Origin of the sequence: Rheinheimera tilapiae, assembly GCF_042432165.1 — a bacterium.
GTDB classification, from domain to species: domain Bacteria; phylum Pseudomonadota; class Gammaproteobacteria; order Enterobacterales; family Alteromonadaceae; genus Pararheinheimera; species Pararheinheimera tilapiae.
On the sequence record NZ_JBHLXP010000001.1, the window covers coordinates 2,252,103 to 2,367,445 of the forward strand.

99 protein-coding genes, 1 tRNA gene and 1 pseudogene are annotated in these 115,343 nt (G+C 50.4%); 35 read left to right on the forward strand and 66 right to left on the reverse strand.

What is annotated here, in order from left to right:
- From ACFFJP_RS09740 to ACFFJP_RS09760, 5 genes are all read right to left on the reverse strand, one after another.
- Positions 1 to 600 (reverse strand): hypothetical protein (locus ACFFJP_RS09740; RefSeq protein ID WP_377242874.1); only part of this gene is annotated, 600 nt, incomplete at its 3' end.
- Positions 601 to 1,013: 413 nt separating this feature from the next.
- On the reverse strand, positions 1,014 to 6,203 hold the full coding sequence (locus tag ACFFJP_RS09745; protein ID WP_377242876.1) for a site-specific integrase: 5,190 nt from the start codon (positions 6,201 to 6,203) through the stop codon (positions 1,014 to 1,016).
- 383 nt (positions 6,204 to 6,586) lie between these two features.
- Positions 6,587 to 8,695 (reverse strand): hypothetical protein, encoded by a 2,109-nt coding sequence (locus ACFFJP_RS09750; protein WP_377242878.1) that lies wholly within the window; start codon positions 8,693 to 8,695, stop codon positions 6,587 to 6,589.
- A 278-nt stretch (positions 8,696 to 8,973) separates the two neighbouring features.
- On the reverse strand, positions 8,974 to 9,549 hold the full coding sequence (locus ACFFJP_RS09755; protein ID WP_377242880.1) for a hypothetical protein: 576 nt from the start codon (positions 9,547 to 9,549) through the stop codon (positions 8,974 to 8,976).
- Positions 9,550 to 9,551: 2 nt separating this feature from the next.
- Positions 9,552 to 11,351, reverse strand: a complete 1,800-nt coding sequence (locus ACFFJP_RS09760; protein ID WP_377242882.1) for a hypothetical protein — start codon at positions 11,349 to 11,351, stop codon at positions 9,552 to 9,554.
- 1,016 nt (positions 11,352 to 12,367) lie between these two features.
- On the opposite strand from ACFFJP_RS09760, the pseudogene ACFFJP_RS09765 reads away from it, so the two are divergent.
- From ACFFJP_RS09765 to ACFFJP_RS09775, 3 genes and pseudogenes are all read left to right on the forward strand, one after another.
- A pseudogene (locus ACFFJP_RS09765) lies at positions 12,368 to 12,589 on the forward strand (hypothetical protein); the annotation flags it as partial.
- Between the two features lie 327 nt (positions 12,590 to 12,916).
- Positions 12,917 to 14,464, forward strand: a complete 1,548-nt coding sequence (locus tag ACFFJP_RS09770) for a hypothetical protein (protein ID WP_377242884.1) — start codon at positions 12,917 to 12,919, stop codon at positions 14,462 to 14,464.
- Positions 14,465 to 14,499: 35 nt separating this feature from the next.
- Positions 14,500 to 15,075, forward strand: coding sequence for a hypothetical protein (locus tag ACFFJP_RS09775; RefSeq protein ID WP_377242886.1), 576 nt, complete (start codon positions 14,500 to 14,502; stop codon positions 15,073 to 15,075).
- A gap of 938 nt (positions 15,076 to 16,013) precedes the next feature.
- Here ACFFJP_RS09775 and ACFFJP_RS09780 read toward each other — a convergent pair.
- The 3 genes from ACFFJP_RS09780 to ACFFJP_RS09790 all read right to left on the reverse strand — a co-directional run bounded on the left by ACFFJP_RS09780 (position 16,014) and on the right by ACFFJP_RS09790 (position 19,323).
- Positions 16,014 to 16,448, reverse strand: coding sequence for a hypothetical protein (locus ACFFJP_RS09780; protein WP_377242888.1), 435 nt, complete (start codon positions 16,446 to 16,448; stop codon positions 16,014 to 16,016).
- A gap of 510 nt (positions 16,449 to 16,958) precedes the next feature.
- A complete protein-coding gene (locus ACFFJP_RS09785) occupies positions 16,959 to 18,062 on the reverse strand; it encodes a hypothetical protein (protein WP_377242890.1) in 1,104 nt (367 codons plus the stop codon).
- Positions 18,063 to 18,216: 154 nt separating this feature from the next.
- Complete coding sequence (locus ACFFJP_RS09790; protein WP_377242892.1) at positions 18,217 to 19,323, reverse strand: helix-turn-helix transcriptional regulator; 1,107 nt, start codon at positions 19,321 to 19,323, stop codon at positions 18,217 to 18,219.
- Between the two features lie 548 nt (positions 19,324 to 19,871).
- On the opposite strand from ACFFJP_RS09790, the gene ACFFJP_RS09795 reads away from it, so the two are divergent.
- Entirely contained in the window at positions 19,872 to 20,774 is a 903-nt protein-coding gene (locus tag ACFFJP_RS09795; RefSeq protein WP_377242894.1) for an arginase family protein, read from the forward strand.
- Positions 20,767 to 21,030: a hypothetical protein gene (locus ACFFJP_RS09800; RefSeq protein ID WP_377242896.1), complete on the forward strand. Its 264-nt coding sequence runs from the start codon at positions 20,767 to 20,769 to the stop codon at positions 21,028 to 21,030. The genes ACFFJP_RS09795 and ACFFJP_RS09800 overlap by 8 nt, the downstream gene beginning before the upstream one ends.
- Positions 21,031 to 21,047: 17 nt before the next feature.
- Here the strand turns inward: ACFFJP_RS09800 and ACFFJP_RS09805 are convergent, their stop codons facing one another.
- The 11 genes from ACFFJP_RS09805 to ACFFJP_RS09865 all read right to left on the reverse strand — a co-directional run bounded on the left by ACFFJP_RS09805 (position 21,048) and on the right by ACFFJP_RS09865 (position 30,503).
- The gene (locus tag ACFFJP_RS09805) at positions 21,048 to 21,329 is read right to left on the reverse strand and encodes a hypothetical protein (protein WP_377242898.1); all 282 of its coding nucleotides are present in this window, start codon (positions 21,327 to 21,329) and stop codon (positions 21,048 to 21,050) included.
- A 13-nt stretch (positions 21,330 to 21,342) separates the two neighbouring features.
- Positions 21,343 to 22,530 carry an Arm DNA-binding domain-containing protein gene (locus ACFFJP_RS21345; protein WP_446686823.1) on the reverse strand — a complete coding sequence of 396 codons (1,188 nt, stop codon included), beginning with the start codon at positions 22,528 to 22,530 and terminating at the stop codon, positions 21,343 to 21,345.
- The gene (locus ACFFJP_RS09825) at positions 22,523 to 22,756 is read right to left on the reverse strand and encodes a hypothetical protein (protein WP_377242900.1); all 234 of its coding nucleotides are present in this window, start codon (positions 22,754 to 22,756) and stop codon (positions 22,523 to 22,525) included. Before ACFFJP_RS09825 ends, ACFFJP_RS21345 begins: the two co-directional genes overlap by 8 nt.
- A gap of 1,168 nt (positions 22,757 to 23,924) precedes the next feature.
- A complete protein-coding gene (locus ACFFJP_RS09830; protein ID WP_377242902.1) occupies positions 23,925 to 24,416 on the reverse strand; it encodes a hypothetical protein in 492 nt (163 codons plus the stop codon).
- A gap of 635 nt (positions 24,417 to 25,051) precedes the next feature.
- The gene (gene dkgB / locus ACFFJP_RS09835) at positions 25,052 to 25,852 is read right to left on the reverse strand and encodes a 2,5-didehydrogluconate reductase DkgB (protein WP_377242904.1); all 801 of its coding nucleotides are present in this window, start codon (positions 25,850 to 25,852) and stop codon (positions 25,052 to 25,054) included.
- Positions 25,853 to 25,854: 2 nt separating this feature from the next.
- The gene (locus ACFFJP_RS09840) at positions 25,855 to 26,157 is read right to left on the reverse strand and encodes a putative quinol monooxygenase (RefSeq protein ID WP_377242906.1); all 303 of its coding nucleotides are present in this window, start codon (positions 26,155 to 26,157) and stop codon (positions 25,855 to 25,857) included.
- Positions 26,154 to 27,137 carry a zinc-binding dehydrogenase gene (locus ACFFJP_RS09845; protein ID WP_377242908.1) on the reverse strand — a complete coding sequence of 328 codons (984 nt, stop codon included), beginning with the start codon at positions 27,135 to 27,137 and terminating at the stop codon, positions 26,154 to 26,156. The genes ACFFJP_RS09840 and ACFFJP_RS09845 overlap by 4 nt, the downstream gene beginning before the upstream one ends.
- Positions 27,138 to 27,154: 17 nt before the next feature.
- The gene (locus ACFFJP_RS09850; RefSeq protein WP_377242910.1) at positions 27,155 to 28,309 is read right to left on the reverse strand and encodes an iron-containing alcohol dehydrogenase; all 1,155 of its coding nucleotides are present in this window, start codon (positions 28,307 to 28,309) and stop codon (positions 27,155 to 27,157) included.
- The gene (locus ACFFJP_RS09855) at positions 28,302 to 29,414 is read right to left on the reverse strand and encodes an alkene reductase (protein ID WP_377242912.1); all 1,113 of its coding nucleotides are present in this window, start codon (positions 29,412 to 29,414) and stop codon (positions 28,302 to 28,304) included. The genes ACFFJP_RS09850 and ACFFJP_RS09855 overlap by 8 nt, the downstream gene beginning before the upstream one ends.
- Before the next feature lie 10 nt (positions 29,415 to 29,424).
- Complete coding sequence (locus ACFFJP_RS09860) at positions 29,425 to 29,649, reverse strand: putative antibiotic biosynthesis monooxygenase (protein ID WP_377242914.1); 225 nt, start codon at positions 29,647 to 29,649, stop codon at positions 29,425 to 29,427.
- 11 nt (positions 29,650 to 29,660) lie between these two features.
- Complete coding sequence (locus ACFFJP_RS09865; RefSeq protein ID WP_377242916.1) at positions 29,661 to 30,503, reverse strand: type 1 glutamine amidotransferase domain-containing protein; 843 nt, start codon at positions 30,501 to 30,503, stop codon at positions 29,661 to 29,663.
- 120 nt (positions 30,504 to 30,623) lie between these two features.
- Here ACFFJP_RS09865 and ACFFJP_RS09870 point away from each other — a divergent pair, with 120 nt between their 5' ends.
- Positions 30,624 to 31,562, forward strand: a complete 939-nt coding sequence (locus ACFFJP_RS09870) for a LysR family transcriptional regulator (protein ID WP_377242918.1) — start codon at positions 30,624 to 30,626, stop codon at positions 31,560 to 31,562.
- Here ACFFJP_RS09870 and ACFFJP_RS09875 read toward each other — a convergent pair.
- Positions 31,503 to 32,480, reverse strand: a complete 978-nt coding sequence (locus tag ACFFJP_RS09875) for a helix-turn-helix domain-containing protein (protein WP_377242920.1) — start codon at positions 32,478 to 32,480, stop codon at positions 31,503 to 31,505. The two genes, ACFFJP_RS09870 and ACFFJP_RS09875, sit on opposite strands and share 60 nt — an antisense overlap.
- A gap of 104 nt (positions 32,481 to 32,584) precedes the next feature.
- Here ACFFJP_RS09875 and ACFFJP_RS09880 point away from each other — a divergent pair, with 104 nt between their 5' ends.
- Positions 32,585 to 33,106 carry a cysteine hydrolase family protein gene (locus ACFFJP_RS09880; RefSeq protein WP_377242922.1) on the forward strand — a complete coding sequence of 174 codons (522 nt, stop codon included), beginning with the start codon at positions 32,585 to 32,587 and terminating at the stop codon, positions 33,104 to 33,106.
- An 89-nt stretch (positions 33,107 to 33,195) separates the two neighbouring features.
- Here ACFFJP_RS09880 and ACFFJP_RS09885 read toward each other — a convergent pair whose 3' ends face one another.
- Both ACFFJP_RS09885 and ACFFJP_RS09890 read right to left on the reverse strand, forming a co-directional pair.
- Positions 33,196 to 33,831: an outer membrane protein gene (locus ACFFJP_RS09885; RefSeq protein ID WP_377242924.1), complete on the reverse strand. Its 636-nt coding sequence runs from the start codon at positions 33,829 to 33,831 to the stop codon at positions 33,196 to 33,198.
- Positions 33,832 to 33,863: 32 nt separating this feature from the next.
- Positions 33,864 to 36,299 carry a TonB-dependent receptor gene (locus tag ACFFJP_RS09890; protein ID WP_377242926.1) on the reverse strand — a complete coding sequence of 812 codons (2,436 nt, stop codon included), beginning with the start codon at positions 36,297 to 36,299 and terminating at the stop codon, positions 33,864 to 33,866.
- 198 nt (positions 36,300 to 36,497) lie between these two features.
- Here ACFFJP_RS09890 and ACFFJP_RS09895 point away from each other — a divergent pair, with 198 nt between their 5' ends.
- Positions 36,498 to 37,241: an SDR family NAD(P)-dependent oxidoreductase gene (locus ACFFJP_RS09895; protein ID WP_377242928.1), complete on the forward strand. Its 744-nt coding sequence runs from the start codon at positions 36,498 to 36,500 to the stop codon at positions 37,239 to 37,241.
- Positions 37,242 to 37,251: 10 nt separating this feature from the next.
- Positions 37,252 to 37,773 carry a DUF2878 domain-containing protein gene (locus ACFFJP_RS09900; protein ID WP_377242930.1) on the forward strand — a complete coding sequence of 174 codons (522 nt, stop codon included), beginning with the start codon at positions 37,252 to 37,254 and terminating at the stop codon, positions 37,771 to 37,773.
- 72 nt (positions 37,774 to 37,845) lie between these two features.
- Here ACFFJP_RS09900 and ACFFJP_RS09905 read toward each other — a convergent pair whose 3' ends face one another.
- The 5 genes from ACFFJP_RS09905 to ACFFJP_RS09925 form a co-directional block, all read right to left on the reverse strand.
- A complete protein-coding gene (locus ACFFJP_RS09905) occupies positions 37,846 to 39,240 on the reverse strand; it encodes a sensor histidine kinase (protein WP_377242932.1) in 1,395 nt (464 codons plus the stop codon).
- Positions 39,240 to 39,917, reverse strand: coding sequence for a response regulator transcription factor (locus ACFFJP_RS09910; RefSeq protein ID WP_377242934.1), 678 nt, complete (start codon positions 39,915 to 39,917; stop codon positions 39,240 to 39,242). Before ACFFJP_RS09910 ends, ACFFJP_RS09905 begins: the two co-directional genes overlap by 1 nt.
- Positions 39,918 to 39,979: 62 nt before the next feature.
- Positions 39,980 to 40,555 (reverse strand): DUF3833 domain-containing protein, encoded by a 576-nt coding sequence (locus ACFFJP_RS09915; protein ID WP_377242936.1) that lies wholly within the window; start codon positions 40,553 to 40,555, stop codon positions 39,980 to 39,982.
- A complete protein-coding gene (locus ACFFJP_RS09920; RefSeq protein WP_377242938.1) occupies positions 40,552 to 41,097 on the reverse strand; it encodes a chalcone isomerase family protein in 546 nt (181 codons plus the stop codon). Before ACFFJP_RS09920 ends, ACFFJP_RS09915 begins: the two co-directional genes overlap by 4 nt.
- 318 nt (positions 41,098 to 41,415) lie before the next feature.
- A complete protein-coding gene (locus ACFFJP_RS09925; protein WP_377242940.1) occupies positions 41,416 to 42,258 on the reverse strand; it encodes an AraC family transcriptional regulator in 843 nt (280 codons plus the stop codon).
- Positions 42,259 to 42,365: 107 nt separating this feature from the next.
- On the opposite strand from ACFFJP_RS09925, the gene ACFFJP_RS09930 reads away from it, so the two are divergent.
- From ACFFJP_RS09930 to ACFFJP_RS09940, 3 genes are all read left to right on the forward strand, one after another.
- Entirely contained in the window at positions 42,366 to 42,929 is a 564-nt protein-coding gene (locus ACFFJP_RS09930) for an acyloxyacyl hydrolase (protein WP_377242942.1), read from the forward strand.
- A 10-nt stretch (positions 42,930 to 42,939) separates the two neighbouring features.
- Positions 42,940 to 43,347 (forward strand): hypothetical protein, encoded by a 408-nt coding sequence (locus tag ACFFJP_RS09935; protein ID WP_377242944.1) that lies wholly within the window; start codon positions 42,940 to 42,942, stop codon positions 43,345 to 43,347.
- A 154-nt stretch (positions 43,348 to 43,501) separates the two neighbouring features.
- Positions 43,502 to 44,065, forward strand: a complete 564-nt coding sequence (locus ACFFJP_RS09940) for a hypothetical protein (protein ID WP_377242946.1) — start codon at positions 43,502 to 43,504, stop codon at positions 44,063 to 44,065.
- A 35-nt stretch (positions 44,066 to 44,100) separates the two neighbouring features.
- On the opposite strand, the gene ACFFJP_RS09945 is transcribed toward ACFFJP_RS09940, so the two are convergent.
- Together ACFFJP_RS09945 and ACFFJP_RS09950 are read right to left on the reverse strand one after the other, a co-directional pair.
- Entirely contained in the window at positions 44,101 to 45,375 is a 1,275-nt protein-coding gene (locus ACFFJP_RS09945) for an RsmB/NOP family class I SAM-dependent RNA methyltransferase (RefSeq protein WP_377242948.1), read from the reverse strand.
- A complete protein-coding gene (locus tag ACFFJP_RS09950) occupies positions 45,353 to 46,339 on the reverse strand; it encodes a helix-turn-helix domain-containing protein (RefSeq protein ID WP_377242950.1) in 987 nt (328 codons plus the stop codon). The genes ACFFJP_RS09945 and ACFFJP_RS09950 overlap by 23 nt, the downstream gene beginning before the upstream one ends.
- Before the next feature lie 167 nt (positions 46,340 to 46,506).
- On the opposite strand from ACFFJP_RS09950, the gene ACFFJP_RS09955 reads away from it, so the two are divergent.
- From ACFFJP_RS09955 to ACFFJP_RS09965, 3 genes are all read left to right on the forward strand, one after another.
- Positions 46,507 to 46,986 carry a rhodanese-like domain-containing protein gene (locus tag ACFFJP_RS09955; RefSeq protein ID WP_377242952.1) on the forward strand — a complete coding sequence of 160 codons (480 nt, stop codon included), beginning with the start codon at positions 46,507 to 46,509 and terminating at the stop codon, positions 46,984 to 46,986.
- 67 nt (positions 46,987 to 47,053) lie between these two features.
- Complete coding sequence (chrA, locus tag ACFFJP_RS09960; RefSeq protein WP_377242954.1) at positions 47,054 to 48,208, forward strand: chromate efflux transporter; 1,155 nt, start codon at positions 47,054 to 47,056, stop codon at positions 48,206 to 48,208.
- Positions 48,209 to 48,350: 142 nt separating this feature from the next.
- A complete protein-coding gene (locus ACFFJP_RS09965; RefSeq protein WP_377242956.1) occupies positions 48,351 to 49,631 on the forward strand; it encodes a serine hydrolase in 1,281 nt (426 codons plus the stop codon).
- Between the two features lie 16 nt (positions 49,632 to 49,647).
- On the opposite strand, the gene ACFFJP_RS09970 is transcribed toward ACFFJP_RS09965, so the two are convergent.
- A complete protein-coding gene (locus ACFFJP_RS09970; protein ID WP_377242958.1) occupies positions 49,648 to 50,766 on the reverse strand; it encodes a dipeptide epimerase in 1,119 nt (372 codons plus the stop codon).
- Positions 50,753 to 52,183 (reverse strand): C40 family peptidase, encoded by a 1,431-nt coding sequence (locus tag ACFFJP_RS09975; RefSeq protein ID WP_377242960.1) that lies wholly within the window; start codon positions 52,181 to 52,183, stop codon positions 50,753 to 50,755. Before ACFFJP_RS09975 ends, ACFFJP_RS09970 begins: the two co-directional genes overlap by 14 nt.
- A gap of 75 nt (positions 52,184 to 52,258) precedes the next feature.
- On the opposite strand from ACFFJP_RS09975, the gene ACFFJP_RS09980 reads away from it, so the two are divergent.
- Together ACFFJP_RS09980 and dacB are read left to right on the forward strand one after the other, a co-directional pair.
- On the forward strand, positions 52,259 to 53,173 hold the full coding sequence (locus ACFFJP_RS09980) for a L,D-transpeptidase family protein (protein ID WP_377242962.1): 915 nt from the start codon (positions 52,259 to 52,261) through the stop codon (positions 53,171 to 53,173).
- 21 nt (positions 53,174 to 53,194) lie between these two features.
- Positions 53,195 to 54,685, forward strand: coding sequence for a D-alanyl-D-alanine carboxypeptidase/D-alanyl-D-alanine endopeptidase (dacB, locus tag ACFFJP_RS09985; protein ID WP_377242964.1), 1,491 nt, complete (start codon positions 53,195 to 53,197; stop codon positions 54,683 to 54,685).
- Between the two features lie 112 nt (positions 54,686 to 54,797).
- Here the strand turns inward: dacB and ACFFJP_RS09990 are convergent, their stop codons facing one another.
- The 7 genes from ACFFJP_RS09990 to ACFFJP_RS10020 all read right to left on the reverse strand — a co-directional run bounded on the left by ACFFJP_RS09990 (position 54,798) and on the right by ACFFJP_RS10020 (position 64,407).
- Complete coding sequence (locus ACFFJP_RS09990; RefSeq protein WP_377242966.1) at positions 54,798 to 57,806, reverse strand: carboxypeptidase regulatory-like domain-containing protein; 3,009 nt, start codon at positions 57,804 to 57,806, stop codon at positions 54,798 to 54,800.
- Between the two features lie 350 nt (positions 57,807 to 58,156).
- Positions 58,157 to 59,023, reverse strand: a complete 867-nt coding sequence (locus tag ACFFJP_RS09995) for a D-amino acid aminotransferase (RefSeq protein WP_377243430.1) — start codon at positions 59,021 to 59,023, stop codon at positions 58,157 to 58,159.
- A gap of 18 nt (positions 59,024 to 59,041) precedes the next feature.
- The gene (locus tag ACFFJP_RS10000) at positions 59,042 to 59,959 is read right to left on the reverse strand and encodes a glutamate cyclase domain-containing protein (protein WP_377242971.1); all 918 of its coding nucleotides are present in this window, start codon (positions 59,957 to 59,959) and stop codon (positions 59,042 to 59,044) included.
- A gap of 16 nt (positions 59,960 to 59,975) precedes the next feature.
- On the reverse strand, positions 59,976 to 60,980 hold the full coding sequence (locus tag ACFFJP_RS10005; protein WP_377242973.1) for a 5-oxoprolinase subunit C family protein: 1,005 nt from the start codon (positions 60,978 to 60,980) through the stop codon (positions 59,976 to 59,978).
- On the reverse strand, positions 60,977 to 61,705 hold the full coding sequence (gene pxpB, locus ACFFJP_RS10010; RefSeq protein ID WP_377242975.1) for a 5-oxoprolinase subunit PxpB: 729 nt from the start codon (positions 61,703 to 61,705) through the stop codon (positions 60,977 to 60,979). Before pxpB ends, ACFFJP_RS10005 begins: the two co-directional genes overlap by 4 nt.
- Complete coding sequence (locus ACFFJP_RS10015; protein ID WP_377242977.1) at positions 61,706 to 62,500, reverse strand: putative hydro-lyase; 795 nt, start codon at positions 62,498 to 62,500, stop codon at positions 61,706 to 61,708.
- 74 nt (positions 62,501 to 62,574) lie between these two features.
- Positions 62,575 to 64,407, reverse strand: a complete 1,833-nt coding sequence (locus ACFFJP_RS10020) for a glycoside hydrolase family 3 N-terminal domain-containing protein (protein ID WP_377242979.1) — start codon at positions 64,405 to 64,407, stop codon at positions 62,575 to 62,577.
- 163 nt (positions 64,408 to 64,570) lie between these two features.
- On the opposite strand from ACFFJP_RS10020, the gene ACFFJP_RS10025 reads away from it, so the two are divergent.
- From ACFFJP_RS10025 to ACFFJP_RS10035, 3 genes are read left to right on the forward strand one after another with little or no spacing between them, the layout of a single operon-like run.
- The gene (locus ACFFJP_RS10025; protein WP_377242981.1) at positions 64,571 to 66,199 is read left to right on the forward strand and encodes a sodium:solute symporter; all 1,629 of its coding nucleotides are present in this window, start codon (positions 64,571 to 64,573) and stop codon (positions 66,197 to 66,199) included.
- Entirely contained in the window at positions 66,174 to 68,054 is a 1,881-nt protein-coding gene (gene murQ / locus ACFFJP_RS10030) for an N-acetylmuramic acid 6-phosphate etherase (protein ID WP_377242983.1), read from the forward strand. The genes ACFFJP_RS10025 and murQ overlap by 26 nt, the downstream gene beginning before the upstream one ends.
- Positions 68,042 to 69,277 carry an exo-beta-N-acetylmuramidase NamZ family protein gene (locus tag ACFFJP_RS10035; protein ID WP_377242985.1) on the forward strand — a complete coding sequence of 412 codons (1,236 nt, stop codon included), beginning with the start codon at positions 68,042 to 68,044 and terminating at the stop codon, positions 69,275 to 69,277. The genes murQ and ACFFJP_RS10035 overlap by 13 nt, the downstream gene beginning before the upstream one ends.
- A gap of 23 nt (positions 69,278 to 69,300) precedes the next feature.
- On the opposite strand, the gene ACFFJP_RS10040 is transcribed toward ACFFJP_RS10035, so the two are convergent.
- Complete coding sequence (locus ACFFJP_RS10040) at positions 69,301 to 70,149, reverse strand: MurR/RpiR family transcriptional regulator (RefSeq protein WP_377242987.1); 849 nt, start codon at positions 70,147 to 70,149, stop codon at positions 69,301 to 69,303.
- Positions 70,150 to 70,452: 303 nt separating this feature from the next.
- Between ACFFJP_RS10040 and ACFFJP_RS10045 the strand changes: the two genes are divergently transcribed.
- Together ACFFJP_RS10045 and ACFFJP_RS10050 are read left to right on the forward strand one after the other, a co-directional pair.
- The gene (locus ACFFJP_RS10045) at positions 70,453 to 71,397 is read left to right on the forward strand and encodes an N-acetylmuramoyl-L-alanine amidase (protein WP_377242989.1); all 945 of its coding nucleotides are present in this window, start codon (positions 70,453 to 70,455) and stop codon (positions 71,395 to 71,397) included.
- A 46-nt stretch (positions 71,398 to 71,443) separates the two neighbouring features.
- Positions 71,444 to 72,835: a Na+/H+ antiporter NhaC family protein gene (locus ACFFJP_RS10050; RefSeq protein ID WP_377242991.1), complete on the forward strand. Its 1,392-nt coding sequence runs from the start codon at positions 71,444 to 71,446 to the stop codon at positions 72,833 to 72,835.
- Positions 72,836 to 72,924: 89 nt separating this feature from the next.
- On the opposite strand, the gene ACFFJP_RS10055 is transcribed toward ACFFJP_RS10050, so the two are convergent.
- From ACFFJP_RS10055 to ppsA, 3 genes are all read right to left on the reverse strand, one after another.
- Positions 72,925 to 75,822, reverse strand: a complete 2,898-nt coding sequence (locus ACFFJP_RS10055) for an FAD-binding and (Fe-S)-binding domain-containing protein (protein ID WP_377242993.1) — start codon at positions 75,820 to 75,822, stop codon at positions 72,925 to 72,927.
- A 93-nt stretch (positions 75,823 to 75,915) separates the two neighbouring features.
- On the reverse strand, positions 75,916 to 76,884 hold the full coding sequence (locus ACFFJP_RS10060) for an ADP-ribosylglycohydrolase family protein (RefSeq protein ID WP_377242995.1): 969 nt from the start codon (positions 76,882 to 76,884) through the stop codon (positions 75,916 to 75,918).
- A 172-nt stretch (positions 76,885 to 77,056) separates the two neighbouring features.
- The gene (gene ppsA, locus ACFFJP_RS10065) at positions 77,057 to 79,432 is read right to left on the reverse strand and encodes a phosphoenolpyruvate synthase (protein WP_377242997.1); all 2,376 of its coding nucleotides are present in this window, start codon (positions 79,430 to 79,432) and stop codon (positions 77,057 to 77,059) included.
- Positions 79,433 to 79,570: 138 nt separating this feature from the next.
- Here ppsA and ppsR point away from each other — a divergent pair, with 138 nt between their 5' ends.
- Complete coding sequence (ppsR, locus tag ACFFJP_RS10070; protein WP_377242999.1) at positions 79,571 to 80,380, forward strand: posphoenolpyruvate synthetase regulatory kinase/phosphorylase PpsR; 810 nt, start codon at positions 79,571 to 79,573, stop codon at positions 80,378 to 80,380.
- Here the strand turns inward: ppsR and ACFFJP_RS10075 are convergent.
- Entirely contained in the window at positions 80,377 to 80,970 is a 594-nt protein-coding gene (locus tag ACFFJP_RS10075; protein WP_377243001.1) for a TetR/AcrR family transcriptional regulator, read from the reverse strand. The two genes, ppsR and ACFFJP_RS10075, sit on opposite strands and share 4 nt — an antisense overlap.
- Positions 80,971 to 81,080: 110 nt before the next feature.
- Here ACFFJP_RS10075 and ACFFJP_RS10080 point away from each other — a divergent pair, with 110 nt between their 5' ends.
- On the forward strand, positions 81,081 to 81,533 hold the full coding sequence (locus tag ACFFJP_RS10080; RefSeq protein WP_377243003.1) for an HPP family protein: 453 nt from the start codon (positions 81,081 to 81,083) through the stop codon (positions 81,531 to 81,533).
- A 4-nt stretch (positions 81,534 to 81,537) separates the two neighbouring features.
- Here ACFFJP_RS10080 and ACFFJP_RS10085 read toward each other — a convergent pair whose 3' ends face one another.
- The 3 genes from ACFFJP_RS10085 to ACFFJP_RS10095 all read right to left on the reverse strand — a co-directional run bounded on the left by ACFFJP_RS10085 (position 81,538) and on the right by ACFFJP_RS10095 (position 84,573).
- Positions 81,538 to 82,593: a 2-dehydropantoate 2-reductase gene (locus tag ACFFJP_RS10085; RefSeq protein ID WP_377243005.1), complete on the reverse strand. Its 1,056-nt coding sequence runs from the start codon at positions 82,591 to 82,593 to the stop codon at positions 81,538 to 81,540.
- 30 nt (positions 82,594 to 82,623) lie between these two features.
- On the reverse strand, positions 82,624 to 83,973 hold the full coding sequence (locus tag ACFFJP_RS10090; RefSeq protein ID WP_377243007.1) for a class II 3-deoxy-7-phosphoheptulonate synthase: 1,350 nt from the start codon (positions 83,971 to 83,973) through the stop codon (positions 82,624 to 82,626).
- Between the two features lie 144 nt (positions 83,974 to 84,117).
- Positions 84,118 to 84,573: a low molecular weight protein-tyrosine-phosphatase gene (locus ACFFJP_RS10095; RefSeq protein ID WP_377243009.1), complete on the reverse strand. Its 456-nt coding sequence runs from the start codon at positions 84,571 to 84,573 to the stop codon at positions 84,118 to 84,120.
- An 82-nt stretch (positions 84,574 to 84,655) separates the two neighbouring features.
- Here ACFFJP_RS10095 and ACFFJP_RS10100 point away from each other — a divergent pair, with 82 nt between their 5' ends.
- The 3 genes from ACFFJP_RS10100 to ACFFJP_RS10110 are packed head-to-tail and all read left to right on the forward strand — an operon-like array spanning position 84,656 to position 88,423.
- The gene (locus ACFFJP_RS10100; protein WP_446686827.1) at positions 84,656 to 85,564 is read left to right on the forward strand and encodes an AAA family ATPase; all 909 of its coding nucleotides are present in this window, start codon (positions 84,656 to 84,658) and stop codon (positions 85,562 to 85,564) included.
- Positions 85,557 to 86,498, forward strand: a complete 942-nt coding sequence (locus tag ACFFJP_RS10105; protein WP_377243013.1) for a DUF58 domain-containing protein — start codon at positions 85,557 to 85,559, stop codon at positions 86,496 to 86,498. Before ACFFJP_RS10100 ends, ACFFJP_RS10105 begins: the two co-directional genes overlap by 8 nt.
- Positions 86,492 to 88,423, forward strand: a complete 1,932-nt coding sequence (locus tag ACFFJP_RS10110) for a transglutaminase TgpA family protein (RefSeq protein WP_377243015.1) — start codon at positions 86,492 to 86,494, stop codon at positions 88,421 to 88,423. The genes ACFFJP_RS10105 and ACFFJP_RS10110 overlap by 7 nt, the downstream gene beginning before the upstream one ends.
- Here ACFFJP_RS10110 and ACFFJP_RS10115 read toward each other — a convergent pair.
- The 7 genes from ACFFJP_RS10115 to bioB form a co-directional block, all read right to left on the reverse strand.
- Positions 88,404 to 88,637 (reverse strand): TIGR02647 family protein, encoded by a 234-nt coding sequence (locus ACFFJP_RS10115; protein ID WP_377243017.1) that lies wholly within the window; start codon positions 88,635 to 88,637, stop codon positions 88,404 to 88,406. The two genes, ACFFJP_RS10110 and ACFFJP_RS10115, sit on opposite strands and share 20 nt — an antisense overlap.
- Positions 88,638 to 88,703: 66 nt before the next feature.
- On the reverse strand, positions 88,704 to 89,264 hold the full coding sequence (locus ACFFJP_RS10120) for a lipid-binding SYLF domain-containing protein (RefSeq protein ID WP_377243019.1): 561 nt from the start codon (positions 89,262 to 89,264) through the stop codon (positions 88,704 to 88,706).
- 217 nt (positions 89,265 to 89,481) lie between these two features.
- Positions 89,482 to 90,357 (reverse strand): protease HtpX, encoded by an 876-nt coding sequence (gene htpX, locus ACFFJP_RS10125; protein WP_377243433.1) that lies wholly within the window; start codon positions 90,355 to 90,357, stop codon positions 89,482 to 89,484.
- Between the two features lie 88 nt (positions 90,358 to 90,445).
- Positions 90,446 to 91,132: a dethiobiotin synthase gene (gene bioD / locus ACFFJP_RS10130; RefSeq protein ID WP_377243021.1), complete on the reverse strand. Its 687-nt coding sequence runs from the start codon at positions 91,130 to 91,132 to the stop codon at positions 90,446 to 90,448.
- Positions 91,132 to 91,920: a malonyl-ACP O-methyltransferase BioC gene (bioC, locus tag ACFFJP_RS10135; protein WP_377243023.1), complete on the reverse strand. Its 789-nt coding sequence runs from the start codon at positions 91,918 to 91,920 to the stop codon at positions 91,132 to 91,134. Before bioC ends, bioD begins: the two co-directional genes overlap by 1 nt.
- Position 91,921: 1 nt before the next feature.
- Positions 91,922 to 93,115, reverse strand: a complete 1,194-nt coding sequence (locus ACFFJP_RS10140; protein WP_377243025.1) for an aminotransferase class I/II-fold pyridoxal phosphate-dependent enzyme — start codon at positions 93,113 to 93,115, stop codon at positions 91,922 to 91,924.
- Between the two features lie 5 nt (positions 93,116 to 93,120).
- On the reverse strand, positions 93,121 to 94,158 hold the full coding sequence (gene bioB / locus ACFFJP_RS10145) for a biotin synthase BioB (RefSeq protein ID WP_377243436.1): 1,038 nt from the start codon (positions 94,156 to 94,158) through the stop codon (positions 93,121 to 93,123).
- Between the two features lie 135 nt (positions 94,159 to 94,293).
- Here bioB and bioA point away from each other — a divergent pair, with 135 nt between their 5' ends.
- Positions 94,294 to 95,598, forward strand: coding sequence for an adenosylmethionine--8-amino-7-oxononanoate transaminase (gene bioA / locus ACFFJP_RS10150; RefSeq protein WP_377243027.1), 1,305 nt, complete (start codon positions 94,294 to 94,296; stop codon positions 95,596 to 95,598).
- Positions 95,599 to 95,683: 85 nt separating this feature from the next.
- Here bioA and ACFFJP_RS10155 read toward each other — a convergent pair whose 3' ends face one another.
- A complete protein-coding gene (locus tag ACFFJP_RS10155; protein ID WP_377243029.1) occupies positions 95,684 to 96,055 on the reverse strand; it encodes a hypothetical protein in 372 nt (123 codons plus the stop codon).
- Between the two features lie 116 nt (positions 96,056 to 96,171).
- Between ACFFJP_RS10155 and asnS the strand changes: the two genes are divergently transcribed.
- The gene (gene asnS, locus ACFFJP_RS10160; protein ID WP_377243031.1) at positions 96,172 to 97,572 is read left to right on the forward strand and encodes an asparagine--tRNA ligase; all 1,401 of its coding nucleotides are present in this window, start codon (positions 96,172 to 96,174) and stop codon (positions 97,570 to 97,572) included.
- A gap of 63 nt (positions 97,573 to 97,635) precedes the next feature.
- On the opposite strand, the gene ACFFJP_RS10165 is transcribed toward asnS, so the two are convergent.
- The 4 genes from ACFFJP_RS10165 to ACFFJP_RS10180 form a co-directional block, all read right to left on the reverse strand.
- Positions 97,636 to 98,196, reverse strand: a complete 561-nt coding sequence (locus ACFFJP_RS10165) for an NAD(P)H nitroreductase (RefSeq protein ID WP_377243033.1) — start codon at positions 98,194 to 98,196, stop codon at positions 97,636 to 97,638.
- 133 nt (positions 98,197 to 98,329) lie between these two features.
- Entirely contained in the window at positions 98,330 to 99,748 is a 1,419-nt protein-coding gene (locus ACFFJP_RS10170; protein WP_377243035.1) for a glycogen synthase, read from the reverse strand.
- 65 nt (positions 99,749 to 99,813) lie between these two features.
- Entirely contained in the window at positions 99,814 to 101,046 is a 1,233-nt protein-coding gene (gene glgC, locus ACFFJP_RS10175; protein WP_377243037.1) for a glucose-1-phosphate adenylyltransferase, read from the reverse strand.
- Positions 101,047 to 101,432: 386 nt separating this feature from the next.
- Entirely contained in the window at positions 101,433 to 103,451 is a 2,019-nt protein-coding gene (locus tag ACFFJP_RS10180; RefSeq protein ID WP_377243039.1) for an oxidoreductase, read from the reverse strand.
- Between the two features lie 181 nt (positions 103,452 to 103,632).
- Between ACFFJP_RS10180 and sppA the strand changes: the two genes are divergently transcribed.
- Complete coding sequence (gene sppA / locus ACFFJP_RS10185; RefSeq protein ID WP_377243041.1) at positions 103,633 to 105,510, forward strand: signal peptide peptidase SppA; 1,878 nt, start codon at positions 103,633 to 103,635, stop codon at positions 105,508 to 105,510.
- An 87-nt stretch (positions 105,511 to 105,597) separates the two neighbouring features.
- Here sppA and ACFFJP_RS10190 read toward each other — a convergent pair.
- Positions 105,598 to 105,688: transfer RNA gene (locus tag ACFFJP_RS10190), tRNA-Ser, on the reverse strand.
- 213 nt (positions 105,689 to 105,901) lie between these two features.
- Between ACFFJP_RS10190 and ACFFJP_RS10195 the strand changes: the two genes are divergently transcribed.
- From ACFFJP_RS10195 to ACFFJP_RS10215, 5 genes are all read left to right on the forward strand, one after another.
- Positions 105,902 to 106,567 (forward strand): Bax inhibitor-1/YccA family protein, encoded by a 666-nt coding sequence (locus tag ACFFJP_RS10195; protein WP_377243043.1) that lies wholly within the window; start codon positions 105,902 to 105,904, stop codon positions 106,565 to 106,567.
- 63 nt (positions 106,568 to 106,630) lie between these two features.
- Complete coding sequence (locus ACFFJP_RS10200) at positions 106,631 to 106,981, forward strand: DsrE/DsrF/TusD sulfur relay family protein (protein ID WP_377243045.1); 351 nt, start codon at positions 106,631 to 106,633, stop codon at positions 106,979 to 106,981.
- On the forward strand, positions 106,981 to 107,331 hold the full coding sequence (locus ACFFJP_RS10205; RefSeq protein ID WP_377243047.1) for a DsrE family protein: 351 nt from the start codon (positions 106,981 to 106,983) through the stop codon (positions 107,329 to 107,331). Before ACFFJP_RS10200 ends, ACFFJP_RS10205 begins: the two co-directional genes overlap by 1 nt.
- Positions 107,331 to 107,588, forward strand: a complete 258-nt coding sequence (locus ACFFJP_RS10210) for a DsrH/TusB family sulfur metabolism protein (protein WP_377243049.1) — start codon at positions 107,331 to 107,333, stop codon at positions 107,586 to 107,588. Before ACFFJP_RS10205 ends, ACFFJP_RS10210 begins: the two co-directional genes overlap by 1 nt.
- Positions 107,576 to 107,923, forward strand: a complete 348-nt coding sequence (locus tag ACFFJP_RS10215) for a TusE/DsrC/DsvC family sulfur relay protein (protein WP_377243051.1) — start codon at positions 107,576 to 107,578, stop codon at positions 107,921 to 107,923. Before ACFFJP_RS10210 ends, ACFFJP_RS10215 begins: the two co-directional genes overlap by 13 nt.
- A 64-nt stretch (positions 107,924 to 107,987) precedes the next feature.
- Here the strand turns inward: ACFFJP_RS10215 and ACFFJP_RS10220 are convergent, their stop codons facing one another.
- The 7 genes from ACFFJP_RS10220 to lrp form a co-directional block, all read right to left on the reverse strand.
- Positions 107,988 to 108,191 (reverse strand): hypothetical protein, encoded by a 204-nt coding sequence (locus ACFFJP_RS10220; protein WP_377243053.1) that lies wholly within the window; start codon positions 108,189 to 108,191, stop codon positions 107,988 to 107,990.
- Between the two features lie 64 nt (positions 108,192 to 108,255).
- Positions 108,256 to 109,545 carry a serine--tRNA ligase gene (serS, locus tag ACFFJP_RS10225; protein ID WP_377243055.1) on the reverse strand — a complete coding sequence of 430 codons (1,290 nt, stop codon included), beginning with the start codon at positions 109,543 to 109,545 and terminating at the stop codon, positions 108,256 to 108,258.
- Positions 109,546 to 109,551: 6 nt separating this feature from the next.
- Entirely contained in the window at positions 109,552 to 109,929 is a 378-nt protein-coding gene (gene crcB, locus ACFFJP_RS10230) for a fluoride efflux transporter CrcB (RefSeq protein ID WP_377243057.1), read from the reverse strand.
- Complete coding sequence (locus tag ACFFJP_RS10235) at positions 109,919 to 111,259, reverse strand: replication-associated recombination protein A (RefSeq protein ID WP_377243059.1); 1,341 nt, start codon at positions 111,257 to 111,259, stop codon at positions 109,919 to 109,921. Before ACFFJP_RS10235 ends, crcB begins: the two co-directional genes overlap by 11 nt.
- Positions 111,256 to 111,870, reverse strand: coding sequence for an outer membrane lipoprotein periplasmic chaperone LolA (lolA, locus tag ACFFJP_RS10240; RefSeq protein WP_377243061.1), 615 nt, complete (start codon positions 111,868 to 111,870; stop codon positions 111,256 to 111,258). The genes ACFFJP_RS10235 and lolA overlap by 4 nt, the downstream gene beginning before the upstream one ends.
- Positions 111,871 to 114,648, reverse strand: coding sequence for a DNA translocase FtsK (locus ACFFJP_RS10245; protein ID WP_446686824.1), 2,778 nt, complete (start codon positions 114,646 to 114,648; stop codon positions 111,871 to 111,873). It lies immediately after the preceding gene.
- A 133-nt stretch (positions 114,649 to 114,781) separates the two neighbouring features.
- Positions 114,782 to 115,264 carry a leucine-responsive transcriptional regulator Lrp gene (lrp, locus tag ACFFJP_RS10250; protein WP_208933512.1) on the reverse strand — a complete coding sequence of 161 codons (483 nt, stop codon included), beginning with the start codon at positions 115,262 to 115,264 and terminating at the stop codon, positions 114,782 to 114,784.
- Positions 115,265 to 115,343: the final 79 nt, after the last annotated feature.

Genomic DNA, 115,343 nt, shown 5'->3' on the forward strand with positions numbered 1-115,343 from the left:
GCTTGCTTTAACTCGGATTTTTTCGAAATGTGCATCGTTTATTGGGTCAGGATGAATAATAAATGTCATATCGCTCAGTTGGAATGATTCTGCGATACCTCTGCCTGCAAGTGGTGGTTCGGCGTGAGCTTGCGATTTAGCGATGATAGTATGATCGTAATTTGACAGCGCGATGGCCTCATCACCCAAGGGCAATTCATTTGGATTGTCCAAGTTTTTGAGACATGTCATCACGTTTCTAAACGCAGCGTTAAAAGTCGGCTTTTGACGACATTCAAGTTGACACACATAGAAGTTGTAATCGTCCTGCAGTTTTAATTCGGCTTTCTTCAGCCGCGATTTGACAATGTCAGGTTCATTCGAAAAAGCTAAGTTAGGCTGTGTTTCCTTGTTGCAAACGCCTAAAGCGCATATTTTCAATGTGCCTTTGCCATCATAAACTACAAATAATTCGACAGCATCCTTGTTATTGTTTTGTAGTAAATTTGCATACAAATTTTTCTTGGTCAGTAGTTGTTGAAGGATCTTGATAAACTGGGGCAAATCAAAAACATCTGACTGCATAAAATTCTCGATATTTTGAGTGTAAAGTGTTTCCATTTCTCGGTGCCTCTTTAGATATTATTCGGTGCGTAGAAAGCATAACTGCGAAAAAGACCACAATTTTTTGGCAGCGCTATCAGTTTTGAGTGCTCTGTGTAAGTTTTTCCCCCAGTGCTCGAACAGGTTATTTCGGGAGTTGATGTAAGCGTTAAAGTTCTCATTTCGGCCTCAATATCGGATTATTCGAAACTCAATCTTAATTAAGGAAAAATGGGCGTCGGATATTGGACGATGGTTTTTTGAGGGGTCTAACTTCCAAGCTATAAAGTTTGTTCTGTAAAATTGCGGACGGTTGGATCTTCAGAGAGATATTGCTGACGGTAGAATTTTCAGCATGGAATGACCATGTTCACTCAAGCTAACGATGTGAACATCACCTTAAAAATCATTCCTGTGCATAGTGATAACTATCAGTAGGAACTATCGGACAACTTAATAACCAAACTGGCGACGAAGAGCAGGTCCGACACTTGTGTTTGCTCGCGATAAAAGTGCCCGACTTCGCCTTTTTCAGTTAACAAACTTTTTTTCAATTTATACTGCGCTTCGCTAGAATAACGCAGTCCAAGCTTAGTGATGCCATTTACTGACTCAAGTTTTGAAGTCGTAAAAAAATATCCAAGTTTGCCGTGGTAGGACTCACTGACGAGATTTGCAGCAGCCAGAAGATGCGATTCGTTCTGCTTTGATAAATGCTGTAATAGCTTTGGCAGCGTGACTGCTGTCACTGCTTTTTTTACACGACGATGCAAATGTCGGTTCGCTCGAAGTTCGCCGTCTGAAGAGATGAGATCGCACGGCGCGCTGATTTCTCGATTTCGAAATAGTAAAAAAAGCTGTTGCATCATGACATGGTCAATGAATTTTTCAGGATTTTCAGATAAAACCAGCTTTCGCAACTCGCTAAGCTGCATCAACCATAGCTCATAGATGATACTGCGCCTGCTTTTCGCACTGAGCGCAGCATCGCTGCGGTTTTGCAGGCGCAGTTGTTCTGAAATTGGCCATCGATTGGTGAGCGTGCGCTGCATCATAGTGATGGCTGGCAAAAATGGATAACGGGACACCGCCTTTCTGCCTGCAGCTTCAGGTGTGTCTAGCCAGGTTGCATATGTTCTTTGGTCGACATGTCTATATTGGTCGTGATAAATCGTTTGTTGTTCAAGCTGAAACAGCGACATTTCGTGCACATAATGCGTCACCGTGGTCAGTGGTGTACTGTGGCCGATGACTAAACTGACTGTATGGAGAAACTTGAAAGCTTGATACGGCTGCGTACTACCGGTGGTGATTTGTATCCATTTATCCATAAAAGCGTCTGGCACTTGCCGACACCATGCGCTGACTTCCGGATACATCAAACTATGCTTTTTGCAAACACCCAGCCAGCAGAGGTGGCTTGCGAACGAATGCCGGCAATCGTAAAGGCGGGTCGTTGGATCTTCCGTCGTGACGATAAGTGCCTCGGTCACGCGCGCACAGTATTGTGCAAATGCGCTATCAGAAAGATGAAACACTCTGCCGCGCGCATCATCATATTCACGCTTGGCTATGTCAGTGAGAGATTGAAGGATCTGAGACTCTTGGTTGTTCAGCAGCAAGCCCTTGGGGATCCGCCGATTAGCATTGATGGATTTAAGACGATAGAAATGGTTACTACTAATATAAAGGATGCCATCATCGGAACACAGATCTTGCAACAAACGGAACTTAATTTCCCCTCGGCGCAAGCCAGCGCGGTAAGACAGCACTAAAATCGCGGCCTGAATGAGTTGCTCATGCTCGGTAGCGTATGGATCTGCCAACAATAAATGAAGCGCACACTGGTATTCAGATTCCGTGATGATATTTGCATACGGCTGTGCCTCGTCACCATTGATATTCGGTTCGATGTCTTTCCAGCTCACATGCGCAAGATAAAAGTGCTTTTCGACAGTTCGATGTAAATCGCGCAACATGTCGGCATGACGGCCACGTGTTTTCAAATCACGACTATCCAGAACGGCGATGTAAAAATCTTCAAGTTCGTCTTCATCAAACTCAAAGACTGCCTGCTGCTGCGCCACATCTAAAAAAGGCGTACAAGTCTTCGAAAAATATGTCGCCATCGTGCGGATGCTAATGGAATCGCGGTTTTTGCCCGGCCGTTTGCCGACATCGGTCATTAATATCAGCACGGCGACGGCCGCATCAGATAAATGAGACGACGCCTGTAGCAAATCGGACATCGCCGTACTTTTCGCGCCGACAAAGCTCTGCCAAAGCGTTGGGACCACCGTCTTTATGGTGATGCCTGGCCTCTTTTGTTGTAATTGAGTGCGGACGTTTCTCATGAAGCGATTAAAAAACGTGCGCTCCAAAGATGGCTGCGCGGCTCGACTTTTTTTGCGCTGCGCATGGTGCGCAGACTGTTGTGGCTTTTCAAGAACAACTGGTCGATCACTCATAACCTGATGCGTCAACAGCCGAGCCAGCGCGGATGGTGCTAACGGTTTACTGTGAAGCGCATTGATCCGAAACGAGCGGAGTAATCCCGGTTCTTGGGGTTGGACATCATAAAAAGCGAGCCATTTTGTCAGCGTGTTGATGGAACTCAACGCCGATGCTGGAATGCCGATGCCTGCGAGTATTTTTGTGACATAACGAATGAATTTGGCTTCAGAAAATGTTTGCTCAGTAAATTCAGGATATCGGTATATCAACCCTATCGTTAAAGCATCTAAATAAATCCGCTTTTTGCAGTTTTTGTCATCGAAATCAAAAAAGTGCAGCCCGCAGAGCGTGGAGCGATTGCGTTGTAGCGATACAACAAAATTAGTGTCCTCTATATGCTGTGCACTTTGTACCAGCGTACTGAGCACGATTTCATAAAGCGCATGCTCTACTTTGAGTCTTTCGGACAATGTAACGATGCGTTTTGAGACAAAACGTCGAAGCGCTAACACCCTGCGACATTCGCTAAAGTAACGGACATCTAGTGCAGTTTGTGGTTCATAAAGCGGCATCCGCCAGGTTTGTGCTGCCGGCTCGTCGCCATCGTTTTGATAGCGCTCCAGTTTTCGATTAATTAATTGCATGCACGCCGCGGAATCTTCGCGATGATTTAGTTTGAGGGCTTGCTCGATGGCAAAGCTAATAAACGCGTCGGTTTTATCGAGAATGGTTTCACCTTCATCGAGCGTTTTACTGAATTTGGTAAACAAATCCCGGGCCCAACCAAGACGTTCTCTAAACGCCATCCTTTTTACCTGCAGGGATGGTGGTAGATAACCTTCACTTGTTTTCATCACAAGATTTGCAGGCAAGCCTCGTTGCGAATCACTTTTGAACACCTCGATAGCCAACGGTTCGATTGCTTGATTGAGCAGCGTATTGCAACGGCTGATATCGGACAGACATAAAGTCGATGTGAAGTGCAGTGGATGCTCACCTAAACCGATATGGCCAATGAGCCAGTTGATACGATCACCACCATCAAAGTCAGAGAGCCTCGAACATAAGCGATGGCGAAAAAAATTAAGCGGTAAAATGAGCTGTTCCGCAGCGAGATAACGAACTAAATCGTCGGAGGTAATCGCTCGCGCGCTACCGTTTTTGATGACGCTCAGAAACGGTGCATCTAATGCTGCGGTTTGCCAATTTGATTTTTGACTCAGTTGTTCTTTCAGTGCCCTGTCCTTAAAGCATCCAGCAAGACGGCGTGCTGATTTGCCGAACTCCACGAGTGCAGCAAAAGCAACGTCGGTGAGTGGCACAAAACGGATAGCACCATCATCATATTGCATTTTATCGGCCAGCAGCAGTAGCTTTAAATCCGTCTGGATGGCGGCGGGTTCAAATTGAAATTCAGTGCGGGTGCGGTGACCGGTGGATGCCAGTAAGATGAGTGTCGTGTAACAGGCAAGTTCGTTCAAAAAAGTGGTTGCGCCGACTTCACTGTTTACATCCGCCGACAGGCTTTTTAGTTTTTGGTACTTGGTCTTAAAAAATTGTGCTAGGGCGTCATCATTTAACGCCAGATGACTACCGGTAAATCCAGTTGCTGATAGTAATCGCATGCAGCCAGGCGATAAACCGAGACGGGTGATGGTCTCTGCATAAGTTGACTGCAAGGTCGAGACATCGATACTTTTATAATAAAGAGGCGTCGGTGTGATGTACTCAGTCGTCGAAAACAGCAGCGCCGAGAATCCAGGATCTGATTTCAGTGCAACTTGCTGAAAAAGGCTGGAACGTACCTGTGCAAAGCTTGTGCGTCTTGGTACCACCGCCATGATATCGGTGAGTCGGGCTAATACGTCTTCTTGAGTTACTTTACAACGCTTCAAGATGTCATTGAGCGTTGTGGGCGTCTTCGCAATGCTGCTGATGGCTTGGATCAGAATGGCCGGCATCGGTAAGTCAACCATCTGCTGATGTTCAAAAAGATATGGGCTTGGCAACTCAGGCTTGACTGCTTTAGGCATCTCGATACTTTGACGACGCCAAATGCCAAGTGACCAATCAATCCCCTCCTGCTCAGCTGCCAACTGCCCACTCAGCGCCATCGTTAAGAGTTGTTCAAATTGGCGCGCCGTTAGCAACATCAGCAATAAACAACAGGCAGTGACTTGCTTAGACTGTTGACGTGACTGCAGATCTGATACGACACCAGCGATGAACATGTCGAGTTCAGCCTGAGTGAACACATTAGACCGAAGGGATAGCAACATGCGTTCCTGAATGCGAAGCCGACTCCCGTAAATGAGCGATTGCTCAGCGGACTCATAGCTGACAGGATGCTGCGGATCCGCTTGATACTCGAAGATTTCATCAAGCCGCTCGTCTTCCTCGTCACTTTGGGATGTGGTTACACGAACTTGAGCGATTTGATTGCCTGGCAATGCACTACTTGGTTCGGCAAATAGCTTGCGCTCTGAGAGAACATGGCTTTTTTCAGGCTCACTGTGTGAGCGGACCTGCAGCACTGCTGATCTTTGTGGTTTGGCACGACTTGCAGGTAGCTGCTCTTCAGCTATCCAGCTAATAAACTGCTTTTGAAAGTCCCAGAGTTTTTTATTCTGTGAGGATAGGAGCTCAACGAATGATTGTTTTTCCTGGTAAATCTCATCAGCAACGTAATTATGCCGGATCACTTTTTCAAAGCTTTGTCGGGCATCGGCGGCCATATTGCCTAACGTCGTTGCTGAGGATTGTTCAGTCGCCAATAAAGCTAGCGAAAGCCGCAGTGTATAAATTTTGAGGACGGCAAAGATATCCGAAAACAAATCGCCACTAGCCGATTCACTAAGAAAATGGGCCGTCAGTGGGAATTTGGTGACATTGTCTCCCAAGCTCCTGAGCTGACCATGATTGTCCCGAAGCGCTGCGACTAGGGCGTTTAGGATTGACAATTCCTGCTCATAACGAGGCTCGACAATCAACCAATGAAACTTTCGTGCCCGCTCATACTCGTCGACCAGTTTCAACGCAACGGCATACAAATGAAAGTAGCTGGAAGGAAGGCGTAGCGCCTTTATAAAGGTCAGATGCGCAAGGGTATCCAGTCCGCTGGCATGACAGTACGCAATGACGCACTGAATTTTGGTGTTTTCTTCCATGAAAAATCGCTTTTTTTGCTATCGGTCACTAAATAACCATAACAAAACAATGAGATAAATCAATCTAGGTGTGACAAATTTACATTTACTGCCGTGACCACTGGCTACTCAACGCCGGTTGCACTTTCATGTAACCACCAGTTTGCGTAATCATTCAGTGGCTTGGTCTTCAGCTTTGAAGGAATTGCAGTTGTTGAAATAAGACGCTATCGAAAAAACGAATATCCGCTTTGCCTTATTTGCAGGCATTCATTTTTCGTAACCCAGAAAATCATCTCTTTTTAAGTGGCCAAATTCATTATTCCAACATATTAGGCATTTCATTTCTCCTGACGTATGTCGATAACAATTCAGATAATGATAGATACAGGGTTATTGAACCATTAATTGGCTGGAGATTTTTGTTTAATCCATCCCTCATCAATAATTGTAAGCGTTGATGAAATAGTCTTAGTTGAAATATCGTAGTATCCATATTGCCAAAATGCACGCCCAGAAATTTCGATCTTTGCTACGCCCAAGGATGAACCGATAAACGACCAATTACGCCTTGCAGAAACAGTACCTCTACCGCCTAAAATAAAGGGTCCTGTTTTTTGTGGTGTTGCCCCCGGTGCAGACACGTAATTAACCTCCAAAACAAGATGTTCAAAATTTCCACCGCGATATGGGTCACTTTCAAGATGATTTTCGAAGGTATATGACATCACACTTGAGCCGCTAGGTAGGCTCACCAGCCACGAATCTATATCCTGAAGTAGCAATAGTCTACTAATTGCTGCTCCCGGAGCGTAGCAGAGCTCATTACTACAATCGAGCTGAATGGATTCACCAGCAGCAATACGGATTGGAAATCCATTGGTAATTACGGTTTTTCCATCAATAACATAGTTCACATCAATTGAATCACTGCTTGTGTTTGTCAGCTCGCCGTTTTTAGCAACTATCGAGCTCTCTGTGCGGCCTAACGACAAATTTAATCGTGCAGTCTGGTTAGCCAGTGATAAGCGAGGATGTTTCCAGCTGACGCTAACCTCAACTCCAAAAGGTTGTGATAGCCTTAATAACATTTGTCGAAAAGATGTTCCACTGACGAGTAAATCTAATTTCACATTTGTTCCATCCAAGACCTTTGAATTTCCATTTTTTATAATATCCCCCAGTCCAAGATTAAGAGTGTCGTATTCGAGGTCATCAGCTATTCGAACTTCAGAAGAACTTGGAAATTTAGAACGCACAAATTCTAAAACACTCGGGTCCACCGTCATTCGGCCATACAAGTTAACCAAAACATCACCTTCTGCAACACTCATGAAACCAATTCTAAGTTTGTTATTTTCTTGAAATGTACTTAACAATACTAGGTTAGGAACTACAGACACACTGCCTTCTGCTCGATCTCGAATGATTGTTACACGTTGTGATGGGCCACCACTAGTTGGAATGTAAATTTCTTCGACAATACTCTGTACAGTAAGCATTTTTTGTACTATATCTAAATCTTTAATTGCGCTATTGAAGTTAGCTGATGTCATAGCTGATGCTGGAGCTGTAGTCGTAAAAAGATTTGCTTTGCGTACCGCATTAAGTGCTAACTCGTAATCTTTATTTCCTACTGCTGCTGTAGCAAGAGCTGCCTTGCGCTGAATGTATGACAAATACCAAGGTGAAAGTATGTCGTCGGGTAAGTATTTTGTTGCATCTTTCATAGATCCCACGACATCAGGAATATTATTGCCAGAATTGGGATCTATTCTATGCGACACTAGGTTCAATTCCTTCGCAAGGATGTTTTCAATCGGCTCCTCATTCAACCAAGAAAGGTATGCTAAACCGAACCCCTCCCATAAAATGGTTTTCTTTTCTTTAATTACTTTGTGAACAGAATTTGTCGGAGAAAAGCTACGACTTATCATTTTTAGATACTGAAAAGGAATAGGACCATTTTTATCTCCTGAAACATTCAAAAAACTTATACGAGAATTTTTAAGATCTTCATCAAATTCTACCTTATTTACAAAAATATGTGTTCGACCATCTCGTGATTGTATAATTTCTGGATTTTCGAAATTCCTCCCTCCTTTCTGATATACCACTAATGGTATTGCGTTCTGATTGTTTGGAAGGCTACCTATAATTATTTTATCCGCTACAAGAAAAAAATCTCCGCCATTTAAGTAATTAGACGAAATAGAATTGAACTGACCATCTAAGTATATTTCAGTTCCTCCGAGCTTTATTGTTTTTGCAACAATAATAATGTCTTGTGTGCTTTTATTTTTTTTATTTTTTGATTCCAAAGTAATATCTGTTAGATCTAGATCTTCACCATAAATTACCAAAGAATCGCTACCTTGGGATTCGACAGCGATATTATCCAATGGTTTATCAAACCGTTCGAGTAGGTAGTAAGACGATTTAGATTGTACAGTAGCTGCATATATTAAAAGTAAAAGCACCGTTATTCTATTTCCATACTGAAAAACAGCCATCTCAGAAACTCCTGTTTTAGCATCTAAACTTAGTTGAATATCAGAACTGAGACTACATGGCTTTTCTTTGTAGTTAACTTTTAAATTTAAATTAATTTATCTGAAATCGTTTTACCGATTTAGCTATTCAGGTTTCGAAAAAAATTAAGCACTTTGCACAAGCTCTACATACAGCAAGAATAAAATAGCCATCAATTTATTTTTTACTAACCAATTGATTTAGCACGTTAAATGTAAAAAATTTTTATAAACTACACATTCGGTGAGTTTTACTACATTTACTCCAAGAGCTCTGAAATATCACTAAGCATTAAGCTACTGCCTGACACTCTTGCTATCGCCGTCGTTTTTCTTATTTTATCAATAATTATTTTATCAGATAAATCTAACTTGCTTACGCTGTTTTCAAATCGACGGAAACCTTCGACTGCAGGGTGACGGTTATATTTTAACAAATAATCTTTCACCATTTCTTTTGTACAATATGGTACATCCGGGTTTGCGTGAGTATTTCTTTCAATAATGGGTGGCTTGATAATGCATTTCAAAACAGAGTTGCTAAGTGGTTCGAAGTGTCGTTCATGGTTTTTACCTTCGAACAATATAATAAGCAGCTTTGATAACTCATTGAGACCGGGATCATTATAGCGCTCATCTGCATGAAATGATATTGCCAAGCTGTTACAGCTTGCAAAAGGAAGATGAGAAATAAATGGAGATTGGTCAACTATTTCTAAATTAATTCCACATATTGGGTGAGATGTTTTTGGCCCACTTACAAATGGATGAATATTTCCGTGTGATAAACAGCTAGCAGAAATCGTTAGGAAGATAGCCAGTATAATGTATTTCATAATTACAAAAACTCCTCTAAAAATAGATCGAGCATACCCGAAGCATTCACAGTGTGTGTGCGAGTAACAATTTTACTTTTATCGTTATGGATGAATCGAATTATTAGCTCTATTGGTGCGTCGCGTTCGGGTGAGAAAAAATATGCGTCTGAAGAAGACTGCCAAACACCATTAGCGTTAAACGCTTGAAAATTATAATACTTATTCTTACTTCCGGATTTTGCAATTACTTGAACACGGACAATATCTCCACCCACTTCTTTGAATGGAATTGCTGACGGAGATATGCGGACCCCAAACAAGCCATCCTGTAATTCAACGCTTGCTGCACCTTGCGATGCTGACCCCACGGTAACTACTTTGGTGTAGTCATCTTTTGTACTTAACACCTTGCTTATACTTACTTGAGCTTCATTAATTCCCTGCTTCCCGTAAGCTTGCTCAATACCGGCCATTGAAAAACTTATCCTGTCCGAAGTCCTACCAGATTGTAAGTTTTTCCAAGTATTCAATTCTCGAAGATACTGATATTGCCCGAAACCAAATGATCTTCCTTTAGCTTGCAGAGTTATATCAAGGTCTACTCGAGAAATTCCTTGTGGTATTTGCGGAAAAGCTATGTAGGTACCTGGGTTGATTGTTCCGTCAATTGTTAAAATAAGATCCTTTTTAATGCTGTCAGGGTAATTGCCAATTCCAATAAAACCTTGGGCAACCGTGGATCGTTCAACGATATTTGTTTGCTCAAAGCTAAAAGTTTCATTGAGTCTTCTGAGCTCAGACACTTTTTTTAATGCAACTGAGTAGCCTGCACCTCCAAAAAATCCGCCTGTAGAAGGGGTACCTACGTTTGCGGGATCGATTTTTTCAGGAGGTTTTAAAGTATCCAAGACCTGATCATTTATACGTTTGAGTATTGGCTGAATAAGTGAGTCTAATCGTTCCGAAGGACACTGATTTGATGCAAGCATCTTGATTTTGAGAGCCCCCGATTTCGTCAATTCCTCTCTTATTTCAGCTGCTTCTTTAGATACTGACGCGCTAAAAAGACCATAGTAGCTTGCACGAGCTGCGAATTTTTCATTTTTGCTATAGTGGTTGTGAACTTGCAAGTAATCAGCGGTTACCTCGTATCCGCATTTAGGTGTAGTACCATTGTAAGTAAACTGAACCGCAGTTCTCACGCCTGTAGGGCTTTTAATCAACTCTTCGAATACAGAGGTACCAAGCTGTGTCAGGGGCAGGGTAAATGCCATTGCTTGTGAAGCGAACGTTGGAGCTGTTCCCGTTCCTTCGGCTGCGCCAACTAAATTATTATCTGCTGAATAGATTGAAACAGTTGCGCTATTTATTGGTAACGCAGCAATTCTTATTTTTTCGGCTACAACTCTGCCTTTACGCTTAGCTATCGAATCTATTGCGGCGATTTTCATCGCATTTAACGCTTCCGGTGGTAAAGACAGACGAGCAGAAAAACTTAATAAGCCACCCCGTAAGATAGTCGTTGGGTTAATTGGGTCAGGGTAGTCATAACGAAGAAGTGTAAACTGTGGTACTGATTTATCACCAACTTTCGTTGTTACCAATATCGGCCGGCTTGGCACATAATACCATTGGTCAATATCGTGTTCATCACGTATTAGGGTCACATCTGCATTTTGCGTAGTTTTAGTATCATCAAGGTATGAAAAAATAACAGTATCAATTATGTTCTCTGCAGCTACACTGGTTTGAGCCCAAGTAGACTGAGCAGTTAAAAGTGCAGAGAAGGTAATGCACAAATTAGCGATTTTTTTTATCACGATACGCCTCCATGTATCAAAAAATATCCATCGAGTTTTCTGGCATTTTTGTAGGTCAAGGACAACCTGAGCCAGTATTAATGTAGTCGATGGTTCCCGATAAGCAAGTGAGGTATTGTTAACAGGCGAATTTTGTATTAATTCAAAAATTTTTAAGTGAATATGCTGGAGGGAGTCCTTCGAAAGAACCAATTTTATTAATAGCTTACTGATTGTGCATTTCCCCACTCGCACTCGTCAGCCCCTGTCATGATTTGACTAATTGCTGCGTCAATATCATTCGATGAGATTGTCTGCCGTGCCAGGTCGCATAAACGCATGCCAAAATTATTGACCAGAAAAACAAGCATCTGGTTTATGACAGCGAAGTGCTGTCGATGATTCAGGAAAAGGGGACTAGTGCTGAAATCTAATGATTTCAACCGCATGCCAGCCACTGATATTACAAAAATGCGAATTGTTCGAATCGAGGTTTTTGACTGCAAACCAATCAGCTGATTTAAGACGCTCAGTGATTGGGTCAATAAATTCAGACTCCCCGTCATCCATGATTACTTTGGCTGGCTTGGGGAGAATCAGGGTCCGTTTGCATTCTGGATCAAATGAAACCAACTGCCCTCTTTCATCCGCAAACTAAATTTGGGTGGCGCATTGAAAAATGACAACTCTATGTAAAAATTTAGTGGGATTGCTGATTAGGTTCATGCCTCAAAGGAACTAATATAATGAGAAAGATGTTGTTGTTATTCGTTTTGATTGGATCAGTCGCTGATGACAGCGCCTATCATAAGGTCCGGGACCAAATATTTTGGAAAAAGCTTTAGGGCCACTCATATGTAACTTTGTATTGCGGCGTTCCTAAACCTGCCGGTGAGAAAGTTACCGTAGAACATGTATACCCCGCCAGTTGGATTGCGGATGCTCAAGGATGCGAAGACCGAAATACTCGCCCGGTCGACATCTACAACAAAGCAAGCTCCGGGCTACACAACTTATAGCTAGCGCTCGGACGATATAATTCCAGTCGAGGTAACGCTCCGTTTGCAGAAATCGAAGATGAGAAATGGCGCTGGCCGGAATGTGATTTCGAAAAAAACGGTTCGGGCGTAGAAACACGAGAGTCGGTACGCGGGGAAATAGCTCGATCATTTCTGTACATGATTGATCGATACAATTTACCGGATCATGGCCAGCGTCCTTTGATGTTGAAATGGAATCGTGATGATCAGGTGTCTTAAACTGAAGTTCAGCGAAACCGGGAGATCTATCTGCTTCAAGGTGTGTACAACAAATACATATCCCAGCCAATCCCTTAGCTGCTTTTGAGTGCAGGTTGTAGCTCAAAAAAGTTATACATCTGAAAAATCGGTCTTTCTATATGCATTTACTAAAGTTTTTACCGTTATGACTAAATTATTTGCTACCAAATAGTTCTATTAACACTTGATCGCATAGATATCCGTTTTAATTCGAAATAAAAAAATACTGCGCTTAACTTTGCATATTTTACAAATCCAATCCCAGACATTAAAAATTTTGGGTACATCAAAGGAGGTTCGTGACAAATGAAATTAACAGGATGGTGTTACCTTTTAAGTGTTGTGATGTCCATGCTTGCTTTACCTATACATTCACAAGCAGCCTCTGTCACGGATATTCTCCCCCCTTCAGGCCAGTTAGTGGGCGAAATTGAGTACCTTGGCGAAACAAGATGGATGCTGCAGGCTACCGGCTCACAAGTAAAGTTTGCTGTACCGGCGGCAGTGGTTTCTTTTGATAAAGCAAAGAGTTCTGATGGGAGATTATGTGTATCAGTCGAGATGAGATCCGAGGCTTATTTGAATTCGTTTGAGCAATTCTTGAATGGTCAAAAGGCGGCGATAATTCCAGCATCCAACATTGTGATGTATTTGGCCCCGGTTGATGCCGCTGAACCACCTTATTTTTGGGTAGAGCCCCGGGCAATGGATTCTGGGGCTACTTCTGGAGCCTCATTAGAGACATGCTTTGATATTGGTAAAGGCAGAGATCCAGAAATAGTTGCTGCAGCATCGCAGTTACGAACCTACTATACAACATCATCACAAACAGGAAGGTCCGCCGAATGCAGTGTTGGAATCTCTCTGTCACAGTATGCCAAGCAGAGTCAACAAACTATAACTGCATCAAATATTGGTACTTCTGTATTTTTAACCGGTGAACAACTCGGAGATTTATTAAATTCGAATAAAGCTGAAATCAGTGTCAATTGCGTGGGTATGGATGAAGATGTAAATGCTCGGATCCGGGAGGAGATTAGGTCTGTAATCCCCAAATTACTTGACCGAATGGAGAGGCAACAAGTCACGTGGGATCAGTTACAGGGAAATATGTGGTCTATAGGATTTTCAACCAGTGCAGATAAAGTTATAGAAAAAATTAAAAAACATAGCAATGAGACCAAGACTGTTCGTGAACTCGAAGTCAGCGCTAAAGACTTATCAAATTTTGGGATCACCGGCAAAGACGGAAAAACGATTACAGATACTCACGAAGACTCCACTGATACGAAAGTTACTATTCCTGCTTCGATCAATGTTTTCAGACTGTCCACAACTGAACTTCAATCCACAGTTACGTTTTCAGCGCGTGAGTTACTAGTCACTGGCAAAACCGCAGCAACCTTGTATTTGCGAAGTAATTTCGTCCATAAAGGCGTTTTACGCACATTAAAGAACGCAATCATGGAGACTTATCCGGCCAATGCAATCATAGCCTGGTTAGGAAACCCTGATGGTGATATCCCAATTGGATGGGCACCATGTGATGGTAGGGACCATTTAGCAAGCAATGGAGCTATTGTAAAAACTCCGGATTTAAATGGACGGTTTTTATTTGGTGGTTACGGTCAAACAGGCCAGGTCGGGGGCAGTAGTGAATCGGCTACAGGTTTCCAAAAAAGCCCAAAGCAATCGACCAATAGATTCTACAAACGTTGCGCGAAAGACAGTAAAGATGGTGGGTGTGTTATACAGTCGAAACCGGTTGAAGTCGAATCACATGTCACAATCCCGAAAAAAATTTCAATTATGCCTCCTCACATAAATGTGACCTGGCTATGCAAACTACCCTGATTTGACCAACGAACGACTGGTATGGAGAGAATTTTATGAGAGTAGTTTTAATCACATTTGCCTTTTTACTCATGAGTGCATCTGCCATCGGTAAAACTATCAACCTTCGAAATAAATCGGATTCAGATGGCGGAGTTCGGGAAATAAGCTTTTGTGCGCGTCCGTCTCCTGCCACAACTGGCCTACCCGGGCATGCATTCGTTGTGTTTGCTCAAACGGCGTTAGGTGGGAAATCAAAATTTCGCGCTATTGGTCATACAGTCTTTTCGGTGGGTGACGCGATACTCAGCTACAAAGGGATAATTCCAGCAAATGGTGCATTGGTTAATGAGAATTACACAGCAATTAAGCAAGAATGTTTGACTGTACAAGTGAATGCATCTGAGTTTGAAACAACTTACTTAGACACAACACAGCCATTAGCAGTCTTGGGAATCAAATTTGACGAAAAACATCCCATCCAAAAATCGTATTCGCTATCGGAAAATGACTGTATGGATTTCATGTTAAACATTGCAAACCGATATAAGGTTAAGGGTATAAACATACCTAAACGCAACCAATCTGATTTGCCGCTTCCGTATCTAAGAAAGCTTATTGAGGCAAATTGATTACTTCAAATGTTTGCTAAGCCGATATACGGCCATAACTTACAACCCAATTGCAACTCTAACTTACCAGTCGTTGCAAATGTTGTTGTGAACCAATTTTGGCCATATTCTAATAGTCTGATCACTGGTAATCAGCAGAAACACGAAATGAATAACGCATGCTTTTTTAACGTTCTGGCGATGCGGGAATCTTTCGAAATTTTCGAGCAAAGTTATTTCTATATTCCCACAAATGTCCGCTTTCAGTGAAAAGCAGCGATTCGAAAGCTACCATTGCCTCTGTTAGCTTTTGACACGAAACTGCTTTTTCGGCACTAGTGGTAGAACAAAACAGCATGGCAGCGACAATTAGGATTCCACTCAACAATCTGTGGGAACTCAATATTGGGGATCAATGAGATGTAGGCCATAACCCGCAAAAACACTAAGAAATGCTGACGGGCATCTTTGTAAATATTGTGTAGGCGGTAGGCGAAGCGTTCCCTTAGCAATTTGGTTCGGAAACCAGTGCATGTCGCACTGCCACTACCAGTGTTCATCCGGATTAGAACACCTGTCAAGCTACACAAGACCATAAATCCGGCAAGCCCAGTGCAGAAGCTCATTAGTTACAGAACCTACTCTTGAATTTTATTCTTTAACGGAAACGATGTATATCGTTTTCCTCACGACGTTTTGAAACCCTCTTTGTTCTTTCCCACTGACCACATTTGAGTTCTTTCCATAAGTACTGCGTTCACTGACGCTGCAGCATAGATAGTCGGGATGATCTTGCTTTTGTTGTCATAAATGGAGCTAAAGCGAGCGTTACCAGTGCAGCTATCATTAAATTGAACAGGTCCAAACCATCTGAGGATGGACGCGATGAAAACCTGTTCTTGCTGGTAGACCAACAGTCTTAATTTTAATGATTGTTGCTTGATGACTGAGGAAATGGATTAACCATGGTCAATTGGCGCGACTTCGATTTCCGCAGCTTTAATCACAGCATCAGGACTTGTAAGAATCAAATCCAAAGAGCGCTGATTGCACAGCCAACTATTATTACTCGCAAACCAGGCGGCAATCTTAAGGTCAGATTTCTTGTCACGAAACACACCTAAGACATTTTTTATTGCAGGAATTGGCCTAAAATCATCGCCAAAAGCATAAGAAGGGTAAAATTCGGTATTGCCTCGCCGCAATGCAAATATTTTCCCTTCTTTCTTCCATTTGTGCGGTTGAGCTGATGAGTGAGTGAGTGAAAAACCAGCCAACTGACAGAGTTTTATTGAGTCATACCACTCAGATGCTGCGAATATTAGATTTGACAAGGCCTCATGCTTGCCCATTAATGGGTCTAGTTTTACGTCTAGTCTTTGCTCTTCATTCATTTTGCAAAACATCACCCCAATTTACCAACACGATCAATCACGGCCTACCACCCGTTGCACTTTCACTTAACCACCAATTTCAGCAATCATCCAGTTACTTGACCGACTGCTAAGAGCGAGTTGCGGACCAAAAAACAGTCAATTTGTTCAAAAAAATGTCTCTATCGCTTTGATTGCGGACATTTGGAAACAGCCATCAAACACCAAACGTTTAAATCATTGATTTGTAAATTGATTAACTTTGGGGGAAAGGTCACATCGCCAAAAGCATTGCTTAAAACAAGGCCCCGGTGAAGGGGCTGAATGGCCGTGATCAACGACCTGTGTAACAGCCTCGATTCTGAAATTTTCGGGTTAACGTTTACTGCTCATGGGCACCTCTCTTCGAGTCAATTTATCTAACTAAAAGGTGACTAAGAAATTAGTAACGACTCTGTGTCGAGATAGCGCATACCAAAGTTCCTTTTCAGTGTTGAACATTCTAAAAATTAAAAACGGATACTTGATTTATCAATAGCCTTCCATAAACAGGATAGCTTCAAGTTCACGTAACGTTATTGGCTGTAATGCGCCATAAAGAGTGGGTTGTTGATTGATGATCTGAAGCATGTCCAAACACAATCTATTGGCAGCAATTTGCGCAGTCCATTTCTGATAGCCACTTGGCCAAGGATTGCTTAAAAGCCTTGGTCGGCTGCCCCCACGCCCATTTACAAAACCCAACTGTTGGTAACGTTCCCATTCGGGCATTTGAACAAGGACTTGAAAATTGCTATCAATGATTGAAGTAAGTGCTGCAGCCACTCGTGAGTCAAAAATAACAAATATCTCTGGGCGTGCGATTGCGTAGAGTTTGGTGAATGCACTGTTTAAGCGAAACTGTTGGCTAGGCACCTCGCCTTTGTCGAGGCTCGCGAGCACTGAAAACACCTCGAACTTAAGTTGTTCAGCACTTATAGTCGGTAATCGGACGCCACCCCATTGGCAAATTTCAGCAAACAGTTTTAGTAAATTTTCGGCGCAGTCGTATTTATGTTGCTGTTGTTCGATGGCTTTAAACCGAGCCACAATATCTTGGATGATCTGTGAGGTATAAAACCAATCGTTGGCAAGGTTTGGCCAGAAATACGCCTTTAAACGGGCTCTGATACCAACAGCGGGTTTTAACGGATGTTTAGCTCGTTGCTTTTTAAAGAAAAGCTGGAATGGCTGCTCAGCCAAATATTTTACTAGGTAATCGGCAACTGAGGTACAACCTGAAAAACTGTACTGCTCATCAGCTGTTGAAGAAATAATATCATCTCCAGTTACTTCATCGTCAGACATGATAGGGCTAACTAATTGACTCTCTGCGCAATGAAGACGATATTTTCCGCGCTTTACTGCAACATATTGTGGTTTACTGCCTTTCTTCACATGATTGCCAACCTCAGTATCGTAAGCATGGATCGCTAAATTTGCTGGGGCTGTATTAATTGATGATTCTGCATAAGGATTACCCCCTACCAAAAAACGGCCATCTGACAGTGGTGTATGTTTTAAATCACTTGGGCTAAAAGTTTCGTTAACTTTATTGGCTTGAATATCTTTAAAAATATCGTTATGAAGAGCCATATTGCATCCTTATGAGTTCATGAATCACCACGCACGGCCCAAAACTCCTGATTCCCTTGCTAAGAAAAAGGGGAGTTTTTGTCGTTTCGATGGGGTTGTCCTTAGTATACTGGCATCAAGCGTCAATTCCTGACGCTCGCATAAGCTCTTAATATCAGTAAATTGTGGCAGCTGCTTTTAACTTTTCAGCGATGAGCTCTCTGAGTCTAAGCGGAGACTCCACTTCCACATCAGCACCATAACCAAGAATAAATCGGTGCAGTTCGAAGCAGTTCTTGACTGTAGCTTTTAGCCTGAATTCTTTGGAATTGATGGGTACGATTTGCTGGTCAGCAGCCAGAACTGTTTCGTGTAACGAGCGCCCCTTGCCATTGATAAAGCGCAATTGCAGTTGAATTTCTGCATCGTCTTCATTGGCAAAAAGATCAAGCTGCCGCTCTTTACAAAACTGTTGGAAATGATTTTTGTCTTGCGGCCTACCAGGCGCATTCTCGGTCAAGCGATTAGTGAATTTAGGATTTTTAACTCGATGTAGTGCATAAGTAACTGGCCATGGTTTGCCACTATCATGAGGATTGGCGACTAAATAACAGCTGTCCCCTTTCAGTAAGATGCCCCAAGGGAATGCTTCTAAAGTCGATCTTTTGCCAGTTGAGGTTTGGTAATCAAACTCGACAAATTGCTCAGACTCTACGGCCTTATAAATAACACGAATGATTTCAGGATCTGCCTCCGCACGATGACAAAAACCACTGCGACCTACATAAATTTTCTGTTGCCACAGTGCAACCGAATTGGGCATCTGACGGCTATCAAGAAGCTCAATCTCACTCCGCTCCTCAGCAGGTAAATGCATGACAATATTGCTGTTGAGTCCATACAATATTTGCAACAAGCTACTGTAGTCGGTTTGGTTTTTTAAATAAAAGGTGCGTGGTTTGGTTGGTAATTCCTCGACGCCATAAATCAGTTTATCGATCATGTCATCAAGGATACGTAAAACACGACGCTGCGCCTGTTTCTCAAGCACATCATCTTCTTGCTTTTGGTCTTTTTTTGAGAATTTATGTAAGCGAGACACGTCAATCAACTTGACGAGTTCGGCAGCACTCTTGGCTTTTCTGGGATCTGGTTTGAGAAGCGATAAGATGAGTTTTTGTACGTCGTTTTTATTTAAGTCGTTTGACATCCTTGTCTCCATATAAAGAGTGGTAATGATTCCCTTGAGCGCTGCAATTTCAAGCTGCCACAGTGTATGCATGGTCATAAAACTTGAAGCGCCAACGATAATTTTTGGTTTACGAATCTAACGAACATTTCATTGATGAATGGATGTCAGTAGAAGCATTCAGAACAGCCAAAACTCAATCACATCATGTAGCAAATACTGTATTAAAGTCAATTACTTAACCGATATGCATCCCTAGAGCATGAGCGCGTAATTTCAGTCATCCTATGAATAATTGCTCAAGCAAGACTCTGCAATTACAGAGTCAGGAGTTGACGCTCAGGGAGTTTATGCTTGCTAAACGTTCACCAAGACAGAACTAGGCCTACTACCGACTTCAACGAGGAAAAGTGTTCTGGCCAGTCAATATCTACGGGGTGCATCGGGTTTGATCTACGCAATCATCGATGATGAAGGAGGCGATAACCAACTAATCAGCACGTATGAAAATGGAATCTTAGGTCGTTATTATGCAATTCCAAATATTACTGCCGAACTCAGGACTGGCCAAATCATTGCTTCCGGTAATGCACTTGCAAATTTAGTTCAGCCTAAACGCGATTAATCCAAGGAGCTATCAGATGAAAGCATTACCAGTTTTTTATTGCGACAACGTCGTCAGTCAAGTGCAAAGCTTCTCTCCAAGCGCTGGGAAGCCAGCGGAGGTGGTAGCCTCTTGGCAAGAATTAAATATTCCATTCACAATAGAATCGTTTGAGCCTGTAACAAAAGAAAATATAGAGTTGGCTCATGCCCCGAGTTATGTTGATGGTGTTTTTTCAGGTGCTATAAAAAACGGCTTTCGAAATAATGAAATCGCCGTTGCCCAAAGTTGTCGCTATACCGTAGGTGCTTTGTTTGCGGCTTCTAAACATGCGCTTGTTAACAAACAAGTGGCGATCGCTCCAGTCTCAGGTTTTCATCACGCCGGGTTTGCTAATTCATACGGCTATTGTACTTTTAATGGTTTATTAGTCACCGCTCTCTTACTGAAGCAGCAAGGATTAGTCAAAACAATCGGGATCTTAGATTTAGATGTTCATGAAGGCGATGGCAGCCAGGAAATCATCGAAACATTAAAACTGCAAGAGTGGATTGTGCACCATAGCTTGGGCTATGCCGTGTCCCCTGTCCCAGAAAATGCAGATAGTTACCTGATTCAACTGCCTGAAGTTATTACGAGCATGCAACATTGCGATTTGATTATTTTCCAAGCCAGCGCAGATCCACATATTGACGACCCACTAGGCGGGTTTCTGACTACCGAACAACTCAGAACAAGAGACCGAATTGTTTTCGAGGAATGCGCTAAGCAAGGGATCCCTCTGGTATGGAATATCGCCGGAGGCTATCAACGTGATGATCAAGGATCGATCGCTCCAGTTTTAAGACTACACGATATAACTTTGATGGAATGTGCGAAGGTTTATTTGTACAAAAGTTCGCCCAATAAAATAGACAACGATGAAATTGGGAATGATTAAAACCAACGAACGGGCAATCATGAAATCAAAACGCTTTTCAGCTGAACCTGAAGCGAATCCCTTCGCTTCGATTCTTCACCCTTATCGTTTTTTTCGCTTCATGTTTTTTCGTTTTTCGTCCTTCCAGGCAGCGGCAAAGTACGCAGCTAACAGAATCGAAGCGATGGCGAGTACGCCAAAAAACACGATGATGAGGCTCATTGTTTGGATGGTCATTAGAGTATCCTTCATTTATAGGTTGTGGTTTGTTGCTTAAAAAATCGATCGTAAAAACTAGTCGGCTGCATCTTCCAAGCATCGCTGTAACTTATTCCGCAGGGTTTCGAGGTTGTCTTCTCCCTTCTCGCTTTCGCAGCACAGTTGGCTTTTAACCCAGGACTTAATCGCATCCAGATTGTTTTTGTCCCCTGCTTTGCCAACAATCTGCACGAGCCCTTTTTGATGCGGTTTAATCTGCATAACCAACATCAGCGAATCAGCGTATAGACCGGCTTTTCTATCCAGGTCCTTGTTTGCCATGAAGGAACGAAATGCTTTGCTATGTTCAATGATCATCTTCGTCTCCCGTTTACAGTGATGGGCCAAGAGTTGTTGTCAGTAACTTTTCAAAGGCAGAGCCGTCATGGCGCGTTAAGTTGGGGACAAAACGCGAATAGGTTTTAAACAGCATTTCAGTCGTGGAATGCCCCATTTGCTTGGCGATCCACTCAGGCGACTCCCCGGCGGCTAACCACAAAGTCGCGGCGGTATGACGAGTTTGGTAAGGCCGGCGTTTCCCCAGTCCTAAACGCGTCAGCATTGGATACCAGATGCGTTTGGTGACATTGTTGTGATCAAGCGGCTTACCATCCCGATTACAAAACACATAATTTGAGTAGCGACCGGTTGCGCGATATTGCCGACGCAGGGCTTCTACCACGGGCCCGATCATCTTGATATCACGCTGCGAATGGTCGTTTTTGGTGTAATCTTCTTGGCCCGCGACAATGGTTTCGCGCACCATAATCACGCCGCGGTTGAAATCAACGTAATCCCATTTCAAGCCGTCAATTTCCCCGGTGCGCATGCCGGTAAAAAAGCGAACAATGTAGTAGTTGCGATAATCCGTCCGAACCTTGTTCAAAATCAGGTTCACCTCTTCCAGCGACAGCGGTTGAACATCTGATTTAGGCACTTTGAGAGGTTTAATCCGCGTATAAGGGGTGTTAAAGTTAAACCGGTCAGCGGCCTCATCAAAGATCCGCCTTAACGGACACATGATTTTGTTAATTCGATTGTTCGTCAGGGTTTCTTTGTTGGTTCGGCCAGGTACTTTGGCGAGTGCTGCCCGAAACTTCAGTAGATCTGCATAGGTGATCTCGTCGACTTTTTTACCCGCAAATGCCTGCACGTAGTACTTATCGATTAAGCCCCGAACGGTGGTCCGATACGACGGCCGCCACAACACAACACTTTCGGCATACCACTCCTCCACAAAGACGGTAAACAATGGTGTGTTGCTGGCTTGGGCTTGCAACAACAATAATTCCTGTTGCTGCTCGTTCAGGCGTTTAACAAAAGGACTGTCAGGAAAATGCTTCGCGTAATTGAAGTTGTTGGCGTGGATTTCCGCTTCAATGAGTTGCAGCTGTTTTTCCAGCAGCTTCCGGTTGCCTTTATTGTCGAGCAAGGTGGTTTGTTCCCTGCACCGCTGACCTTGAAACTGGAAATCAAAATAGAGCCGCCCGGTTTCCGAACGAACGGAGACTTTACCCATGACAGACCTCCGCAGGCTCTGTCATCATGGCGATGCTATCGTGGGTTGAGCTTAGCCAGTCTGCTTCAATCGCTTCCCAGATAAACAGCAATTTACGCCGACCAAAAGGACGAATGTAATGGCGACCTTCAAACAGATAGGCGTCCAGTAGTACATTGCGAATGGAGCGAGCATCATAGTGAATGCGCGCTGCGAGTTGCTCTGTCGTTAAGTAAGTTCGAGTCATTGTCATTTCCTCTGTTTATGCCGCCATGCTGCGACACAGAAATCACGTTAACCCGTTTTCAAATTCACGCTACAAACCTTGCAGTAGGTAAAATTGATAATTAAAACAATGATTAACGTGACGCCATGTGGCAAGCGACTGCCACATCGTCAGCAGGCTACCGCAGAGTGAAATTCACGCCACAAATCGGAAAATGATAAAAGTGAGGTGAGTAATTGCCGTTTTTTAGGGTGATTAAGGACAGTTGAAGGGACGAAAACCTAGCTCAAGGTCGTTTTTGGAAAAGGTGTGGAAAAACGGCTGTGACATTTATTGTGCGTAAATCAATAAATGTGTGACACATAAATGTGGGTTATCGCGAAAGCCTGCTTTTTATCGAGTCACACACATTCAGATTTAACCCATTGTATATTAGTGATATTCGCTTTTTCATATTTCAAATATGCAGACGACGCACATTGCAATTTAATATAATTGTTGCACTCATAACCCGAAGATCTGCGATTTAGTGTTTTGCTGCAAGATAGGTAAAAGAACCCGACAACGGTCGTCGGTTCGCTCTCCAAAACCCCGGCGGCTCCCGCAACCAACTTTACACCTTTTTAATTCATTGAAAAATATAGAGTTCCCTTTATTGGTGATTTTTTGCTTCTAAAATCGCCACTCTGTAACCTATCTGTGACCAAAAAATTTTTCCATTTGCAATTTCCACAATTTTTCTGTTCCTAAAAAATTATTTTGACCTTGGGTCGAATACCCCCAGCACAAAAGCGTGTCACAGATTTCTGTGACCAAAACAGTCATTAATTGACCTTAATGGTTATTCACATATTGCGAAAAATAGAATAAATTCAGATTTAAAATGAATGATTTAGTCGCTGGAGCTGCAAGTTTTTTTGTTCCAACACATTCGGGTTTCTGTGACAAAATCTGAAGATAGCGACACAAAATACTGACCATTCTGCGAAGGTATGTCGAGAAACTGAATTGACAGTGTTGCTGAACTTAAAGCTGTGACACGGCGAATCGAATTTGCTATCGCTGCATCCAAATTTCATGGCGATATAGGCTTAGCAATTCCCTTTGATTGGAGCGCCTACTAGTGATCTAGCCGGAACGTTTCGGTCGAGCGAGGCCGAACATAAGTAACACTGAGCAAATGTAACAATTAATCACTCGAAGAACTATAAAGCCCGAGGAGCGTGGAGCGATTGCGTTGTAGTGCCACAACAAAATTAGTGTCCTCCATATGCTGTGCACTTTGTACCATCGTACTGAGCACGATTTCATAAAGCGCATGCTCTAGTTTGAGTCCTTCGGACAATGTAACGATGCGTTTTGAGACAAAACGTCGAAGCGCTAACACCCTGCGACTTTCGCTAAAGTAACGGACATCTAATGCGGTCTGTGGTTCATAAAGCGGCATCCGCCAGGTTTGCTCTGCCGGCTCGTCGCCATCGTTTTGATAGCGCTCCAGTTTTCGATTAATCAATTGCATGCACGCCGCGGAATCTTCGCGATGAGCGAGCTTTAGGGCTTGCTCGATGGCAAAGTTAATAAACGCGTCGGTTTTATCGAGAATGGTTTCACCTTCAGCGAGCGTTTTACTGAATTTGGTAAACAAATCCCGGGCCCAACCAAGACGTTCTCTAAACGCCATCCTTTTTACCTGCAGGGATGGTGGTAACTACCCTTCACTTGTTTTCGTCAATAGATATGCCGGCAAGCCTCATTGTGAATCACTTTTGAACACCTCGATAGCCAACGGTTCGATTGCTTGATTGAGCAGCGTATTGCAACGGCTGATATCTGACAGACACAAACTCGATGCAAAGTGAAGTGGATGCTCACCTGCACCTATATGGCCAATGAGCCAGTTGATACGACCACCGCCATCAAACTCAGACAGCCTGGAAAACAGACGATGGCGGTAAAAAATTAAGCGGTAAAATGAGATGTTCCGCAGCGAGATAACGAACTAAATCTTCTGAGCTAATCGCTCGCGCGCTACCGTTTTTGATGACGCTAAGAAACGGTGCATCTAATGCTGCGGTTTGCCAATTTGATTTTTGGCCAAAGTGCTCTTTCAGTGCCCGGTCCGTAAAGCATCCAGCAACACGACGCGCTGATTTGCCAAATTCGACGAGTGCAGCAAAAGCAACGTCGGAGAGTGGCACAAATCGGATCGAACCATGATCATAGTAAAAGCGAACGATAAGTAACGGCGGCCCCTAACCTTACGAAGCCACCGTTTATCTTTGACCTAACTGAGGGGGGTGTGTCAGGTAAAACCCGTTAATCCCATTGGGGAGCAAAGGATGGGTTAGCCAAGCGTAGCCCTTGTTCAAGGCCGGCAAAAACTGCGAGATCTGCCGCTGTCAAATTCAGCGCAGGCGTTTGCAAATTACTCAGCAAATTCTGCCGTTTGGTCGACATGGGGATTGTATCCATGCCTTGTTGAATCACCCACGCCAGGACCAATTGCGGCACCGTGACCTGATATTTATCCGCCATCGTCACCAATGCGGCTTCCTCCAACACTTTTCCAACCGCCAGTGGCATATACGCCGTAGGGCGAATGCCCTGGCTTTGCATAAACTGCCGTAGTTTTTGATTCTGCAGATATGGATGCACTTCAATTTGATTGGTGAAAATGCTCCCTGAGTCTAATACACTAATCGCCCGCTCCAGCTGGGCAATGGTGAAATTAGACACGCCGATACGTTTGGCAAAACCAAGCTCCTGAGCATATTTAAGCTCTGTAAGGCTCTGTTCCAACGATAATTCTGGGCTATCAACCGGCCAGTGGATCAGTAATAAATCTACGTATTCGGTTTGCAGCTGTTCCAAGCTAGACCGCAGGCTATCCAAAAATTTGGTTTTGTCTAAGTTGTCCCGCCAAATTTTGGTGGTTAAGAACACCTGATCCCTAGTGATACCGCTGTCTGACAACGCTTGGCCAACCTGTGCTTCATTGCCATAGATTTGCGCAGTATCAATATGACGGTAACCAAGCTCCAGCGCAGTCAGCACCGACTGATAAGCCACCTCATCTTTGAGTCGAAACGTACCCATTCCTATGTTTGGCATGTCCATCGTTATACTCCTGATAACACTTTTTGATGTTCAACAATCTCAACAGCATCAACCAACTCTGCTGTATCCAGTTTCATTTGCAGGTAGTGGCTGGTTTCCCGATGCAGCGCTAACGCAGCATGGCTCTGCCATTCTTCAAATAAGTAGAGCTGGTCAGGTTGATAAAAGTCGCGATACAAATCGTATTCAAGACAGCCAGGCTCTTGCAGCGAATGGGTTTGACATTGCAGCAACGACTCGTAGACAGGTTTGCCCTGACCGGGCTTACAACGGACAGTCACCCGTAGAATAATTGATGTTTTCATTGTTCAGCCTTCAATATCGCCACGTATTTGGCGTATTGCCCCTGTTTGAGCTTTTGCAAAGATTGCGGGATCTCTGCAAAGCTAATGGTTTGCAGTCTTGGTTCTACCGTCGATACGCCGCATTGCAACAGCTTTGCAAATTCAGTCTGCAGCGCCGTTATTTGCCCGGCCGACGGATAACGATGTAATGTGTTTAGAGCGACTTCGTGTAGCGATATGGCTTTGTCAAATGCCGGGAACGGGTTGTTCGTCAGTCTGCCTTGTATCGTAATGACATGTGAGTTCACATCCAACAGTGGGTAAAACGCAGCCACCTTTTCCGCATCAATGCAATCGAATAACGCAGTCAGTTTGTGTTCGCCCAATAGTGCTTGAGTGTCGGCCAGTACCTGTTGTTGCTGATAATTGACCACGCCAAGGGCACCAAGTTTAAGCAGGTGCTCCTGATGTCTGCTGGAGGCAACCGCAATCACCCGAGCTCCCGCCGCAGCTAATAACTGCACCAGCAAAGTACCTACCAAAGTGCCTGCACCATGCACAAGCACACATTGCTGTTGCATGGACGGCAATTTTTGCAGGCTTTGCAATGCAGTAAGCCCAGGGCATACCAGCGCGGCGGCATCGCTGAATCTGATATGCGCAGGAACTGGCCAACTGAGCCGGCTGTCGACAATTGCCATCTCACCATAAGAGCCATTGCCACGAATGGATTGATGATATGCGATACGGCTGCCGACCGCCGTCTTCGCAAGTTTACCTGCCGCAAGCACGATACCAGCGCCATCAACGCCGGCGACTTGCACAGCCGAACCCTCTAAAAAACCGGGCCGGATAATTTTCCAATCAACCGGATTAAGCGCAATCGCATGGTTTTCAACTAATAGCTCGTAGTCGCCAAGCGCTTTTACCGTTAAGTGGTGCTGTATTAACTCAGTCGGCTCTGTGGTTGAGGCGTTAAAAGTCCAGGCACGATATAACATGACGATTCCTCCAAGTCCTACAGTGCTAACCGTAAAATCGCTGCAGCTTTTTTCAGGTCGATATCGTTACGTTCACCCAATGCAGTCATGCCGTTGCGTTCAAGATTGTTAACGACGTTCTGTACAACCTGTCCATCCAGTTGGTAGTCAGACAAGCGGGTTTTCACGCCGACAGTTTCAAAGAAGTCCTGCACTGCTTTGATGGTTTGGTCGATCACAACGTCTTCGTTTTGGTCGTGAATAGCAAACACGCGTCGACCCAGTTGCACTAACTTGGCATGCTTCTGATGACGTTGCACAAACATCAAGGCTGGCAACACAATGGCCAGCGTCTGCGCATGATCAAGACCATACAACGCGGTCAGTTCGTGTCCAATCATATGAGTGGACCAATCCTGCGGCACCCCAGCCCCAATCAGACCGTTTAAAGCCATGCTCGCCGCCCACATCAGATTGGCCCGGTGTTGGTAATTTTCAGGCTGTTTTAATGCTTTAGGCCCAACGTCTAGCAAGGTTTGTAAAATACTTTCGGCAAAACGATCCTGGATCTCCGCATGCACCGGGTAAGTCAGGTATTGTTCCATCACATGGACAAAAGCATCGACAATGCCATTGCTGATTTGCCGTTTAGGCAAGCTGTACGTAAATTCTGGGTCGAGTACTGCAAACTGAGGCTGTACTAAAGTCGATGAAAACGAGCGTTTTTGTGCAGTTGCTTTCTTAGTGACCACGGAATTGCCGTTACTTTCAGAGCCTGTTGCCGGGAGTGTTAACACAGCGCCAATCGGGATCACCTGAGTAAACTTCGCTTTTGCGATTAAGATGTCCCATGGGTCGCCGGAAAAATGCAGTGCGGCGGCAATAAATTTTGCGCCATCAATCGCACTGCCACCACCGACAGCCAGAATAAAGTCGATGTGTTGTTCACGGCCAAGTGCAACAGCCTGCATCAGAGTTTCATAACTGGGGTTGGGCTCTACACCGCCAAACTCCCAGACTTGATGTTGCGATAAGGCCTGTTGCACCTGTTGATAAACGCCGTTGCTTTTAATCGAGCCGCCACCATAAAGCATTAAAATGCGCGCTGAGGTTGGGATCCGTTGTGATATCGCGGCCACCTGGCCTTTACCAAACAAGATTTCGGTTTGGTTTTTGTAGGTAAAATTAAGCATAGGTTTTCTCATTTAATACCGGATAATCGGTATAGCCTTCGGCCATACCACCATAAAAAGTTGATGTATTTGGTGTGGTTAAGGGCAGATCCTGTTGCAGGCGGGCTACGAGATCAGGATTGGCGATAAAAGGTTTACCAAAAGCTGCTAAATCAATCACTTGCTGACTAATCAATTGTTCGGCCTTCACCTTTGTCATACCGCCGGCTAAAATCACCGGCCCTTGAAAGTGGTACTTTAAGCTCGCCAGATAGCTGTCGGACAACACCGCTGCACCATCACGTCGTTCATCGTTCAGGTGCAGATAGGCAAGCTTGAAATGCGCCAACTCAGCGACTAGTTGCTGATAGGTTTGCTGCCACTCTGGATAAAACGGCATATCGAATACCTGACTACCGGGTGATAACCGGATCGCGGTTCTTGCACTGCCAATCGCCGCAGCAACATCGCTGATGATTTCGATGATCAGCCGCGCACGATTGCGGATAGTGCCACCGTAGATATCAGTGCGTTGATTGGTATGAGGGTTTAAAAACTGCTCCAGCAAATAGCCATTCGCTGCGTGGATCTCGACCCCGTCAAAGCCGGCATCCATGGCAAACCTGGCTGCGTCGGTATAGTCTTTGATCAGTTCTGCGATTTCATGCATCTCGAGTGCCCGGGGTGCATCAGGCGGCAATAATGCCAATTCACCATCGGAGCCGTAGGTGAACGATTTAGCATAAAGTGGGCTCGCAGTGACAGCGGACGCACTGACCGGCGCCCGACCATAAGGCTGCAACGTATGGTGTGATAAGCGTCCAACATGCCAAAGCTGTGCGAATATTCGGCCGCCGGCTTGATGAACATGGCGGGTCACATCGCGCCAGCCCTGTAACTGCTCGTAGCTCCAAAGGCCAGGGATCAATGCAAACCCTTGGGCTTCATGACTGATAGGAATGCCCTCAGATACTATCAAACCAGCCGTTGCACGCTGTTGATAGTATTCGGCATTCAAAAGGTTTGGGATCCCAAGCGGGCTACGTGCCCGTGTCATCGGCGCCATGACAATGCGATTGGCAAGCGTCATGGTTCCGAGTTGGAACGATTGGAATAATTCACTCATGGTTTTGTCCTTAAGGCTTTTGCCCGACCAGCCAGCGTTGGATCTTTGGCGTAACCCAAGGGAATACGCCATAAATCAGTAGCGCCACCGACACCGCTGTAACGGCCAGTCGGCCATACCAATGCGATGCCATCGCCGGTGCGACCGACATCAGTAAAGCTGACGTCAGCGTGCTAATCGGATAAATACTGCTTGTGACATACAGCCATTGTCGCCAGCGGATCGGTGGTTTCATCCAAGCTTGCCTTATCGTTTTTCAGCCAGTTTTTGCAATAATGCAGCTGCCAGAGCTTTGTCTGAGAACGGGTTTTGTCCGGTAATGAGTTCGCGGTCAACCACGACGTTGGATTGCCAATCAGCGGAAAACTGCATAGCACCACCGGCAAATGACATGGCTTTGGCTGGGTAATAAGTCAACTTTTCGCCATTGAGTGATTGCTCAAAAACGGCCTCTTCACTATTGGAAAAAATCGTCATCTTGTAACCGGCATAGATCCAGCCATCCGCAGCAACCGGCTTGCCATTGACCCAACTTTGCTGGTACGCCATAGGGTTTTGCTGAGCGGCCAACAGGGTAATTGGACCGTGGCAAATTGCGGCTGTAGGTTTACCTTGCTTGTTGAAATGTTTGAGGATTTCACCAACTTTCGGGTTGTTGGCTAAATCAATCAGCGGTGCGTGACCGCCGGGAATAAACACTGCTTTGTAGGAGTCAAGACCACTTGTTAATACTTCATCCAGTGACAAGGTGTCATTGATACCTGGTAACTTTGCAACAAAGGCTTGTACCTTTGCCATTTCCGACGCCTGACCACCAAAATATTGCGGCGAGACTGAATTTTTATCGACCTTCGGTGCGTTACCTTTTGGCGTCGCCAACACCAGCTCATACCCAGCATCCACTAAGGCCTTTGCCGGCACCCCAAATTCGTTCAGGTAGTAACCGACTTCGGTCGTCTTGCCATTTTGTAGCGGTAATGTGGTTTCACTGGACAACAGCACTAATATTTGTCCCTTTTCAGCGGCTAAACCAGGCAAGGACATCAAACCGGCAGTTCCAATTAATACGGCAACAATTGATTGTTTCATGATAACTCCATCAGTTTTTTTGGACACATAACTATGCTAATGTCAAAATTAATGCTGTAGAACGCAGAATTTCTCAGGACAGGCATCAGATTTTTGATGGCTCATTAAAAGGCAATCCCAATGTCGTATCTCACCCAACTCAAAACCTTTGTCGAGGTGTATCGCTGCGGCAATATCACCAAAGCGGCTGTGACGCTTGGCATGTCGCAACCGGCCGTGACGGCACATATTCAGGTTATTGAGTCGCTGATGGGTAAAACCTTGTTCGTGCGCAAAGCCCGTGGGGTGGAACCGACACCACTGGCCAATGATCTGATGTTGCAAGTCGCAGGGCATATTGACCAGATTGAACAACGTATTGAGTCTGTGCGCAGTCGCAGTCAGGCCGTGTTTGGCACACTGAATGTGGCAGGCCCTGCCGAGTATTTAAGTTTTATGGCAGGACCGCAATTTGCCAATTTGCTAAAAAGTGGCGAAGTGAATCTGGTGGTGCATGTGGGTAACAAAAACCGCATCTACGAGTTATTGCAATCCGGTGTCGCCGATTTAGCTATTACCGCCTCGCTGCCCGATCCGGCCGGTTACGACTATCAAATTATCGATTCAGAAACCTTGTTACTGGTGATGCATCAGCAGATGGCAACACAGTTTGATGCCGCAGCCATTGATTACCAGCAACTCTGTCAATTACCAGTGGTGAGTTACGATCACGATTTACCTTTGATCCGGCGCTACTTTGAGCTGATTTATAATCAGCCCTGTAAATCGACCGTCGCTGCAGTGATCCCGGATATTCGTGCTATCGCCGCTGTTGTGAATGCAGGAGTTGGTTATTCGGTACTACCAGATTATCTATACCGGGACAAACTGCGCTTTCCACATCTGGTGCAAGTCGGTGCGGCCGGTCCTGAAAACCACATCTACCTGGTTTGGCGCAAAGGTGCCCTCAAACAAGCACGGATCGCCTTTGCCAAAGACATGATGATGATGCATGCCAATTTAAACCGGCATAGTGCTGGAGCTAGTACTGGTGAATACGCGCCGCCATTGCTGCGGTGAGGTTTTAAAGCGCGAGCGGAAATGATGCCGTAGGCTTTCCACACTGCCAAAGCCGGTCAGCTCCGCCACACGCTCAATCGGCTGCACTGTATGTTCTAACAACTGTTGCGCCAGGTTAAGTCGCTCAGCGATTAGCCAATGGGTAACGGTAGTTCCGGTTAACTGCCGAAACTGCCGGGTGAAACTGCGCCGACTCATCGCCACTGCTGATGCCAGTGAATCCAGCGTATGCGGTTTTTCAAGCTGGCCACGCACTGTCTGCAAAAGTAAACTGAGTCTGTCATGGCCGGTGGTTTGCGGCAGAGGGTGCTCAATGTATTGCGCTTGCCCACCATCCCGATGGGGCGGGATCACTAAACGCCTGGCGATTTGATTGGCAGATGAAGCACCGAGCCTGCTACGGACAAAAGCCAAACATGCATCAAGCCCAGCTGCCGTTCCAGCCGATGTCAAAACCCTACCACTTTCGACATAGAGCAAATCAGCCATAACCTGTACCTCGGGATACAATCGCTGCAGTTCATCAGCACACTCCCAATGGGTGGTTGCTTGTTTTTCATCCAACAAACCAGCCGCAGCCAACACAAAAGCGCCGAGACAAAGCCCGACAATTGTTGCACCTTGCTTGGCTCGTTGCCGCAGGATATCAAGCAATACCTCAGGGGGGTGTTCATCAGGTGAGCGCCAACTAGGGATCACAATCACATCGGCTGATTGTAATGGCGTTAAGTCAGCGAAGCCGCTGAGCTGATAACCAAGGCTACAAGTAAGCGGTTGTGGTTCTGCACTGCAAATCGATACCTCAAAGAGCGATTTATTATGAGGCCCCTCAGCAAACACTACCGATGGTACAGCCAAGTGAAATGGACTGATCCCCTGAAAAGCAACAATAGCGACTTGTAGCGGTTGAGGATGCATAACATAACTCAGAATGGCCCGATATTAACGATGTTAGTTATTTGGGCCAAAGGTCGCAAGCGGGCGTAGAGCAGATAATGACGCCTCTAACACAGGAGGCTCAGATGCAAAAATCCGCTTTACTCATCATTGATGTTCAAAACGACTATTTTCCGGCTGGCGCCTTTCCGCTGGCAGATACTGACAACACCTTAACTGCGATTGAATTGGCAATTCAAAAAGCACAAAGTGCTAACATGCCGGTGGTCATCGTGCAGCACATTGCTGATGCCAACGCAGGTGTCGCTCCGTTTTTTAATCCAGGGACCGAGGGTGCTGACATTCATCCACGAATTTTACAGCTAGCGCCAACAGCGCCTATTGTTATCAAGCACTATGCCGACAGCTTTGTCCAAACAAACCTTGCAGATACATTAGCGCAGTTGGAGGTTACCGACCTCATTCTCTGCGGCATGATGACGCAAAATTGTGTGACACATACAGCTCTGTCACTCTCAACGGACAACTACAAATCAGTTACGGTGTTAACAGATGCCACTACGACAGTATCGCCGTTGTTACATGCCATCGCGCTGCATGCACTTTCGACACGGGTGAGATTAGCACCGGTTGCCGCAGCATTGTAATAATGCTTGCTTCAAGAAAAAGAGCTGCATATGCAGCTCTTTTAAAGTGATATCGAGCACAAATGCAGCAAAACAGCCAGAGCCTTTGGTTAGAAGCGGTAAGTTGCACCAAGCTGCCAGGTAAATGGCTTGTAATTCAGGCTGGTAAACTGCGCTTTGGTTTTTTCGTCTTCCAGCGTGCCGGATTTACCACCGCTATGGCGTAACTCTGTATGGACAGACCAATTGTTAGACAGTTTGTATTCCACACCGGCAAAGCCCTGATAGCTGAAATTACCGCTGTTGGAGTAAGACGTTTCGACGCCATTGCGCTCCAAATCAATATCAATTTCCTGGATCCAGCCAACCCCAACCCCGACATAAGGCGTCAGGCTGCCCCATGGTTCGAAATAATAAAGACCGTTTAAGTAAATGGTGTTCGAGGCATAATTGCCGTCCGGGTAAAACTCTTTACCCACCATGGTTTCACTGTCATTGCTGCGATATTCCCATACCACCTCGGCGGCAATGTTCGCGTTGTAGCGATAACCAAAGGAGCCACCTAGTACCAAGCCTTTTTCCAGCTCCACCTCAACCGGCGCTGTTGCCGTCTTGCCGGTCACATCGTTCATGTAGCTGATGCCGGTAAAAGGTTTGACGTAATAATGGGCGGATTCGGCCGCCTGAGCCTGTGCCAGCAGCGCTGTCAGCGCAGTGATGGCGGATAACATGTATTTTGTTTTCATAATGACCTCTTCGGTTAAATAGTCGTTTCTGGTTACCACTGCAGTTTAAAGCCCAGCAGAATGATCGATTCGCCATCCTCGACCACGTCAAGGCCCGTACGTTCGTTAAACTCAGCGGAGCTGGGGTTATCTGAACCGAGCAAGTTGATGATGTCGACAAAGGCCACCAGCTCAGTCCAGCTATATTGGCGGCGATAGTCGGCGCGGAAATTCACCGAGCTAAAACCGTCATACCGGTCGATATTGCGCGTGGTAATTTCCTTGGAATAACGCAGTAAGCCACTGGTTGGTAACACGTTTTGATTGATAACAAAGCCATCACGCGGGGCACCGGACGCCCATTTCCAGCGGGCGGAGAAACTCCAGCGATCATCGAGCTCATAAATCCCGCCGAGCTGGACAAAATGCGGTCGGTTAAAATCCGCCACGTAGTACGCGCTATCTGCCGCATCTTTGACGCGGGATTTGTTGTAGCTGTAATTGGCCTGCATCGACCAGCCATCACTGAAGCGTTTCGTGGCCACCGTATCGACGCCCCAGGAATAGCCTTCGCCGGTGTTACGCAGCGTTTGCTCAACGCCATCCTGCTTGACCAGCAAATCAGATAATTGCTGATAATAAGGTTCAAATAGCAACTCGATATCGCTGCTGAGCGCATATTTCCAGCCCACGCTGAGCTGCACTGTGCGTTCGTTTTTCAGATTTTGGTTGCTGTTATCCGCCGCTAAAGCGTCAAAGGCCGGCGGTTGATAATAAATGCCGGCCGTGGTGGTCATTTGTAAGCGGTCAGTCACCAGCCAAGACGTCCCAAAACGCGGCGACACCAAGTTTTCACCGGTGATGCCATCGCGCTCCAGCCTGGCACCGGCACGGAAGTTCCAGTTGCCAAAATCAACCGTTTGATTGACATAACCAGATGCATTGGTCGCGCTGCTGCTAAACAAACTATTGGTATTGCTGGGCGTGAGCACGATGTAGTTGGCGCCGGCAGGCCGGCTGTCGTCACGATCATAGACATAACGGATCCACTGCGCGTCATTTAGGCGTTGCTGGTATTCCACATCAATGCGTTGCAGCATCAGGCCACTATCGAGCTGGCCAAAATCGTTGAAAGTGACAAAATCCGACCGCCAGCCGTATTCACGTTCATCTATGGAAGAGGACAAAATATTCTGCCGCACCGGCACCTTGGCAGCTTCAGTGCCCGCAGCGACCAGATAAGGCATCGCTTCGCCAATCGAGGTGGTTTGGCCGAAATCACGGACGTAAACCCGGTTGGTCCACTGTGAGTCGCTGCCAAGCAGCTGGGTATAACTCACAGCCAGTAAACTATTGTCAGCTTCTGACGTGGCCAGCTCTAAATCTTCCCAGTTACCGGGGTCATCCTCGTCGGACGCCAGCGCATTTTCAAGATTGCGTTCAAACGTTTCCGGTGCGTAAATCGCCAGCACATTGAGCTTGCCGTCGGTCCCTAATTGCGTGGTGGTTTTAACAATGATATCGGTCAGTTTTGGCGTGCCGATGTCCTCCACGCCGACCGTTTCAAACACCCGGCCAAAATCCAGCTGGCGCGCGGAAAACAGCAGCGAGGTATCGTCATCCAAGCGGCTCGGGCCATCGTAGCCCACTTCCAGGCCAGATAAATCCAGCCGGGTCGAATAGCTGGCACTGTCATTGTTACCTTCCGCGACATTCAGTTTTAACAAAGACGCCGCGCCGCCACCATAAGCCGGGCTCCAGCCGCCGGGCTGAAATTCCGCGCCGCCAATCACGTTAGGCGCAAACACCGAAAAACGCCCGCCGCCTTCGATGTCTTCCAAATCACCAAAAGAGTCGTCAAAGTGCACCACTTTCTGAAACGGGATCTCATCAACCAGGATCAGGTTGTCTTTCGGGCCGCGCCCGCGCACGGTAAAGCTGGAAAATTCCCCGCTGGAGAATAACCCCGGCAAGCCATCCAGCGCCCGCAGCACGTCGCCACCACTGCCGACTGCGCTGGTCAGGTTATCGCCGGTTAAATAGCTGGTACCAGCCGATGCATTTTGGTCCAGCGCCCGCTGCGAGCTGGTCACTTGAATGCGCTCGATGCTCTCCGTTTTAAGCAACTCCACCGCGATGGGTGTCGTTTTGTCCTTGCTGACCCTTAGCGTCGGTTCGACAAAGAGTTGATAACTGCGGCCGCTGACGCGCACTTCATACAAACCGACTGGCAGGCCGTCAATCTTCACCCGGCCCTGCTCATCGGTAGTTTTACTGACGGTTTGGCCGTCGCGGCTTTGCAAGCTAATCGCCGCGCCTGCCACAGGTCTCGCGGTTTTGCCATCTAGTACTTGCACTGAGACTGCACCATCATCGGCGACCTGCGCGGCAACCTGTGCGGCAACTGCGCTGACCGGCAGCGCAAACGCGCAGGTTAGTAACCAGGTTGCCATGGTGGTGGACGTTTTGGTCCGTTGTTTTCTCTGCATGCTCCATTCTCCATCAGCTGAAACTTCAATCCATTGATTATGGAACACGCCTTGTTACTGACCACTTACGGCCAGATTAATAAAAGTTAATAAAACAACCCGGCGAAAGATGACGAAAACTTAATGGAGACTCCACTTTCTGTTAAGCCCGTGCCCGTCATACTGAAGCTATCTTTTTCTCGCAGTAGGACCCCGCAGATGGCGAACCACACTCCCCGTAAAACGATACTGATCACCGGTGCCAGCTCCGGGATCGGTAAAGCCACAGCGCTGGCGGCAGCGGCGGCGGGCTGGCAGGTGTATGCCTGTGGTCGCGACCAGCAGCGGCTCGACGCTTTAGCCCAACAAAGCACCAACATCACCACCCTGGCGTTTGACTTAACCGACCGCACCAGTTGCCAGTTAGTGCTGGGGAAGCTTCTTGTCGATGTGGTGCTGCTCAATGCCGGCACCTGTGAATACATTGATGTCGAACGCTGGGACAGCGAGGCATTTAAACGGGTCTTCGATGCGAATTTTTTCTCTGTGGTGTACTGCGTCGAAGCTTTATTGCCGAACCTGAGCGCGGGGAAACAGCTGTTAATCGTCGACTCACTGGCCAGGTTACTGCCGTTTACCCGCAGTGAGGCCTATGGTGCCAGTAAAGCAGCCTTGTTCTATCTGGCTCAGAGTCTGGCGGTTGATCTGGCCTCACGCGGCGTGATCGTCAAAACCCTATCACCGGGTTTTGTTACAACGCCACTGACGGCGAAAAACACTTTTGCCATGCCGATGCAAATCACTGCAGAGCAAGCGGCGCAAGCCATTCTCGCGAGTATCAACCGGCGCGGCGCCGCTTTTTACTTTCCACTGGTTTTTTCGAGGATATTGCGTCTATTGGCACTGCTGCCATTATCCTGGCAACGCAGTCTATGCAAACACTTGAAGCAACAGGAAATTTAGGCAGGTCAGCATGAAGTTACCTCGCTACTCAGTGCTTTACAACGTCGTGCTGTTTCAGCTGCTGTGGTTTATCGCAGTGTTGGGTGCCAATCAGTATTTGTTCGGCGTCGCGCTGTTACTGTCACTGCACTTGATCTGGTGTACAAACCGGCGCGCAGAGCTATTTTTGCTGCTGAGCGCTGCTGCGGCCGGTATTGTCTGCGATAGCATCATGGCGATGGCCGGGGTTTACGTCTTTGCGTCCGGTACGCAAACGCTGCCGATCCCAGGGTGGTTAATCGGGCTTTGGCTTGGGTTTGCCGCAACCTTACGTCACAGCATGGCACCACTGATGAAAAAACCGGTGTTGTTCACCGTACTGTCGATTGTGGCGGCGCCACTCAGTTACTTGGCGGCGGCCAAATTGGGTGCTGTGGAGTTCCCGTTAGGTCAGCTGACCACAGCGGTTGTTGTAGGCCTGTATTGGGCAGTGCTCATGCCGCTGTTGATTGCACTCACCCGCTACAGCGAGCGGTTGAACCAGCAGAGCTGACGACAACCGATTTGGCGGCGCGGGCAGGTATTCCGCAGCCGCAACCCCCAGGGGCTGAACTCCCGCCGATCTTTATCCGGCAAGCTGGCGATTGATGGGAAAGCGCAGTTCGCAACAAAGGCCAGCCGATGGCTGGTTAGCAAAGCGCACTTCGCCCTGATGCACCTGCATAATGGCGTTGACCATGGCCATACCAAGGCCAAAGCCCGGCGTGGTGCGGCTGCTCTCTGCCCGGTAAAAACGCTGGGTGATTTTGTCCATGTCAGCGGCTGAGATGCCCGGGCCAGAATCCGTCACGCGGATGACACAATCGCTGCCATCTTGTTGTAACGCCAGATGGATCGAACCATGCAGCGGTGTGAACTTCACCGCGTTATCCAGTACGTTGGCAATCGCCTGAAAAATAAGATCTTTATCACAAACTGCTATCAGATCACGGCACTCGCTGCTGAAGTCCTGTTGCCGTTCTTCAAAAAGTGGCGCATACAGCTCAATCACATCCTCGACAATCACGTGGACCGGCTGTAGCGCAAATGCGCTGCGTTGCTGGCTGTTTTCCAGTTCCGCAATGCGCAGCAAGCCGGCAAACATCGCCAGTAAATGATCAACATCAGTGACTAGCGTTTCTTTCAGCGTTTCCGGCTGCACCGGGTCTAATTTGGAGCGGATGCGGGTTAATGGCGTGCGCAAATCGTGGGCGATGTTGTCGGACACCGTTTTGATGGCATGCACCTGCTGCTCCAGTTCAGCGAACATCCGGTTCAGCGACAGCGACAACTTGCTGAGGTCGTCCCAGGAGTTGTCGACCGGCAGCCGTTCGGACAAACGGCCAGTATTGATAATGCGATCGGCGGTTTCAGAGATGCGGTTAATCCGGGTAACCACGTAATAAGCTACGGCAAAGCTAATCAGCGAGATCGACAGCAACAGCGCAATCATCAACCAACCAAAGGTACTGCCAACCCATTGCGCAATTTCTAAGTCATCAATATTGCGCCCGACCAACAGTTCGTGGCCGGAAGCAAACTGATAGGTCCGCGCCATCACGTCATAATGCTCACTGCGCCATCGGGTACTCTGGCTGGAGTGCTGCAGCAGCGCATTAGGGATCTCAAATAGGATCATGCCGTTGGGATAAGTCGTTTCAATCGAGGACGGCCAAAACGGAATATTGTGTTGCAGCAGCCCTGGCCCGGCAGGTGCACGCATGGCGAACAGGTAGCCCTGGTCATCGGCTTGCAATGCGGTTAAATGTGAAGAGACAGCATCAATGCCGGCTAACTTCTCAAGTTGTTGCAGCTGCTGCATTTTGACGTCAATCGCCGCCTCGGATTCACGCAAGAAGATGTCGTTGTTGGTTAATACCACAAAGTAAAACACGAAAAAAATGCCGACCAGCACCATGGAGCTAAACAATAAGCCGACAAAAAATGACGAGCTGGCGGTAAAGCGGTGAATGGCCCGCATTATTTATCCTGCATCCGGTAACCGGCGCCGCGCACAGTTTCAATCAGCGGGCCGTTGAAGTTTTTCTCGATTTTTTGCCGTAGCCGGCTGATATGCACATCAATCAGGTTGGTCTGCGGGTCAAAGGTATAATCCCAGACGTTTTCCAGCAGCATAGTGCGGGTCACCACCCGGCCTTTATTGCGCAGCAGATATTCCAGCAAACGAAACTCGCGGGCTTGCAATTCAATCCGCTGGCCTGCGCGGGTCACCTCACGCGATAGCAAATCTACCGATAAATCAGCACAGCTTAACGTGGTGGCTTGCTGCGCCGACTGATGCTTACGCTGCGCCAAAATCTCTACTCTGGCGAGCAGTTCTTCAAAAGCAAAAGGCTTGGTTAAATAGTCGTCGGCACCAGCGCGCAAGCCGCTGACCCGGTCTTCTACCTTACTCTTTGCCGACAAAAACAGCACTGGGGTCAGAATGTTGCAGGCTCTTAAGGTATTGATAATGGTCATGCCATCTACATGGGGTAGCATCCGGTCGAGGATCATCACATCGTAGGGCTCTGTGGTTGCCAGAAACAGGCCTTGCTTGCCGTCAGCAGCCAAATCGGCGGTATGGCCGGATTCTTTCAGTCCTTTGACGATATAACTGCCCACTTCACTGTCATCTTCAACCACCAATACCCGCATTCACTTGATCTCTTTGTTGCGCTATTAACATGAATCATACGCAATAAATAACCATCGCAACATTAAATCGGCGTAATGTCGGCAGCGGGCACCCGAGTTATTTCATTGTTTGTATGTTGTCGCTGCATAAAAATGGTCACTTCAGCAAAGGTGATACCGAACTTACGAATATACGAACGATTCATCAGCGTTTGGCTGTCAAATGCCCACATCCAGTCCTCAAATTTAACATTGTATGTACTGCCATCGACCGGCAAGTCCATGTGATAACCCCAATACAGCGCGTTGCCAAAACTTTGTCCGCGCGCAGGACCAGGGATATCGTTGGCGCTGCCGGCGAAGGTTTTACTTCCCTGCGGTTGAATCGTCCAAACCCGTTGTTTCACACCATCGCCCAAACCATAAACAAAGGTTTCATCTAAGGTTAAAACTCCGTTTTGGTAGTCGCCGTGGATAGTGACCGTAAACCGTGACACGACGTTGCCGCTGCGGTTTTGCACTATGCCCCATCCTTTCACTTCACCGGAGAAAAACCTGACTAAATCGAGGGGCGGTTGCTGTGTCTGATACTGTTGGCCGTCAATGCGCAAACCGCAACCGGACAGCAACAGCAGCGGTATCAAGAGCAGCCATTTCATGATTGCTCTCCGAGCAGTTGAGACCGTAGTTTCGGTTCCGAAGTCGCCTCACTGAGCCAGATATTAAAAAACCAGGTGGAAAACAGCGGCTCGTTTACCTCGGCGAGCGCCTGACCGTCCAGATAAAAGCGGGTGTGCTTGTTCTGGTCAACGACACCGGTCAGCCGTGTACCTTTCTTGACATCCGGCAGGAAAGCGCTGAGTTGCTGGTACCATCTCGCCAACACAGCTTCATCGCTAAAGCCTTGTTTGCGGATCTCTTCCACAGAACGTTTGGCAATGGCTTCGCCGTTCAAATCACGCAAGTAACTTAATTCCAGCGCAAACGGCGCGCTGGCCTGCCACTTCCCGTCTGCTGCATACAGTCTGGCGTCATAAACATCCCAAAACAGGTAAGTCATCTTGGCTTGCCCGACTAGCTTCGCCTGTGGCACCCACTCGCTTATACCCACAGTAGTTGCCGCTTTCGCGCCGTAACTGATACTCAGGAGCAAAATGATGATGTAGAAAGGTCGCAATAATGTTGCATTTGTCGCTGTCATGAAAGCCTCAATGACTATGCTGGTCTGTCGGTAAATTATGCGCGAATCAACAATCAAACCAAGTTACCATTTGGTAATGTTTACCCGAACAGACTTCCCGTGGGGGCGAAGTTCGCCGCCTCCCGAGATGCCTGTCTTTTAAAAGACTATATACTGTAGTGGTCTAATAAATCAGGACACCCGCAACCAACTCAAGAACCAGCAATTTGCTGGTTTTTTTGTATCTGCGATTAGATGTTTTAGGCCAACACGAATATCAGAACACGACGACGGTCGTCGGTTCGCTCTGCAAAAAAACGCCTTGCCTCACAAAACCATTTAAGCCGCCGCTTCTGCCAGTGGACTTTGTAATTGTTCCAGCCATTCTTTCGGCGATACGCCAAAACGCTGGCGAAATACCCGGTGGAATGCGGCCACACTTTGGTAGCCCACTGCCGGCGCGATTTGTTTTAGTGCATTGCCGGACAATAGTTGTTTGCGCGCCAGCGTCAGGCGCCAATGCTGTAGATATTCTGCCGGTGTCTGGCCAACCACTTTACGGAAATGCTCAGCAAAACGCGCGCGCGACATACCGGCTTCTAACGCCATACTGTCCAAAGTCCAATCCAGTTGCGGCTGACGATGCAGCGCCGTGATCAGTACTGCCAGTCGTTTGTCGGCGAGACCGGCAAACAAGCCCGATTGTGGAGGCTCCACTGCCATGATATGGCGCAGTAACAAGATCAGCAGATACTCGGTCAGGCGCTGTAATGCTGCTTCACGGCCACAATATTCCGCCTGATTTTCCTGCCAAATCAATGAAATGGTACTTCGCAGCGAAGAACAGCCAGACAGTGGGATCAAACTGAGATCCGGTAACGCCGCCAATAAAGGATTGCCCGCCACTTCGCCGCAATCTAACGTCGCGCAGAACAGCAATAACGATTGCTGATGGTCAACGACAAATTGATGTGCGCTGCCGCGTGGAATAAACAACAAGCAAGGTTCGTTGATGGCATAGCGACGACCATTGACCTCGACACTGCCGCTGCCGGCTTCAATCAAATGCAGATAAGCGCGGCCACTTTGCGGGCAAAACTGTGTTTTCTGGCAACTGGTGCCGTGAAAATATACCGATGCCTGCGGTGAAAAATGTGCCAGCAATGGGGTTAATCGATCCATTTTGATACTCTCTGCAACTGATAAGATACTTTTTGTTACCGTTCGTTCCGGATAATAGCAGTCATTCGAGAAAGCGCCAAGTCGGTGCTGACTGTAAGGAACATCCAATGACTGCCAATTTCCACCTTCGTATCAACCGCGCAATTTTTAAGGCGCTAGTGATGACTTTGTTTTGTACTGGTCTGTTTAATATGGCGCAGGCCGAGAGCCGGGATCAGGCGATTGCCGTCGATTATCTGCAAGGTGAAGGCGATGTGCAGGGGCTAAAGCTTGCCTATCAACATCACGTTGACTGGTTGTCCGGCCTCGACCCGCGCCTGACCATGTTGTTTGAAGCCAGCGCCAACTTCTGGCGTTACGGCCCGACCAATAGTTCCGACAGCAATGCTGTACTGGCGGTGTCGCCGGTGCTGCGTTATCCGCTTGGACACGCGTTTGACCTGCAATGGGACCTTGAATTTGGCATTGGGGTGTCGTTGCTCGATGACACCCGCTTTGCCGGCAAAGACGTCAGTACCCATTATCAATTTGAAGATCGCTTGGGCTTAGTCGCCTGGGTAAGCCCGACTGAAAGTCTGACGTTACGTTACCTGCATTACTCAAACGCCGGCTTTAAACGACCAAATCCGGGCCTTGATTTTATCAGCCTGTCATATGGCTGGTATTTCTGAGGAGGCCTTGATGCAACGCTTAGTGTTAGCAAAAATCATTTTAATGCTGTTCGTTCTGCTAGCGCCGCAACAAGTACCGGGGGCCGCCACACAGCCGCTGCCGCATACGGCAACCAGTTCACAGTGCAGTGAACCCGTGTTACGTAAACTTGATCTGGCATTGCGCCGGCTTAGCCAAACATTGCAACAGAATAAGGCGACAGTGGCATCCACCGAGCAGTTGCAACACATTGAAGACCTGTGGCAGCAATTGTTTGCACTGAGTCAAAGCCCGGCTCTGAACAAACTCTATAATCAATATCAAGTCCAGCTGCAGGTCGCTTTACATAACCATGCAGCAATTTCACCACAGACACAGGCCAGACAAATGACGGCGTTACGCCAACGCTTGTTAGCTGCGCTGACGCCAACGCCTTAGTTGGACGGTCGGGTTGTGATTGCAGAACCTAGGGGAAAAAACCAATTTCCCTCGCCTCCCCCTTGAATTTTCCATCCACAACGCCAATTAAACAGGTATACGCAGCGCGTTAATTTTCGCTGCATACCTTTGTCTTCTTGCCATGGAGCTGCATATGTCCGTCACCCGTCCTTTATTTACTGCTGGCCTGTTATTGTTGCTGACCAGCTGTGGTTACCTCAGCGAAAACCCGAAAACGGCATTAGAGCAACAATGGTTGCAAAAAGATCCGCAAATAGCGGAAGCAGTGAAACAAATCCGCGAACAGGGCCTGGCTGCAGTTGCTGGCAGTGCTGAAGCCGGCACTGTGGCTGCCTGTGTGGCGAGCCGGCTGGCGGCAGATCCGATGGGGAAACTCATCACTGTCGAGGGTGCATTGGTTGAATCCGCTAAAGTGACGCAATTGCTGGCAGACATTGAAAAGGTGTTTTCACAGGAACTCAGTTTTGACAGTGTCGCGGCAATGCTGGAACAAGGCGCGGATGCAGCGGCTTATGCCAAAACGCTGATTGACCAGCAAGGACTGGAACAAGCGCTGGCAACGCTGAAAACACTGGTGGCGCAGAGCCAGCAATTCGCTAGCAAAGATTTAGGCGGCCATTTACAGGCGTTGGTCAGCACTTGCAAAGCTTACGAAGTTGAGGAAACCACACCGGCGGCAGATGCCAGCAAAACCTGAACCGGAGCAACTGAGATCTGTATAAGTAACGCCGGTCAGCTCAACTCGCTGATACGGCGTAAATGTGCGGCATAAAAGCCATCAAAGCCGGTCGCTGCCGGGCTGATGTTTTGCTCTGACAACAACTGAAAATCAGGCCGGCTGGACAAAAATGCGTCGATTTGTGCGCGGTTCTCCGACGGGAATATAGAACAGGTGGCATAAACCAGCTCGCCGCCAACACAAAGCATTTTGCAGTAACGCTGCAGGATGTCTTGCTGTAAGAGCCGAAGCTCAGTCAGACGCATCGGCGAGCGCCACTTCGCATCAGGATTACGTCTGAGCACCCCGCTGCCGCTGCATGGCACATCCAGCAAGACAAAATCTGCTTTGCCAGCCAGGCGTTTAATCGTTTTACTGCTGCTGATGAGGCGAGTCTCAACATTCGCCGCACCGGCTCTGTTCGCACGTTGCTGCAAGTTATCCAGCTTCCATTGTTCGACATCCATCGCCAGTAAACGGCCTTTCGCCTGCATTCGGGCGGCCAACGCCAGCGTTTTGCCGCCAGCACCAGCACAGGCATCGATCACCCGGCTACCTGGCTTTACCGGTAAAGCAGCTGCGATGAGTTGTGAACCAGCATCTTGTTGTTCAAACCAGCCAAGTTTAAACGGCTCTGTCTGAAACAAGGCGCCATCGGAAGTGATCTCCAGCGCCGAATCGACTCCATCGACTGCTTTGCTTTGGATGCCGCCCTTTGCCAGGGCTCGTTGCAGCGCATCTCGGTTGGTTTTTAAACTATTGACCCGGATAAAACGAGGTGCAGCCTGCGCCAACGCTTCGCGCTCTGCAGGCCAGGCAGTGCCGAGTTCGGTGTGACCAAGCTGGTCCAGCCAACCCGGACAGCCATCCTGCATTGCAGGCGGCAGCTGCTGCCAACGCGCTGTGATGTCGCCGGAGCCTTGCTGCACTGCAAAATACAGCGCCACAGTGTCCGCTAAGCTGGCGTCAGCACCGGCCAATTGCTGATAGGCATTTAATTTGCGCAGAAAAGCACCACAGTGCCATACCACCTGACTTTGCAAGCCAACCGCCGGCCGCGCTGCGCCAAACACTTGCGCCATCGCCCGTTCCAGCTGTTGATCCTGTTGCAGGACCAGTTGCAGGATGGCGTACAACAATGGCGATGTGGCTTCGTGATGAGCAAATGACATGAAAATTTCCGGTAAGGCGAGCGGTGGCAACAAAGAGGCGCGATCATAAGAGCTGTCTGTCAGACTGGCAAGCCCTGAGCTGCCAGCCTGCGTTTTATGCAGAGAACAAACTGACATGCTGCAACTGCTGCTGCCGGTACTGACTGGGTGAAACGCCGGTCCACTGGGCAAATTGCAGTCGAAACGCCGAGCTACTGGCAAAACCGCAGAGACCGGTGACAGACTCAACCCGCTCGCCGCGACTTAACAACAACTTAGCCTGTTCTATCCGGGCCTGTTGCAACCATTGTTTGGCACTTTGGCCAACACTCTGCTGAAAATGCCGGTCAAAACTACGCCGGCTCATGCCTGCCTGCCGCGCCAGTTGATCAATATCCCAGGCCTGAGTCAAATCTGCCAGTACCGCGTCCAGCACCGCACTCAACGTTTTACTGGCCGTCGATACCGGCAGCTCGATAAATTGCCGCTGTCCACCCTGGCGGCTAAAAGGTACTACCAGCCGCCGCGCTGACCGATTCGCCTGCTCAGCACCAAAATCGGCTTCAATCAACGCTAACGCCAAGTCAATACAGGCGGCACTGCCGGCTGAGGTGAATATCTGCCCGGCTTGCACATATAAAGGATCGGTATCGAGCTGTACTTTGGGAAACAACCGACGGAAGGCTTTGGCGTATTTCCAGTGGGTAGTGGCAGTTTTGCCATCGAGCAGCCCGGCATAAGCCAGGATCACTGCACCAGAACAAAAGCTGACCAGACGAGCGCCGCGTGCTGCTGCCTGCTGTAAAGCTTCGAGCAAAGGTTGCGGTGGCTTTTCGTCAATATTGCGCCAGCCAGGCAAAACAATGGTATCTGCTTGCTGTAACTGATTTAAATCAGCCGACAGATGCAACGCCGAACCATCACCGAGTTGCAACACAGGCCCATCGGTGCCTATCACCTGACTTTGATACCAAGGTGAATTGGTCCGGCCGTGGCTGACAAAGATCTCCACTGCAGCGCCATATTCCAACATCGATAGACCGTGATAGGCGCAAATCACCACCCGATGTGTCTGATCCTTGCTGAACTGTCCTGTCGTCATCTTTCTCCCCATCTGTCGGCGAATCCAACGAGATTGTGACTGTCATGTACTCCCACGGCAAGCACTTGGCTGAAAACAGGCGTTCTTTGTCAATTTAGCCAGTGTTGTCTGCGGGCGCGCTTTGCTGAAATAGCACTGAGTTCACCCAACCCACAGGAGTATTCCGAATGACCTTATCTCAAAACCAATCCGCCCAGTCGGCGGTCACACCGCAAAGCCCTTCATTGGTTTGTCAGTACCCGGCAGCGCCAGCAGACGCCGTGATCAGATGGTTTAGTCAGCGTCTGCAGTTTGAAACCGATTGCAGTGATGTGCAAAGTGCACTCAGCAGTGGTGCCGACGATTTTGTGCTGCTAGATGTGCGCGGGGAAGCCGCATATGCCAAATCCCATGTCCCAGGCGCACTGAATTTACCTCATCGGCAAATCACCGAAGCGACGTTGCAGGCGCTGCCAGCAGAGCGGTTGTTGGTGGTGTATTGCGCGGGGCCGCACTGCAATGGCGCCGATCAGGCTGCATTAAAAATTGCCCGCCTCGGCTACCCGGTGAAAATGATGATTGGTGGTCTGCAAGGCTATCAGGACGAAGGGTTCGCTGTGACTGAGCCAACTGAAACAGCAGATAAATCGCTGCAATGCGGCTGTTAAGCAACACTGGCATTCCCCCGCATCTTCAGTAAAAATGCAGCCTGATAGTTTTTTCAGGCTGTATTTCATGGCGTTTTATGCCGACATTTTTCTGCAGTTTCTTCGGTTGGGACTTACCTCATTTGGTGGCCCTGCGGCGCATCTGGTTTATTTCGAGCGCCGGTTTGTCGCTGAAAAAGCCTGGTTAACCCAGGCGCAATACCAGCAATTAGTTGCGCTTTGCCAGTTTTTGCCAGGGCCTGCGTCCAGTCAGGTTGGTATTGGCATCGGCCTGCAACGCGGGGGATCTGCGGGTGCCGTGCTGGCGTTTCTTGGCTTTACGCTGCCGTCTTTTGTGCTGATGACGATGGCTGGGCTGTTTGGTCTGCACTGGTTGGGACCCGCGGCTATGCAGGGAGCACTCTGCGCCGTGGCAGTGATTGTTGCTCATGCTGTTTTTATTATGAGCACATCGCTGACACCCGACTGGCCACGCCGAATCTTCGCTGTGATTGGGTTCACGGCTTTTTTGCTGGTGCAGCATCCGGCACTTCAGTTGTTGATTCTGCTGATATTCGGGTTAACCGGCGCGGTAATACTTCGACCGACCGCTATTGCAGCAAACACCGCCTTAGAGACGCCGACACAACCAGGGCTGTTGTTGCTGCTGGTCTTCGCCGCACTGCTGATTGGCCTGCCGGTGATGAGCATCACGTGGAGCAGCGAGCCTTTATTACTGATGTTCGACCGATTTTTTCAGGCTGGCGCATTGGTCTTTGGCGGGGGCCATGTTGTGTTGCCACTGCTGGAGCAACAAGCCGTTGGGGCTATCGCCCAAAACGAATTTCTGGCCGGTTATGCCGCTGCGCAGGTCATGCCGGGGCCATTATTTAGCTTTGCGGCCTATTTGGGGGCTGCGGCCGGACACGGCATCAGCGGCGCTCTGGTGGCTACCCTCGCCATCTTTCTGCCCGGCGCTTTGTTAGTTGGCGCGATTTGGCCCTGGTGGTATCGCCTGAGCCAGTGTCGAGCTTTACTCGGCGCTGTTGCCGCCGTCAATTGCGCTGTGGTTGGCTTGCTGGCGGCCGGCTGGTGGCAGTTTGTTCTGCCTCATGCGGTGACTGTAACCTGGCATTGGTTGTTTATCGGATCAGGACTGTTCTTAGTGCTGCGTGGTTGGTGCCCGCCAGTGCTATTGGTGCCGCTCGGAAGCCTGCTGTTTGCAATAGGCGCATCGATTTAACCGGGAAAATAGCGGAAGTTCTGCAGGCTTTTGATTTTGGGCAGTTGTGTCTCTCTTCTATTCCGTATATAAATTAGCAAAGGAATAAGTTATTCCACTGATAACCAAATTCCACTGCTAACAAAGCGACCGGAGTCGACCTATGGCGATGAGTGTGATGCGCGTGCCACTGCTAAGTGGAATTATTTTGCTACTGAGTGCCTGCCAGCTTGCCGATCACAGCAAGACGCCCGACGCGGCAACAGACAGCCACCAGAGTGAATTGCTACAGCATTGGGTTACTGATGCCGCGCCGCAGCTCGCCGCAAATCCCGACCACTACCGGCTGCAAATTCTATTCACCGAAATTCAGCGTGATCAGACTGGCCGCCCTATTCTGCGGCAACAGCAATATCGCGCTGATGCCGAGTATCTGTATCCGGCGTCGACAGTGAAACTGGCGATCGCCGCGCTGGCGTTGGAATATCTGCAGCAGTTGTCCGTTCATGGCGTCAGCGCGGATGCGGTGATGCATACAGAACCTTTGTTGTCGGGTGATATGCTGGTGGATCGCGATGACAGCGCAGCCTCCGGTTTGCCGACTGTGCGCCATTATGTGAAAAAGATTTTGTTGGTCAGCGACAACGACGCCTACAACCGCTTGTATGAATTAATGGGTCAGCACTATATCAACACAAGGCTGACTGAGCTCGGTTTTACTGACGCACAGATTTTACACCGGCTGGAGCGGCCACTGAGCGCCGAAGACAATCGAGCCACCAATGCAATCACTTTTTATGACGCCGGCGGGCAATTACTTTATCGCCAGCCCGCCCGACATGCCCCGGTAATGCCGGCGCGGCCTTTTACGCCAGTTGGCAACGACTATCTGAAAGACGGCTTATTACAGGGAAAACCGCTGGATTTTAGTCAAAAGAACCGCTGGACCCTGTCGCATATGCACCGGATGACGCAGCTGATTATGTTGCCTGAAACCCTACCGGCTGAGATGCGCTTGCAGCTGGCACCGGCTGAGTTACAGTTTTTGCAACAGCAAATGGCACAGTTGCCGGGTGACAGTCAGGACCCTCGTTATGATCCGGCGCAGTATTGGCCGACTTATGTTAAATTTCTGGTATATGGCGCTGCTAAAGATGTCGCACCCGATCCCCGCGTCCATATCCATAATAAAGTCGGCGATGCTTATGGCTTTTTGCTCGATAGTGCCTATATCCGGGATGATTGCAGTGGTGCCGAATTTATCCTGTCGGCCGCTTTATACGTCAATCAGGATGGCGTGTTAAATGACGACCATTACGACTATGACACTGTGGGTTTGCCGTTGTTAAAACGACTCGGCGAGCTCGCGTTAGCGCATGCGCGGACGCAGGCACAAGCAAAGACTCAGGCGACAAGACAATGCCTGCACACTGCCCGCCCCTGAAGCTACTTTGTTCGTTTTAGTGCTGGGTTGGCAGCGCTGCCAAAGGCCAATGCGTTAAGCCCTTCACAGCCTGAATGCCTAAACCTGCGCTGCTATTAAGCGAAATGGTCGGGCCTTCAAAGCGCGTGCCGCCGCTGACCGGGTCAAACCGGGACAAGGTTGGCCCGTCCAAATCGAGATAGCGGATGGTCTGTGGAAAGGCCGCTGCCAGATGTGCGGCCGCGGCAACACTAATCGATGACTCCAGCATAGAACCCAGCATACAGGGTTTGCCGGCCACATCAGCCAACGCCAATATCTGCAGGGCGCCGCTGATCCCGCCGGTTTTCATCAGTTTAATGTTGATAATGTCGCAACAATCCTGCGCCAGCAGCGTCACTACGTCAGCCGGGCTATAGGCACTTTCATCCGCCATCACCGGCGTCAGGACCGCTTCTTTCACCGCTTTTAAACCGGCAAGGTCCGCCGCCGGCACCGGTTGCTCCACCAGCTCTGGCAAAATGCCGGCCGCTTCTATCTGGCGCAACGCGCGGATACTTTGTTTCGCAGTCCAAGCCTGATTGACGTCAAGCCTAAGTTTGATATAGCTTGGCACAGCACGATGGATCGCCAGCACCCGTTCGACGTCGAGTTCCGGCTCACTGCCCAATTTAATTTTCAAATGCCGGTAACCATCAGCGACCGCTTTATTGGCGTCCGAAACCATTGCATCGACCGGGTTCATGCTGATAGTGATATCCGTCACCAGGTTTGTCGTATCACCACCAAGTAACTGAAAAAGCGGAATCGCCAATAATTGCGCCCGGACATCATAAAGCGCAATTTCAATGGCCGCTTTGGCACTGCTGTTACCCACCACACGCCGTTGCAGCTGATGCAGCAGCGACTGGAAATTGAAGATGGATTGCCCGACCAGCATCGGTTTAAACACCGTGTGGATCACCGCCTGCATCGATTGCAAACTATCGCCGCTGATCACCAGTGTCGGGGCTGCCTCGCCATAACCACAAAGCCCGTTTTCCAGTTCAATACGAACGACCAGATCTTGCACGCTGTCGACCCGGCGCAGCGCTGTAACAAAAGGCGTTTTTAACGGTACTTCTAACAAATAGGTGTCGATGTTAAGGATGCGCATAGGTCTCCCGCGTCAGGCTTTTGATGTTGTAGAGCGCCTGCAGATAGCTGGTGTGCTGATTGAGCTGCAGCGGCAACAACGGCGTGATACTGACGCCATTTAACTTGCTTTGATAATACTGGCCATTGCTGTGGAAATAACTCAGGCCATTCACCGAGTGGATGACAAAGAGCTGCCCGTCGTCGGCACGACCGAGCACCAGCATCACATGGCCCGGGATCAATAACAAATCACCAGTATCGGTTTGACTTAATGTCAGCGTTTTTTCGGCAGCGCTGGCATTATCAAGCTGAATTTCCGCAGCAAAACGTTGTTTGCCGAGGCTACTGGTATTGCGGGGAAGCAACACACCAAAGGTCTTAAACACTTCACCGATAAAACCTGAGCAGTCGCGCGCATTGTAGTCATGGCCCCAGCCGTAGCGCTCGCCGAGAAACTTAAATGACTGACGGATGATATTGGCGCGGGTCAGCGGCAAAAAGCCGGTGCGAACATCCTGACTACGCGCAACCAGCGCCGGCAGCAGCTGTAAAGTGCCGTCCTGACGCCGTACCGGAAGCTGCACTACATAACTGAATGCCGGATTCTGGTCATGCACCAGCGCCGGAAAGTCTCTTAACAGCGGCAGGCGGACGCCCATATCCAGCGCTACCTCGGATACATCTGGCTGTTCAGCAGTAAAGTTGGTGTGCGCCCGTGCACCAGTCACCAGCAAAAAGTCCGGGTTATTGGCAAAATTGAGTGCGGTTTGTTTATCGGTCAGTGCCAGATGTTTAACCTGTAGCCAGCCACTGTAATGATAATGCCGGACAAAAGCCCATAACCGGTCCTGACTGTAATGCAGCACCTGCAAAGGTTGGCCCGGAAACACCGCAGTTTCCTGAAAACGGTCGATATCCGTGTCCATGCCATCATTAAACACCCGATCTAAAGTCGGAAAAGCGCGGATGATGCCGCGGCTGGTCACCAGTGCGTAAGCGGCTTGAACGCTGGCAGGCAAGGCGTCAAGCGCCATCGCCTGCTGATAACGCGCAAAGTGCGCCGGCGTTAACTGCCGGCCATCAGCATAAAACCGCGCCGCTTTGGGCAGAGCCGAGCTTTGGTTGATGAGCGCCCCCAATTCTTGTTGGCTGTAAGAATCCGGGGCTTTAGCAAGATCCAGCATATCCGGCAAAGTACTCAGCAGCTGCGCATTGCTGGCGGCGATTTGCGCGGGAGTGCGCAGGATCTGGTCAGGTTCTTTGCTGCGTGCCAGCCAATAGTCCGGCGCCAATTGCGCCGCGTGCAGGAATGGAATATCGTGCGAACTGGCTGTTGCCGTCGGGATCACCGTGATCACTCCTGTGCTGATGATAAGCAGACTGCAACGCACCAGATTAGACAGCACAGAGCAGTAGCGGATCGTTATTCCAATCATTCTAAACCTATTGGTGTGTCAGGAATTATTTATTCAAGTATACTGACCCAAGATCAAATTACAAGCACAGGCGACATGATGCGAAGACCAAAACAACTTGCAAAATCAGCTGTTAAATCAATCATTTTACCGCTTGGCTTGTTGCTCGAACGCGCGACAAACCGCCAGTCTGAGGACAAAAACAGCTGGCGCTGGTTAACCGGGGTGTTGCCGGGGTCGCTCTTATTACTGGCTGGGTGTAGCCAGTCGATGCAGCCCGCAGTCCAGCCGGTGACAGCAGAAACTGTGATCCCTGCCGGGACAACGCAGTTAGTAGTCGTGATCAGTGATGGCTGGGATGCCAGCAGCGGTCAGTTATATCAGTTTTCCCGTGTAGCCGGACAGCGTTGGCAAGACAACGGTCAGACTAGCCAGGTCGACCTCGGGCGCAATGGCACCGCTTGGGGCCTTGGTCTACATCCGGCACAAAGTGAAGGCCCGCAAAAACAGGAAGGTGATGGCAAAGCCCCGGCAGGTTTGTTTCGCTTAAGTGCGGCGTTTGGCGCCGTGCCAGCCCTTGCCACCCAGATGCCTTATCAGCAGATGAGTCGATTTGACTATTGTATCGATGTACCGACCTCGCCTTTGTACAACCAAACACTGGATATCCGCCAATATCGGCCCGAATGGACCGCCGGCAGTTCAGAGCCGATGCGCCGTGACCTGATAGCAAAACCAGATGCCGTGTATGAAAAAGGTTTGTTTATCGACCATAACTTCAGTTCCGGCGAAGCCCGCCAGACCGGTGCCGGCAGTTGTATTTTTATGCATCTAAAGTCTCCGGACGGTCGTAAAACGGCCGGTTGCACTGCGTTGACGCCTGAACATCTGACGGCTTTGCTGCAATGGTTAAGTCCTCAGGCCGAACCGCTGTATCTGCTGCTGCCCGCCAGCGAATATCAACGGCTAAAACAGGACTGGCAACTCCCACAGTTGCCCACTGTTCGCTAAGTTAAACCGAGGTTTTCCCTGATGTTGAGACCCGTTTCCCGGTACCTACTTTCTTCTATTGTGGCCCTGTTGCTCAGTGGTTGCGCCAATCAGACCGGTATGCAACTGCGTCACGACCTTCAGCAGCAGATCCTCGCAGCAGGTCTGCAGCCAGATCAGGTTGCACTGGTGGTGCTGCCGGTCGCAATGCCCAGTGAGCCTGCAGCGAACACTGCCGTGATCCAGCACAATGCAGATTTATTACTTCAACCGGCCAGCACCTTAAAACTGGTCACTAGTGCCGTGGCATTGGATCAGCTCGGGCCGTTATGGCGCGGTGAAACGGAATTCTTGGCTGATGCCGCAGATTTGGCGCAAGCCCGGCAAAGCGGCATTTTAACCAAGCCGCTGTATGTGCGCGGCAAAGGCGATCCAGAGCTGGATTATGCGGCAGTGTCGTCTATGTTAGCGCAGCTGTATAACGAAGGCGTGCGCGAGCTAGGCGCTGGCGTGCTGCTCGACCGCAGTTGGTTTAGTCCGTTATTGCCCGATCCGGCGGCGGCGCCTTTTGATGAGTCGCCGCGCGCCCGTTACAACTATATTCCGGATGCGCTCGGGCTCAATCAGCACATGCTGCAACTGCAGCTACGCAGCAATACCACTTCAGTTCAACTGACCAGCCTGCCGGTCTTAACTGACTTACAGCTCAAGTCTGAATTGCAATTAACCGACGCGCGTTGTGATCAGTTTAATCCGGATTTGCTGCTGTTAAACGAACGTACGCTGCCGAACGGCGGCGTTGAACTGGTGCTGCGTGGTGATTTTCCACGTAACTGCCTGCTTCAGGAAGATGCGGCCTGGCTCAGCCGCGATGCTCAGTGGCAATTAAGCTTAAGCCAGTTCTGGCGCCAACTTGGCGGCCGTTTTGGCGCCCCTTTGCGCGTACAACCGGGAATAACGCCGACTGATGCCGTGGTAGTGGCACAACATTTCAGCCGGCCTTTACCGCAATTGCTGCAACAGCTGAATAAGAATTCTGACAACGGCCTGGCGCGTATATTGGCATTGCAGCTAGGCCGTTTGGCGCCTGTGGGTGCAGATCCACAACAACCGGATACGGTGCAGGCCGCAGAACAAGTGGTGTTGCATTGGCTGACTCAGCGCCAACTGCCGGCACAAGGGCTGGTGCTGGACAATGGCTCAGGTTTATCGCGCCAGGCCCGCATCAGCGCCAGTCAGCTGGCGGCGTTATTACAACATGCCTGGCAGCAACCCTGGGGGCTGGATTTGGCCAGCAGTCTGCCACGCGCCGGCATAGACGGGACTCTGCAAAACCGGATGCGGACCACTTCGGCCCTGGACAGTGCCAGACTCAAAACCGGTACCTTACGCAATGGCACCGGCCTTGCTGGTTATGTGTTTGACCGCCAGCGACGGCCCTGGGTCTTTGTAGGGCTCGTCAATGCGGAACAAGGCGTTGCCAAAGGCAGGCCTCTACTGGATTTATGGGTGGAAAAAGTCAGCCAGTTCTAAACGTCGACCGCGTGGCAATTTGCCAAATAGAAAAGCCAGTCAAAACATCGACTGGCTTTTTTTATCCGTGTCCGTCGCAAGAGCTACTGGCGACGGCACTGTTCGGTATGGGTTAGAAATCGACCCGAACTGACAACTGTACGCGGCGTGGATTGTACCAGCGTCTTGGTTTGCCATATTGCGTGGCGAAGTCAATCGGCTCGATGTCATAGCCGGTCTGACGGTCAAAGACGTTAAACAGATCAGCACGGAATTTCACTACCAGTTCCGGGTTAATCACGTAGTCCTGCGTATAGTTCAGATCCATTTGCCAATGACTGCTGCTTCGTCTGCTACCCGCTTTTTCGGCATAAGCACTGACGGCCTCATAACTGCCGCGCGGATTGAGGCCATAATAAGCGCCTGACCAGGTTTCCCAGGCCTGACCGGACTGGAACAGGAAGTAGGCGCCGATATTGGCTTCCCAGTCTAATGTGTAATAGCCATAAACTTTTAGCAGATGCGGTTTGTCAGCCGACAAGGTACCGTCTTTGTTATCCCAGACGTATTTGCCTTTATCGTCGTTGTAATACGACGAACCGATAAAGGTGTTGGCGTCATTGGTATAAGTGGTGTTGTCCTGATCGAAATTACCGGTGTAACGGCTCCAGACATAAGACGCGTTCAGATAAGCGCGATCACCAACCCATTCGGCTTCAAAACTGGCTTCCCAATACTTGGTGTAGCCGCCATCGACCTCGGCAATAACATAAGTGGAGCCACCGATTTCTTTGCGAATGTCTTCCAGATTCTTCACGTAATCACCAAGCGCCCGCAAATCTGCCGGCACACCACCATTCGGGCCATAAGTACCTTCACGCGAACGCGCATAGTTCCAGATATCTTCCCAGAAATGCGAACCTTCGCGGTGACGGATGTGACTACGTAAATACCAGCCGCCGTCCAGTGCTTTGGTGGTGCCTAAGGTGAATTCATCGATACGGCGCGGTTTGAGGTCATCGGCAAATACTTTACCGCTGGACGAACCGCGGTTGGCCGTTTCCAGATAGTTGCCGTTTTCATCAAACCGCACTAACAACGTGCGCTGTGTGCTGCGGTCCCAGGATGCCGCGCGGGCCAGCGAGCTGGCTTCCGGATTGTAGGAGGCGTAGTTGGCAAAAATGGTATTTTCGCCGTCATAACGCCAGGTAGCACCCAAACGTGGCTGGATCATGTCTTTCCAGTCGATGGTGTACATTTTGTACTTGTTGCCGGGCGCCAGCTCAAAACCGGATACAGTACCGGCTTTTTCGCGTAAGCCCTGACCAAACAGCTCGTCTTTACTGATTAACACACCGATGTTGTAGTCGAAATCACCGTGCGTGATGGTGTCATTGATCTCAAAGTTATATGAACGTGCGGCAGATTTAATTGGTGGTACTGTTTTACCGCTGGCATCGAGCAAGCTCATTTGTTCGGTTGAGGTTTGATAAAAATATGGCACGCCGGCTGCGGTTTTTTGTAAACCACCGGTGTAAGCGATTGAGCCCCAGCCATTGGATAAGCGGCTTAATTCTTCTTCGATATCCGAATACTTAAAGCCGGCATGCAGTTTGTGCGTGGTATCGCCATGACTGAGCTCATGGTCGATGGCAAATTCCAGACTGTCGCGGTAGAAGTTCTGGTTATTGATTTGTGGCGCCCCGCCGACACGGCCACCGCCGGCTTTGGCACCGGCAGCATTGGTATAACCATATTGGTTAATCAGTTGCTGGGCAAAGCTGTTAAATGCCAGCTGCGCCGGTGTGGTCGCGTTAGCGATTAAGGTCGGGACCGCCAAAGTACCAAGGCCGGTCAGATTGTTTAAATCCAGTTTATTGCCAATGACTGGCTGGAACGAAAAGCGGTTATCAGGTGCAGTGGCGGTTTCTAATTCAAAACGGCCAGCGTTAAAGGTCAGACTGGTATTGCTGCTCAGCAGGTAAGAACCGTCAAAAGTCAGGATCGTTTGATCGGATATTTCACCAACTGACACTGTATCTGAGTCAAAAGCGCCAACAGAGGCCCCATCTGACTCACGGCTGGAATCGCGCAGACTCATGTTAAACAACAAATCATCTGTCGGTGCGAACGTCAGCTTACCGAAATATTCATTCCTTTCGCTGCTGTAATCTTTTACCGGGCCATAGTTGGTTTCTTTATTGGCACGTTCTGTTTCTGGCCGGTAAAAAGAGCCATAAAAATACAACATGTCTTCAATCAGCGGTCCAGCCAAACCCATAGTGATCCAACTGCTTTCTGATTTAAAGGCTTTAGCGACATCCTCGCTTTTAGCTGTTAGGCTTTTGTCCTGCAGCTTGTATTCGATATAACCTTCAAATTCATTGGTACCGGATTTGGAGATGGTATTAATGGAAAAACCACCGGCGCGGTTAAAACCAACCGCTTTGGCGCCACCGCGGTCCATCGACACGCTGGCGATATCATGGGTGGATGGATCTGACGCCAGGTTGCCAAATAATGGTAAAGACACGTCGACGCCGTCAAAACCATATTTGTTATCGACACCGGAACCACCGGCGGATGGGCCTAAGGTACCGTTTTCCGAGTACTGCACGCCCGGCACCAGTTTTAATAAATCACGATATTCCTGACCAACCGGCAGCGACTCGATGTTCTCTGCGCCCAGTGAGTTGGTCAGCGCAGAATTACCTTCGCGCGAGATGGCGCTACCCAGCACCTGGATCACTTCAACATCGGCACCGCCGGCACCCAGATTGACGTCAACAGTAGAGGTTTGTTCAAGTTGTACTTCAACCTGCATTTTACGCACAACACCGGTCGCGTTGCTGATCGTCAGGTCATATTTGCCAGGGAGTAACAACGGCAGGGAATAAGAGCCATCGGCTTTGGTCACTGCGGTACGTGGTTTTGGCATTACATTACTGCTGGCGGTGATTGTTAAACCTGCCACTGAACTTTGGGCAGAATCTGCGCTGATTTTGCCTTTGATGCCCCCTGCCTGCTGGGCCATTGCTGGCGCCGCACATAAAGCGCTGGCAAGCAGTGCACTGGTAATAAGGTTGATGCCAAAACGCCGGACCGGCGTCGTCGGATACTGCGGTGATGTTGTTATTTTCATTGCTAAGTCCCGGATTATTATTGTCTGTACCGCTGACCTGCTTTTCACGCTGATTTGCTGCCAAACCAGCCCGACTACAAAAGCGCTGCCGCTGCCACCGCCTGAAACCAGACGGTCCATCAAGGCGAAATTTTATTCTCGCCCACAGCAAAGATAGCAATAAATTATTTTATGAGAAATAGCTTATGCGAATTAATTTACAGATTAAGAATATTCAATTATTAGGCGCAGCGACACGATGCTGGCAGACAACCAAAAGGAGCAAATTCGTGGTGGGAAAAAATTTTATCTTACTGAATTATATGTATTTTAAAACCCCGCAACATCGGGAGCTGCGGGGGTGGTTTCAGTTAGCTTACAGCCGTGTGTTCATCAGCAAATTTATGTGCAGCGAATAATTGCTGGGCCTGATACCAGATAGCACCAACTTCGCCAGAGCCTACTGGCTGTCCATCGATAGCAATCACCGGCATTAACTCTTTTGATGAGCTGGTGAGCCAGACTTCATCCGCAGCCAGTACTTCAGCTTTGCTGATCACCCGTTCCTGCACCGGCAATGTGCTGTGCTTTCTTAAGATCTGTAACAGTAACAATCGGGTGATGCCAGGTAAAATCTGTTGGTCCAGCGGAGGTGTACTGATCACGCTATCTTTGACAATAAAGGCATTACAGGAACTGCCCTCGGTTAACTCATCCTGTTCATTAAATAACATGGTTTCCTGATATCCGGCATCGACGCCCTGCTGATGATGGAGCACATTACCAAGCAGCGCCGTCGATTTGATATGACAACGTTTCCAGCGTAAATCGCTGGCCGAGGCGACCTGAATAGGTTTGGCTGAACCCGGCAAACCGGTCGGCGGCGGATTGATGGTAAAGGCAAAAGCAAACACTGTTGGCGTCACTCCGACCGGAAAGGCATGGCCGCGTTTGCTATCAGTACCGCGTGAGACGTGTAAGTAAACGCCCAGATCGCCATTACCGTTGCGCATGAGCAATTCTTTGATCATGTCCAGCCATTGCGTATGGCTCCAGTCAAACTGAATGCCGATCTCTGCGAGTCCGCGCTGCATCCGGTCGATATGTGGCGTGAAGCCAACCAGTTTGCCCTGATAACTCGGGATCACTTCATAAATGCCGTCACCAAATAAAAAACCGCGGTCCATCGGTGAAATGCGGGCCTCACTGGCGGGCATAAAACTGCCGTTCAAATACACATCTGACAATTCAGGTCCTTACGCCGGTACAAACCGGTGTTGTTGATACAATTGATAAATCTGTTGGCATAACTGAGCGCCAATGTCCGGCGAAAGCCCATCTTCGGTCAGCGTATTTTGCCGGGTCACGCCATCGACACTGCCGTGACTGGATAAAAACTGCAGGGATTGCAAAGCGTCGCAACAGCCAAACAAATCGGCACCACTTTGCAGCGACCAGTGATAAGCCAGACCATACGCCGCCCAGTTCGAGACATCCGCCACAATCAGTTCGCTGCAGCTGGTCACCGCGGGCCTGATATCAAGGGCGCGGATCGTGTCGATAATCTTGCCCATACCAATTTCATTGCCACCATCACCGATCCCGACGGTTGGGCAAGTAGCCAGTCGCATCAGCGCATCTAAATCGGCGACTTTGGCACTGATATCTTCATGGCGCATATTGTAATATCGCCCATCCGCCGCCTGCCCGGGTCTTTCAATACAAAGCACCGCCGCTGGCTGATACTTGGTCAGTAACTGCGCGGCACGCTGCTGACCATCAATGCCAAGCGGAAAAGCTTCGACCTGGAAATGTCCATCCAGCACGGACAACAATGGGTCACCACACACCAGCACCGGTTGCACGCCAAGCTGTTGCAGCATGCGATATATCGCGATGGCGCCAACAGGCCCATCCGTTTCGAAGGTCCCCGCAACAGGAAAACCGGTGCCAATCAGCACAGTGCCGCCCGGCTTATTTAGCAAAGTTGCAGCGCGCGCGAGGTAGCCCGGTTGCAACGCCTGCCGCGCCAGCGCCATGCCACGCGGATTGCGGGCCACGAGCAAGGCTTCAATCTCTGTTGCTTCTCTCTGTCCGGCGCCTGTCTGACAGGTTTCTTGCTGTCCGGCTTCAGGCAGAACAGGCGTTTGTGGCGAACTGACCGGCTTATTCATTGTCATCTCCGCGCGTTTAGCCTTGCTGCCAGTCAGCAGCAATTGCGTCCAGCTGTTGTTGCAGCAAATACAGACGTTGACGCTCCTGCAGCACAGCGTCTGCCACATCCAACCAATAAAACCGTACAAAGTTGCCGGTCATCAGTTGGCCAAGGCGTTCACAGCCGCCGCGTGTTAAAGCACCGGTTTTGGGATAACCGCCAATGGTTTGATGATCATTGAGCATCACAATAGGTAAGCCATTCGGCGGCAATTGCATCGCACCTAAACAGATCCCTTCTGAATAGAGCTGCTGTGCAGTAACAGGTAGAGGCTCACCGCCTAATTGCATGCCCATCCGGTCGCTACGGGCCGTCACGCGAAATAAGCGCTGAGTCAGCAGCTGCGGCAGCTGTGGGTTGAGATCTTCCAGCTGAGCTCCGGCAATCAGCGGGATTGCGCGGATACTCTGATGGCGATAATGCTGATGATACGGCAATGAGATCTGTGGATCTGGCCGCTGCCAGGCTGAACAGGACAACAAAGTGCCGGCACTGATCGCTTTGCCTTGCCCGTCAGGCCCGCCGACTTTTTCCCGAAGCACTGTGGCCACACTGCCACCAATGGCTGGTGCGGGAAAACCGCCAGCCACTGCCAGATATGCGCGGGCACCAGCCCGGCTGTAGCCAATTTCGAGCAGATCGCCGGGTTGTAACAACAAAGTACGATATCGCTGCACTGGCTGACTATTGATTAACAGCGGCATCGCTGCGCCGGTTAGTGCCACTAACACTGGCTGTTCCGCCCGAAAGGCAACGGCACCGAGCGTGATTTCAATTACCGCCGGGCATGTGCTGCCGACGTGGTTGTGATTGCCGACCAGTGCATTGGCGATGCGGGCCGCCGTGAGATCCACAGCGCCGCCTTGGGTCAGGCCAGCGCCGGCGGCGCCAAAACGGCCCGCATCTTGTAACTGCACACCGCTATGGCTTTGCAGCACCCATAAGCCTTGCTGTTCAGATGGGTTGGCCAAAACGCTCATAACTGGCCCCCTAAACGCAGAAACTCGGCGCGTTCAATCGGCACAAAGCGCACGGTATCACCGACCGCAAATGGCAACATCGGATCAGCGGTTAAATCAAACAACGGTATTGGACAATTGCCCAGTAAATGCCAGCCGCCCGGAGATGCTGCCGGATATACCGCAGTCTGGCGGTCAGCGATGGCGACACTGCCGGCGGCCACCGCAGGTCTGGGATTGGCAAGGCGCGGTGTACTGATGCGCGGATCGGTAAAACCAAGATATGCAAAACCCGGCGCAAACCCAATTGCATAGACCTGATAGGCCTGACCGCAGTGCAGCTGGATGAGCTCGTTAATACTCAGCTGATGTAAAGCGGCGACGGCTTGCAGATCTGGCCCGCTTTCCTGGCTGTAATAACAAGGCAACTCGATAACTTTATTGCTGCTGGCCTGCAATTCTGGCCGAAACAACATCGCCTGCGCGCTGACAATTTTCTGCCAAATCTCGGTGTGGTCAGTTTTCAATACATCGAAAATAACCAACACCGAAGTGTAAGAAGGCACCAGCTCCAACAGTGCATCACCGAGCAATAGCGGTAACTGGAGCCGCAAGTTTTGCATCACCTGCATCAATTCCGGTCCTGGACCTTGCGGCGCCAGCGCGGTTAAATCCAACAGCAGTGCCTGCTCGCTGTGAATACGCAGCCGTACCGGGATACCTGAGCTTAATAATTGGCCATGCATTTACAGTACCGCCAGACTGGCGTTGGTTAAATCGGTCACCAGCATACAACCGGGACTGTGGCTAAATGCCAAATCCGCTTTGGCATTTTTAATCGCGACCTGAGGTGTGACGCCGCAGGCCCAGAAAACCGGGATCTCATCAGCTCGGATGCTGACGGCGTCGCCATAATCCGGTGCCTGCAGATCATTGATGCCAATCAGCTTGGGATCGCCTAAATGCACCGGCGCGCCATGCACAGTTGGAAAGCGGCTACAAATCTGAATAGCGCGGATCGCGTCCGCTGCGCGCATGGGTCGCATGCTGACCACCATATTGCCCAAAAAAGGCCCGACCGGCGTTAAGCGGATATTGGTGTTATACATCGGCACATTCTTCTGTTCAGTCTGGTGACGCAGTTCAATGCCACCTTGCTGCAACGCTTCTTCAAACGAAAAAGAGCAGCCAATCAGGAAGCTGACCATATCGTCGCGCCAGTGCGCGGTTAAATCAGTGACTGAATCACTCAGCACGCCGCCGCGAAAAATGTTGTAGCGCGGCGCATCAGTGCGGATATCCAGCGCTTGGTCAGCCAGCACAAAATCGGTTTGACCCGGCTCTGTAGCAAACGCCAAGAGCGGACAAGGTTTAGGGTTAGCCAGACAAAATTTCAGAAAGTCGTCCGCCAGCGCTTTGGGCAGTATCGCCAGATTGGCCTGCACGTAGCCATTGGCAAGGCCGGCGGTCGGCCCTTGCCACAGTCCTTGTCGTGCAGCGGTTCTGACCGCGGTCGGGCTTGAATGCGCATCCAATAACATTAATTTTCCCTCTTTTCACCTACGCCATCGCTTACTCTTACACTGCCATATTGCCATGACACATACCAGCTGCATCAATCCAAATGCACCGGCATCACGCCGGTTGCCGTGGTTTTACCGCTGAATAATTGCGCCAGCGCGACAAACACTGCGCCGGGTTCCTGATCCGGTTTCAGGCTAAACGGATAGCCATAAGTGGCCAGACGAATATCCACCTGGCCGGCAAACTGCGGCAACTGGTACGGCGACCGCAGTGCGACTACCACAGTGGTCGCGCGCTGACTTCTGGCAAAGGCAAGCTGCTGTTGCAGTTTCGCCAATTGCTGTTCGACACTGAGCGGAGCACTTAATGCAACATCCTGGCGTAAATCCGCCAGCACACCGGCTTCAACCGCGCTTTGCTCCGGCGCGACATAAGCGCCAATCACAACAGCGCCCGGCGCCAGTTGCTCCAAGCTGTTGTCACTGCGAAGATCAAAACATTGCAGCGGTACAGCCGGGAATTCGGTTCGCAGCACGAGGCTAAAACGCCGGCATTTGTCTGCATCCGGCATCAGTAAATAAAGGGCTTTGGCCTTGGTAATAGCGCTCAGGTCGCCATCCAGTAACGTTAACGCATTTGCGGCTATCTCAAGGTCGAGTTGTTGCTGGCGCTGATACAATGCATTTGCTTCATCTTCAGTCAGCGCTTCGGTTTTCGGTTGTTGCGCCAGCCATAGTTTCAGATCACGGATGTGTAAATAAGACTGCTCTAGCGCCTGCACGTCCAGCTCACCGCTTTGTACCGCTGCAACCAGTTGGTCCAATAGCTGCTCAAGTCTGGCAAAGTCGGCCGGGCTTTGGATCTCGAGCGGCATCAGCGCAATATCAGCACCGGCGGCAAAACTGTGTTTAACCGCTTGCAATGGCGTAAAGGCGTCACTAATCGCCTGCATATTCAACGCGTCGGTGATCACCACACCGTCAAACTCAAGCTGTTCGCGCAGCACTCCGGTCAGAATGGTGTTGGATAAAGTTGCTGGCGGTGCGATCCATTCCCCATGTTGGGTTTGGATTTGACTGTCATCTAATGCCGGATACTGGATATGTGCCGTCATCACCAGACGGGCACTACCCGCTTGCACGGCCTGCCGAAACGGCTCTAAGTCGATGGTTTCAGCGACAGCGCGCACATGATCAACCTGCGGTAAACCGGTATGGCTATCGGTTGCCGTATCGCCATGACCCGGAAAGTGTTTCAGCGTCGCGGCTACACCACCTTGTTGCAGGCCGCGCGCTAACGCAATACCAAGTGCAGCAACCTGTTGCGGATCATCGCCAAAAGCACGGACGCCAATCACCGGGTTCGCCGGATCACTGTTCACATCCAAGGACGGTGAAAAATTGATGTTGATACCGAGTTGACGCAAGGTCTGCGCCTGCGCCACGCCTTGCGCGCTGGCAAAATGCTGCTGGTGTTTGGCGTAGGTGGCGCCAAGTGCCATAGCGCCCGGAAATGCTGGCAACACTGATTCTGGCAACCGCGCGACGCGACCGCCTTCCTGATCTGTGGCAATCAGCAACGGCAAGCTATCGGTGGATGTTTGCTGCAAGGCCGCAGTCAAATCACTGATCTGTTGACGCTCCTGCAAGTTGACGGCAAATAACACCACCCCGCCAATATGCAACTCGCGCAGTTTTTGTTGCCATAAAGTCGGTAGTTCGGTGACCGGTTGCTGACATGGCTGCTCGGGCGTTGCGGGAGTTTCGCAGAAGTGACGCAAATCCAGCATCAGCCGTTGCCCCAGCCAAAACCGGATCTGTTGTTGTTGCACCTGTTGATACCAAAGCCATGCACCACTTGCGCCAATCAATAACAGCAATAACAGGCCATACAGGGCTAAACGGGAAAAACCGCGGCTTTGCATCTTGTCTTCGCACAGAAAAAAACAGTCAATACTGTTAGTTATGCCGGAGCTTGTGCTGAAAATCAAGAATATATTATTCCAGATGAAATAGTTTGAAATAATATTTAATGCACCTTATGCTTGGAAAATAAGCAAAAACAGCAAAAGAATCACAGGGGCGTAGATGAACTCGGCGTTTCAGTCTGCAGACTGGAGTATTTTCATTGTCTATTTTCTGCTGCTAGCGCTGACCGGCTGGTGGTTTAACCGTGGCAGTATTGGCACTAGCCGCGAGTTTTTTACCGGCAACCGCCAAATTCCGACCTGGGTTATTGCGGTATCAGTACTGGCGACGGCCCAATCTGCAGCTACTTTTCTCGGCGCGCCGGATTATGCCTACCGCGGCGACCTCACTTATCTAACCACCAATCTTGGTGCTTTAGCGGCGGCGTTTTTTGTTGCGCATTTTCTGCTGCCGAAGTTCTATCAGTACAAAGTCACCACTGCATACGCGTTGCTACAGCATCGGTTTGGTGAGCGCACCAAACGTCACGCCGGCTGGATGTATCTGGTCGGCCGTTTGTTTGCCAGTGGCGCCAGGCTTTATATGGCCGCCATTGCCTTGTCGATGATTCTGTTTACCGATATCGCTCCTCCTCATGTTCTGGGCGCAATTGCGCTGTTGTGTCTGGTTAGTTTTGCCTATTCGACCTGGGGCGGCATCCGCTCAGTGATTTATGGCGACGCGATCCAGTGCGCGGTCTATGTTGGTGCGGCTGTGCTGGTGCTGGGGTATCTGTTCTGGCAATTGCCGGGCGAAGGTAGCCAGATTTGGCAATCGCTGCAAGTTCCCGCTAATGGCAGCGCCAGTAAATTACGTCTGTTTGATTTTGGTACAGATATGAGCCCGGCCGGGGCCTTTAATCTGCTGTCGACTTTTACCGGGTTCTTTTTGCTGTTTATCGCCTCTTTTGGTTTAGATCAGGATTTAACCCAGCGCGCTTTGTCTTGTCGCGATGCCCGTCAGGGCACCTGGGCCCTGGTCGGTTCGGTACTGTTGGTGATCCCGGTGGTCACCGTGTTACTGGGTATCGGCTTGTTATTGTTTCTATTTTATCAGGACCCGGCTTACCACAGTAGCGAAGGACTGGCGCCGCAAAGCCGTTTTGCCGGCGAAACCATTACCGTCTTTATGTTTTATGTGCTGCATGAATTACCGGCCGGGTTACGCGGATTGGTGACTGTCGGTGTGATCGCTGCTGCAGTATCAACATTGACATCCGGCTTGAATTCAATGGCGTCTGTGCTGATGGAAGATATGCTGAAACCCAAGCTAGGCGCGCATTTGTCGGCATCTGCTGAAGTACCATTAGCGCGGGTCCTGATGTTTCTACTGATGCTGGCACTGGGTGCAATGGCGATGCTGTGTTTTTATTGGCAACAATACAGCGATACGCCACTACTGGCATTTGCACTTGGCGTCATGGTGTTCTCCTACAGTGGTTTACTGGCAGTATTCGCAGTTGCACTGTTTAGCCAACGTGGCAATACCTTCAGTTGTGCCCTCGCCTTGTTGACCGGCTTTGTCGTAGCGGCCCTGCAGCAGCCTTATATCCAGCAGTGGTATTTGCCACCGGCCTGGCAATTTGATTTGGCCTTTACCTGGCAACTTTGTATCGGATTTATTTTGGCAACACTGGTGGCGTTAAGCGGTAAGCCACAGCCGGTGACTACCTGGACTGCAAAGTCTGCAGGTTTGTCTTCACAGCGATCTGAAGAGGTGTCTGATGCCTGTTTATCTGCTCGGAATTGATGGCGGTGGTAGCAAAACGCTGGCGCTACTCTGTGATGCACAAGGCGTTGAGGTGGCGCAGGCGAGCAGCGGCCCGGCGCATCTGACCAACGATTTGCCTGGCGCCTGCGACACAGTCTTACAACTCATCAACACTGTCTTGCATCAAGCGCAGCTGACGCCGACGCAAATCGTGTTAGTCGTAGGTATTGCCGGTGCCGGTGATGACCGCTTAAAACAACAGCTGCTGACAGCGCTCAAGCCGGACCAATATGCCGGCTGTTATGTCACCACCGATGCCAAAACATCCTTACATGGCGCCAACAGCGGCGCACCTGTGGTGGCGATTGCGCTGGGTACCGGGTCTGTTGCGATGCGGCTTGATCAAAGCCAGCAAGAACAACAAGTCGGCGGTTGGGGTTTTAGCATTGGCGACGAAGGCGGTGGCGCGGCGATGGGAAAAGCCGCCGTGCGCGCTGCGCTGTGGGAGCAGGACTGTCACCCAGATAGCTATTCAAAACTCGCGCAGTATATTTTTTCGGTGATAGGCCAGAATAAAACCGACATGCTGACCTGGCTACGGCAAGCCAATGCTAATCAATATGCCGCGCTTGCACCCCGCGTGATTGCACTGGCCGGCAGTTGCACGGCAGCGCTTGGTGTGTTGCACAAGCATGCTGCTGACGTCGAACTGTTGATTAAAGCAACCCGTGCAGACACTGATTTACCGGTAGTTGTGCTTGGCGGCCTTGCTGAGGCAACTGTACCCTATTTGTCCGAGCGGGTGCGAAGTTGGTGCCAGAGCGCCAAAGCCGATAGCGTGCGAGGTGCTATTTTGATCGCCCGGCAACTGGCAGATTCTGTAGCAAAGTCGCCCGCGCCATCGAAGCCGGTAGCGTCCAGTGGCAACGACGACCGCGCAATAGCGCTGGCACGTCAGTTAAGTCAGTTGCCAACCGAATCGAGAGCTTCGGCGCGGCTTGATTTAGCCGGGTTAGACACAGAAAGTTTGTTAAAAGCACTGAATCAGGCTGACCAAACGGTACCGCAGGCAGTGGCACTGGCGATCCCAAATCTGGCGCTATTGGTGGACAAGGTAGTGGCCGCTTTCGCCGTCGGCGGCCGGTTGATTTACATCGGAGCCGGCACCAGTGGCCGGCTCGGTGTGCTGGATGCGGTGGAATGCCCACCGACGTTCAGTGTGGAGCCAGACCAAGTGATGGGCTTGATCGCCGGCGGTCATAGTGCGATGTTCCGCGCCAAAGAAGGCGCCGAAGATGATGAAGCGCTGGCTGTTGCCGACTTAACTGCAATCCACTTTGATGCGAAGGATGTGTTAGTAGGCATTGCCGCCAGCGGCCGCACGCCTTATGTCATTGCAGGCCTTCGCTATGCGCGCAGTCTGGGCGCACTGACGGCCGGCATCAGCTGTAATCCGGGCACTGAAGTTCTGACCTGCGCCGATCTGGCGCTTTGTGCGGCGGTGGGCCCTGAAGTACTGAGCGGTTCCACCCGGTTAAAAGCCGGTACTGCGCAAAAACTGCTGCTGAATATGATTTCAACCGCAGCCATGGTGCGAAGTGGCAAGGTGTATCAGGACCTGATGGTCGATTTGCATGCCAGTAATGCGAAGTTAAAGGCCAGAGCACTGAATATCATTCGCCAAGCCACCGGAGCTAGTCTGGAAGATGCCGGTTATCTGCTGCAACACGCCGGTCAGAGTGTCAAACTTGCCATTTTGTTGTTCCACTCGGTACCCGACCTTCGCAAAGTTTGCCCTGTTGATGTGCAGGCAGCGCAAGTGTTGTTACAGCAAACGCGCGGCCATCTGGCCGAGGCTATTCAGCGTCTACCGGCAGCCATATGTCCGGCTTAAAGAAGCTGATTTTTTTCCTGCTGCTGATGAGCCTCCTGACCGGTGCTTTGCCTGCTGACGCGGGAACGACCAAGCAGAGCCGGAGCTGCTTTCCAGACCAAACCGCAATCGCAGAGGATTTATCTGCCCGTGTCGGCGCGTTAAAACTCAGGCAGCAGCAGCCCCTTCTGCAGGGCAAACGATTGGGCCTGGTGGTCAATCAAAGCTCGCGGCTGGGTCATTGCCACCTGGTCGATGTGCTCAGTGAGCTTGGCCTGCAAGTGAGCGTGATTTTCACGCCAGAACATGGTTTTCGCGGCGACGCAGATGCAGGTGCCGCAGTCGCCGACAGCAAGGATAGCCGCAGTGGCGTACCGATTTACTCCCTGTATGGTGCGCAAAAAGCCCCAACCGCCGAGCAACTCGCGAATGTTGATGTGCTGTTATTTGACTTGCAGGATGTCGGCACGCGCTTTTATACCTACCTGTCGACTTTGCATCATGTGATGCAGGCCGCTGCTACCGCAAAACTTCCGCTCTGGGTGTTGGACCGACCCAACCCAAATGGTCGCTGGCTGGACGGTCCGCTGTTACAACGCGAATTCAACTCTTTTGTTGGGATGCATCCCATCCCGCTGCTGCACGGCATGACGCTGGGCGAACTGGCGCAGATGATCAAAGGCGAAGGCTGGATAACCGGCGCAAAGGCGTTATCGCTGACCGTGTTGCCGGTATCGCAGTACCAGCGTGACCTGCCTTACGATTTACCGGTCGCGCCGAGCCCGAACTTACCAAACCGGCAAGCTATCGCCTGGTATCCGACGCTGGCTTTATTTGAAGGCACTGCGGTGTCGGTTGGCCGTGGCACGACCTGGCCGTTTCAGTTGCTGGGGCATCCACTGTTACTCGAAGAGCAGGCTATCTGGCGGTTGACGCCGGTCAGTACGCCCGGTGCGGCATTAAACCCACCGTGGCGCGATACAGTGATAGGCGCCGAAGACTTTCGGCAACGCACACCAGAACATGGCTTGATGGTGGAAGTCTGGCTTGAGTGGCAACAACGCTTCGCCGCCAAGGGTGTGCGTTTGATTGATAAACCGGCTTTTTTCGACAAACTGGCAGGCAGCAGCCAGCTGCGCCAGCAATTGGAACAAGGCCAGACTGCAGCGCAGATCCGTCAGAGCTGGCAAGCCGATTTAGCAGCGTTTGCCAAACAAAGAGCGCCCTATTTGTTGTATCCGTAGCGCTGCTTTTACCAGAGCGCTCATCAACGAGAACGGTAAAACTGTGCCACCGCCTGATTGGATTTTTCCATTAGGCTACGGCCGGTTTTGCAGGCTTGCGTCAGACCGATAAACAATAAATCGATAACATATTCCTGCGCGGTCCGCGCCAGGATCGACGATAGGCGCGCGGATTCTTCATCGGTCGCCATATACAGTTGTAAATGGGCATGATCCCCAACCGGGGATTGGCCATAACGGGTCAGACTCATCACATTGGCCTGATTGGCGCGGGCCTGGCGGCTGATCTCGACAATCTCACGGGTATTGCCAGACTGGCTAATAGCAAATAACAAATCACCTTTGCCAAGAGTGGCGACCCCCGCCAGCTGCACGTGACTATCGTTTTCTGCCATGGCGCAAAAGCCCAGTTTCTGTAGCTTGTAAGCAAAATCTTTTGCCACCAGCGCCGATGCGCCAATACCACTAATATGAATACGGCGCGCGTCGCGTAGCATTTGCACCGCTTGTTCCAATAGCTCGGTACTGTTCAGAGTGGCTGTAGAATTTAATACGGCTATTTTACTAGCCAGCAGTTTATCGCTGACTTGCTGCAGATTGTCACTGAGCACTATTTTGCCGTGTAATGCGGTATTGTCGGGCTCGGATAGCACCGACTCATTGAGCGCAAACTTAAAATCCGGATAACCGCGATAGCCTAATTTCTGCGTGAACTTAACCACACTACTCTGACTGACGCCAACAGCGCCAGCCAGGTTCTGTGACGACAACTCCCGGATCAAAGCCGGTGATTTCAGTACAAAATCAGCAATTTTCAGCTCATTGGCCGACAGAGTATCTTTAATCGAGCGGATTTTGACTAAACAAGACATGCTGGTTGTCTTCCTTTAAAGTGCTGTTTACCTTTTTGCCCTGAAAATATTACAGGCGAAGGCTGTGGTAAAGCATTTTCTGCACGCAATCTCAGATAAGAAGAAAAGCCACTTCTTATACGAATGACTTATGCCTAAATTTCGGGATAAAATCCGTTTACCTGTTCAGTACCCAATAGAATACTGAGTTACAGTGGCATATTGGCGAGATTATAGTCGTAATATATTATTCCTCAAATATATTATCTGATGAATATTTGTGCTAAAAAATAGTCGTTACCTACTGATATCCCGGAGCAGAACATGGTTTATATGAGCAAGCCGCTGAGCGCTCTTTTCGCTTACCGAACGATGCATCTGTTACTTGTAATGTTACTGGCGATGTTGCTGCAAAGTTGTAGTCAATCCGGCCCGGTGCCAATCAATACCGAGCACCAGTCGGTGAACCGCAATGAACGGGTCCGGCTGTTGGTGTTGCATTACACGGCAATTAACTGGGAACGTTCGCTAAAAGCACTGACTCAGCCAGGTGCAACTGCAGTCAGCGCACATTACTTAATACCGGAGAGCTTTGATCCCACCTATCCTGCCGACAAGCCGCTACAGGTTTATCAACTGGTGGCGGAAACGCAGCGTGCCTGGCATGCTGGCGCCAGCCGCTGGGAAGACCGCAGCGCGCTGAATGATCAGTCGATTGGCATTGAGCTGGTGAATCTGGGCTGGTGCCATCAACGTACCGTACCTTTTGCTGAACCTGGCAACAACGAACTTTGCCTGACGCCGGATTTTGACCCGGCACAACTGCAGTTACTGGCCAACTTACTGAAAGATATTTTGGCGCGAAACCCAGAGATCAGCCCCACCCGTGTCGTCGCACACAGTGATATTGCACCGTCACGAAAACAGGACCCTGGCCCGCGCTTTCCGTGGCAATGGCTGGCAAATCAGGGCATTGGTGCCTGGTATGACAATCAGACGTTATTAAAGTACTGGCAAGGTATCAAGGCTATGCCTGACGCCCGCATGGTGCAACGCGCCTTGCAACGCTATGGCTATGGGATTGTCGTCACCGGTGAATGGGATCTGCAAAGCCGCGATGTGCTACTGGCGTTCCAGCGCCATTTTGTGCCAAATCGGGTCAGCGGTGAATTAGACCCAGAAACCGTTGCAGTGCTGTGGGCCTTGCTGGAAAAGTATTTTCCTGACAGTCTGAACGGTCCTGAAAATCTGGCACTGACATTAGAATAATAAGTGCCATGTCGAATTATTTAATTGGTTGAATTGAGGTGAAACTTTGGCTGAATGGATGACGCTGATCCCCGCGGTGGTGGCGATTGCTGTGGTGTTGTGGCGAAAAGAAGTAATAGTTGCATTGTTATTGTCATTATTCAGCGCTGAGTTGCTGTTATTGATCAAAGGCGGCAGTTCAGTGGTTGGCGCGACGGCCGTCGGTGCGGTCAACACGCTTGAGGCCATGACCACGGTGCTGACAGATCCGGGTAACGCCCGCCTGTTGCTGTTTGCGTTGATGGTCGGTGCCTTGATGGCGTACATGCGCTATTCCGGCGGTGTTGCGGCGCTGGTGACCAGTTTGGTCAACCGGGGCGTGGCCAAAACCGCCCGGCAAAGTAAGTTATTGGCATTCTGGACCGGTGTTGTCATTTTTATTGAATCGAATCTGTCAGTGTTAACCGCCGGCATTTTATCGCGGGGCTTGTTTGATAAATTTAAAATCAGCCGGGCCGAACTGGCGTACATCATTGACAGTACCAGCGCGCCGATTTGTATCCTGATCTTACTCAATGGCTGGGGTGCCTATGTCTTAGGGCTGATCTCACCTTACGCACTGCAAGACAACCCGGTGTCAGTGTTGATGTCGACTATTCCGCTGAATTTCTACGCCATTTTCACTCTAATGTTATTGTTTTTTACTATCTGGACTGGCCGTCATCTGGCGCCGATGCGTCGTGCTAATGAACAGCTGAATAAAATCGATGGTCATGACGAGCAGGAAGTCGCACCAACCAAAGCCCGTTATATGCTGGTGCCGCTGCTGACGATGATTGTCGGCATGGTCGGTTTCATGCTGTGGACCGGTAACGGCGATCTATCGCAGGGTTCTGGCTCTAAATCTGTGTTATATGCCACGACGTTAAGTTGTGTGGTCGCTTATCTGATGCTGTTACTGAGTAAACAATACAATCATCAACAGTTGGTCAATATCGGTTTTAAAGGCATGAGTGAGTTGCTGGGGTTGGTCAGTATTTTGTTACTGGCATTAGCGCTGGGCCAAAGCCTGAAGAACCTCGGCACTGGTTTATATATCTCTGGCGTCGTCGCTGAAACCCTGCCGCTGTGGCTGATCCCGGCGATGTTATTTTTAGCCGGCGCGCTGATTTCGTTCACCACCGGCACTTCATGGGGCACATTCGCCATCCTGATCCCGATTGGCATGCCGTTAGTGGTGAATCTTGGTTTACCCCCGCCGCTGGTGCTGGCTGCAATTCTGGGTGGTGGTGTATTTGGCGATCACTGCTCGCCTATTTCAGATACCACTGCCGTCAGTGCCGTGGCAGCCGGTTGTGACCTGCTGGAGCATACCCGCACCCAACTGCCTTATGCGTTAATTTGCGCGGGGCTGGCGCTAGTCGGTTATCTGGTCTGTGGCCTGGTGATGATTGGTTAAATCACCCAGTGGGATCGAAAAAGCAGCCTGGTGCTGCTTTTTTTATTAGTGGTGGTAGGCAAAAAATGCAGACGCTATTGTCGGCGCTGTCAGCGCAGCGGCTCTGCACTGGATTGCTGGTCCAGCAACTGCAACAAAGATTGGTAAATCAAACCACTATGGGCGGATAAACCAATTTCACAGGTGCGGCTGGTGGAATAACCGCCCTGACAACTACTGACTTGACTCTGCAGCGGCGCCAGTGCCGCGGCATTGAGTTCTGGTAACTGGAAGCCTTTGTCGCCGGCAAATCCGCAACAATGGATATCCTGCGGCACCACCACATTGCGGCTCAGTAGCATCGCGAGTTGCAACTGCGCGCCGTCGGCTTGCATCCGCCGGCTGGAGCAAGTCTGATGCAACGCAATGCTGTGCGCTGTCGGAGTCACCTGCAAGCGCGGCAACAGATACTGCAGCGCAAAACTGGCCGGTTCTAATAACTGCAGCTGGGCGTAGCGCGGATCTTTCGCCGCATCTTCCAGCAGTTTGTGCGCACAGGGGCTGGTATCGACCAGCACCGGACGTTGGCCCTGCTGACTTTGTTGCCACAATACCTCCAGCACCTCAGCGGATTTGGCCGCTGAAGCATGAAATTGGCCCTTACTCTGAAATGGCAAACCGCAGCATTGGCTCGTAAGCGCGGCAGGATAGCTAAAACGTAAGCCGGCTTTATCCGCGAGTGCGCGGACAACCTCAGTTAAATTACGCGGATCCGGATTGTCAGTCTGCGGCCCCATCACCCGGCTGACACAACTCGGCAGGTAGATAAAATCCACGTCATTTTGTTCATCTGCAAACGCCAATGCACCGGCACTGGTTGGCATGGTGCTAAGCCAGACCGGCGAACCATAAGGATGTAAACGCTGAGTCAGCCGTTGTAGCCGGCCGGCACCGACGATGCGTGCGGTGGCATGTCCAAGCGTCAGCCCCATACCAGCGATTGTTGTCACCGTAGCAAAATGAGCGGCCAGCGCTTGGCTGACTTTACCTTCAGGCTGGGCAAGACTGCGACTTTGCCGCGTCAAATCGCCAGTGTTAATTCCGACCGGGCATTGCGTTGCACAGAGACCACAGGCTGCGCAAGTCTGCACTGCCTGATAATCATGATGCTGCAACAAGTCAGCCGACAATTTCGCTTTGCCTTCTGCATCCAAAGTCGCGAGATGCCGGTTCGCGACAATGCGCTGACGTGGTGTCATTGTCAGATTGCGTGATGGACAAACCCGTTCACAAAAACCACATTCGATACAGGCATCGATCAGCGGATTGCTGATCGGCAATGGTTTTAACTGTTTCAGGTGTACCAGCGGGTCATCGTTCAGTAAAACGCCCGGATTAAAGATACCATTTGGGTCCAGCAGCTGTTTGATCCGGCGCATCGCGGCATAGGCTTTGTCGCCCCATTCGCGCCGGACAAAAGGCGCCATATTGCGGCCGGTGCCATGTTCAGCTTTCAGAGAACCGTCAAAGCCATCAACGACATGGCAAACCACCGCATCAATCAGCTGCTGATATCTGTGTTTATCTGCTTCTGTGGTAAAACCCTGCGCAAAAATAAAGTGCATGTTGCCGTCAAGCGCATGACCATAGATCACCGCATCGGCGTAGCCGTGTTGATTCAGCAAAGTACGCAGTGCTGCCAACGCTTCGGTCAGCCGTGCTACCGGATAACAGACATCTTCAATCAAAGCCGTAGTCCCGGCGGCTCTGGTGGCGCCGACCGCAGGAAACACGCCTTTACGCACATTCCAGTATTGCTGACATACCAGAGCGTCGGTGCTGAACGCCAGGCTACGTGGGTCTTTCATAGGCGCGATGGTCTGTTCAATCAGCGCTATCTGGCGCGCTAAGGAGTCCGGAGTTTCGGCACCAGTCTGAACTAGTAGCGCAGTGACGCCGGCTTCCAGACCAGCCACAATCGGCGGAACGCCTACCTGATGGCGGACAGCAGTCAGCGCATTGTCGTCGAGCAATTCACAGGCCCCGACCACCTGACGCCCTAACTCAGACAACGCCTGCACCGCAAGACCGGCTTGCTGCAGGTCCTGAAACAGCAAAAACGCACTGGCACTGCAGGGATCCAGTGCAATAGTACGCTGCGTGACCTCGGCGATAAATCCCAGTGTTCCTTCTGAGCCAATCAGCAAATGACACAGCATCTGCAACGGATCGTCGAAATCCAGCAGCGCGCGCAGGCCATAACCGGTGGTATTTTTCAGCTGATACTTACGACGAATGCGGCTACTGAGTTCGGTGTCACTGCGCAGCGTCGCAGCAACTGCACTAAGGTCGGCCAAGAGTTCAGCTTTGTGTTGGCGAAACTCGGCAACGCTGATTGGATCGGCACTATCGAGCACAGTACCATCCGCCAGCACCAGTTTTATTGCGTGCAACACCTGATAGGTATCCAGCGCATTCATCCCGGAAGCATTATTAGCGCAGATGCCACCAATAGTTGCACTCGCCAGCGACGCCGGCACCGGCGCGATCATCCGGCCATAGGGTTTTAGCAAGCTGTTGGCATCGCCGCCTCTGACCATCGGACCGCATCTGATTAACAAACCGTCCTGCTCTATCTGGCTATAACAAAAGCCATTTCCAAGTTGCACCAACACCTGATCAGTCAGCGTCTGGCCGGATAAACTGGTGCCGGCAGCCCGGAACGTCAGGCCAACTTGATAGCGCTGGGCTGCGGTCAATACCTGCTGTAGTTGTTCAAGATTATCAATACGTAAAATAAGCTGAGGGATCAGTTGGTAAAAACTGGCATCGTGGCTTTTGGCGATGAGATCTAACGGGTTAGTGTTGAGTGCGCCTGCGGGCAACTGCGGGCTGATATCACGGGCAAAAGCTGCGATCGCTGCTGCGTTGGTGGCAGACTGGTTGAAAAGGTTCCGGCCCGTCGCAACGGTTTGTTCCGCTGTAGCCTGATTGCCATGCATTGCCATCACAGTCACCCGATAATTTATTCGCCTATTACCCAATATACTTCAGTAATTATTCGAATGGTAGCAGGTGACTGTCGGCAGCGCTGGCTTTAGTCAGCTATTGGCTTCAGCTGCGCTATGCGGAGTCAACTCCGTCAGTTGTTGCGCCAGCAGTTCCGCATCGACCGGCCAAAACATTTCGTCGCGCGGTTGTTCCACCCCGGTGACACCGTCTTGTGGCCGGCAGTTTTTCAGGGCATCACGCCATTCCTGCGGTACTTGGTCAATTCCACCTATAGCACCAAAGACAGCTGCCACAATCACAGTATTCGAACCGGTATCGCCACCGAGTCTGATGGTGTCGACCATCGCCTCGCCAAGCGATTTAGCATACAGCAACTGAAATAACAGATTTTGAAAAGCTGCCAACGCCGGATTTTGTTGCCGCAACTCAGTGCTCCCCGGCATAAACAAAGCTTGTTGGATACTTTGCCTGATCGCCGGATCAACTTTGAGCTCTTGCGCCCAGACATCAACATCCTGATACAAGGTCTCAGCATCCGCGCCGGTATCGATGGCTTTGGCCAATAACATCGCATACAGACCGCTTAACTGCTGCATCTGTAAGGCATTTTGCGTCAACGCGGTATCGGCCATCGCCCAGGCGGCGATTTGCGGCAGCGAATAATGGACGCCCAGAATACACAGTGGCGTTAACCGTGCCAGCGCGTTAGCGGTGTAGTCTCTTTCATCGGCACCACCGACAATGGCGCGTTGTAGTGATGCGCCGAGCGCAAAAGGTTCAGTGCTGAGCCAGTAGCGATAAGCTGAGAGCGCCTGATCTTCGTGATAACTACGGCAATACTGCAGCATGCGGGCCTGCAACAGCATCAGTTCGCCCTCTTCGGTCGGTTGCCCGGCCAGTGTGTGCCATGGACCACAATCCTGGAGTTGCAACAGTTCGGCGGCCGGCTTCCGTCTAAGTTCCGCCGGCTGACAAAACTCAAACTGGGTGCCCAGTGCATCTGCTGCCAATGCCGCAGTCAGCGCGCCCTGTGCCCGTTGCAATGTGGATAAAGACATGACACCTCCTGTATGCATTTAAACTGTTGCACAGTCTGCAGGCTGAGCAGACACATTGCAAGCTTATGATTTTACAAAAGTCCGTATTTATGCGGCTTGCAGCCTGATCCAGACAACAAAGCCAACCCGAGGGTTGGCTTTGTTATGTGCAAATAAAAACGAGGTTAACGAATTAACCGCCGTATTTTTCTGCCAGATACAACCAGGTTTCCAGTACTGTATCCGGGTTCAGTGACACTGAGTCAATGCCCTGATCCATCAACCAGGCGGCAAAATCTTCGTGATCTGATGGGCCCTGGCCACAGATCCCGACATATTTGCCTTTGGCTTTGGCCGTTGAAATGGCCATCGACAGCAGTTTTTTGATCGCCGGATTGCGTTCATCAAACAGATGCGCAATCAACCCGGAATCGCGGTCGAGACCTAAAGTCAGCTGGGTCAGGTCGTTCGAACCAATCGAGAAACCGTCAAAGAATTCAAGGAATTCTTCCGCCAGCAGACAGTTCGACGGCAGTTCACACATCATAATGACTTTGAGGCCATTTTCACCGCGTCTTAAGCCTTGTTCAGCCAGCAGGCCAATCACCGCCTCGGCTTCACTTAAAGTGCGTACGAACGGGATCATGATCTCAACATTGGTCAGGCCCATGTCGTTGCGCACCCGTTTTAACGCTTCGCACTCCAGCGCAAAACAATCGCGGAAGTCTTCGGAGATATAACGCGAAGCACCACGGAAACCAATCATCGGGTTTTCTTCATGCGGTTCATACTGACGACCGCCAACCAGATTGGCGTATTCGTTCGATTTAAAATCTGACATCCGCACGATGACGCGTTCCGGCGCAAAAGCGGCGGCCAGCGTCGAAATACCTTCGGTCAGCTTGGCGATATAGAATTCGACCGGCGACGCGTAACCCGCCATCATTTCGTCGATTTGGGCTTTCACATCGGCCGGCTGCACGCTGTAGTTCAGCAAGGCTTTTGGATGCACGCCGATCATCCGGTTGATGATAAATTCTAAGCGCGCCAGACCAATACCGGCATGCGGCAGCTTGGCAAAACCAAAAGCACGTTCCGGGTTCCCGACGTTCATCATGATCTTCATTTTCAGTGGTGGCATCGCATCAACACGCGATGTCACGACGTTAAATGGCAGAATGGCATCGTACACAAAACCGGTGTCGCCTTCAGCGCAAGATACTGTCACTTGCTGGCCGGTTTTGACTTTCTCGGTAGCGTCACCACAACCCACCACAGCCGGAATGCCGAGTTCGCGGGCGATGATCGCCGCATGACAAGTACGGCCACCGCGGTTGGTGACAATGGCAGAGGCCCGTTTCATGATTGGTTCCCAGTCCGGATCCGTCATGTCGGTGATCAGTACATCACCTGGCTGGATTTGGTCCATGTCGGCGATGCTGGCCAGTACTTTGGCAGTACCAGAGCCAATTTTGTGGCCGATGGCCCGGCCTTCGGTGACGATGGCGGCGCTGCCCTGTAACTGGTAGCGTTCCATTGAATTGCTGTCTTCGCGTGAGCGCACCGTTTCTGGCCGCGCCTGCACAATGTAAAGCTTGCCGTCGATGCCATCTTTGGCCCATTCGATATCCATCGGACGGCCATAGTGTTGTTCAATCGTCACCGCCTGACGGGCTAATTCTTCAACTTCGGCATCGGTTAATGAAAACTGCCGGCGTTTCTCCGCCGCAACATCTTCGATCCGTACTTGTTTACCGTGGCTTTGTTCGCTGGAGTACACCATTTGCACCAGCTTGCTGCCTAAGGTGCGACGCACCACCGCCGGACGGCCGGCACTGACGGTTGGTTTATGCACATAAAATTCATCCGGGTTGACGGCGCCCTGCACCACCATTTCGCCGAGGCCGTAGCTGGAAGTGATAAACACCACGTCTTCAAAACCAGATTCGGTATCGATGGAGAACATCACGCCGCTGGAAGAACAATCTGAACGCACCATGCGCTGCACACCGGCCGATAACGCCACACCGCGGTGATCGTAGCCCTGATGTACGCGATAAGAGATGGCGCGGTCATTAAACAACGAGGCAAAGACGTGTTTAATCGCTTCAATGACGTGCTCGTAACCACGCACGTTTAAGAAGGTTTCCTGCTGACCAGCAAAAGATGCATCCGGCATATCTTCGGCAGTCGCGCTGGAGCGCACCGCGAATGAAGCGTCATTCCCCATGCCAGCACACAGCTGGTCAAAGGCCTGACGAATGGCAGTTTCAAATTCCGGTTGGAATGGCGTGTCGATCACCCACTGGCGGATCTGCGCGCCGGCTTTAGCCAAAGCGGTCACATCATCAACATCCAGGCCGTCGAGCAGCTGATAAATCCGCTCGTTGACGCCGCTTTGCTCAAGGAACTGGTTAAATGCGTCCGCGGTTGTAGCAAAGCCACCCGGGACTTGCACGCCAACACCGGCCAGGTTACTAATCATCTCACCCAAAGAGGCATTTTTGCCTCCAACCCGCGGGACATCGTGCATGCCCAAATCCTGATACCAAACAACGAATTCTTGCACAGTATGTCTCCAATTTTTGTTGCAGGTTATGTAAGCTTACAGCGGCAGCCACTAAAGCGAAATAATTCTACACTGCTGGCCGTCTGAATTAAAACGCTAATTTTTCATGAAAATTTATAACAACAAATGGAGTTTCAGATGCGTACAGCCTTTTATATCTCTGACGGTACCGGCATTACATCCGAAGTATTCGGACATGCTTTGTTATCGCTGTTTGAAGCCGAATTCGACCATGTCACTATCCCATTTGTCGAAACTGCCTTGAAGGCAGAACAGGCCAAGCAACGGATTAACGATCGTTATAAAACTACCGGAGTTCGACCTTTGGTGTTTTTAACTTTTGTCGACGAACAACTGCGCGCGATTATCAATAGCTCTGAAGGCGTTTGTTATGACTTCCTGAACGCCTTTGTCGACCCGATGCAAAAAGAGCTTGGCATCCCGGCGAAACCAAAAACCCACCGCACCCACAGCATTCACGAAAAAACTTATGATTTTCGCATCGATGCAGTCAATTACGCGTTAGCCAATGACGACGGCGCTAACCTAAAAGATTATGCCAAGGCTGATATCATCTTAGTCGGTGTCAGCCGCAGCGGCAAAACGCCAACTTCGCTCTATCTGGCACTGCAATATGGCATCAAGGCGGCCAATTATCCGTTTGTCGAAGAGGATATGGATTCGTTGAGTTTACCGGCGGCTCTGCGGCCGCACCGCAATAAGCTGTTTGGCCTGACCATCACGCCAGAACGCCTGAGCCAAATCCGCGAACAGCGTCGGCCTGGCAGTCGTTATGCGTCGCTACGCCAATGCAAGCTGGAACTGGATGAAGTGGAAAATCTGTATCAGAAAGAACGAGTGCCGTTTTTAAATTCCACCACGCTGTCGATTGAAGAGATCAGCGCGAAAATCATGGCCGAAACCGGGCTGAAACGGCAGAAGTACTAAGCTGGGTGCTGGGCCGCCAGTTGCCACAGCGACAATGCCCGCGTTGCAGCAGTGGGATCGGCGTTCAAGGCGGCCTCTGTTTCTGCGCCGTCTTTTAGCAGCAGGAGCAGCGCGAGCTTCGCACTGGCCTGTTGCTCCAGTGGCCAACATAACTGCAGATGCGGCGCTAACAACGCCGCCAAATCTAGCCTGAACTGCTGGCAACGCGCTAGGACTGCCTGGTCCTGCACTTCTAACGCGACTTTAGTAAAAAAACAGCCGTGAAAACTGTGTAACTGTGGAGCTTCGCCGGCAAACCAGTCGTGTAGCGCCAGAAAAAACGCTTCTAGTGCGGCCGAACCCTGTTCCACCTCGCTCAATCGCTTTGCCATCCAGTCCAGCCAATCGGTTGCCCTTTGTTCTAATACCGCCAGCAATAACTCCTGTTTGGCCGGAAAATGGTGATACAAGGTTTTTTTAGCGACGCCGGCAGTGCTGAGTACTTCGTTAATACCAACCTGATGCACACCACGCTGATAAAACAGCTGAAATGCCGCCGATACCAATTGGTGTTTTTTATCCACGACCTGTGCCGATGCTGTATTACTCATGGTTCTGTTCCTTCGTAACGAGCGAAACAGATTGACAGAGGTAGACCGACTTGTCTACCCTGCTGTTTCAGCAAAAAAACCGCAGTGCCTGCTGCGTGGAGTGTTAGAGCATGTCGCTATTTCGTTGGCAATTTGTGGTTTCTCTCGGTGCTTTTCTGGCGATTTGGCTGTTATGTCAGTCTGCAGTCTGGCTGCATGGTTATAGCCTGTTGATGGCGCCGTTTGGCGCGACGCTGGTGTTGATTTTCGCTACCCCTGACAGCCCACTGGCACAACCCCGTAATGTCATTGGCGGCCATCTGTTAGCCGCCACAATTGCGCTGGCGTTGGTGCATAATTTTGGTGACGGTGCCGCAGTCACCGCCGCAGCGGTCGGGTTGTCGATCTTATTGATGTTTCGCACGCATACAGTGCATCCACCGGCGGGCGCCACCGCATTAGTCGTGATGATGACCAAACCCGGCTGGTTATTTTTGCTAACGCCTGTCGCTGCCGGAGCTGTGGGGTTGGTGCTGCTGGCTAAGTGTTACCACCGCTATTGCGCGCAGCCATTGCGTTCCTGAGCGGTTATTTCAGTCCCAATTGCCGGCACCACTGCGCCGGGTCCGGTTTTATGCTGCTTCCCGCTTCGTATTGATGGATCCAGTCCACAATTGCCTGATTCACTGGCGTGGCAATACCGTAGCGCTGGCCCAGCGCAACGACTGCGCCATTTAAAAACATAATTTCTGTGCGCCGGCCCTGCAGTAAATCCTGATACATCGATAAACGAGCTTGCGGGTCAATCCGCAACATCCGGCTTGCTAAGCGTCGAAACAACCAGTCCGGCAGGTTTAATACCCATGGCAAAATGCCAGGGCTCACAGAAGTATATTGGCGGGGAGTCACTTGCTCTTTGTCGCAGATAGCCAGCCATTCCCGCATCGATGCGGCTAACAGGCGGCGCCAATCGCGGTGCAGCAATTGCTGTCGTAACGGCAGATCGCTGATCGCATTTAAAGCATTGTTCAAATTCAACAATAACTTACCGTATTCTGCTGCCTGCATATCGCTGTCAGACTGCACAGCCAATCCCTGCGCATGAAACACGTTAGCCACATATTGCATCAGGATCTGCGGCGTTGTTGGCCAGATCAGGTTGCCACTACTGCTTTGCTGAAACTGCCCCGGCGCAGCCTTCACGACGTTAAACGGTACGATGGCGCGATAGACCGGATTATGCAGTTGTGACTGGATGATGTCGCTGATACCAATGCCGTTTTGCAGGGCAATTATTGGTACGTCGGGCCGCAGATGCGGTTTGATTTGATGAACCAGCGTTGCCAAGGCTGTAGCTTTGACCGTCAGTAACACAATATCGGCTTCAATCAGACTGACGTAAGAAGTGTAAAATGCAACCGCCGCAAGGCTGGCCTGAAAATGTTCGGTGCCGCTTTGCCAGCTGGCCGTCAAGCCATGAGCGGCAAGTTCAAGGCCCATATAATCTCGACCAAACAACAGTAGTTCTAAGTCGGGATCCTGCGCCAGAATGGCAGTTAAAAAACAACCGATGCTGCCTGCGCCGACAATGCCCACCCGGTATTTACGACCACTGGTTTGCACTTTGGTTTGCAGATCCTGCATCGGTTGTCCTTGACCGGTTAGACCGGCTGCTTATTTCCGTACGCTTCTGAGTGTATCCGCAATCAAAAACGCCAGTTCTAACACCTGATCGGCGTTTAATCGTGGGTCGCACTGCGTAAAGTAGCGCTGACTCAAATCGTTTTCTGATAGGCCATAAGCGCCGCCGGTACATTCAGTGACGTGCTCGCCGGTCATTTCCAGATGGATACCGCCGGCATGCGAACCTTCCGCCTGATGTACGGCGAAGAAGTTGCGGATCTCACGCAAAATGGCTTCAAAATCACGGGTTTTGTAGTCATTGCTGGCTTTGACTGTGTTGCCGTGCATCGGATCAGAACTCCAGACCACTTTGCGACCTTCACGCTGCACCCGACGCACCAGCGCCGGCAGCTTGTCGGCCAACTTGTCGGCGCCCATCCGGGTGATCAAGGTCAGGCGACCTGGAATATTGTCCGGATTCAGCGCGTCGATTAAGCGGATCAGATCAAGTTCGTCCATGCCCGGGCCAATCTTGACGCCGATTGGGTTATGGATGCCACGGAAAAATTCAATATGTGCATGGTCCAGTTGCCGGGTTCTTTCACCAATCCACACCATATGGGCGGAGCAGTCATACCAGAGGCCGGTTAACGAATCACGACGGGTCAATGCCTCTTCATAATTCAGCAGCAATGCTTCGTGTGACGTATAGAGCGTAGTTTCACGGATCGAGGGGGAATTTTGCGCACTAATGCCACAAATTTCCATAAAGCGCAGCGCTTCCTGAATACGCTGGGCGATATCCTGGTAACGGCCTTTTAATGGATTGCTTTCCACAAAGCCCATGTTCCAGCGGCTGACCTGATGTAAATCAGCGAGACCGCCCTGAGCAAAAGCACGCAGCAAGTTGAGCGTTGCAGCACTGTGATGATAGGCCGTCATCAGCCGGTTCGGATCTGGTTGACGCGCAGCTTCGGTGAATTCAAAGCTGTTGACGATATCGCCGCGGTAACTTGGCAGGCTGATGCCATCAATGGTTTCTAAATCGCTGGAACGTGGCTTGGCATACTGCCCTGCCATCCGAGCAACTTTGACCACAGGGCAACTGCCAGCAAAGGTCAGCACCACCGCCATTTGTAACAGTACTTTAAAAGTGTCCCGGATCTTCGGCGCATTAAAGTTGCTAAAGCTCTCCGCACAATCGCCACCCTGCAGTAAAAATGCATTGCCCTCGGCCACCTGGCCGAGCTGACTAAACAGATCACGGGTTTCCTGAGCAAAAACCAGCGGCGGATATTTGTGCAGCTGTTGCTCTACCGAGGCTAATAAAGCCTGATCGTCATAATGGGGTTGCTGTTGGATCGGAAATGCTCGCCAGCTTTGAGGCGTCCAGGTAGTCACTTTAAGATTCCTATTTCAGGTGTTTGTGGATGTAAATTTCGCTTGAGTTATGGCTCCACCGCACAAGGTAAAGGCAGCCGCTCTGAAATTCAACGCTTTCACCGGATAAATTTCAATCTGGACGTATAAACGGCTATTTATTCGTCAGCCTTGCTTTAAATGGCGCAGCAATTGCTGACAAGACTGCTCAATCAAATCAAAAACTACGGCAAAACCACGTGGCCCGCCATAATAAGGATCTGGTACTTCCTGCCACTTTGGATATTCCGGGTGGTACTGCATCAGCAATTTCAGTTTATGTTGTTGCTCAGGCGGACAACGTTTGGTCAGATCAGCCAGATTTTGCTGATCCATCGCCAGAATCAAATCATACTCAACAAAGTCGGTACTGAGTACAGGTCGGGACTTAATGCCCTTAAAGGAATAATCTGCAGCGGCCTTGATGCTACGCGGATCCGGTGCATCACCTTTATGCGAGGCGCTGGTACCGGCGGATTCCACTTCACAAGGCAGACCTTGTGTCGTCGCAAGCTGGCGAAAGACCGCATGCGCGGTTGGTGAACGACAAATATTGCCAAGACATACAAACAGGATTTTCAAGGGCATTGTCCTTGTGCCTAAAGAAGTTGCGCCAGTATACGAATTTTGTGACTATTTGCCAAAGTGCAAGACAAACAAGGACATTCCGGTGGTAGATGCATTACACGCAGTCGAGCAACAACTAAATCAGGTGATCCTTGGTAAACCGGCTCAAATCAGGCTGGCCCTGACTTGCCTGTTGGCTGGCGGCCATTTATTGCTTGAAGATATGCCCGGCATGGGCAAAACCACTTTGGCGCACGCACTGGCTCAAAGCCTTGGTTTGAGTTACCGCCGCGTGCAATTTACCAGTGACTTGTTACCCGCTGACTTAACTGGCTTTAACCTGTTTGATACCAGAACACAGGAATTTAAATTCCAGCCTGGGCCTGTGTTCAGTCAGGTGTTACTGGCGGACGAAATCAACAGAGCCAGCCCGAAAACTCAAAGCGCCTTGCTCGAAGCGATGGAAGAACATCAGGTATCCATTGACGGTGCAACCCGTGAATTACCCTCGCCGTTCTTTGTCATTGCGACACAAAATCCACAAAACTACAGTGGTACCAATGCACTGCCCGAATCACAGCTCGACAGATTCATGATGCGGCTGAGTCTCGGTTTTCCAGACCGGGCCGCTGAATTGCTGTTGTTACAACAACCAGCCGGGCGTGTTGAAACGATGCGGGCAGTGCTCGATACGGCAGGATTGCTGCAGTTACAGGCGCAGGTCGATACAATCAAATGTAGCGACAGTCTGCTGCATTACGTGTTAGACCTGGTCCAACACAGCCGCCAGCGCGATGATATGCAGCCTTTATCGCCACGGGCTGCCAAAGCGTTGGTGCGTGCCGGACGCGCTTGTGCGCTGTTGGATCAACGTAGTTTTGTCACTGCAGACGATATCCGTCAGGTATTTAGTGCAGTGACCGAGCACCGGTTGCAGCCGCGTGGACATGCCGGCGAAACTGCCGCCAGCACGCTCTTGCTGCAGCATACTCCTTGTAATGTCTGATATGGTCGGGATCGCCGCCAGACTTCAAACACAATTCCGTCAGCGGATCTGGCGTTGGTTGGATACGCGCCAACCGATCTCTGCGGTGGTGCGCCTGCAACAAAGATTTATGTTTGTGTTCCCAACCCGCTTTGGCTTTGGACTCTGTGCGCTGGTGCTGTTGTTATACATCCTAGGCACCAATTATCAGAATAATCTGATTCTGCTGTTGGCTTACTTATTGTTGGTATTGGTGATCAGCACTATCGTGTTGGCGTTTCTGAATCTGCATCATTGTGAACTGTCCGCCCGGCCGCTGGCCGATGTATTTGCCGGGCAAAATGCCGGTATTCTGCTGACACTGCATCGCCGAACCGGAGTGCCGCTGGCGCTCGATGCCGGTTGGCAACAACAATCGGGCCAGTTAATATCGGTTAGTGATACCACTGTTGTGCTTGAACTGCCGGCACCAAAACGCGGTTGTTTTGTTATTCCGCGGCTAAAGCTGCAGTCAGTTTACCCCTTTGGCTTAGTGCGGTGCTGGTGTTATGTGCGGCTGGATTGCCACTATTGGGTGTTCCCGGCGCCGGTCCCTGCCCCTTACGCCGGCCCACAAGCCGACCCAAACCAGCAAAATGCTGAGGAATGGGCCGGACAACGTCAGTATCAGCCGGGCGATCCCTGGCGTCAGCTTGATTGGAAGCGGTTTAGCCGGCAACAACAGTTACTGGTCCATCAATTCAGGGCGACAACATTGCCCGGCACGGATCTGTGGCTGAGCGTTGATCCACGGCTTAATACGCTCGAAGCGCAGTTGTCAGATTTGGCCGAACGGGCGCTGCGGGCGGAGCAGGCACAACAACCGTTTGGCTTACGCCGCATGCCCACTGACATCGCGGTTGGCAGCGGTCCGGCCCACTTGCGCCAGGTATTACAGGCGCTCGCACTATGGTAAATGCTATCGCTCAGATCAGCCCTCAGCTATTTCAGACCCTACAATGGCGTTTATGGTTGTTTCAGCTGCTGCTCTGGGCGTTATTGCTGCCGGCATACAGCAGCTGGAGCCTCGCGGTGTTTGCTTTGTTATTGCTGGCAAAACTATGGCAACTTTATCGTGGGGGGCGGCCCTGGAGTCTGACCAAAAACAACTTGCTGGCTGCAGCCATGCTGGTCGCGTTGCTGATCAGCAGCCGTCAGCTCGGCGTCATGCACCTGATGTTTCATTTTTTATTGCTGGCAGCGATTTTGCGTCTGCTCGGTTTGTCTGAACGGCGACCCGCGGATATTTCACAACTGCTATGGGTGCATTATTTCCTGTTAGCCTGCGCTTTTATCCTGCATCAAGACCTCTGGCTGGCCATGCTGATTTTTTGCGCCTTTTTGCTGAATCTACATTGTCATCACTTATGTTTCTGCCGGGAACAACCACAATGGCAATGGCGCCAGGTGAGTCGTGTTGCAGCATTGATGACTGCGGCAACTGTACTGTTATTTCTGCTGTTTCCGCGTCTGCCACCGCTATGGCAATTGCCAGGAGCCAAGTTGAACCAGACCGGTCTGAGTGACAATCTGGCGCCTGGCTCGGTCTCTAGCCTGTTACAATCAAACGCGCTGGCGTTTCGCGTTAAATTTGACGGCGCTGCGCCACCGCCAGAGATGCGCTATTTCCGGGCAAAAATCTACGATGTGTTTGATGGTCAAAACTGGCGGGCGCAACGGCCGCAGCTCAAAGCCAGCCCGGCACCTGCAGACAACCCTCACTACCGTTATACCGTGATCGCCGAGCCCCATCAGCAATTCAGTTTGTTTGTCTTGGGATTACCAAACCAAAACAGCAGTAATGTTGGGGTCAACCGCGAAGCGCTGGTTGTCGCGGAGCAACCACTCAGTCAGCGCATCAGCTATCAGCTCAGCAGTTCACTGGTGCCACTGCCTGCGCGTGGCGACGTTTCGCGTTATCTGCAATTGCCGGCCGGTAATGTCAAAGCAAGAGAGCTGGCGCTGCAACTAAATCAAGGCGTGCCCTCAGCGAAAACACTGGCGGCGCGGATTGGCTCGTACTTTCAACAGCAGCAGTTCAGATACAGTCTGTCGCCGGGAGAAATCAACGGAGAGCAAATCGACAATTTCCTGTTCGATAAAAAGCTGGGATTTTGCAGTCACTATGCCAGCAGCACAGTGTTTTTATTGCGTGCTGCCGGCGTGCCGGCCCGCTTAGTCGGCGGTTATCTCGGAGGTGAATGGCAAGATAATGGCGCTTACTTGCAGGTGCTGCAAAAAGACGCCCACGCCTGGGTCGAATATTATCAGGATAACCGCTGGTGGCCCTTTGATCCCACCGCATTGATTGAACCCTCACTTTTGGTCGACTTGTCCGAAGACAGTATTGCAACCGAATTCTCTGGCCTTGGCGGCGATTGGATGTTGCAACGGCTGGAGATTTTGCTGATGCAGCCGCTACGGAACATGGATTATTATTGGTCAATGTGGGTGCTGAGTTTTGATTCTAACCAACAACAAAGCTTATTTGGTCAGTTAAATAATTGGCGGCAACAACTACAGGTTCAGCCAAAACATGCTTTTTGGCTATTGATACTGCCGGGGCTTGGACTCGTGATTTGGTGGTGGCGCCGGCCGCGTATACAGCCAGTGGAACAGTTATTTCAGCCGTTATTGCGATTGCAGGTCAAGTTACCGCAGCAAAGCTATCAACAATACTTGCAACAATGGGCCGAACAACACCCAATGTTGATGCCGGAGATCTCTGCTTGTCTCGATGCTTATTTACGCTGGCAATTTAATGGCGAGCCTGGCGGTTTAATTCAGGCCCGTCAAATAATGAAACAGCTAAAACCTAAACTTAAACGGCTAAAATTCTGAGCGCATGCTGGATATGTTCTGCGCAGCTGCGGCCCAGATCCGTCAGATAACCGCCGTCTGGTTGTGTCACCAGCCCTTTTTGATACAGCCGGGCGATAGCTGCTTTCGTTTCGTCGTCTGCGTCTTTGTGCGCTTTAATTCCTTCTAGGCTGCTATCAAGGTTAAACAAATTCAGTACCCGGATCTCAACATTCAGATGTGCGTTTACAGGCATAGCTACTCCTTGGTGTTATTCTGCTCTAACCATAGTCTGCATGACTATCGCCGGCAAATCCGGCGTTTAGTTTAAGGCGTCATCACGCCAGAACTTGGTGCCTTTGATGGTGGCCTGCAAGGCCAGACCTGTTTCAGTTAACTGGTAAATCGTAATATTATCAACGGTAATTTCGCCGCCAATCGCATCACCTTTTTCATCCGCTTTCGCTGCCGCATCCATTTGTCCGCCAAAAGCCCAACCGTCATCGACAAAACGATTCAGTGCCTGTTGGTTGTGGAAGACAAAGACCAACCGGTAGTCTTTCGCACCGATGCCAAGCCCAAGACCGATCTCGCCCATTTTCATATAAGTCACAGTGCCATTATTGCTGTGAACCACACCATGGCCACCACCCGCGCTGGCGAAAATCAGATTGACGTTGGCATTAGAAAACACGGCATAACCCGCAGCGCGCTCTATGGTGTCCGCAGCATAGGGTTTCTGTTTGTAAAGTTTGTTCAGTGTGCCGGCGCGCATTTGTTCGATCGACTGGCGCTTTTGATCAGCAGTCTGGCCACCGTTACTGGCGCAGCCACTGAGAACCAGCACCAGTACCAGCGCAGATGAAATCAGCCATTTTGTCATTGTGATGCTCCTGAAAATATTAGGCTCGCGTTTTCTGACCTGTCGCCGCTGCAAAAGGTTGCAGAACAATCGGCGATTTTTAGGGTGTGTTGACCCGTGATCAAAGCTAAAAAATTATATTGCGTCAGAAACTTACTCGCAGCAACCGGAATTTCTGCCCACAGGTGTTTAAAAAAAACAGGCCGCAATGCGGCCTGTTTTCTTCAGATGAACGCGTTTATGCAGCGTTTCTCAGCGCGGCAATCCGTTTTTCCAGCGGAGGATGGCTTAAAAACATCTCGCTGCGTGCAGACTTGTTGGCAATACCGAAGGCCATCATCGAGCCTTCCAGCTGACTGTCATGGTTGTTGCGCAGGCGTTCCAGCGCCGCCACCATTTTATTGGCACCGACCAGCTTGGCAGCGCCGGCATCAGCGCTGTATTCGCGCTTGCGGGAGAACCACATCACGATGATGCTGGCTAACACGCCAAATAACATTTCCAGCACAAACACCGTCATCATATAAGCGAAACCACCGCTTTCTGATGATTCGTCATCACTGCTGCGTGTGGCGTTGTGGATAGCGCCAGCGATTAAGCGCGCCAGGAAGATTACGAAGGTGTTGACCACGCCCTGGATCAGCGTCAGCGTCACCATATCGCCATTGGCGACGTGTGACACTTCATGCGCCAGCACAGCTTCTACTTCATCTTCACGCATGTTGCGTAACAAACCAGTGCTGACCGCGACCAGCGCATTATTCCGGCTCATACCGGTCGCAAAAGCATTCATTTCCGGTGAATCGTAGATGGCTACTTCCGGCATGCCGATCCCAGCCTGTTGCGCCTGACGGCGCACTGTGTCAAACAACCAGTGCTCAGTGGCATTTTGCGGTTGAGTGATAACAACGGCGCCAGTCGACCGTTTTGCCATCCACTTGGACATCGCCAGTGAAATAAATGAGCCACCGAAACCAAATACTGCCGCCAGTAACAGCAAACCGCCCATGCTTTGACGATCGATGCCAAAGACACTGAACAAAATGCTCAGCACGACAGACAGTACCAGCATCACAGCTAAGTTCGTCATAATAAACAACAGAATACGTTTCATCATTACCTCTTATTTCCGATGACCTGCAAGCATCATATGGGCGTTTGCGCCGATATCAAGGCTGTTACGGAATCTCGGCGCAAATCGACTATGAGCCACCGCGAAAATTATTTAAAAAAGCCTGCGCCAGCTCGGCACACTGAGCATCCGTTGGACCTTGTGGCGCAAACGGCAAAGTGGCCAAACATGGCAGCTGCAAACGACCGCACAGGTCTTGCAACGTTTCCGCCAGATAATGCATGTCGGGATCCAGCACATTGGCGATGTAACCAAGCAGCGGCACGCCGGCTCGGCGCAACTCACGGACTGTCAGCAGGCTGTGATTCAGGCAGCCAAGTTTTACGCCGACCACCAGCACCACCGGCCACTGGTGGGCAATGACCCAATCAGCCAGATATTCCTGTGCATTCAGAGGCAACAACCAACCACCGGCCCCTTCGACCAGGGTCAGATTGTTGTCTTGATTTGGCGCTGTAGCAACCAGCAGCATATCGAGCTGCTGCAATGACAGGGACTGGCCTTGTGCTTGCGCGGCAAGATGAGGCGCGGTTGGCAGGTTAAAACATATTGGATTGACCGCACTAATAGTTTGGCCGGTGACCGCCGCCAGCGCACTGGCATCGGTGTTGTGTCCTGCAGCATCGACACCACTGGCGACCGGTTTCAGCGCAGCGCAGCGCACGCCGCTTGCTAGCAACCCGCGTAACAGTGCAGTGCTACAGTAGGTTTTACCGGCATCTGTGTCGGTACCGGTGACAAAAAAATGCGCTGCCATCAGTTCGGTTCTCCCGGCATCTGACCAAAGATAAACAACACCTGATAACTCAGCGGCAAACCTTGGGTGGTCAGATTGCGCTGATAGGCATCGGCAAAACGTTGCCAATAAGCGCGCCCGGCGAGGCCTGGGATCGCTGCCGGTTTAAGACCAGTATAATTGGCGCCAATCAGCTTAAATTCACGGGCCAGGGTAAATACATCAGGGAAAAACAATTGAAAGGTTTTTTGCTGCGCGTGACATGGCAAACCTTGTTTGCGTGCACTGTGCAGATAATCCGCCACCGGACTGAATTGCAGCGTCGGCGGTACTTGCCCGCTTAAACGCCAGGCTTGCTGAAATTCAAACATCGACTCTTCCACCAGGGTCGTCAGCACAAAACGCCCGCCGGGTTTCAGCACCCGGGCGATTTCAGCAAACACCGCGGCCGGATCAGCGCACCACTGCAGCATCAGCGAACTAAATACCGTATCGACACTGTGTTCCGGCAGCGGAATAGCCGCAGCATCGGCCTGGATAAATTCATTGGCGATACCGTGACGCTTCGCCTGTTGCAGCATCGCGGCACTTAAATCCAGCGCGACCAGATGGTCACAGTGGCTGCTCAGATTGTGATGAAACCAACCCGGACCGCAGCCCAAATCTAACAAGGTCCCGTGCTGCTGCGAAGCCAAAAACCGCAGGGCGTCAAAGGCCACTTCGCGTTGCAGCCGCGCACCTTGTTCGTAGCTTTTTGCCGCTTTACTGAAATGGGCATTAATTTGGTCCGCTTGCAGCAGATTATTCACGTCAACTCTCCGGTATTGTGGTCGTGTGGTTTTGCGCAGTGACGGGTTGTGTTTGTACCAGCACCTGCACTAACTGACGGATCTGTAATTCGCTATGACTGGCACTGAGGCTAATACGCAGCCGCGCCTGCGGCACTGTCGGTGGACGGATGGCATGCAACCAGATGCCACGTTCTTTCAGCGCGTTGCTCCAACGCATTGCACTGGTATTGTCGGCACAAAGTACTGGCTGAATGGCGGTCATCGAATCAGCGATGCCCAGCCCAGCCTGCCGCGCCAGCTGGCGAAACAAGGCAATGTTGTCGGCCAGTTTTTCGCGACGCCACTGCTCAGCGCGACAAAGTAAAACGCTGCTCTGCATGGCGCGGCATAATGCCGGCGACAAGGCAGTGCTGTAGATATAGTGCCGCGATTGCTGGCGGATAAAATCGATCACATCGCGGCTTCCTGCCAGAAAACCGCCCTGTCCGGCTAAGGCTTTGCCAAAGTTTGCCATCAGACATTGCAAAGCTGAGACCTGCACGCCATGCGCAGCCCAGCTGCCACGGCCCTCGCTGCCGAGTACACCAATACCATGCGCATCATCAAGCAATAGTGGCTGTTTGGCTGTTAACAGATGCAATATTGCGGCACAGTCGGTGACATCGCCGTCCATGCTGAACACGCCCTCGGTGGCAACAACAACATCCTGATTTTTAATGCCAGATTGCTGCAGCATGGCCGCCAGCGCGGTCAAATCCTGATGTGGATAGCGTTTAAAAGACCGTTGTCCGCTGGTGAGTAGGTCCTGCATCGATGCGTGGCAATATCTATCCAGTAACAACAAATCATCTGGGCCGACCAACGCACTAAGCATCGCCTGATTGGCGGCAAAACCGGAGCTGAACAACAACACGTCTTCAACACCCAGCCAATCACGTAACGTAGCGATTAGTTCGGCATGCGCAGGCTGATAACCAGTGATTAGCGGTGAGCCGGTACTGGCCACGCCATCGGCAAGCGCAGCATCGGCCATGGCCTGCCTAAGCAACGGCGCTTCTCCCAGCCCCAGATAATCATTGCCGGAGAAATTGACGAACAGCGCGCCGTTGCTGTTCAGCAAACCGCCCGGCAAAGTCTGGACCTGCTGTTCCTGCCGATACAGGCCTTGCTCGCGGCGCGCTGCCAACCAGCGCTGGATCTCAGCATTTTGCATGAATGTCAGACAGCGGCGTGAAATAAAGCCGGTTCTAGCTGGTCCTGGATCGCCTGCGCCATCGCCGCTTCATGCGCTTCATCCGACACGTCACCGCGCTGTTCAGGTTTTAAGCCAAGCTTGGCAAACAGCTGCATATCAGCATTTGCTTCCGGATTTTCGGTGGTCAGCAATTTGTCGCCGTAGAAAATCGAATTGGCGCCCGCCATAAAACACAGCGCCTGCATTTGTTCATTCATTCGTGAGCGGCCAGCGGATAACCGGACATGGCTTTTTGGTAACATGATGCGCGCCACGGCGATAGTACGGATAAATTCAAAGCCATCCAGATCATCGACATTTTCCAGCGGCGTACCCGCCACTTTGACCAGCATATTGATTGGCACCGATTCCGGATGTTCCGGCAGATTGGCAATTTGACGCAGCAATGCTGAGCGGTCATTAGCACTCTCGCCCATACCGACAATACCGCCACAGCATACTTTCATCCCGGCATCGCGCACATGCGACAGCGTATCTAAACGGTCCTGATAGGTACGGGTGGTAATGATTTCACCGTAAAATTCCGGTGACGTATCCAGATTGTGGTTGTAATAATCCAAACCAGCACCGGCGAGCTCCTGCGCCTGATCCGCCGTAAGTTTACCCAGCGTCATGCAGGTTTCCAGGCCCATGCCCTTCACACCCTGGATCATTTCCATGATGTAAGGCATATCGCGTTGCTTTGGATTACTCCAGGCCGCGCCCATACAAAACCGGCTGGCGCCCTGATCTTTGGCCGCTTTGGCCTGCGTCAGTACTTTTTCTACTTCCAGCAGCCGCTCACGTTCCAGCCCCGTGTTGTAATGACCGCTTTGCGGGCAATATTTGCAATCTTCGGCACAGGCACCCGTTTTGATCGACAACAAGGTACTGACCTGCACTTCGTTGGCTGTAAAATTAGCGCGATGCACCAGTTGGGCGCGAAACATTAAGTCGTTAAAAGGTAAGGCGAATAAAGCGTTGACTTCGGCCAGTGTCCAATCATGGCGGACCTGCGACAGGCTTGGATCGGTAAAAAGCGAATGCATAAAAGTCCCTGTATTTCATTTGTCTTTGACTGGGTTTGTCGCTAGTCTAACCGCGCACCTTGCCTTGTCAACGCGTACCAGTTCTCCAAGTTTACCAGTGGTTAATATATGAGCATAGATCTGCAGTTTGATCGCCAGCATTTGTGGCATCCATACACGTCAATGGCCTCGCCTTTACCGGTTTATCCGGTGCGTAGCGCTGATGGCTGTAAATTGTACCTTGATGATGGCCGTGTCCTGATCGATGGCACATCAAGCTGGTGGGCTGCCATTCATGGATACAATCACCCGCAACTCAACGCCGCGGTAAGTGCACAGTTACAGCAGATGAGCCATGTGATGTTTGGCGGTATCACCCATGCACCGGCTGTTGCACTCGGTAAACTGCTGCTCGAACTGGTGCCGGCGAACCTGCAACATATATTCTATGCCGACAGCGGTTCTATCGCCGTCGAAGTGGCACTCAAAATGGCGCTGCAATATCAGCTTGCCCTAGGCAACCCACAGAAAAGCCGCGTATTGAGTCTGCGTAAGGCCTATCACGGTGATACTTTTGCGACTATGGCGCTGTGTGATCCGGTGGATGGCATGCACGCGATGTTTCAGGCGCAATTGACTTTACACTTATTTGCCCCAGCGCCGACACGGGCATTCAACGAGGACTGGCAAAGCGCTGATGGCGATGCGCTGCGGGCGATGTTCGCCCAGCATCATCAACAGCTGGCGGCCTTTGTGCTGGAACCTGTACTGCAGGGCGCAGGTGGCATGCGACTTTATCATCCACAGTATTTACGCTTGGCGCGGGAGCTCTGTGACCAATATCAGGTCTTGTTGATTTGTGACGAGATCGCCACCGGTTTTGGCCGCACCGGTAAGTTATTCGCAGTCGACCATGCTGGGATCCAGCCTGACATTATGTGTCTAGGTAAAGCGCTCAGTGGTGGCTACATCACGCTGGCGGCAACCTTGTGCAGTTCAACAGTTGCCGACGGTATTAGTCGCGGGGCTGTTGGCGCTTTAATGCATGGTCCGACTTATATGGCGAATCCGTTGGCTTGTGCTGTCGCTTGCGCCAGCCTGAAGATTATTCAGACTGGCATTTGGCAAACGCAGGTCGCTCAGATTGAACAACAGCTGCAATTGTTAAAACCACTTGTGCAATATCCCGCAGTCAAAGCGGTGCGCGTCTTAGGCGCTGTCGGAATTGTCGAGATGAATGGCAATATTGATGTAGCCAAAGCACAAGCTCTGATGGTAGCGCAAGGCGTCTGGATCCGGCCTTTTGGTAATCTGTTTTATCTGATGCCGCCCTATATCATTCAGACAGCTGAGCTTGAACAGCTGATCGCTGCGTTGCAATTTATTGTGCAGCAGGATGTCCTGCATCAGGCGCAGGCTTTACCTGGCGCTTAGAGCTTCCACTACGCCTTAGACGTGTCGCCTTGCCTGAGGCAAATTCAAGCGGCTCTGCTGTGCGCTTATTCAGCTATATGGTGCACTAGACTTGATAAAAGAAACTTAATGCAGCCAGCGCGATGAGTAACAAGGCCACGGAGTTGTACTGCTGTCGGTCTGTCGCGCGCCGCAAGCGAAATTGATTTAATACAATGCTGCACAGGCTAACCAGACAACACCACCACAGCAGGTAAATCAGCTGCCCGGTCAGCGTGGGTTCCCAATAATTGCGCAGCTGAATACCCCAATAACGCACCAGGCCAGTATTCATTTCAGGCTTCGCCATATGACTCAGGCCCAGTGCCACGATCAGAATGACCCAGCCAATCACCGACAACCAATGAAAACTGAGGACTATCCAATCCGGACCTTTGCGGCGATTTTTACGCGGTCTGCTGCTAACAGGTTCATCCACGGCGCGGTTCCTTCGGTTTGTGACAAGTTTTGCTTGTGCTTAAGCGCTGCCTGCGTATCATTACACCTCCTGAATTAAAATCAAACTTTTCTGAAGCGCAAGTTGGAGCCTGATGCATGACGCATGCAGTGATTAAAGACGTACTTGCCGGCCAGTATGCTGCCGGCGCCACTATTACCGTCAAAGGTTGGATCCGTACCCGTCGTGATTCCAAAGCCGGTATTTCTTTCCTCGCCGTACACGACGGCAGCTGTTTTGATGCACTGCAAGCCGTCGCTCCGGCTGAACTCAATAATTACGAGACCGAGATCAAACGCCTGACGACTGCATGTTCGGTAATTGTCACCGGCACCGTGGTGAAATCTGAAGGTCAGGGCCAATCCTTTGAAATTCAGGCGAGCTTGGTTGAAGTGCTGGGCTGGGTAGAAAATCCGGATACCTATCCGATGGCGCCAAAACGCCATAGTATGGAATATCTGCGTGAACAGGCGCATTTACGCGCCCGCACCAATATGGTTGGTGCCATCACCCGCGTCCGGCATTGCCTGGCACAGGCCATTCACCGTTTCTTCCACGAACGTGGTTTTTACTGGATCAGCACACCGATCATTACCGGTGCTGATGCCGAAGGCGCCGGCGAAATGTTCCGCGTCAGCACGCTGGATTTAGAAAATCTGCCGCGTGATGACAAAGGCCACATCGATTACAAACAAGACTTTTTCGGCAAAGAGACTTTCCTGACTGTTTCAGGCCAGCTCAACGTTGAAACTTATGCCTGTGCGCTGTCCAATGTGTATACCTTTGGCCCGACTTTCCGTGCTGAAAACTCCAATACCACGCGTCACCTCGCGGAGTTCTGGATGATTGAGCCTGAAGTGGCTTTCGCGGAATTAAAAGACGTAGCACAACTGGCAGAAGACATGCTGAAGTATGTATTTAAAGCTGTGCTGGCCGAGCGTGCCGACGATATGGCGTTTTTCGCTGAACGCGTCGACGACAAAGCGATCAGCCGTCTGCAGCAAATCGTTGAATCCAGCTTTGTACGGATGGATTACACCGACGCCATCACCATCCTGCAAAACTGCGGTAAGAAGTTTGAATATGCCGTGGAATGGGGTGTCGACTTACAGTCTGAGCACGAACGTTATCTGGCCGAAGTGCATGTTGGCGCGCCAGTGATCCTGCAGAACTATCCAAAAGACATCAAAGCATTTTATATGCGGATGAACGAAGACGGTAAAACCGTGGCCGCGATGGATATTCTGGCGCCAGGCATCGGCGAAATCATCGGTGGTAGCCAGCGTGAAGAGCGTTTGGAGCAACTTGATGCGCGGATGGATGCGATGGGCCTGAATAAGGAAGACTACAGCTGGTATCGTGACCTGCGCCGTTATGGCACAGTACCACACGCGGGCTTTGGTCTTGGCTTTGAACGTTTAGTGTCTTACGTGACTGGTGTCGGTAATGTGCGTGATGTCATTGCATTCCCGCGTACACCGGGCAGTGCAGACTTCTAATCGAACTCATGAAAAAAAACCGCCTTCCGGCGGTTTTTTTTTTCAGCTGCAAAGCATGATTCACTACTGATAATCGCTGAAAAACTCACTGACCTCTAACTGCGGTCGCTGTGGCATTTCCGAAGCACAGGTGCCGAGATACAGATAACCGACAATTTCATCGTCTTCTGCCAACCCCATGGTTTGGCGCACAAATTCATATTGGGTGTAAGCACCGGTGCGCCAAATGCCGCCAAAGCCTTGCGCAAATGCTGCTTGCTGCATTGCCATCACCGCACATGCGGCTGATTGAACCTGTTCGGATACCGGTACTTTATGGTGTTCGCGACATCTGGCAATACAGGCGATCACCATTGGTGCGCGCAGTGGTAGTTGCCGCGCCCGCTCCAATAAATCATTGGCGATGGTAGGATCATCTTCAAGCGCCGCCTCAGCGAAAATATCGCCAAGTTTGGTCAGTGCCGATTTGCCGCTGAACACGACAAACCGCCAGGGACGCAGGCCGCCGTGATCAGGTACCCGCAATGCGGCTTGTTTGATCAGCTGTAAGGCTTCGCCTGCAGGTGCAGGCTCAGTTAAGCGGGAGGAGGAATAGCGGGTCGTGAGTAAGGTCATTGCGTCCATAAAAAAGCCCTTGAGAAAGACCCGCTAAGGCTAGCAAACTTCATTGATAAACGACAACCGAAATTGCCTATTCCAATGCCGGTTGCGGCTAATTCAGCCAAATATTGTTTATATTCAAACAATTGCAGACGATTTATTCTGCGTTCGCAATCGTTTGTGCATATAAAGCCTGATATGCAATAGCGGCCTGTTGCCAGTCAAACACTTGCGCCATGCCCCGTTGCTGAACACTGCGGTAGCGACGCTTATTGCGATATAACGCTGACGCAATCGATAACGCCTCGACCAGTGCCGCCACAGTCGGCTCTTCAAATACCACGCCAGTAGCCCCCCGTTCACTCAGATCGGTGACGGTGTCTTTTAAACCACCCGTCGCCCGCACCAATGGCACAGTGCCATAACGCAAGCTGTAGATTTGGTTCAGGCCACAGGGTTCAAACAGGCTGGGCATTAAAAAAAAGTCGCCAGCGGCTTCGACCTGATGCGACAGCGGCTCATCAAAACCTTCCAGTAAGCGAAATTGCTGCGGAAACTGCTGTTCCAGCCCACGTAACGGCTGGATAAACTGTTGTTCCCCGGTCCCCATCAACAGAACCTGGGCATCTGTATTGCTAAGGAACTGCTGCAAGGCCGGGATCAACAGCGTAAATCCTTTTTGTCCGGTGATGCGACTGACACTGACAAATAATGGTGCGTTACTGTCAGGCAGCTGCGTTTGCCGGCGCAGTTCGGCTTTACACAACGCTTTGCCGCTCAAATCGCTGCCATCGTAGCGGGCCGGCAGACTCAAATCAGTTGACGGGTCCCAACGGCTATAATCACAGCCGTTCAGAATGCCGACAAAACGATTCTGCTTCTGCTGATAGAGTTCGGCCAGTCCATTCGCAGCCGGCTCTGTCAGCAGCTCATCCCGATAACCCGGACTCACTGTGTTGATACTGTCAGCCTGCCATAAGCCGAGCGCCAGTAAGGTGGTCGGTAGTTCAGCCGGCAAATGCCAGTGGTCCAGCCCCAACAGGCCAAGCTGTTCGCGGCCAAACCCCTGTTGGTAAGCGGCGTTATGTACGGTCAGAACAAACTTACTTTGGGCTAAAGCGCCCAGCTGCATTTCTTTTAAATAACAAGCGGCTAAAGCGCTTTGCCAATCATGTCCATGCACGATATCTATGGATTCAGGCTGCGTCTGCAGATAGGCCAGCGCAGCCTTACAGAAAAAAGCAAAGCGCTGCAGGTTGTCCGGATAAGGCTGCTCGCCGTCATCATAAGGCCGTGGCCGCTGAAAAAACTGATGATGTTCAATCAGCGCCACTTTGATCCCATCAACTACGGTATGCCTGACGGCACAACCATAAGTCTGATGACCAAGGTCAAAATACAAGGACTGCCAGTCAGCCGTTTGCTCGACCCCATACAAGGCGCCATAACGCGGCAAAATAACCTGCACTTGATGCCCGGCCTGCTGCAGGGCCGTTGCCAGCCCACGGGTCGCGTCGGCCAGACCACCGGTTTTCAGCAGTCCTTCAAACTCACTGCAGATAAATGCCAACCGCATCACATATCCTTCTTTTAAGCCAGCATAACTAAACTGGGACAGTCCAACCTGCGAATCAAAAGCTGTTAATCAAAACCGACCATGGCGCCTTTCGGGATCACGACCACACCGTCTGGCGACACGTGGAAACGTTGTTTGTCCAACACCGGATCTTCACCAATCACAGTGCCCGGTGCGATGCGCACGTCTTTATCGATAATGGCGCGGCGAATGCGACAGCCCCGGCCAATATCGTTATTGCCCATCAGCACGCTTTTTTCAATATAAGCATGGCTGTGCACGTGACAGTTGTAACCGAGGATCGAATGATACACGATTGAACCACTGACGATGCAGCCGGCAGCGACCATCGAACTAATCGCCTGCCCAGTCCGGTTGGCTTCATCGTGGACAAACTTCGCTGGTGGCATTGGCGGTGTATAACTGCGCATCGGCCAGTATTTGTTGTACAGGTCAATTGGTGGCACGATGGAAATTAAATCCATGTTGGCTTCGTAATACGAATCGATGGTGCCCACATCGCGCCAATAACCGCGCACTTCTTCTTTTTCACCGCGGATGCGGTTCGTCGAGAAGTCATAGACGTACACTTCACCAAGCGGATACAACTTCGGAATAATATTGTGGCCAAAGTCGTGTTTGGAGTCAGGCTCTTTCGCATCCGCTTCCAGCACTTCGACCAGGGTTTTGGCTTCGAAAATGTAATTGCCCATCGAGGCCAACACAAAATCCGGCCGGCCCGGGATGGTTTTTGGATTGGACTTCGGTTTTTCTTCAAAACCGATCATTTTACCGTTGGCATCGACTTCAATGACGCCGAATTCATGCGCCAGTGCGACCGGCACCGGGATAGCCGCAACGGTCAGTTTTGCTTCATGCTGGCGATGGAACTCCAGCATCTGGCGGACATCCATCTTGTAAATGTGGTCCCCACCAAACACACAGACATGTTCAGGATCAAGGCCTGAGATCAGGTGTAAATTCTGATAAACCGCGTCGGCAGTGCCCAGATACCAGTGTTTACCGGTTTGCATCTGGGCAGGGATCGGATCGATAAACCGGCTGGTCAAGCCTGTTACCCGCCAAGCCCGGCTTAAATGTTTCATCAGGGAGTGCGATTTAAACTGCGTGATCACGAAAATTTGCAGCAAATCCGAATTAACGAAGTTGTTTAATACAAAATCAATAATGCGGTAATTACCACCAAAAGGTACTGCGGGTTTGGCTCGGATCCCGGTAAGTGGCGCCAGACGCGTCCCCTCACCACCAGCCAGAATCATTGTTAACACACCTGACATATAGACTCCCTGTAGATTTCGACAAACTGCACTTGCTGGTTATGCCATAACTCTAAGCAAGGCCAATACCATGATTGGCAGTTACGCCGATAATTCCCTGCAATGTGGGAAATACCACTGCGGCGTCCGAACCACTTTATGGCGGCCCGATGGCAACAGTATGACAACGCGCGCTAAAATGGTGCAAAAAGAAGCCCTTGCACCAAAAACACGCTGTTGCAGCTGTATGACAGTTACTTAACTTGGGAAAGGCCCGCGGGGCAAGTGAAATCTGAAAAAATTGTTTTCAGCTGGGGGAACATCAGGTCGGTTTGTTCCGACCTGATGAATGGTTTTGCAGAGGTTATCCGTTTGATCTTGGTCATCTGCCGATGTGATATCAGCGATCAAATCACCGCAGCAAGCTCAGCGCCCTGTCGGATCGCTCGTTTGGCATCCAGTTCTGCAGCCACAAAAGCGCCGCCTATCAGATGGCTGTTCACGCCTTTACCGGTTAGCTCGTCATGCAGCGAACGCAAACTTTCCTGGCCGGCGCAAATCACCACATGATCGACATCCAGACAACGTTCCTGTCCATCCAACTCAATCCACAAACCAGCATCATCTACACGCAGATACTGCACGCCGGCGAACATCTCGACGCCTTTTTTCTTCAGCGAACTGCGGTGGATCCAACCGGTAGTTTTGCCAAGTCCGGCACCTACTTTTGAGGTTTTGCGCTGCAACAGATAAATTTTGCGTGCCGGCGCCGGACTGATCTCTGCCGGCAATAATGCACCGCGCGTCTGATAGTCGGCATCAATGCCCCAGTCTTTTAACCAGACTTCAGGCTGCAATGTCAGCGAATGTGGTTCTGTCAGATACTCGGCGATATCAAAACCAATCCCACCGGCACCAATCACGGCAACTTTTTCGCCAACCGTCTTGTGGTCACGCAGCACATCGAGATAACTCAGTACTTTCTTATGGTCACTGCCCGGAATTTGCAGCGCGCGCGGCTTGATCCCACTGGCAATGACAATTTCATCAAAACCGCCACCGGCAAGGCTTTCTGCGGTTTGCAGACTGCCCAGTTCCAATTTGACCGCATGGTGTTTCAGCATCTGGGCAAAATAACGCAGCGTTTCATGAAACTCTTCTTTACCCGGTACCTGTTTGGCGTAATTAAACTGACCACCGATGCGGTCGTCCTTATCAAATAAAGTGACGCTATGACCGCGCTGCGCGGCATACACCGAAAAAGCCAGTCCGGCGGGGCCGGCACCGACCACGGCAATTTTCTTCGCTGTGGCGGCTGGATGGAAATTCAGTTCGGTTTCATAACAGGCGCGTGGATTGACCAGACAGGTCGCGCGTTTTTTCTGAAAAATATGGTCAAGACAGGCCTGATTACAGGCGATGCAAGTGTTGATTAGCTCAGGCGTGCCGGCCGCCGCTTTGTTAACAAACTCCGGGTCAGCCAGAAACGGCCGTGCCATACAAATTAAATCGGCTTCGCCTTTAGCCAGAATGTCTTCCCCGACTTCCGGTGTGTTAATCCGGTTGGTCGCGACCACCGGAATGCTGACTTGCTGTTTGATCCGCGCCGTAATCCAGCGAAAGGCCGCGCGCGGCACCATAGTGCCGATCGTCGGCACCCGCGCTTCATGCCAACCGATACCGGTATTGATCAGCGTCGCACCGGCTTGTTGCACAGCTTTGGCCAGTTGCACCACTTCGTCATACGAATTGCCATCTTCAACCAGATCAAGCATCGACAGCCGGTAGATAATAATAAAGTCAGGCCCGCATTTGGCACGGACCGCCCGGATAGTTTCCAGTGCCAAAGCACAGCGCTTTTCAAAACTGCCACCCCATTCATCCTGGCGCTGGTTGGTGCGCTGACAGATAAACTGGTTAATCAGGTAGCCTTCTGAACCCATGATTTCAACGCCGTCATAACCGGCTTTTTGCGCCAGCGCTGCTGAACTGGCGAAATCTTTGATGGTGCAGCGTACCTGACGGGATGACATTGCTGCCGGTTTAAAGGGTGTGATCGGCGACTGAATGGCGCTTGGTGCCTGATTCAGTGGATGATAACCATAACGGCCAGCATGCAGCAGTTGCAGACAAATTTTTGCGCCATAGGGATGAACCGCTTCAGTTAACAACCGATGTTTGCCGGTTTGCCAGAACCAACTGAGCTGACTGCCAAAGGGGACCAAAGAACCGCGAAAATTCGGACTGATACCACCGGTAATAATCAGGCCAACCCCACCTTTTGCCCGCTCGGCATAAAAGGCGGCAAGTTTATCGAACCCCTGTTTCTCTTCTTCGAGTCCGGTGTGCATGCTGCCCATGATCACCCGATTTTTCAATTGGGTGAAACCTAAATCAAGTGCTGACAATAAATGTGGATAAGACACTGCGACCTCTCTGGTCATACCTGTTAGATGTGCGGAATGTAGCGTCTTTTTTCTGAGCTGACAAGCCGCGACTGTTTGCTTTCTCACCGGGTTACGAACATTTTCTTACAAATTGCCGTCGAACACTGGCGGTGAATTGAGTATCTTAGCGATAACTGTAAATGTGACGTAGGTTAGTTGAATGTCTGAACAAAAACCTGGTTTTATCCGTCGTCTGCTGCACTCTGTATGGCAGGGATTCCGGTTTATCCGCAACTTTGTACTGAATTTTGTTTTTGTGTTGTTGTTTATCGGCTTTATCGCCGTGCTGTTCAGCGACAAAGAACAAGTTGAAGTCAATGAAAAAACTGCTCTGGTGCTGAACTTAAAAGGCGATTTGGTTGAAGAAAAACAATGGGTTGATCCAGTGGAAAAAGCCATTAACGAATCGACCGGTTCAGAAGACGAAAGACCAGAAATTTTAGTTCGTGATCTGGTGAAAGTCATCAACGAAGCCGCCAAAGACGACCGGGTTAAAGTGATGGTGTTGGCGTTGTCCGATTTAGGCAGCGGCTCACTGGACAAACTGCAGCAAGTCGGTGGCGCATTAGAAGCATTTAAGGCCGCCGGCAAAAAAGTGTTTGCCACTGGCGCCTATTACAGCCAGAACCAGTATTTCCTTGCCAGTTATGCCGACAGCATTAACCTCAACCCAATGGGCGCAGTGATCCTTGAAGGCTATGGCAGCTACCCGATGTATTACAAGGCAGCACTGGAGAAACTACAGATCTCCACGCATGTCTTTAAAGTCGGCACCTATAAATCCGCGGTAGAACCATTCACCCGTAATGATATGTCGCCTGAAGCCAAAGAAGCGAATGGCGTCTGGCTGACCGAGCTTTGGCAAAACTATAAAGAACAAGTCGCTGCGCGTCGCGGTTTTGCCGTCGACAATTTTGACGAAAGCTTTGCCCGCCTGTATGAACGGATTAATGCTGCAAACGGCGATATGACGCAATACGCGCTGGATGCCAAACTGGTCGATACCATTAAGACCCGCGAAGAATTCCGTCAGGATATTATCGCGCTGGTCGGTGAAGATGAAGACAATCACACCTTCACTCAAATCAGTTATGAAGACTATCAAAGCCTGGTAGTTCCACCATTTCCGGTGGTGAATCCGCTGACAGATAAAGTCGCATTGGTCGTTGCCCGCGGCGCTATTGTTGATGGCAATGTCAAGGCTGGTATGATCGGTGGCGAAAGTACCGCGAAGTTACTGCGCACGGCACGCTATGACGACAAAGTGAAGGCGGTTGTATTGCGTATCGACAGCGGCGGCGGCAGCGCCTTTGCTTCAGAACAAATCGCTCAGGAGATCCGCTTATTAAAAGCCGCTGGCAAGCCGGTGATTGCTTCGATGGGAGCTGTCGCCGCATCAGGCGGTTATTGGATAGCAGCTCCGGCTGATCAAATTTTTGCAGCCCCGACGACCATCACTGGCTCAATCGGCATTTTTGCTATGTTCCACACCGCTGAAAACGCCATGTCGACACTGGGTCTGAATGTCGATGGTGTGGGTACCACCGAACTGGCTGGTTTCTCCTCGGGTCTGCCGCTGTTTAAAGGCTTGCCAGCCGATGCGGAAAGACTGCTGCAACGCAGCATCGAAAATGGCTACGACGAATTTATCACCCATGTCAGTACCACGCGTAACATCGACAAAGCGCAAGTGGATAAAATCGCGCAAGGCCGCGTCTGGACCGGTCAAACAGCGCTGAAACTGGGCCTGGTGGATAAACTGGGTACTTTAGATGATGCCATTGCAGCAGCGGCTGCGACAGCCAGCCTGAAACATTTTGATGTACAGCTGATTGAACAGGAAATGAGCGAGCAGGAAAAATTAATGGCGCAACTGTTTGGCAGTGCCAAAACGCTGGGTTTATTGCCACAACAAGCGACCACTGTGACACCTGTGCAAAAACTGATGCGGCAGTTAAATCAGGAATTACAGGTCCTCAGTCAGTTTAATGATCCGAATGGCATTTATTCAGTTTGTTTCGCCTGTCAGGTGCAGTAGAACTTCAATCTCAGGCCGGTGTTCCCGGCCTGAATTTTGTGTAGCCAGAAAAGTAAAAACCCCGCACTCAGGCGGGGTTTTTGTATTTGGCGGAGAGAAAGAGATTCGAACTCTTGAAGGGCTACTAACCCTCGCCGGTTTTCAAGACCGGTGCATTAAACCGCTCTGCCATCTCTCCGTGGCGCGTATATTAATCAAGACGCGCTCAAAATCAAAGTGTTTTTTTCCGATTTAACACTTTGAATTCACTAAAAGAATATTTTTTATGCAAGCTGGTGATTTTTTGACTGACTCGCCGGTGAAATGGAATCTTTTTCATTCCATAAGGTCTGCATAACATGACAGTAACCGATCGGATTCTGTATAGTCGCAGTATAACCAAGGAGAGTCTATGCAATATCAACAATCACAGGTGCTGTCCGGCCACGACAGCGCAGCTATCAACAAAGTCTTGCGTAACACTTATATGTTACTGGCGATGACACTGACCGGCAGCGCTGTTGCGGCTGGTATCTCAATGGCGCTCGAATTAAGCGCAATGGCAGGTATCGGTTTATCGCTGCTGGCATTTGCGTTGGTCTTTGTCGTAATGAAAACCGCTGATAAAGCCTCAGGTATCGCCTGGGTGTTTGTCTTTACCGCAGTCATGGGCGCATCGATCGGTCCGATGCTGAATCGTTTTGCCGCCATGCCAAACGGCTCTGAACTGATCATGCAAGCCTTTGGTGCAACTGCACTGATTTTTTTCAGTTTGTCGGCCTACACCCTGACCAGCAAAAAAGATTTCTCATTTATGGGCAATTTTTTGTTTGTCGGCTTGGTGTTAGTCATTATCGCTGGTATTGCCAACCTGTTTTTCCAGGTGCCGGCATTGCATCTGGCAATCAACGCTGTGGTCGTACTGATTATGTCGGGCCTGATTTTGTTTGATACCAGCCGTATCATCAACGGCGGCGAAACCAATTACATCCGGGCAACGGTCAGCCTGTATCTGAACATTTTTAATCTGTTCACTTCGTTACTGCAATTGCTGGGCGTATTTGGCAGCGACGACTAACGACAACAGTCTGAGGATGCTTTAAAATGCCCCGCTTTCGGGGCATTTTTTTGTTTGGAGCCTATGGCCAGCTTCGTGTTGTATATTCAATCTGACTGTTATGCCAGCCCGGTACTTGATGATGTGCTGCGTTTTGCCAGTGCGGCACTGCAACTCGGGCATCAAATCAATCACCTGTTTTTTTATCAGCAAGCCGTTCAAGCCATTTGCGCCGACATCGATTTACCGGCCGATGAGCCCGACCTGGTCGGCCGATTAATTGCCTTTACTGAGTCGAATCAAATCCCGTTATTGTATTGTGCGACCGCAGCTGAGAAACGCGGTTATACCCAGGTGCGCCAGGGATTTACTCTAGCCGGCCTCGCCGAATTTGGCATGCGGCTGGAAAACACCGACCGCGTGGTACAGTTCTGATGGCAAAAATTCTGTTAATCCACCAAGCCAGTGCCTTTGAAGCCGCTACAGCCCGCGAAGCGCAGGATCTGTCGTTAGCATTGGCAGCCACTGAACACGAGGTGACATTATTGTATAGGGGGGCAGCTGTATTACAATTGCTACCGCTGCAAACGACAGTTGCCGTCAAAGATTTCACCCAAAGCCAGAAACTGTTTGCCCTGTATGACATTGCGAAGGTCTGCGTTTGTCAGCAATCGCTGCAGCAGTTTCAATTGACCGCCGAACAATTGCGTATGCCAGTGCAGGTAGTCGATTTACCGACTCAACAACAGTTGCTGGATGACGCCAGCCATATCCTGGTGCATTAATGCGATTATTCCAGCTGACTCAGGCCAAACTACCCGCATTGCTGACATTTGCTACGGCAGATGACTATCTGTTACTGCGCCAGGACGCGGTGTATTTACTATTACAGCCTCAGCGCTGGCCGTGCCGGCTTGGTGTGCAGGCTGACGATTTGCGGGCACGTGGACTGGTTTGCCCTGCAGATGTAGACAAACTCACTGACAGCCAGTGGGTTGAACTGACATTACAGGCAACACAGGTGATTTTATGTCAGAACTAACAACAAACGCCGATGAGGCATTGGCGGGGATCCCGCTCGATAAGCATGGTTATCTTGCTGACTTACATTGTTGGACTGAAGCATTAGCACTCGCTTTTGCCAGGCAGGAAGGCATCAACATGACACCGGCACACTGGGAGGTGGTCTGGTTTGTGCGGGATTTCTATCAAGAGTACAACACCTCTCCGGCCATTCGCATTCTGGTCAAAGCCATGGCGGAAAAACTGGGACCAGAAAAAGGTAACAGTAAATATCTGTTTATGTTGTTTCCAGAGGGGCCAGCGAAGCAAGCAACCCGGATCGCGGGTCTACCTAAACCTGCCAAGTGTCTTTGATGCCTGGCTAGCAACAACGTCTCCTGCGTCAAGAGACTTTTACCGGCCGTAACTTTACAGTGGTTTAGTGTGCGGTGTTTTTATAAATCATCCAGCCCGCTTCAAAACTGATATAAAGCACGATAGCGAGAATAGACAGTGTAATCAGCCAGTACACAGTGCGCAGGAACACTTTCACCGGACTGGTGCGGGTGCGTTTAACCCCCACCTTTTTTGTGATACCGGGATTACGCAGATCGGTTGACTGTGGTTTTTGTGGTTCTGTCATCTGACTCTGGACCTATCTAATTATCAAGTGAGCCGGCGACCTAAGCCGCCGGCATCATGGCAGATCAGGCAATCACGGTTTTACCAGCCATATAAGGCTGTAATACCGCTGGGATCGAGATAGAACCATCAGCCTGTTGGCAGTTTTCCAAAATAGCCACCAGCGTGCGACCAACCGCAAGGCCGGAACCATTCAACGTATGCAACAACTCAGGCTTTTTACCTTCTTCCGGACGGAAACGCGCTTGCATACGACGAGCCTGGAAATCACCCATGCTGCTGCACGAGGAAATTTCACGATAAGTATTTTGTGCCGGCAACCAGACTTCCAGATCGTAGGTTTTGCAGGAGCCAAAGCCCATGTCACCAGTGCAAAGCAACATGACCCGATACGGCAGCTCTAACAGCTGCAGCACTTTTTCTGCATGGCCAGTCAGTTCTTCCAATGCAGCCATCGATTGCGCCGGGTGTACCAGCTGCACCAGTTCCACTTTATCAAACTGATGTTGACGGATCAGGCCACGCGTATCGCGGCCGTATGAACCAGCTTCACTGCGAAAACACGGCGTGTGCGCGGTCATTTTAACCGGCAGTTCGGCCAGATCATAAATGCGGTCCCGCGCCAGATTAGTCACCGGCACTTCTGCGGTTGGGATCAGGCTCATGCCAACGCCTTCTTCTGTCGCTGGCTGGGTATGGAATAGATCAGCGCCGAATTTAGGCAATTGACCGGTGCCAAACAGTGAATCTTTATTGACCAGATAAGGCACATACATTTCGGTGTAACCATGCTGTTCCGTATGCAGATCGAGCATAAACTGAGTCAGTGCGCGGTGCAGACGGGCGATTTGGCCTTTCATCACGACAAAACGTGAACCGGCGATCTTCACGGCACTTTCAAAATCAAGGCCTTTGTCCAGCGCTTCACCAAGTGCCACGTGATCTTTGACGTCAAACTCAAACTGACGTGGTGAGCCGACCCGGCGCACCTCAACGTTACCGTGCTCGTCGTTGCCAACCGGCACCGATAAGTCCGGCAAATTCGGGATGGTTGCGGCAATAGCATCAAGTTCAGCCAACACGGCATCCAGTTGCAGCTTGGCGCGATCTAATTCAGCCCCAAGTCCATCAACTTCAGCCAGCAGCGGTGCGATATCTTCGCCCCGAGCTTTGGCATGACCAATGGCTTTAGATTTGCTATTGCGCTGATTCTGCAGTTCCTGGGTAGCCACCTGCAATTCACGCCGCTGCAGCTCCAGCGCATTGATCTTTTCGACATCCAGTACAAAACCACGAGTGGCCTGACGCGCGGCAGTTTCGGCCAGTTCGGCACGTAAATATTTGCTATCTAACATGTTTGCTTACTTCATAGTCCCCAGCTTGATACCAAGCCAGGTCAGGGTTAAACACAACACCACGTTGGTCAGCACATTCAGCGTCGCTTTGACAAAAGCGCCCTGCTGCAGCATCAACACAGTGTCCATAGAAAAAGTTGAAAAGGTGGTAAAAGCACCCAAAACACCAATGCCGACGAAGATCCGCCACGGATTCGGCGTTAACTGCTCTGTCAGGATTAAACCATAAAGCAGCCCTATGGCAAAAGAGCCGAGAATATTAACCAGCAATGTGCCAAAAGGAAATGCCCGGCCAAAAAGATGTAACATCGCTTCACTGAGGGCAAAACGCAGGCAGGCACCGGCGGCGCCTCCTACTGCGATTGCGACATAGTTAATCCACATCTGCTGCTCCGCCTTGCTGTGCCTGCTGCGCCTGTGCATCTAATTGCTGCAGATAACGCAGTTTTTCGCCAAGCTGCTTCTCAAGACCTCGATCAGTTGGTTGATAAAACTGCATCCCTTGCATCTCCACCGGCAGATAGGTCATTCCGGCGGCATAAGCGCCAGCTTCGTTGTGGGCATAGCGATAGCCTTCGCCGTAGCCAAGCTGTTTTAACAAACCACTGGCAGCATTACGCAACTGGATCGGCACGTCAAAAGAAGGCTGTTCGCGAACAAAAGCGCGCATCTGATTAAAGGCGCTATATAACGCATTACTTTTGGGTGCCAGCGCACAATAGACCGCCGCCTGTGCGATCGCGCGCTCGCCTTCGGCGGGTCCAACACGCTGAAATGTATCAAAAGCCGTCAGCGCCAGTGATAACGCGCGTGGGTCGGCATTACCGATATCTTCCGATGCAATTGCCAGCAGGCGCCGCGCGACATACAGCGGATCACCGCCACCTTCTAATATCCGGCAATACCAATATAAGGCCGCGTCCGGCTGAGAGCCGCGCACAGATTTGTGAAACGCAGAGATCAGGTCGTAATACAGCTCCCCCTGATTATCAAAACCGGGCAGTTGCCGTTCAACCAGTTGCTTTAACAAGTCCGTACTGATCTGCCCGTCACTGGAACTCTGGGCGGCAAGCTCCAGTAGATTCAGCATCTTGCGTGCATCGCCATCGGCTAGTTGTAACAACAGTTCAGCAGCATGCGGTTCCAGCGTGACCGGACTGGCCAAATTCAGCATGTTGTCGGTCAGCGCCCGGCTCAACAACTGGCGTAAATCATCGCTAGTAATTTTGCGCAGCACACAGACACGGGCACGCGACAACAAGGCGTTATTCAATGAGAACGACGGGTTTTCAGTGGTGGCGCCAATAAACACAATAGTGCCGTCTTCGATATGCGGTAAAAACGCATCCTGCTGACTTTTATTAAAACGATGTACTTCATCAACGAACAACAAAGTGCGCTGACCTTGCTGCAACCGGATCCGCGCATTGTCGATAGCTTCGCGGATTTCTTTGATGCCGGCTGTTACAGCAGAAATTTTTTCTATCGCCGCATCTGCGCTGGCGGCAATCAATTCGGCCAGACTGGTTTTGCCAGTACCCGGCGGGCCCCATAAAATCAGCGAACTGATTTGGCCGGCTTCAATAGCGCGGCGCAGCGGCGTGTCTGGGCCAACCAGATGCTGTTGGCCGACATAGTCGTGTAGGGTTTTGGGCCTTAACCGTGCAGCCAGTGGCCGCACGTCTGGCGCAAAACTAAAGGACAGATTGCTCACTTGCCGCGCAGATCAACAATATCGACGCCGTTAGGCGCACTGAATTTGAACTGGGCAGTGTCAATATTGACGTTGCTTTGCATGGCAATGAATTCAAAACTGCTGGTCTGGCCGTCCTGACTGGCTACTGCCATCTTGGCGAGACCAACACCGGAAAACTGCAACGTCAGTTTTTGTACCGGATTGTTTTTGTCTTTTGGCGTAATGGCAAAAGTTTCACCTTCACCAGTCACGTTATATAAAGCCCAGAGCTTGGCATCGCTAGAGGTCAGTAACACAAAAGGCGTTTTATCGACTTCTTTATTAGCGTCATATACTTTGAGCTCTTCCAGCGTCTCATCATAATGCCATAGCGTTTTTCCATCGCCGATCAACAGATTGGGCGCTGGACTGATGGTCTCAAAGCGAAATAAAGCCGGTTGCTTCAAGCTAAGATAACCTTCACCCTCCTGCACTTTTTTATTAGTGGCGTCGGTAACGGTTTGCTGGAAACTGGCCTGATAGCTATTCAGCCGCGCCAGTTTATATTTGAGCTGTTCGGCAGCTGTTTCCGCCGCATTAGCGAGTCCTGAGACGAATAACAGACTTAATGCAATCACTGAATGCTTCATTTAAAACCCTTTTGGCGGTGGTGGCGCTAAGACTTCGCGGTTGCCGTTATGGCCTGGACCGCTGACAATTCCAACCTGTTCCATCGTTTCCACTAACCGCGCGGCGCGGTTATAACCGATGCGGAAGCGACGCTGTACACCAGACACTGACGCCTTGCGGCTTTCAGTGACAAATGCAACCGCTTGATCAAACAGCGGATCAGCTTCGGCGTCTTCATCTTCCAGTGTTTCACCAGGTAACAGGTTTTCTTCGGTAGTTTCGCCGGACAAAATTTCCGGAATATAATTTGGCCGGCCGCGGGTTTTCCAGTCCGCAACGATGGCATGAACTTCATGGTCGTCGACAAAAGCACCGTGCACGCGATTTGGTACGCCAGAACCTGGCGGCAGATACAACATATCACCCTGGCCTAACAGGCTCTCGGCGCCCTGCTGATCCAAAATGGTCCGCGAGTCGATTTTTGACGAGACCTGGAAGGCGATCCGCGTTGGGATATTGGCTTTAATCAGGCCGGTGATCACATCGACTGATGGCCGTTGCGTTGCCAGAACCAGATGGATCCCGGCAGCACGGGCTTTTTGTGCGATCCGTGCAATCAGTTCTTCAACCTTTTTACCGACAATCATCATCATGTCGGCGAATTCGTCAATCACCACCACAATAGATGGCAATTTCTCCAGCATTGGCGGCTCGGTGCGCATATCGTCCGATGCTTTCCACAGCGGATCCCTTAGCGGCTTGCCGTCAGCAATAGCTTCGGCAACCTTGGCGTTGTAGCCTTTGAGGTTACGTACCCCCAGCATTGACATCAACTTGTAACGACGTTCCATCTCGCCAACACACCAGCGCAGACCATTGGCCGCTTCTTTCATATCGGTGACGACTTCAGTCAGCAAATGCGGGATCCCTTCATAGACCGACAGCTCGAGCATTTTGGGGTCAATCATCAGGAAACGCACGTCGTCTGGCGTCGATTTATACAGCAGACTACAAATCATCACGTTGACGCCAACTGACTTACCGGAGCCGGTGGTACCGGCGACCAGCAAGTGCGGCATCTTGGCCAGATCGGCCACCACTGCCTTGCCGGCAATGTCTTTACCCAGCACCATCGTTAGCGGAGATTTTGATTGTTCAAATACCTCATCACCAATCACTTCAGACAAGCGGACAATTTCGCGGTGTTGATTAGGTAATTCCAAACCGATAAAAGATTTCCCCGGAATAACTTCAACCACCCGCACGCTGATGGCGGACAGTGAGCGGGCCAAGTCTTTAGATAATCCGGTGATTTTCGACACTTTGACGCCTGGCGCCAGGTCGAGCTCAAACCGGGTGACGACTGGTCCCGGATAAACCCCGACCACTTTTGCATCGACATTAAAATCGAGTAACTTCACTTCAACCAAGCGTGACACCCGTTCCAGATCTTCTGCGGAGATTGGATTGACAGTACGGTTTGCCCGCTCCAGCAAACTGATTGACGGTAATGCATCGACCGGCGTCTGCTGTTGCGGATACAGGACTTCGTCCTGCGCATCGTCATCTTCTTCTGTCACTAGCGCAGGCGGAGTTACTGACGAAACTACGTGCGCAGGGGATTGGGTATGCAGGAAGCTTTGCGCCAGCTCATCGTCGGCGTAACTCTCATCAATGGCGCTATAACTCAGTTCGTCGTCGGCAATTTCATCGATACTGACAAATGCCCGGGCTTCGGTGCGGATATCCAGTGGCTGGATCGGCAGCGGCTCGACTCTGGCACCTGCTTCCGGGAAAAAGGCGCGGCTCTGTACTGAGGGATCCACTTTAATCGGGCTGGCCGCTTTGGGCTGAACCACAACCGCAGGGACTGGTTCTGTAGCGGCAGATAGTATCGGCTCTACTGCTGAAACCTCTGCGGCGACCGGCTGGTATGCACTGAAATGTGGCATATCGTTATCAGAGGGCAGCACCCGCTCTGCCTCACTGCCGACAGCAACACTAAATTCAGGCTCAATGCGCAGCGAGGAGTTGGTCTCGACCGGTTGCTCAGCAGGGAGCGACACTGCAGGAGCAGTGACTGCAGCAACAGGCTGCGGTTTCTCCGGGGCCTGGTACGGCGGCATTTTTAAGTCAGTGCGTTGCAGTGGTGCCACTAGTTTTGCTTTTGGTCTGAGCCGGCGTAGCAGTGCGTCACGGCTGGCGTTAAAATTCCACAGGTGGCGGGCAATGCTGACGGTCAGGGCGCCGAGCTGATCGGCTACTGTCAACCAGGAAATACCGGTTAACAAGGTCAGGCCGATACAAAAACTACATAATAACAGCAGGCTGGAGCCGACGAAGCTCAGTTGTGGTAATAGCAAGGCGACTAATACATCACCAACTACCCCACCGCTCGAATACATAAAGATATCGTCGAAATTGATACTGCTAATGGCGCAAGCACTGATCACCGTCAGTAACAAACCAAGCAAACGCATGCCGAGGACAAAATAATCCAGCGACAATAAATCGGTAAAACGGCGAAATAGCAGGTAGCCACAAAACGCCAGAAACGGTGGCACCAGATACGACAACCAGCCAAATACGGCAAACAGAATGTCAGCGACTTCAGCGCCAACCGGGCCGGCGATATTGCGGATATCACTGTGATAGCCGGTTTGTGTCCAGCTTGGATCGGCCGGGTCGAAACTCAGCAGTGCCAGCAACATAAACGCGGCGATGCCCAAACAGGCAATCAATCCGACTTCAACCAGGCGCTGGACTCCGTTCAGCGAAAATACAGTTTTAGCTTGCAACAGCATGACCCTATGAAAGACATTCGATAAACGCAGCAAAGATACCAGACTGCCTTTGCCACTGCACATATTTCCACGTCAGAAAACAGCGCCGGACGGGCCTTTGCTGATTTTTTATCCAGTATTGCTGCTTTCAGCCCCGCACTGCAACAAAAGTCGTTTGTTTGACTTCTTCCATCACGACATAGGTTCGGCTTTCACGCACGCTGGGCAGGCGCAATAAGGTCTCACCCAGCAATTCCCGATAGGCCGCCATATTGGCCACCCTGGTTTTTAACAGGAAGTCAAAGCTGCCGGAAACCAGATGGCATTCCAAAATTTCATCCAGTTTTTGTACCGCTTTATTAAATTCGTCAAAATCTTCCGGCGAGGTTTTACTCAGCGTAATTTCAACAAAAACTAACAGTGCCGCACCGACTTTGTTCGGGTCGACCCTGGCGTTATAGCCGAGAATGAATTGTTCCTGTTCCAGCTTACGTACCCGCTCGAGGCATGGTGTCGGGCTCAGCCCTACCCGCTTCGCTAGTTCAACGTTGGCAAGGCGACCATCGTTTTGTAATTCGGTCAGAATTTTCCGATCAATACGGTCTAATTTACGCCCGTTGGGCTGCGTCATTGCTGGCAAGTCACTTATCCTGTTATTTTGATATGCACGATATATTATGCTGCGATATCAAATTAAAACAACCAGCAAT

Bases quoted from the DNA above. Each gene is read 5' to 3' on its own strand.
- ACFFJP_RS09745 (WP_377242876.1), bottom strand. From the start codon at position 6,203: ATGGAAGAAAACACCAAAATTCAGTGCGTCATTGCGTACTGTCATGCC.
- ACFFJP_RS09750 (WP_377242878.1), bottom strand. From the start codon at position 8,695: ATGGCTGTTTTTCAGTATGGAAATAGAATAACGGTGCTTTTACTTTTA.
- ACFFJP_RS09755 (WP_377242880.1), bottom strand. From the start codon at position 9,549: ATGAAATACATTATACTGGCTATCTTCCTAACGATTTCTGCTAGCTGT.
- ACFFJP_RS09770 (WP_377242884.1), top strand. From the start codon at position 12,917: ATGAAATTAACAGGATGGTGTTACCTTTTAAGTGTTGTGATGTCCATG.
- ACFFJP_RS09775 (WP_377242886.1), top strand. From the start codon at position 14,500: ATGAGAGTAGTTTTAATCACATTTGCCTTTTTACTCATGAGTGCATCT.
- ACFFJP_RS09780 (WP_377242888.1), bottom strand. From the start codon at position 16,448: ATGAATGAAGAGCAAAGACTAGACGTAAAACTAGACCCATTAATGGGC.
- ACFFJP_RS09785 (WP_377242890.1), bottom strand. From the start codon at position 18,062: ATGGCTCTTCATAACGATATTTTTAAAGATATTCAAGCCAATAAAGTT.
- ACFFJP_RS09790 (WP_377242892.1), bottom strand. From the start codon at position 19,323: ATGCATACACTGTGGCAGCTTGAAATTGCAGCGCTCAAGGGAATCATT.
- ACFFJP_RS09795 (WP_377242894.1), top strand. From the start codon at position 19,872: ATGAAAGCATTACCAGTTTTTTATTGCGACAACGTCGTCAGTCAAGTG.
- ACFFJP_RS09800 (WP_377242896.1), top strand. From the start codon at position 20,767: ATGATTAAAACCAACGAACGGGCAATCATGAAATCAAAACGCTTTTCA.
- ACFFJP_RS09805 (WP_377242898.1), bottom strand. From the start codon at position 21,329: ATGATCATTGAACATAGCAAAGCATTTCGTTCCTTCATGGCAAACAAG.
- ACFFJP_RS21345 (WP_446686823.1), bottom strand. From the start codon at position 22,530: ATGGGTAAAGTCTCCGTTCGTTCGGAAACCGGGCGGCTCTATTTTGAT.
- ACFFJP_RS09825 (WP_377242900.1), bottom strand. From the start codon at position 22,756: ATGACTCGAACTTACTTAACGACAGAGCAACTCGCAGCGCGCATTCAC.
- ACFFJP_RS09830 (WP_377242902.1), bottom strand. From the start codon at position 24,416: ATGGCGTTTAGAGAACGTCTTGGTTGGGCCCGGGATTTGTTTACCAAA.
- dkgB (WP_377242904.1), bottom strand. From the start codon at position 25,852: ATGGACATGCCAAACATAGGAATGGGTACGTTTCGACTCAAAGATGAG.
- ACFFJP_RS09840 (WP_377242906.1), bottom strand. From the start codon at position 26,157: ATGAAAACATCAATTATTCTACGGGTGACTGTCCGTTGTAAGCCCGGT.
- ACFFJP_RS09845 (WP_377242908.1), bottom strand. From the start codon at position 27,137: ATGTTATATCGTGCCTGGACTTTTAACGCCTCAACCACAGAGCCGACT.
- ACFFJP_RS09850 (WP_377242910.1), bottom strand. From the start codon at position 28,309: ATGCTTAATTTTACCTACAAAAACCAAACCGAAATCTTGTTTGGTAAA.
- ACFFJP_RS09855 (WP_377242912.1), bottom strand. From the start codon at position 29,414: ATGAGTGAATTATTCCAATCGTTCCAACTCGGAACCATGACGCTTGCC.
- ACFFJP_RS09860 (WP_377242914.1), bottom strand. From the start codon at position 29,649: ATGAAACCACCGATCCGCTGGCGACAATGGCTGTATGTCACAAGCAGT.
- ACFFJP_RS09865 (WP_377242916.1), bottom strand. From the start codon at position 30,503: ATGAAACAATCAATTGTTGCCGTATTAATTGGAACTGCCGGTTTGATG.
- ACFFJP_RS09870 (WP_377242918.1), top strand. From the start codon at position 30,624: ATGTCGTATCTCACCCAACTCAAAACCTTTGTCGAGGTGTATCGCTGC.
- ACFFJP_RS09875 (WP_377242920.1), bottom strand. From the start codon at position 32,480: ATGCATCCTCAACCGCTACAAGTCGCTATTGTTGCTTTTCAGGGGATC.
- ACFFJP_RS09880 (WP_377242922.1), top strand. From the start codon at position 32,585: ATGCAAAAATCCGCTTTACTCATCATTGATGTTCAAAACGACTATTTT.
- ACFFJP_RS09885 (WP_377242924.1), bottom strand. From the start codon at position 33,831: ATGAAAACAAAATACATGTTATCCGCCATCACTGCGCTGACAGCGCTG.
- ACFFJP_RS09890 (WP_377242926.1), bottom strand. From the start codon at position 36,299: ATGCAGAGAAAACAACGGACCAAAACGTCCACCACCATGGCAACCTGG.
- ACFFJP_RS09895 (WP_377242928.1), top strand. From the start codon at position 36,498: ATGGCGAACCACACTCCCCGTAAAACGATACTGATCACCGGTGCCAGC.
- ACFFJP_RS09900 (WP_377242930.1), top strand. From the start codon at position 37,252: ATGAAGTTACCTCGCTACTCAGTGCTTTACAACGTCGTGCTGTTTCAG.
- ACFFJP_RS09905 (WP_377242932.1), bottom strand. From the start codon at position 39,240: ATGCGGGCCATTCACCGCTTTACCGCCAGCTCGTCATTTTTTGTCGGC.
- ACFFJP_RS09910 (WP_377242934.1), bottom strand. From the start codon at position 39,917: ATGCGGGTATTGGTGGTTGAAGATGACAGTGAAGTGGGCAGTTATATC.
- ACFFJP_RS09915 (WP_377242936.1), bottom strand. From the start codon at position 40,555: ATGAAATGGCTGCTCTTGATACCGCTGCTGTTGCTGTCCGGTTGCGGT.
- ACFFJP_RS09920 (WP_377242938.1), bottom strand. From the start codon at position 41,097: ATGACAGCGACAAATGCAACATTATTGCGACCTTTCTACATCATCATT.
- ACFFJP_RS09925 (WP_377242940.1), bottom strand. From the start codon at position 42,258: ATGGATCGATTAACCCCATTGCTGGCACATTTTTCACCGCAGGCATCG.
- ACFFJP_RS09930 (WP_377242942.1), top strand. From the start codon at position 42,366: ATGACTGCCAATTTCCACCTTCGTATCAACCGCGCAATTTTTAAGGCG.
- ACFFJP_RS09935 (WP_377242944.1), top strand. From the start codon at position 42,940: ATGCAACGCTTAGTGTTAGCAAAAATCATTTTAATGCTGTTCGTTCTG.
- ACFFJP_RS09940 (WP_377242946.1), top strand. From the start codon at position 43,502: ATGTCCGTCACCCGTCCTTTATTTACTGCTGGCCTGTTATTGTTGCTG.
- ACFFJP_RS09945 (WP_377242948.1), bottom strand. From the start codon at position 45,375: ATGTCAGTTTGTTCTCTGCATAAAACGCAGGCTGGCAGCTCAGGGCTT.
- ACFFJP_RS09950 (WP_377242950.1), bottom strand. From the start codon at position 46,339: ATGACGACAGGACAGTTCAGCAAGGATCAGACACATCGGGTGGTGATT.
- ACFFJP_RS09955 (WP_377242952.1), top strand. From the start codon at position 46,507: ATGACCTTATCTCAAAACCAATCCGCCCAGTCGGCGGTCACACCGCAA.
- chrA (WP_377242954.1), top strand. From the start codon at position 47,054: ATGGCGTTTTATGCCGACATTTTTCTGCAGTTTCTTCGGTTGGGACTT.
- ACFFJP_RS09965 (WP_377242956.1), top strand. From the start codon at position 48,351: ATGGCGATGAGTGTGATGCGCGTGCCACTGCTAAGTGGAATTATTTTG.
- ACFFJP_RS09970 (WP_377242958.1), bottom strand. From the start codon at position 50,766: ATGCGCATCCTTAACATCGACACCTATTTGTTAGAAGTACCGTTAAAA.
- ACFFJP_RS09975 (WP_377242960.1), bottom strand. From the start codon at position 52,183: ATGATTGGAATAACGATCCGCTACTGCTCTGTGCTGTCTAATCTGGTG.
- ACFFJP_RS09980 (WP_377242962.1), top strand. From the start codon at position 52,259: ATGATGCGAAGACCAAAACAACTTGCAAAATCAGCTGTTAAATCAATC.
- dacB (WP_377242964.1), top strand. From the start codon at position 53,195: ATGTTGAGACCCGTTTCCCGGTACCTACTTTCTTCTATTGTGGCCCTG.
- ACFFJP_RS09990 (WP_377242966.1), bottom strand. From the start codon at position 57,806: ATGAAAATAACAACATCACCGCAGTATCCGACGACGCCGGTCCGGCGT.
- ACFFJP_RS10000 (WP_377242971.1), bottom strand. From the start codon at position 59,959: ATGAATAAGCCGGTCAGTTCGCCACAAACGCCTGTTCTGCCTGAAGCC.
- ACFFJP_RS10005 (WP_377242973.1), bottom strand. From the start codon at position 60,980: ATGAGCGTTTTGGCCAACCCATCTGAACAGCAAGGCTTATGGGTGCTG.
- pxpB (WP_377242975.1), bottom strand. From the start codon at position 61,705: ATGCATGGCCAATTATTAAGCTCAGGTATCCCGGTACGGCTGCGTATT.
- ACFFJP_RS10015 (WP_377242977.1), bottom strand. From the start codon at position 62,500: ATGTTATTGGATGCGCATTCAAGCCCGACCGCGGTCAGAACCGCTGCA.
- ACFFJP_RS10020 (WP_377242979.1), bottom strand. From the start codon at position 64,407: ATGCAAAGCCGCGGTTTTTCCCGTTTAGCCCTGTATGGCCTGTTATTG.
- ACFFJP_RS10025 (WP_377242981.1), top strand. From the start codon at position 64,571: ATGAACTCGGCGTTTCAGTCTGCAGACTGGAGTATTTTCATTGTCTAT.
- murQ (WP_377242983.1), top strand. From the start codon at position 66,174: ATGCCTGTTTATCTGCTCGGAATTGATGGCGGTGGTAGCAAAACGCTG.
- ACFFJP_RS10035 (WP_377242985.1), top strand. From the start codon at position 68,042: ATGTCCGGCTTAAAGAAGCTGATTTTTTTCCTGCTGCTGATGAGCCTC.
- ACFFJP_RS10040 (WP_377242987.1), bottom strand. From the start codon at position 70,149: ATGTCTTGTTTAGTCAAAATCCGCTCGATTAAAGATACTCTGTCGGCC.
- ACFFJP_RS10045 (WP_377242989.1), top strand. From the start codon at position 70,453: ATGGTTTATATGAGCAAGCCGCTGAGCGCTCTTTTCGCTTACCGAACG.
- ACFFJP_RS10055 (WP_377242993.1), bottom strand. From the start codon at position 75,822: ATGGCAATGCATGGCAATCAGGCTACAGCGGAACAAACCGTTGCGACG.
- ACFFJP_RS10060 (WP_377242995.1), bottom strand. From the start codon at position 76,884: ATGTCTTTATCCACATTGCAACGGGCACAGGGCGCGCTGACTGCGGCA.
- ppsR (WP_377242999.1), top strand. From the start codon at position 79,571: ATGCGTACAGCCTTTTATATCTCTGACGGTACCGGCATTACATCCGAA.
- ACFFJP_RS10075 (WP_377243001.1), bottom strand. From the start codon at position 80,970: ATGAGTAATACAGCATCGGCACAGGTCGTGGATAAAAAACACCAATTG.
- ACFFJP_RS10080 (WP_377243003.1), top strand. From the start codon at position 81,081: ATGTCGCTATTTCGTTGGCAATTTGTGGTTTCTCTCGGTGCTTTTCTG.
- ACFFJP_RS10085 (WP_377243005.1), bottom strand. From the start codon at position 82,593: ATGCAGGATCTGCAAACCAAAGTGCAAACCAGTGGTCGTAAATACCGG.
- ACFFJP_RS10105 (WP_377243013.1), top strand. From the start codon at position 85,557: ATGTCTGATATGGTCGGGATCGCCGCCAGACTTCAAACACAATTCCGT.
- ACFFJP_RS10110 (WP_377243015.1), top strand. From the start codon at position 86,492: ATGGTAAATGCTATCGCTCAGATCAGCCCTCAGCTATTTCAGACCCTA.
- ACFFJP_RS10115 (WP_377243017.1), bottom strand. From the start codon at position 88,637: ATGCCTGTAAACGCACATCTGAATGTTGAGATCCGGGTACTGAATTTG.
- ACFFJP_RS10120 (WP_377243019.1), bottom strand. From the start codon at position 89,264: ATGACAAAATGGCTGATTTCATCTGCGCTGGTACTGGTGCTGGTTCTC.
- htpX (WP_377243433.1), bottom strand. From the start codon at position 90,357: ATGAAACGTATTCTGTTGTTTATTATGACGAACTTAGCTGTGATGCTG.
- bioD (WP_377243021.1), bottom strand. From the start codon at position 91,132: ATGGCAGCGCATTTTTTTGTCACCGGTACCGACACAGATGCCGGTAAA.
- ACFFJP_RS10140 (WP_377243025.1), bottom strand. From the start codon at position 93,115: ATGCAAAATGCTGAGATCCAGCGCTGGTTGGCAGCGCGCCGCGAGCAA.
- bioA (WP_377243027.1), top strand. From the start codon at position 94,294: ATGAGCATAGATCTGCAGTTTGATCGCCAGCATTTGTGGCATCCATAC.
- asnS (WP_377243031.1), top strand. From the start codon at position 96,172: ATGACGCATGCAGTGATTAAAGACGTACTTGCCGGCCAGTATGCTGCC.
- ACFFJP_RS10165 (WP_377243033.1), bottom strand. From the start codon at position 98,196: ATGGACGCAATGACCTTACTCACGACCCGCTATTCCTCCTCCCGCTTA.
- ACFFJP_RS10170 (WP_377243035.1), bottom strand. From the start codon at position 99,748: ATGCGGTTGGCATTTATCTGCAGTGAGTTTGAAGGACTGCTGAAAACC.
- glgC (WP_377243037.1), bottom strand. From the start codon at position 101,046: ATGTCAGGTGTGTTAACAATGATTCTGGCTGGTGGTGAGGGGACGCGT.
- sppA (WP_377243041.1), top strand. From the start codon at position 103,633: ATGTCTGAACAAAAACCTGGTTTTATCCGTCGTCTGCTGCACTCTGTA.
- ACFFJP_RS10195 (WP_377243043.1), top strand. From the start codon at position 105,902: ATGCAATATCAACAATCACAGGTGCTGTCCGGCCACGACAGCGCAGCT.
- ACFFJP_RS10200 (WP_377243045.1), top strand. From the start codon at position 106,631: ATGGCCAGCTTCGTGTTGTATATTCAATCTGACTGTTATGCCAGCCCG.
- ACFFJP_RS10205 (WP_377243047.1), top strand. From the start codon at position 106,981: ATGGCAAAAATTCTGTTAATCCACCAAGCCAGTGCCTTTGAAGCCGCT.
- ACFFJP_RS10210 (WP_377243049.1), top strand. From the start codon at position 107,331: ATGCGATTATTCCAGCTGACTCAGGCCAAACTACCCGCATTGCTGACA.
- ACFFJP_RS10215 (WP_377243051.1), top strand. From the start codon at position 107,576: ATGTCAGAACTAACAACAAACGCCGATGAGGCATTGGCGGGGATCCCG.
- ACFFJP_RS10220 (WP_377243053.1), bottom strand. From the start codon at position 108,191: ATGACAGAACCACAAAAACCACAGTCAACCGATCTGCGTAATCCCGGT.
- serS (WP_377243055.1), bottom strand. From the start codon at position 109,545: ATGTTAGATAGCAAATATTTACGTGCCGAACTGGCCGAAACTGCCGCG.
- crcB (WP_377243057.1), bottom strand. From the start codon at position 109,929: ATGTGGATTAACTATGTCGCAATCGCAGTAGGAGGCGCCGCCGGTGCC.
- lolA (WP_377243061.1), bottom strand. From the start codon at position 111,870: ATGAAGCATTCAGTGATTGCATTAAGTCTGTTATTCGTCTCAGGACTC.
- lrp (WP_208933512.1), bottom strand. From the start codon at position 115,264: ATGACGCAGCCCAACGGGCGTAAATTAGACCGTATTGATCGGAAAATT.